Here is a 114498-nt window from a genome sequence, read left to right on the forward strand (position 1 = left end):
AGCATACGCGCGCAAGGCGCCTGTGTGGTCATTCCCCAGCGCAAAAACCGCCTCGACAGACGCCCGTTCGATAAAGCCCTGTTCAAAGCGCGCCACCTCATCGAGAACTTCTTCTGCAAACTCAAGGAGTTCAAGCGCATCGCCATGCGCAGCGACAAGACAGACAGGTCATTCTCGGCCATGATCTATCTCGTGGCCGCAGTCATCAATTCACGCTAATCCCCAACAGGCCCTGAAAAAAAAGCGGCCCCCAGACACTTTTATCTTCATTGTCCGTTTTTTATCAGCGGATCAGCTTGCGCACGATTCCCAGCATTTCCTCGATCGCTTCATCCCCGCCATCATCCATCACCGACTGGCGCACGCAGCCCTTGGCGTGGGTGGACAGGATCTGGATGGCGACACCATCGAGCGCCGATTTCACCGCTGAAATCTGGGTCAGGATATCGACGCAGTAACGGTCATCCTCGATCATGTTCAGCACGCCGCCCACCTGTCCCTCGATCCGGCGCACACGGTTGACCAGGGCCTTCTTGTGCGGCTGTTCCACCTTTCTGTCGGTGGGGGGCGTGCAATGCGCGCAGCTTTCCATCGGTGTCACCTGTTCGTCCTGTCGTGCCATGCGCGCCTTCTTCGGTTTTGTGCCGTCATGTTCCGTATCAGCGTACCATAAGCCGTGGCATGTGCCTACGGCGCGCGGTCAGGTCTGTCCGTGCGGCTTCCAGCGGTTGAGCAGCAGGGAATTGCTGACAACCGATACCGAACTCATGGCCATGGCGGCCCCCGCCACGATCGGGTTGAGCAGCCCGAACGCCGCCAGCGGCAGGCCAAGGATATTATAGATGAACGCAAAGAAAAGGTTCTGCCGGATCTTGGACAGCGTGGCGCGCGACAGGGAAATGGCGTCCAGCACGCTGGCCAGCTCACTTTTCATCAGCACGATATCCGCCGTATCCAGCGCAATGGCCGCGCCCGCCCCAATGGCGAAGCCGACATCGGCTGCGGCCAGCGCCGGGGCGTCGTTGATCCCGTCGCCCACCATGCCGACCACGCCGCCCTGATCGTGGCAGGCCCTGACCACCTGCGCCTTGTCACCGGGCAGGACGCCGGCCATGAAATCATCCACGCCCGCCTGTTTCGCCACGATGGCCGCGCTGCGCGGGTTGTCGCCCGTCAGCATCATGACCCGGATGCCCGCAGCCTTCAGCGCGCTTACGGTGCTTATGGCATCAGGCCGCAGGCGGTCGGACAGGGCGATATGGCCGACGGCATGGCCGCCCGCGGCAACCGCGATGACGGTTTTGCCTTCCTGTTCCAGCCGGGTGGTCACGGCATCATCGGGCGCCATGCCGTGATCCGTCATGAAACGGGGGGAACCAAGGGCTGCCGGGATACCGCCAACCGTGGCCGTTACCCCCATGCCGGGCAGGGCGCGGAAACCGCTTGCCGCCAGCGGCGACAGGCCCGCTGCCGTGGCATGGTCGACAATGGCGCGGGCCAGCGGGTGTTCGGAATCCTGTTCCAGCGCGCAGGCGATGGCAAGCAGCCTGCCGGCATCCACGCCCGGCGCGGGCACCACGTCGCTGACGGTGGGCCTGCCTTCGGTCAGGGTGCCGGTCTTGTCCATGATGAGGGTGGTCAGCTTCTGCGCGCGTTCCAGCGCATCCGCATTGCGGAACAGGATGCCGCAGCGCGCGCCCAGCCCCGTGCCCACCATGATGGCCGTGGGCGTTGCAAGCCCCAGCGAGCACGGGCAGGCGATGACCAGCACCGACACGGCGGAAACCAGACTCCATGTCGCATGGCCCGTCACCAGCCAGCCGATGAAGAACGTAACCAGGGCGATGGCGATGACCGTGGGCACGAAGACATTCGAGATCCGGTCCACCAGTCGCTGCACGTGCGCCTTTGACCCCTGCGCCAGTTCGACCATTTTCACGATATGCGCCAGCGCGGTGTCATGCCCCACGCCGGTGGCGGTGGCGCGCAGCACGCCATTGGTATTGATGGTGCCACCAAAGACCCTGTCCCCGGCCTGTTTCAGCACCGGCAGGCTTTCCCCCGTCAGCATGGCTTCGTTGACTTCGGATGCGCCTTCACTCACCTGTCCGTCAACCGGAATGCTGTCACCGGGGCGCACCACGAACATGTCGCCCACGCGCACATCCGCCACGGGACGGTCGACCAGCGCGCCATTGACCAGGACATGCGCAAGCGGCGGCTGCAGTTTCAGCAGGCTTTCCAGCCCCGCGCTGGTCCGGTCGCGCGCGCGGGCTTCCATAAGCCTGCCGAGCGAGATCAGGGTGATGATCGCGACACTGGCCTCGAAATACAGGGGCTGGCGCAGGTGGGCGATCACGACGGTCGCGCTGAAGAGATACGCGATGCTGGTTCCCATCACCACCAGCACGTCCATGTTTGCGCCGCCACCGCGCACGGCGTTCCAGGCGCTCCGGTACAGATGGCGCGCGCCATAGAACTGCACCACACCCGCCAGCACAAGCTGCAGCCAGCCGGGCATCATGTACATGGCGCCAAACGGCATCAGCGCCATCTGCGCGAAAAATGGCAGCGACAGGACCAGCAGCAGCATGAAATGGGCGCGTTCCGCCCGCCATGCGGCAAGGCGGCGGGCATGCGTGTCATCCGGCGCGCTGTCATTCACCAGTGATGCGCCAAAACCGGCTTTTTCAATGCGGGCGATGAAGGTATCCGCATCCGCGATGCCGGGCACGAACACGATATGCGCCCGTTCGGTGGCCAGGTTCACGCTGGCCTGTGTCAGGGGCAGGCGGTTGAGGATCTTTTCAATCCGCGCGGCGCACGCGGCGCACGACATGCCGGTGATCGACAGGTCCACGCTGCTTTCATCCACCGTGAAACCGGCCTTGCGGATGGCGGCGACAACCGCGTTGATCGTGGCCGCGGGCGTGTCCAGCACCACCTGCACGCGCCCGGTCGCGAAATTGACGCAGGCCTGCACGCCGTCCTGGCGGTTGAGGATCTTTTCAATCCGCGCGGCGCATGCGGCGCATGACATGCCGCCCACTGGGAAACTCAGGGTCTGGGACACGGCGGCACTCCTTCGCGTATGTCCCTGATTTATACCCCCCAATGGTATTTTCAAGGCGCGGGCGCCGTTTATGCGCGGTTGTGATCAGGCATGCAGTCCCGGCGCTTCCTGCCCGGTGCGGGCGACATATTCGCTGTAGCCGCCATCATACTGGTGAATGCCATCAGGTGTCAGTTCCAGCACTCGGTTGGACAATGCGGACAGGAAGTGCCGGTCATGCGATACGAACAGCATCGTGCCCTCGTACTGGGCCAGTGCGTTGATCAGCATTTCCTTGGTTGCGATGTCCAGATGGTTGGTCGGTTCATCCAGCACAAGGAAATTGGGTGGGTCAAACAGCATCAGCGCCATGACCAGACGCGCCTTTTCGCCCCCTGACAGCACGCGGCAGCTTTTGTCCACCTCATCACCCGAAAAGCCGAAGCTGCCCGCAAGGGCGCGCAGCGATCCCTGGCTGGCCAGGGGGAAGGCATCATCCAGCGTTTCGAACACCGTGCGGCTTTCATCCAGCAGGTCCATGGCGTGCTGGGCGAAATACCCCATCTTCACGCTGCCCCCCAGCGTGACCGTGCCCGCATCGGGCTGTGTGGTGCCTGTCACCAGCTTGAGCAGCGTGGACTTGCCCGCGCCGTTGACGCCAAGGATGCAGCACCGCTCCCTGCGCCGCACCAGCAGGTCAAGGTTGTGGTAGATGACGCGTTCGCCATACCGTTTGTCCACGCCGCGCAGCCTGACCACGTCCTCGCCCGACCGGGGCGCGGGCGGGAAATCGAAGCTCAGCGCCTGCCGCCGCTTGGGTGGTTCGACGCGGTCGATCTTTTCCAGCTTCTTCACGCGGCTCTGCACCTGCGCCGCGTGGGAGGCGCGGGCCTTGAAGCGTTCGATGAAACTGATTTCCTTGGCCAGCGCCGCCTGCTGGCGGTCGAACTGGGCCTGCTGCTGCTTTTCGTTCTGGGCGCGCTGCTGTTCATAGAATTCGTAATCGCCGGAAAAGCTGGTCAGGCTGCCGCCATCAATCTCGATCACCTTGTTGATGATGCGGTTCATGAACGCCCGGTCATGCGATGTCATGAGCAGCGCGCCATCGTAACCCGCCAGGAACTGTTCCAGCCAGATCAGGCTTTCGAGGTCGAGATGGTTGCTGGGTTCATCCAGCAGCATGACATCGGGCCGCATGAGCAGGATGCGCGCCAGCGCCACGCGCATTTTCCACCCGCCCGAAAGCCGGCCCACGTCGCCATCCATCATTTCCTGGCTGAAGCCAAGGCCGTGCAGCACCTCGCGCGCCTTGCTGTCCAGCGCGTAGCCGCCCAGTTCCTCAAAACGGGCCTGCACCTCGCCAAAGCGCTCAAGGATGCTGTCAAGCTGGTCCATCTGTTCGGGATCGGCCATGGCGGCTTCCAGTGTGGAGAGTTCGGCCGCGACCTCGGACACCGCGCCCGCGCCATCCATGACTTCGGCCACGGCGCTGCGTCCGGCCATTTCGCCCACGTCCTGACTGAAAAAGCCGATGGTGGCCCCGCGATCGATCAGGATATTGCCCTCATCGGGTTCGTCCTGTCCCGTGATCATGCGGAACAGGGTGGTCTTGCCCGCCCCGTTGGGGCCGACCAGCCCGATCTTCTCCCCCTTCTGCAGGGCGGCCGAGGCTTCGATAAAGACCAGGCGCTGGCCATTATGCTTGGTGATGTTGTCTAGGCGAATCATGGAACCTCGGGCGGATGGGATTGCCCGCGCACATACTACGAACGCGCGCGCAGCGTAAACCATGGCCCGATCGCCGCTGAAAGACCGCTTTGAAATAAAACATTGATAAAAAAACAATAAAAGTTTTCTGGTACCGCCTTTTTTCAAAAAGGCGGCGCTCTTTCGAAGCTTCTGCAAAAAGCTTCACCAAAAACTTCCTTTAATTTTAAAGCGCTATCATGGGCTGACTTTTCAGACAGTCTCTTAAGTCTGGCTTTTCAGGCCGTCCCCAAGGGATGAACGTTACGTGGCAGCCGGGACGCACGGGCCAGCGACCGGCCCGTATCATGCCTTCCCGGCATGGGCATAGGCATATGTCCCACCCCGCAGCAGGGCGCGCTGGTAGGCGGGACGGTCATGGATGCGGCGCAGGAACGCCGCCACATGGGGCCGGTTGTCCGTGGCCCCCGCCCGTGCGGCGGCGACCTCAAGGGGGAAGCTCATCTGGATGTCGGCGGCGGTAAAGTCATCGCCTGCGAAGCATTCATTCCCCGACAGGCTGCGCTCCCAGTAATCCATATGCAGCTTGAGCTGGGGATTGATGAGCTTCATCTGTGCCCCGCAGGCAATCAGGAAGGCAAAAGGGCGCAGCGGCAGGGGCGCGCGTCCGGGCAGCAGCCCGAATATCAGCTTGAGCAGGAGCACTGGCATGGCGGAGCCTTCCGCATAATGCAGCCAGTATATGAAGCGGATGTATTCCGGCGTGTCCCGCGCGGGCGCCAGTCGGCCATGACCGTATTTATCGATGATGTATTCGATGATCGCACCGCTTTCGGCCAGCGTCACGTTGCCATCCGTATCCGTGATGACCGGGGCCTTGCCCAGCGGGTGGATGGTGCGCAGGGATTTGGGGGCCATCATGGTCCTGGGGTCGCGTTTGTAAAACCGGATGTCGTAGGGGATTTCCAGTTCCTCCAGCAGCCACAGGATGCGTTGGGAACGTGAATTGTCCAGGTGATGCACGGTAATCATGGTACGGGGTCCCTCGATTTGGCAGGCGGCCCCACCCGACAGCCCCGCCATGGCGGGCAGAAATGGCACGGGAATAATGTGCCGGTCGGAATGGTGCCGATGTCCTGCTAAGGGACGCCCGTGGCTTTGGTTCCCCTGCCCTCCCGTGGCGGGGCCTATGCACACGAAAAAAGGCATATCCTGCCGCGACCGCCCGGGTCGGGAGATATGCCTTCTGTCATGGTGGTACCGGGAATGCGCGGGATCGTTCAGGCCGCGTGGTCCAGCAGGCGATGCAGGTAGGCGGCCAGCACGACCGCCTCGTTATGCTGCGTGTCACGCGCGGCGTACAGCAGCGTCAGGGGGCTGGCGCGCGCCATGTCCAGCAACTGTTGCACCGGCTGGGGGTTGGCCCGCAGTTCCGCGACATAGCGTTCCTGAAACCCCTCCCACCGGGCCGGGTCGTGCCCGAACCACTGGCGCAGGTCCGTGCTGGGGGCGACGTCCTTCAGCCATAACGTCAGGTCGGCGCGCTGTCTGCTGACCCCACGGGGCCACAGCCGGTCCACCAGCACGCGGCTGCCATCATCGGGTGTGGGCGGGTCATAAACCCGCCTGACATGAATGGTGTGCGCCATGCCTACCCCACCAGTGCCGCATCCGCCGCCGAACCGAAGAATTCGAAACGGATCTGGCTTTCCGGCACGCCGGCCGCCTTCAGCGTGGCGATGGTATCGCGCATGAAGCCGTCGGGACCGCAGACATAACAGGTCGCGGCCCGGTCGATTGCCTGTGCAAGCCATGGTTGCGCCATGCGGCCCGCATGGGTGGTGACGCCCGTGGCCGCCTGCGCCGCCTGTGGTGTCGCGCGGCTGTAGAACAGGTCGGCGCGCAGCATGCCCTTGGCGGCAAGGTCGCGGATATAGGGGCCGAAGGCTTCGGTGCCGGGCGTGCGGGTGGTGTGGATGTAACGCACGCCTTTGGCCGCGCCCGCATCCAGCGCGCCCAGCATGGAAATAAAGGGCGTCAGGCCGGAACCCGCGCTGAGGAATACGATGGGCGCGGGGGCCGGGCTGCCCAGCGTGAAATCACCCGCCGGCGCGGAGACCTGCAGCACCGTGCCTTCCTGCACGCTGTCATGCAGCCAGTCGGATACCACCCCATTGTCGATACGGCGGACGCTTATGCGGTAGGAGCGTGAACCGGGTGCGGAGGAAATGCTGTAATTGCGCCGTTCCGACCCATGCCCCGGCACGTCGAGGCGGAAGCTGAGATACTGCCCCGGCACATGGCGCATGACGGGTTTGCCGTCTTCGGGCGTCAGTTCGAACGACGTGACGGTTTCACTTTCCTTCACGCGGCGGCTGACACGGAACGGACGCCAGCCAACCCAGCCACCGGGGGCCGCGGCATGGGCGATGTAAATCTGTTCCTCCCGCCCGATCAGGATTTCCGCAAGGAACCAGTAGGCCCTGCCCCAGGCTTCCATGATCTCGGGGGTTGCCGCATCGCCCAGTACGTGGGCGATGGCGCCCAGCAGGGCATCGGCGACATAGGGATAATGTTCAGGCAGGATGTTCAGCCCGACATGCTTTTCCGCAATGCGTTCGACCGCGCCCGCCATGGCGCCGAGGGTGTCGATGTTGCGCGCATAGGCCAGCACCGCCAGCGCCAGCGCCTTTGGCTGTTCCCCATCCTTCTGGTGCGAAATGTTGAACAGGTCGCGAATGTCCGGATTGGCCAGCAGGCGACGGTACATTTCCGTCGTGATTGCCAGGCCGTGTGCTTCCAGCGCGGGTACGCAGGCCTTGATGATGCTGCGGGTCTTGTCATCCAGGGGCGATGGCATGTGTGGCGTCCTTTAAGGTGTATAATTACCGCATCTTTATGGCCGCCAAAAAAGATGTCAATGATGCATACCTTTTTGGGCGCATATATCCGTTATGCATGATCCGTATTGCTGGAGGCGGCACGCCGGCATCCGGGTTGCCGATGCAATTGACACTGATAATAAATCGCATAACATGCGCCCATTACTGGAGTGTGCCGTATGCGTTACCGAACCGTTCTGTCATGTGCCTGGCTTGCGGCACTCATGCCTGCACCGGCGGCATGGGCGATGGACCCCGTGCATCTGGAGGTCAGGGACCATCACTTCATCCCCGACCATATCACGGTCCCGGCGGGGCAGCGCTTCCTGATCGTGCTGGACAACCATGACGACACGACGGACGAATTCGAAAGCTATGACCTGAAATTCGAGAAGATCGTGGTCTCCGGCGGCACGATCACCGTGCATGCGGGGCCGCTGCATCCCGGCACCTACAAATTCTTCGACGACTACCACCCCGACCAGGCGACGGGCACCGTTACCGTGACACAGGAACCCTGAACATGCTTGGAAGTCTGCTGATCGTCTTTCGTGAGGTCATGGAAGCGGGCCTGATCGTGGGTATCGTGCTGGCCGCGACGCAGGGCATTCCGGGGCGCGGGCGCTGGGTTGCCGGCGGCATTGCGGCGGGTGTGGCGGGGGCCGCGATCGTCGCCATATTTGCGGGCAGCCTGTCCGCGGCCCTGTCGGGCAACGGGCAGGACGTGTTTTCCGCCACCATCCTGTGCGTCGCGGTGCTGATGCTGGGCTGGCATACGGTGTGGATGACCCGGCACGGGCGCGAGATGGCGGGGGAGATGAAGTCCCTGGGGGCGGAGGTCGTGTCCGGCGACCGTTCGCTGGCCGCCATGGCCGTCGTTGTCGCGGTGGCCGTGCTGCGCGAGGGGATGGAGGTCGTGCTGTTCCTGTATGGCATCGCGGTCTCGACCCATTCCGGGCCGGTGGCCATGCTGACGGGGGGCGGGCTGGGCATCGCGGCGGGGGCGGCGCTGTCGTGGCTGCTGTACCGGGGGCTGATCGTCATCCCGCTCAGCCGCCTGTTCAGCGTGACGGGACTGCTGATCGCCTTCCTTGCAGCGGGCATGGCCAGCCAGGCGGCGGGCCTGCTGGCGGGTGATGACCTGATCCCCGCCCTTGGCTACGAGGTGTGGGATACGTCGTGGCTGCTGTCCGATGGCAGCATGGTCGGGCGCGCGGCCAAGGCGCTGCTGGGCTATTCCGACCGGCCCATGGGGGTGCAGGTCATGACATGGGCGGTGACGCTGGCGGTCATGGTCATCGCGACGCGCCTTGTGCGCAGGCAGCCCAGCCCCCGCGCCTGATGGGGGTGCCTAGCCGCGCAGGGCAAGGCGGCCGATGGCGGGATCATCGGTAAAGAAACCATCCAGCCCCAGGTCAAGGTAGTGCCGGATTTCCGCGACCGATCCCCGCGGGTTGCGGGCATTGTCGCCTGCGTCGCTGCGCAGGTGCGCGGGCAGGAAGCAGTTTTCGGGCCGGAAGGTGTAGGAATGCACCAGCAGGCCCGCATGGTGCGCGTCCTCTATCAGCGATGTCGGCGCGCCCCAAGCCCCGGCTGCGTCACGCGGTATGATGTCGGCATTGGACGGGCCGATCACATCCGCATACTCCCGCACGCGGCGTAAGCCCCCGGCTGTCATGAGGTCACCAAAGGTGAGTGGCGTGGCCGTGCCCACCGTGTCGGGAACGTGTTCGGTGCGTTCCCCCAAAAGCAGCATCAGGCGCGCCTGCGTGTTGATCGCCTGCACCTGCCCGTGCAGCCGCCGCAGGGGGCTGATTTCAAAGGACTGGACCTCCAGCGGGCAGTAGCGGGTGTATTCGTGGGCGGCGATGGCGCGCAGGAATGTCTCTTCCGGCGCAAAGCCAAGCTGGTGGAAATGGGTGGCGTTCTTGATTTCGGGTATCAGCCCGATCATGCGGCCACGGGTTGCGGCTTCGGCCGCGACGAAATCGATGATTTCCTCGAAGGTCGGAATGTCGAAATGCCCGTCATGGCGCGTGTTGGCCGGGCGTATGTCAGGCAGGCGTTCACGCGCGCGCAGGGTCTTGAGTTCGGCCAGCGTGAAATCCGTGGTGAACCAGCCGGTTACGGTTGCGCCGTCAATGGTCTGCGTGCGTCGGCGCGCGGCGAATTCCGGGTGGCTGGCGACATCCGTGGTGCCGGTGATATGGCTTTCGTGGCGGGCGACCAGCACGCCATCCTTTGTCGGTACAAGGTCGGGTTCGATATAATCGGCCCCATCCGCGATCGCCCTGGCATAGGCGGCCAGCGTATGTTCGGGACGCAGGGCGGATGCGCCACGATGCGCCATGACGCAGGGCAGGGGCACCAGCGCGGCGGCGGCGAAAGTGCGGCGTGTCGTCATGGCCGCGATGCCCGACAGGATGCCCGTCATGGTCTGTCTGCGTGTCGGCATGGGTTCGTGTTCCGGCCTGTTGCATGGCAACAGTCAGGGAAGATCACGTGTAGCGCAATGGGGTTTCTGATGTCATGGCCCATGCCGGATGCCGGATGCCGGATGCCGGATGCGGGACGCCTGCGGGACGGGCATGCGTCGCCGGGGCATGGGCGCATGCGCGCGGCGGGTGATGCCCTGCCGCCGGAGGGGGAGGGGCATATCGACGGTTCCGGCCTGAATCAGGGGGCGCGGGCATCCCGTCGCGGGCAAGTAATGATGCGGGACATATGCATGTTTATCATGCCCCGTGGGGTATTGTTCCCGCCGCTGTGGCATTCCGCATGGGATGGCGTAAATGATACGTGACCGGCTTTGCCCCAGGCGGCATATCAAAACATGTCTGTATAGCAGTTTCGCCGTTTTTACTCGCTGAACGTGAATCTGCTATACGTTAAGCTGGGAGTATAAAAGGTTGCGGACCCGGCGTAAGTGGCGGTATCGGTGGTGTCATTATTGCATCCCGCATGGTCATGCCTGTTTCCCGGCATTCCTGCTGGACCAACATGCATGAGAGGCGACGCCAGATGGCTGCAGACCAGCCCAGTTTTCCCACCAGTATCCACCTGTCCACCCCCAATGCCATACGGATGAACCGCGCGCTGCGCATGTCGCGTCGCGACATGCTGCTGGGTGCGATGGGGGCCGCCGCCGTGGTACTGGGCGCGGGCCGGGGCATCGCCGCAACCCCCGAGGCGGAAGATACGGTCGCGCCGCTGTTCCTTGCGCTGTCGCACCGCCTGACCGACCGGGATGCGCTTGATGCCCGTATCAGCAGCGCGCTGTACGCCCGTATCGTCAAGGCGACGCCCGCACGCCGCGACCAGATCCAGAAGCTGCATGACCTGATGGCGGGCGGCAAATTCGACAGCGCGCGCGAACTGGCCAAGGCGGCCGAACATGCCGATCCCGTGTTCAAGGATGTCATCCACGACATCATGACGGCCTGGTACCGTGGCGTCGCGGATGAAAAGGTGGTCGTGTACCGCTCGGCCCTGATGTTCGACATCACCAAGGATGCCATCTACCCCAAGACCTACGCCGCGGGCGGGCCGTTCTACTGGACCCAGACCCCACCGGAAGTGGCCGTTCCAACTGGCGAACCTGCCCTTTCGCCTTCGAAATTCGTTGTAGAACCCACCTGATATCCGGAGCATCCCCCATGCCTTCCGAACAAGACCTTTCCGCTGACGTCGTGATCGTCGGATCCGGCGTCGCCGGCAGTTCCATTGCCAATGAACTGGCGCGCGCGGGTATTTCCGTCATCGTGCTGGAAGCCGGCCCCCGTGTCGACCGCCAGCATTTTGTCGATAATTTCCGCAATCTGGAAAACAAGCCTTCCTATCAGGGGCCGTTTCCCTGCGTGCCGTGGGCCGAACATCCGCCCAACCAGATCACGCCCAACAAATACCTGCACACCACCGGGCCGGACGCCGAAGCCTACCAGCAGGTCTACCTGCGCATGATGGGCGGCACGACATGGCACTGGGCCGGGTGCGCGTGGCGTTACCTGCCGTCGGATTTCGAACTGAAGACCCGTTATGGGCAGGGCCGTGACTGGGCGCTGAAATATGACGACCTTGAGCCGTTCTATTACCAGGCCGAGGTGATGATGGGCGTCTGTGGCCCGGACCCGGCGGTGGAAGACCTGGGTTCGCCGCGCAGGCAGCCCTATCCCATGGACGCGCTGCCCATTTCCTATGCGGCGGAACAGTTTCGCAACCTGATCCGGGAAAAGACCCCGTACCGTGTCGTGCATGAACCGCAGGCCCGCAACACGCGGCCCTATGACAACCGCCCGACCTGCGAGGGACATAACAACTGCATGCCGATCTGCCCCATCGGGGCGATGTATAACGGCAGCTATTCCGTCTATCATGCCGAAGCGGCGGGGGCGAAGTTCGTGCCCAACGCGGTGGTGTACCGGATCGAGCGTGACAGCGCGAACAAGCGCGTGACGGCGGTGCATTATTACGATCCCGACAAGGGATCGCACCGTGTGACCGGCAAGTATTTCGTCATCGCGGCGCACTGCATCGAGACCGCGAAGCTCATGCTGTACTCGGCTGATGAACAGAGTCCCGACGGCATCGCCAACAGTTCCGGCCATGTCGGTCGCAACATGATGGACCATACCGGCGTACAGGTGACGTTCATCAGTGGTGACAAGGCGCTGTGGCCCGGCCGTGGCCCGCTGGAAACCAACGTGATCGACAATTTCCGCGATGGGGACTGGCGCAACGAACGGGGCGCGTACCTGGTGCACATGGTGGATGACAACCAGGTGGACCTGGCTACCGCGCTGGCCATTTCCAAGGGATATGTCGGACGCGAACTGGAGGAGCAGATCCGCTATCTTGCTTCCCATACCGTGCGGCTGTTCAGCCATAACGAAGGGCTGGCCGATCCGGACAACCGGCTGACCCTGAGCGCCACGTACAAGGACGCGCTGGGCATTCCCCACCCGGAAGTCTACTACAAGCTGCCTGAATACACGGTGAAAAGCTGCGACCACACCCGCGGCCTGTTCAAGGACCTGATCGGTCTCATGCATGGCACGGACGAGCAGTGGACACCGGGCTACTTCCCGCAGGACCATCCCGCCGGCAGCACCATCATGGGCACTGACCCCAAGGATTCCGTGGTCGACGGCTTCTGCCGCACACATGACCATGAAAACCTGTTCATCGCGAGTTCGTCCGTCTTTTCATCGGTCGGAACCGGCAACATCACCCTGACGGTTGCAGCACTTGCCTTGCGTGTTGCCGATACACTTAAAAAAGAACTGACCCATGCCTGACGTCAAACGCAAGATCCTGTGGTCGGTTCTGGTCACGGGCACGGCCCTTGCTTCCCTATCCGCAACGCCGGCGCAGGCGGATGAGCCTTCACCGCCCCCCGCGTCGGCTCCGGCTCCGGCTCCAACCCCGGCTCCGGTCCCGGCGGCCGCGCCATCGGTGCCTGCATCGGCCGATCCTTCGGCAGCGCTTATGGCGCGCGGCGAATATATCGCGACGGCCGGTGACTGTGTCGCCTGCCATACCACGCCGGGGGGCAGGCCCTTTGCCGGGGGGCTGCGCATCACCACGCCCATGGGCGATGTCGTTTCAACCAACATCACCCCCGACCCCGACCATGGCATCGGGAAATATACGGAAGAGGATTTTGAAAAGGCCGTGCGCCACGGCGTGCGTCGTGACGGCAGCCGCCTTTATCCCGCAATGCCATATGTTTCCTATTCCGGCATGACGGATGACGACGTGAAGGCCATGTATGCCTGGTTCATGCATGGGGTGAAGCCGGTGGCCGTAACGCCGCCGGTGACGGAACTGAACTTTCCCGCCAACCTGCGCATCACCATGGCGGTGTGGAACCTCGTCGCGGGCAGCGTCACCCCGGAAACCGGGGATTCCGCCACGTATGACAAGATGCGTCGTGGCAAGTACCTGGCCAATGCCCTTGAACATTGCGGCACCTGCCATACGCCGCGCAACATGATGCTGAGCGAGAAGGAAGACAGCTTCCTTGCCGGTGCGCCCCTGCTGGGCTGGTATGCGCCCAATATCACGTCAAGCAAGACAAGCGGCATCGGTAACTGGAGCGAGGATAACCTTGTCACCTATCTCAAGACCGGCCATGTCGCCGGGCTGAGCCAGGCTGCGGGTCCGATGGGCGAGGCGGTGGAGCACAGCACTAGCCACCTGACCGATGATGACCTGCATGCCCTTGCCGCCTACATCCTTCAGGTTCCGGCCAAGGAAGACGAGGCCGAGCATGGCCCGCGTGAAGGATTCGGGCAGGCGCTTGACGCGCCGGATATGCGTTCGGGCGAACTGACACGGATCGACAAGCTTGATGAAATGACCGGCCCGCATATTTATGATGCGAACTGTGCGGCCTGTCATGGGGGGAACGGTGCGGGCACCAGTGACCATTATGCGCCGTCGCTGTTCCATAATTCGGTTGTGGGGTCCGCGCATCCGGATGACCTGATCATGACGGTTCTCAACGGTGTGGACCGGACGGCAGGTGGCCTGCATGCCTACATGCCCGGTTTTGACCATGATTCCGACGTGCAGCGCCTGAGCAATACCGAGATCGCCGCACTGGTCAATTACGTGACCGCCACGTTCGGCAGTGGTGACCATGGGGTGACTGCGGATCAGGTTGAAAAGATGCGCAAGCAGCTACCCAAGACGCCGTAACAGGATACGAAATCCCGGCAGGCCCGATTACGCTGCATGATATGGCGCAGTAAGGGTTGCCGGGGTTTCGCTGTTTATCTGCAGCAAAAAAACATCGCCTCGGAATGTTGTTTCAAAGCAATAGATTGGTTAAGGACAGTAAAATTGTGCTGCCTTTTTTCAGGAAGGCAGTGTTTTTCGAAGCTTTTTGAAAAAAGCTTCACCAAAAACTTTCTTATGATTGTAGGATATTTCCTGATCCATACATTACGTGATCCACGCAAAAAGCACACCGTAATACAGGACTGTTCCTGATAGTCTGCTTGCCTGTGGTTGTTTTGTAAATGGATGAGCGACGTTGCCCTGTGGTGCGCATGAACCGTGTATTTCATGGGGCGGGAAGCATCCGTTTTATGTAACCGGAGAAGTTTTACATAAACCGGAAACGGATGATTATTCTGTATTGTAGATAAACAGGGGAATCAAGGTGTCTGGCGAAAGGCTGCCAGACAGGCCACCGGCTGCCCTGCGGGCCAGCCAGTGGCGCGGCCTGTGTTCATCAGGCCGCGTGTCCGGATACTTGCCCGATCAGAACGGGGCGTCGATGTCCACCACGTCGATCAGCTTGTGATTGACGAATTCCTTGATGCCAAGGCCGATCAGTTCGCGGCCGTAGCCCGAACGGGCGACACCGCCGAAGGGCAGGTCGGCCTTCACCATGGTCGGGTGGTTGACGTACACCATGCCGGTATAGATCTGCTCGGCCACCTTCACGCCGCGCTGGGTATCGCGCGTAAAGACAGCGCCGCCCAGGCCGTAGGGGGAGTCATTGGCAATGCGGATGGCGTCCGCATCATCCTTCGCGCGGTACAGCTGGGTGACCGGGCCGAAGAATTCCCAGTGACGGGCTTCGTTGTCCTTGTGCAGGTTGGTCATCAGCATCGGGCGGAAGAATGCACCCTTGTTGGGAACCGGCGCGCCGATGGTCTCAACAACCGCACCATGCTTCTTGGCTTCCTCAACCTGCGCCATCAGGTCATCAGCCGCCTTCTGCGATGACAGCGGCGCCAGCGTGGTGGACGGGTCCATCGGGTCGCCAGCCTTCAGTTCGGCCACGCCCTTCTTGTACAGTTCGACAAATTTGTCATAGATCGCGTCAGCCACGATCAGGCGCTTGGCGGATACGCAGACCTGGCCGGCATTCCAGTGGCGACCGAACACGGCCCACTTCACGGTCTTTTCCAGGTCGGCGTCATCCAGCACGATAAAGGCGTCGGAACCGCCCAGTTCCATGGTGGACTTCTTCAGCGCCTTGGCCGCGACACCCGCAATGATGGTGCCGGCGCCTTCGGAACCGGTCAGGGCAACACCGCATACGCGCGGGTCGCTCAGGATCATTTCCGTATGGTGGCGTGCGGCATACAGGTTGCGGAACCCACCCTTGGGCAGGCCGGCTTCCGCCATCAGGCTGTCGAAGGCGGCGGCGCACTGCGGCACGTTGGAGGCATGCTTGAGCAGCACCGTGTTACCAGCCGAAAGCTGCGGCGCGATGATGCGGGCGATCTGGTAGTACGGGAAGTTCCACGGCTCGATGGCGAAGACGATGCCCTGCGGCTGGTGGATCAGGATGGCGTCGCCTTCCTTCGGGTCCGCGACCGGCAGCTTTTCGGGCGCCAGCAGGCGCTCGGCATGTGTCGCGTAATATTCAAAGATTTCCGCCGACAGGATGGTCTCGGCCTTCGCCTCGGCGAAGGTCTTGCCCATTTCCAGCGTCGCCAGGCGGGCGTATTTGTCGATGTCGCGGCGCAGGATCCGGCCTGCCGCCGTCATGACCTTCGCGCGTTCGGCAAAGGATGTATGCCGCCATGTCTTGAAAACGTCATATGCTTCGGTCAGTGCGGCCTGGACTTCCTGATCCGTGGCATTGGGGAACGTTTCGAGCGTTTCACCAGTATAGGGGTTGGTCGTAGCGTAAGCCATTGGCAGTAGGTTCCTCAGAGTTTCGTCAAGAAGTATATATTTCACCGGCAGGCGTGCAAGAATCGTTTCAGGTATCACCAACCCTGGAAACGTGCAAAAAATCATTGTCCCGCATGGTTGGGGACTATGCCGGACAGGGGAAAAATGCCGGTTTTCCGGTCTTGTGTCAGCAACCTGCCTCTGCGGGAGTGGAATTGTAAAATGGAGTTTATTCCACAACCCCAACGGGCATATGGGTTTCAGGCGGACAGGGGACGCGGCAGGCGCTCACGTTCCTTGTCTGTTATGACATCGGCAAGCGTATAATTGTCCATGACGGCGATGAAGGACCCAAGGGCTTCCCCCAGCACGCCGCGCAGGCGACAGGCATCGGCCAGTACGCAGTTGGCCCGGCCGCCTTCATCCATCGGGTGCATGCAGGCGACCAGGGCCATGTCTTCTTCCGTATGGCGCACCACATCGCCCAGCACGATGCTGGCTGCCGGCCGTCCCAGCTTCAGCCCGCCATTGCGGCCCCGGATGGTTTCGACAAAACCGGCCTGACCCAGCTTGTGGATGATCTTGACAAGATGGTTTTCCGAAATGCCATAGGCCTGCGCCACTTCACGGATGGAGGTCAGGCGATCCGTATGGATCCCCAGATAGATCAGTGTCCGCAGGGCGTAGTCTGTATGCAGGGTCAGGCGCATGAAAGAAGATATATACGATCTGCATATTATTTCCAGACCTGTTAAATAATATAACGCTTCCGGTTCCTGTCCCGCCTTGGCCCGGAATGGTGAAATCCTGCGGTGGCCATGCCCGCCCCGAACGCGGCAGCGCCATGCGAAGGGGGGCAGTATGTCCCTGATATAGCCGGAAAAGTACCCCGTGGAAAAAGCACCCCGACTGATCCAGTCCATTGAACGTTCCGCCGCCATTCTGGAAATCATCGCGCAGAAGGGCGGTCGCGCGCGCCTGCACGAAATTGCCGAGATATCGGGACTGGGCAAGACGACGGCGCACAACATTCTCCAGACCCTTGGCCATCTGGGATACGTGCAGCGCAGGCACGGGGATGTGCGTTACCATCTGGGCGGGCGCATCCTGAACCTTGCGCGCATCGCGGGCGACGACAACGCCCTGCGCGCGCGACTGCGTCCCGTCATGCTGGCGATTGCGCGTGACAGCGGCATGACCGTCTATCTTGCCGTGCCCAGCGGGGACGAGGCCGCGTATCTGGAGGTGGTCGAATGCGCTGGCGCGGCAATGGACGGCAGGCCGCCACTCCATGAACAGCTTGAAGGGTCGGCGGTCGGCCTGGTGTTCCTTGCGTTCGTGCCCGGCCTGCGCAAGCGGGTCATGGCGACCCGCGTGGGCGCGCTGGATGCGCAGGCCCTGTCCCGGATCGAGGCTGTCAGGGCGAAGGGATACGCCATTGACATGGAGGCCTGCCGTCCGGGCTGGAACTGTGTCGCCATCCCGTGGCGCGAACAGGGGGAAGTCCGCGCCAGCATCGGCCTGACCGGCCCGGCGTCGCGCCTGCCCCGCGCGCGCCTTGCGCAGCTGGGGTGGATGATGATGAAGCTGGTGGAACAGGCAGGGGTTCAACAATGTTGAAGAAATGACGCGGTCACGTCTTTGCATGTTCCATTCCGGCGGCGTGTGTCTAACCTGTCCCGACATTATTTCGTAAGACAGAGGGTTTTTACCGTGCAGCTTTCCCATGCCATGTCCCTGCTTGATGCCGCCCGGTCCAAGGCGGAGCACCTGGGTGTCCGCGTCAGTATTTCCATCGTGGATGCCGCCGCGTGGCCCATGGCCTTCATCCGTATGGACGGCTGCCCACTGGGTGCGATCGAGGTCAGTCATAAAAAGGCGCGCACGGCCGTCCTGTTCCAGATGGACAGCGCCGACTTCGCCACGATCGCGCATCCGGATGGCGCGGCCTACAGCCTGGAAAACACCAATGGCGGCCTGACCAGCTTTGGTGGTGGTGTCGTGCTGATGGGGCCGGACGGGACCATGCTGGGCGCGATCGGCGTATCAGGCGCCAGCACGGAAGATGACATCGCCATCGCCCGTGCCGCCACGCGGCCTGCCGGCTGATTGCCCATTGGGAATGGTCCGTCATGTCAGATAACACGCAGGTCGGGGGCGCGATCACGCAGGTTGCCCCCCCGCATGGGAAAGCGGCCGCTTTCTTCATCCTCACGTTCGGCACGTTTGTCGTGGGGACGGGGGAGTTCGCCATCATGGGGATGCTGCCGGAATTCGCGGCGTCCCTCAGGCTGTCCGTGGCCGATGCCGGTTATGTCATTACCGCCTATGCGCTGGGGGTGGTGATCGGCGCGCCGCTCATCACCATTCTGGGCGCGCGGCTTTCGCGGCGGGAACTGCTGCTGGTGCTGCTGGTGCTGTTCTGTTTCGGCAATGTCCTGAGCATCGTCATGCCCACGCCGGGACTGGTGGAGGTCGCGCGTTTCATTACCGGCCTGCCGCACGGGGCGCTGTTCGGGATTTCCGCATTGGTTGGTGCGTCCATGGTCGAACGCGCGCGACGGGGCTGGGCCGTGGGGCGGGTGCTGTCGGGTATTGCCATAGCGACCCTGATCGGGGCGCCGTTTTCAACATTCGCCGCCAATCACCTGGGCTGGCGCATGGCGTATCTTGCGATCGCGATCCTTGGTTTCGTCACGTTCCTGGGGGTATGGCGCTATATTCCCGCCGATCAGCCAAACCGCCAGAATTCGCCCTTCAGGGAAGTCAGCGCCATGGGCAATGCGCAGGTGCTGCTGACATTGCTGACCGCAGCGATCGGCTTTGGCGGCATGTTTACGATCTATACCTACCTGACCAGCGTGCTGCAGGACGTGACCCACGTGCCCGAATGGGAAACCATGGTGTATATGGTGGTGTGGGGCGCGGGCATGCTGGCGGGCGCCAATGTGGGCGCATGGCTGGTGGACCGCAACCTTGACCTTGCCGCCCTGATCGCGCTGGCGGGCAGTGCGGTGGCCATGCTGGTGTTTCCCTATATCCTGCATAGCCAGATCGCGCTGATGGCTGACGTGTTCCTGGTGCCAACCTTCGTCAATGCGCTTGGGCCTGCGTTGCAGACGCGCCTTATGGATTTTGCGGGGGATGCGCAGACACTTGCGGCCTCCCTCAATCATTCCGCGTTCAATATCGCCAATGCGGTAGGGGCGGCCGGGGGCAGTTTCCTGCTGGCGCGGCAGTTCGGTTATGGTGCGCTGGGCTGGGGTGGCGCGCTGTTTTCGGTTGGCGGGCTGGTCGTGTACCTGCTTGCCCTGATCATGCTGAAAAGGCATGCCAGGGAAAGCATCTGAAAAGTAATAAAAGTGTTGGATGCCGCCTTTTTCAGGAAGGCGGCGTTCTTCGGAACTTTTTGGAAAAAACTTCGCCAGACACTTCTTCATGCAATCTGGTTGCGCAACGGGCCGCCGGTTTCCAGCGCCCTGATATTGTCCAGCAGGATATCCACGACATTGTGTTCATAGAACTGCGTCTCCCCCGCGACATGGCTGGTCATGACCAGATTGGGCAACTGCCATAACGGGGAAGTGGGCGGCAGTGGTTCATCCGCATAGGTATCAAGGGCCGCGCCCGCGATGGCGTTCGCGCGCAGGGCGGCGATCAGGGCGGTTTCATCCACGACCCGCCCACGCGCCACGTTGATCAGGCAGGCATCGGGCTTCATGGCGGCAAAGGCGCGCTGGTCCATCAACCCTTCGGTCTGCGGGGTCAGGGGGCAGGTTAGCACAATATGGTCGGCCTGGCCCATGGCGGCGTGCAGATCGCCGGGCGCGACCTGCGCGACACCCGGTACATCCAGTGGCCGGGGGCTGTGGCGCATGCCACAGACGCGCATGCCCAGCGCCAGGCAGATCCGTGCCAGCCGGTCGCCAATGGTGCCCATGCCCACGATCAGCACCATCTTGCCGGTCAGTTCCTGCAGGCGGGGGCGGGCGTCCATGCCGGTGCCCGACCAGTGGGCGCGGTGCTGGTTATCGCGTGCCTCATACAACCGGCGTGACAGGCTGAGCAGCAGGGCAAGCGCATGTTCCGCAACCGCTGCCGCATTCGCCCCACGCGCATTGCACAGGTGGACGTTGCGTGCCCTGAGTTGTGTCAGGTCAAACTGTTCCACCCCGGAACTGATGGACTGTATCAGTTTCAGTCTGGGCGCGCGCGCCAGCAGGGTGTTGCGCCACAACATGGACACCACCAGCACTTCCGCCTGTGGTATGACCTGTTCCAGTTGCGCGAATGTCTGGACCTGCACGCAGGGGGGCGCGCCGGGGCGTTTTTCCAGTTCCGCGCGGATATTGTAATATTCATGCGCGACATAGACTGTCTGGCTGGGGCTGTGTATCTGGCTCACGGCGGTTATCCTTTCAGGGGATGGGAAGGGGTCATTCCGCCCCATGCAGGCGCGCCACCCGGCAGGCCGCCAGATCCCACGCGGAACATCCGACCGACTTGAAAAAAACGGGCCTGCCATCCGCGGGCGGCCCGTCATCCAGCGCGCGGGACAGGGGATGGACATCGTTCCAGTCCACGCCCGCCTGGTACAGGTCGCCTGCCTCGACCGGCGCGCCGATGGCGTCATCCACGTACAGCGCGCTGCCCGCAATGGTATCCGGCCCGATTTCGACCATGTCGGTCCGGTACGCGCCCACACCTATGACCAGGCAGTCCGCGCGCGCGGGTTCATTATAAATGACCGACGTGCTGGCCGTGACGGTGATGATGACATCAAACGGTTCCTCCTGTGCTTTTTCAGGAAGCAGGGTCAGGGCGGATGTCTGGTGTTCCATGCAGAAATCGCGTGCCCGTTGCGGCGTGCGCCCGCGAATGACCACGGTAATGCCGGGATACAGGGCGCATAATGCCTGCAGGTGGGCCAGCGCCTGCGTGCCGGTGCCAATCACCAGCACGCGCCGCACCGGGCGACGCGCCAGCGTGCGGATGCCCAGCATGCTGACGGCGGCGGTGCGGCGCATGGTGACGGCTGGCCCGTCCAACGTGAACAGGAAACGCCCGGTGCAGGCTTCGGCGCAGATGACCTGTCCCTGTATGGTTGGCAGGCCAAGGGCGGGATTGCCGCCAAACAGGGTCAGCAGTTTGGTGACCATGATATCCCGGCCGACCGACGGCATGGTCATCAGCGCGCCCGCATGGTCATGGGTGCGCACGGTTGTCCGTTCCGGGCACTGGATCTGGCCCCGTTCCAGTTCCTGCATGGCCAGTGCCAGCGCATCGACCAGCGAAGGAAACGGTAGGAAGTCGCGCGTTTCCTGATCGGAATATATTTTCATGCCCGCCGTCCCGTATCGGTATGGAGATATGACAATGCCGGTAATTGATATTGTTGCTTATTCTGTCGATTCCGTCCGGCATGTGCAACGAGGGGGCATGGCCGCCCCCTGTATCCATGCAGGCAGAACACGGATTGCCCGCCATGTCCCGGCCTTCCCATGGCATGAAGCCGCAATGTTTTTTCAGCATGCCAAAAAATTATCGCACGTAATGATAATGGAATCACATGGATATGAACCCGGCGTGGAAAGGGAAGATGCACACCTGTCACGGACGGGATGGAATAAGTGTATTGCGATTTGTTCTCATTCGTGATTATGGTGTGCCCAGATCATCGATTGGGATAGATAAATGTTTGTCTGCTCCTGCAACATGCTGACCGATACAGATGTGGAAACAGCCGCGCGTAATGGTGCTGTCCGGCCTAAGGATGTTTATGAATCCAAGGGATGCCGCGCCCAGTGCGGCAACTGCGTGCCCGGTGTGGTGTGCCTGCTGCGGCAGATAGCCCGTCAGGGCCGTGCGACCATCGCGGACACCATGCACGGGCATGCCGATCTCCAGCCGCAGGCAATGTAAGCCTGCCGGGCCTTTCGCTGGTTCATGGCCCGATGCGGGCTGCCAGCCGGCACATGCCGGAATGGCTGGATACAGGAACGGCCCCGGTCATGTGACCGGGGCCGGTCCTGTGGAAACAGGGGACCCGTTTACGTGACAGCCTGCGCCACGTGAATGTTGGGGGATGTCTACCGCCGTATGCTGCGCGGCCGCAGGGTGGAAGGCGAAGCCCCGAGCGCCAGCCGGATCACAACCCCCAGCAGCAGGGTGACGGTGACGTTGATGGCCAGCGCCAGCAGCCCGGTTGAAACGGAAGCCGAAAAACCGGCGAATGCGACCGGATGCACCGGCTTCAGCCCGTCAATCCAGCACAGCCCCAGCCCGGCCACCGACCCGATTACCCAGCCCGCGACCAGCGCGGGGGCGGGCAGGCGTAGCGGCAGCAGGCCCATGATCAGCGCGGGGAAGGTCTGCAGGATGATGACGCCCCCCAGCAGTTGCAGGTCGATGGCGAATTTGGCGTTCAGGAAAACCACGCAGCCCAGTGCGCCAACCTTGACCGCGAATCCGGCCACGCGCGAGCCTGTGACCGAGTCGCTACGGTGGGGCAGGATATTGTGCATGATCAGGTTGGCCGCACCGATCGCCATGACGGAAGCCGGCACCAGCGCCCCCACCGCGATGGCGGCGAAACAGAACCCCGCAAACCATGACGGGAAGATCGCAAGGAAAAGCTGCGGCACCACCTGGGAGGAGGACGTGGTCACGATCCCCGCCGCATGCGCCATAAGCCCCAGCAGCGCGATCAGCCCCAGCACGATGGTGTAGGCGGGCAGGAAAACCGCGTTCTGCCGGATCGTGTCAGCCGATTTCGCGGCCAGGATGCCCGTCAGCGTATGGGGATACAGGAAGGCGGCGAAGGCGGAGGACAGGGCCAGCGTCGCATAGGGCACCACCTGTCCCTGCGCCACGATATGGCCGTCCGGCACATGGGGCAGGTGCCCGGCCGCGGAATGGAACATGGCCCCGTACCCGCCAAGGTGGATCGGCACGATGGTGACGGCCGCCAGCACCGCGATATAGATCATCACGTCCTTGATGAAGGCGGTCAGCGCGGGGGCATGCAGCCCGCCCAGCCACGTATAGGCGGCAAGGGAGACAAACGCGACCAGCAGCGGCAGCATGCCGGTGAAGCCGAGTGCTTCGATCACCGTGCGGATGCCGATCAGCTGCAGGGCGATATAGGGCAGCACGGCGACAAGCCCGCTGACCGCCACCATCAGTTCCAGCGTCCGGCTGCCAAAGCGCGCGCGTACGATATCCGCCGCCGTGGCATGGCCGCCATCGCGCGCGATGGTCCACAGCCGTGGCATGACGGCAAAAATGAAGGGGTAGACGATAATGGTGTACGGCAGCGCGAAGAAACCGAACCCGCCGGTGGAATAGACCAGCGCCGGCACGGCGATGACCGTATAGGCGGTATAGAAATCCCCACCCACCAGGAACCACGTGACCCAGGCGCCGAATTCACGCCCGCCCAGTCCCCATTCCTCTCCTTCGCTATGGCGGTTCGCGGCCTTGCGGCGGTTCAGCAGCGGCCGCCACAGCCGGACCGTGCTGCCCAGCACGATGGTGGCGACGAAACACACGACGAATACGCTGATGGCGGCGTTATCAGGCAGGATTGATGTGTTCATGACTGGCGGTCCGTTTTCCATGCTATCCAGATCAGGACGGATGTGACGGGAACCCACGCGAACTGGTACCAGTAAAAGAACGGGAAGCCGAACAGCACCGGATCATGCCGGTTGTACAACGGAACCCACAGGAGACCCGCAAAGGGCAGGAGGAGGAGTATGGCTTTTTTCATGTTGACCGTGACTTCTTGTTTTTTTGTGTGGCCGCAGGGGATGTTTCTGGAAAGAGGGTTCAGGTGTCAACATAATTAAGATAGTTTCAAAGTAATTTTGAAATGTTTAAGGATATTTTTTGTAATTACATTTTTGATTATTGTGCGCTGCGCAATCTTTTTTTGCGCTGCACAACCGCTTGACGTGCATTGCCGGCATTGGACTGGCCGGCAATAAATCAATAAAATGCATAACTTATATCATTAAATGTAATATTTTAGTGATCCCGACAGGGTCCGTTTTATTCGCATGGTATGAAAAATTTCATTTAACATTATGTAAAATAACAGTTTTATATGCATCCTTCCCCGGCTGTCCATGCCAGTCCCGCTTTCGTTGCCATCGGCATGAAGGGCGCGGGTCGCTAAAATAGTGATTGCCCGCAGTTGCCCATGGCGGTTATTTTCAATGCCCGGACCTGCCAACAACAAACAATACTAATAGCGCGGTCGCCTGTTTTTTACCCTGTTCCGGATCAGGCGTCATTTCTGACAGTCGGACGCGCGTAGGAACGAACAGACATGACCAAATGGGTATACAGCTTCGGAGATGGCCTGAACGAGGGACGCGCGGACATGCGCAACCTTCTGGGCGGCAAGGGTGCCAACCTGGCGGAAATGGCGGCAAACGGCCTGCCTGTGCCTCCGGGCTTTACCATTACAACAGAAGTCTGTTCGGCCTTTTATGAAAACGGCCGGAAGTACCCCGCGGACCTGCAGGCGCAGGTGGCCGAGGCCGCTGAAGCGGGTCGAGCAGTCGATGGGCCTGCGCTTTGGCGATGCGGATGCGCCGCTGCTGGTCTCGGTCCGGTCGGGCGCGCGGGTGTCCATGCCGGGCATGATGGATACGGTGCTGAACCTGGGCCTGAATGATGAAACGGTGGAAGGGCTTGCCCGCTCGTCCGGTGACGCGCGGTTCGCATGGGACAGCTACCGCCGTTTCATCCAGATGTACGGCTCGGTCGTGATGGGCGTGCCGCACCACCATTTCGAGGACGTGCTGGAACAGTTCAAGCGCGCGAACCGCGTGGAAGACGATACGGCGATCACGGCTGACCAGTGGCGCGCCATCGTGGTGGATTACCGCCACATCATCACCACCCATGCCGGGAGCGAATTCCCCACCAACCCGCATGACCAGCTATGGGGCGCCATTGGCGCGGTATTCGGCTCATGGATGAACCCGCGCGCCAATACGTACCGCAAGCTGCATGAAATCCCGGCCTCGTGGGGCACGGCGGTCAACGTGCAGTCCATGGTGTTTGGCAACATGGGCGATGATTGCGCCACCGGCGTATGCTTCACGCGCGACCCGTCCACGGGCGAAAACATTTTCTACGGTGAATACCTGATCAACGCGCAGGGCGAGGACGTGGTGGCGGGCATCCGCACCCCGCAGCCCATGGCCTGCGCCCGCGCCGAGGCCGGCCAGCACCCGATGGAAACCACGCTGCCCGAAGCCTATGCCGAACTGCTGCGCGTGCGCTCCGTGCTGGAAACCCATTACAAGGACATGCAGGACATCGAATTCACCGTCCAGCGCAACGTCCTGTACATTCTCCAGACCCGCAACGGCAAGCGCACGGCCGCGGCCGCACTCAAGATCGCCATCGACATGGCGCGCGAAGGGCTGATCACGCAGGAAGACGCCATCCAGCGCGTCCCCGCCGCGTCCCTTGACCAGTTGCTTCACCCCACGCTCGACCCCAAGGCCGAACGCGTGCAGCTGACCCGCGGCCTTCCGGCCTCGCCCGGTGCCGCTGCCGGCGCCGTCGTGTTCACGGCGGAGGAATGCGAAGCCCGCGCGGCGAAGGGCGAGGATGTGATCCTTGTCCGGATCGAGACTTCGCCGGAGGACGTGCATGGCATGCACGCCGCCCGTGGCGTGCTGACCACCCGTGGCGGCATGACATCGCACGCTGCCGTCGTGGCGCGGGGCATGGGCCGCGTGTGCGTGGCGGGTGCGGGCAGCATCCATGTCGATTACGCGGCGGGCACCATGACGGTCGGGTCGCACACCGTGGCGCAGGGGGAATGGATCACGCTCGATGGCGGGACGGGGGCGGTCTACCTTGGCCGCGTGCCGACCATCGAACCCACGCTGTCGGATGATTTCAACACGCTGATGGGCTGGGCTGATGCGGTGCGCCGCCTTGGCGTGCGGGCCAATGCCGAAACGCCGGACGACGCGCGCACCGCACGCCGTTTTGGCGCGGAAGGGATCGGTCTTGCCCGTACGGAACACATGTTCTTCGGCCCCGACCGCATCGGTTTCGTGCGCCAGATGATCATCGCCGATGACGAAGCCGTGCGCCAGAAGGCCATTGCCGCCCTGCTGCCGTTCCAGCGCGATGATTTCGCCAGCCTGTTCCGCATCATGGCGGGCCTGCCGGTGACGGTGCGCCTGCTGGACCCGCCGCTGCATGAATTCCTGCCGCATGCCGAAGCCGAGATGGCCGAGGTCGCGAGCGCGCTGGGCAAAACCGTGGACGAGGTGCGCGCGCGTTGCGCCGCACTGGCTGAAACCAACCCGATGCTGGGCCACCGTGGCTGCCGCCTTGGGCTGACCAGCCCGGAAATCTATGCCATGCAGGTGCGCGCGCTGATCCAGGCGGCGGTTATGGTGGAAAAGGAACTGGGCAAGCCCATCCGTCCTGAAATCATGATCCCGCTGGTGGCGACGCAGGCGGAACTGGCCACCACCCGCCGTGCCGCCGAAGACGAGATCGCGCGCGTGCTGAAGGAAGAGGGCACGAACCTCAATTACTACATCGGCACCATGATCGAACTGCCCCGCGCGGCGCTGCAGGCGGACAGGATCGCGGAATATGCCGATTTCTTCTCGTTCGGGACGAATGACCTGACGCAGACGACCTTCGGCCTGTCGCGTGATGATGCGGGTTCGTTCCTGCCGTACTATGTCGATCACGGCCTGCTGCCACGCGACCCGTTCGTGTCCATTGACCGCGATGGCGTGGGCGCGCTGGTCCGCCTGGGTGTGGAACGTGGGCGGCAGACCAGCCCGGACCTGAAGCTGGGCATCTGCGGTGAACATGGCGGCGACCCGGATTCCATCGCCTTCTTTGATGAAGTCGGGCTGGATTACGTCTCGTGCTCGCCCTTCCGCGTGCCGGTGGCCCGCCTTGCCGCCGCACAGGCGGCGCTGGCCACACGGCAGAAGGCCGGGCAGGCCGCCTGAGGCCGGCCGGTCCACGCAACATAACCACCAGGGACGCCCCACCCGGCGTGGGGCGTCCTGTCAGGCAGGGCCATGGGCGAAGTTATCCTGCATCTTGTCTCCGAAGCGACAGGACAGGCGCTGGAGGCGGTCATGCGCGCCTGCAGCGCCCAGTTTCAGGGGGCGGCGTTTTCGCCCCGTAACTGGAACCTGATCCGCACGCGCGTACAGGTCTCGCGCGTGCTGGCCGGGATCGGGGATGAACCGGGGCCGGTGCTGTCCTCGCTAACCTCGCCGGACCTGCAGGACATGCTGCGCATGGGGTGTGCGCGCATGGGGGTGCAGGTCAAGAACATCCTTGAAGGCACCATCCATTTCCTGGAACAGCAGACCGGGATCGTGGCCGAACGCCATCCCGGCGGCCAGTATGTGATGGATGATACCTACCGCCGGCGTATCGATGCGATGCAGTACGTCATCTCCCATGATGACGGGCAGAAGACGGCCGACCTGACCAAGGCGGACGTGGTTCTGGTGGGGGTCTCGCGCACGTCCAAGACGCCGACCTGTTTCTATCTGGCCAATCGCGGGATCCGGGCCGCCAATATCCCGCTGGTGCCCCATGCCCCGCTGCCCGCAGGGCTGCGCGACTTTCCCGGTCTTGTGGTGGGGTTGACGATCGACCCTTATACATTGCTGGAAATCCGGCGGTCGCGCGTGGGTATGATGCTGCCCGGCCGTTCGATCGCAACCCCCGGCATGTCCGAATCTTCGGTAAAACCCTATATTGACCCGCAGAGCGTGCAGGAAGAACTGCAATGGGCGCGGCGTCTGTGCGCACGATATAAATGGCCGGTCATAAACGTGACCCATCGCTCGGTCGAGGAAACGGCCGCCGCCATTATCGACATGCTGGAGCATGATGGCGTCACGGGCACCGTGCGGGATCTGGACTGGCCGGGACCATAATCCCCGCGCGCCACGGCGTAAGAGCGCCATCGCGCATGGCAAGGGCACTGCAACGCAGCCTGCCGGATGCCATGGGCCGTGGCATGGCAGGCTGAAGCGGGCCATGCCGGCGTGCTGCCGGTCCATGGGGTGTTTTCACCATAAAAAGCATTGTGTACCACGCCCCCGGCCGGAGGCGCGCCAGCGCTGTCGTGCGCTGTTGCGTGTTTTCGCATTGGGGGAGAGGCCATTCTGGCACGCGGTGGCAGGCCATCGCGGGTGGTGCGCGTGCGCTGGCCTGAAACGCAGATATGCAGCAGGCTTTAATCAGATATGTGCAATATTTGAGTTCAAGTGGTGAGAGAAATAATAATCAGAAATTATATAAATAATAAAAAAGTAATAATAATAAAAATGCAATAAATAATCATGCAATTTTTCGATAGGTGAAATGTATGGGTTCTATACAAAGATGAATGAACAAGTGCTGTTTATTTCGTGCAGTGGACATGTGGGACAAAAAACGTACGATATGGGAAAGAGTTATTTATCAGGATATTCCTTACCACATTCGGGTCCATAGAGCTGAAGCATGTCCAAGACAGATCTCAAGCTGCTGATTATCCAGCCGTCGCATTACCGGTCCAAGACCGACCGGACCATTTTCAAGACCAGGCGCCGGCAGATGGTACCGCTTGCCCTGCCATACCTTGCGGCGCTGACGCCACGGGAATGGACCGTCACCCTGCTTGATGAACAGCTTGAGGACATCGACTTCGACGTGCCGGTGGATGTGGTCGCCCTGTCGGCCTGGACGCTGCATTCTCCGCGCGCCTACGACATCGCGGCCGAATTCCGCCGCCGTGGGGTGAAGGTCATCATGGGGGGGCCGCACGCCTTCTTTTATGCTGACGAAGCCGCCGAACATTGCGACGCCGTGGGCGTGGGCGAAGCCGAGCCGATCTGGAAGACCATGCTGGAGGACGCGGCCGCCGACCGGCTGCAGAAGATTTACCGCGCAGCGCCCCTGAAGGAACTCAACGACCTGCCCGCGCCGCGCTACGACCTGCTGGACCTGAAGAAATTCGGTCCCTTCCGCACATTCGCGGTGCAGTCCTCGCGCGGGTGCCCGTTCGTGTGTGATTTCTGTTCCGAGCGTTTCTACCTTGGCGGGCGCTATCGCTGGCGGCCGGTGGACCAGATGGTGGCCGAACTGGAGCGGATCAAGAACAAGGGCAGCCACTTCTTCTTCGGGGAAAGTAATTTCGGCGGCAAGAAAAGCCGCGCGATGGAACTGATGGAAGGGCTGGTGCCGCTGAAGATCCGCTGGTCCACGCTGTGGTCATCCAACCTGTGCCTTGATACCGATTTCCTTGACCTGGCCCAGCGCAGCGGCGTCATGCACGTGAATATCGGCATCGAAAGCATTGACGAGGAAATGCTGCAGGGCATGAAGAAGGGCTGGAACAAGGCCAGCCGCTATGGCGAGATGTTCGACAACCTGCGCAGGCGTGACATCAGCTATTCGCTCAACTTCATCTTCGGTTATGATGATGAACACCCCGATGTCTATGACGCGACCCTGTCCTTCCTTGAGGCGCACAAGGTGCCTGCGGCCTATTTCAACATCCTGACCCCGACCAAGGGAACGGCCCTGTTTGAACGCATGAAAAAGGCCGGCCGCATTATCGACCCCGAGGACATCGACCGCTGGCCCGGGCAGGTCTGCCATATCTGGCCCAAGAACTGCACGCCCGGCCAGATGGAACAGCGCATCCAGACCATGTACCGCAAATTCTACAGCATGCGTTCCATGGTGCATCGCCTGCCGTTTCCCCGCACGCGTTCGGACATGTCATCATGGATCCTGAACCTGACCGAACGCCGCATGGCCTTTTCATCCACGGGAAACAATGATTTTGATATCTATTGAATCCCGCCCGGCCAATTCAGGCCGGGAGGCAGCAGGTTAGGGAAGTGACGGCATGCGCGGATCAATCGGAAGTATGCTGCTGGACCGGCTCCGGCAACTCGGTGTTTCGCGCATTTACGGTGTTCCGGGTGATTACAACCTCGAATTCCTTGAACTGGTCGAACGCACGCCGGGAATCGCGTTCATCGGCACCTGCAATGAACTCAATGCCGCCTATGCGGCCGATGGCGACGCGCGGATGACGGGTATCGGGGCCGTGCTGGTGACCTATGGCGTGGGCGACCTGGCCGCGCTGTCAGCCGTGGCGGGGGCCTGTGCCGAAGGCGTGCCGGTGGTGGTGATTTCGGGCATGCCGCCCATGCATGCCATTGGGTCGCGCGCCCTGGTGCATCATACCCTGGCCGATGGCGACTATGACAATGTCATGGCCTGCTACCGGCAGTTTACGGTGGCCAGCGCCCGCCTGCAGCCCGCGACCGCCGTGGCGGAGACCGATCGCGTACTGCACGCGGTGCACACGCTGAAGCGCCCGGTCTACATCCAGTTCCCCTCCGACATCTGCTATGTGGATGTTGACGTGCCGCCATTGTCCCCGGCGGTTGTGAAATCGGATCCCGCCCTGCTGGCGCAGGCAGCCGGGTGGGTGGTGCAGCGCATTGCACAGGCACGCCAGCCCGTGGTGCTGGTGGACGCCATGGTGCGCCAGTACGGATTGCACGACCTTGTGCTGCGGTTATGCACGCAGCACGGCATTCCCTATGCCGCCCTGTCCACCGCGCGCACGCTGCTGCCGGAATCCGGGGCATTGTGGCTGGGGGCGTACGGGGGGCAGGCTTCCGCCTCCGGTGTGGCGGATTATGTGAAGAATGCCGATTGCGTGATCGGCCTGGGTGTCAGGTTTGTCGATTCCACGTCGGGCTATTTCTCGCAGGAACTGCAACCCGGCGCACTGATTGACGTGCAGCCGTTCAGCCTGACCTGTGATGGCAGAAACATGCAGGGCCTTACCGCCGCCGATCTGCTTGATGAAGTGGCGCAAAAAATGGAGGGCATGCCGCCCGCATGTCCGGCGCTGCCCGCATCGCCCGATCACGGCGCACCGGCGTCGCCCGATGCACGGCCATGGGGGCAGGCGGTATTCTGGCAGCGGGTCGAAGCCTTCCTGCAACCGGGTGACATCGTGGGGGCTGATAACGGGTCATCCATGGTGGCCATGCTGCATGCCCGCCTGCCCGCCGGGTGCAGCCTGCTGGTCCAGCCGGTCTGGGCCGCGATCGGCTATTCGCTGCCGGCAAGCCTTGGGGCCTGCCTTGCCATGCCGGACCGGCGGCATGTGCTGTTCATTGGTGACGGGTCGTTTCAGGTGACGGCGCAGGAACTGTCCACCCTGCTGCGGCACCAGTGCAATATCACGATCTTTCTGGTCAATAACGGCGGTTATACCATCGAACGGATGATCCTTGGCCCGCAGGCTGCCTATAACGATATCGCCAACTGGGACTATGCGGCCCTGCCCGCGGCGATGGGGGGCGATGCGGCAGCCATACTGTCGCTGAAGGCGGGGGACCTGGCCGGACTGGATACCGCGCTGGCACAGGCGGCGCGGCATGAAGGGCTGGCCTTTATCGAGGTTGGATTTACCCCCCTGGATGCCCCGGCCGGGCTGGATGTGATGGGGCGGGCGGTGCGGCGGTACGATTATGGAATCGAAACCCCCGCATTATCCTGATCGACAGCGGGCAGGTCATTTTTCGATTGATCAGGAATGACCTGTTTTTAGGCTGGACGGGAGGGTTAAGGCAGGTTATTGAAAATACGACTGTTTTTTCAGTGCCGCTTTAAGGCGGGGTCCAAATGCCTCCCATCCGGTCCGGTAGCAGGCAAAAAAGGCCCAATTGACCTCACGAAATCGTGAAGTTGTATGATTAAAATTTGTGCATTTGCATATATTTTGATCTGCCTTGCGCTGCGAATGGCAAGCCCACGGAAGGGTTTGCCATTTTTTTTTGCATCCCCTCTGTCCCGTCTGGAATAGATAGCCGGCGCTTTGCCGTCTATTGGGTATTTATTGGACAGTTATAATATTCTCATCATGTAATGATCGGTAAAACGCCACTGGCAGGCGTATGATTTCCATTGCGAGTATTTCAGTTCTGGTGTTCCTTCCGGCTTACCAACTCGACACCAAAGGAATTGAAACATGTTTATTGAAAACGTCAGCACCATGATTGCCCACTCCGTGAACGCCATGTCTTCCCTGACCATGGTTGCTTTCCTGCCCATGATCGCTGCCCTGATGGTTGCCACCATCGTGTCCGATCGCGCTGCCTGAGCCTGGGGGTTTCTGTCCTGATACCCCTGCAGCCGGAATTCCCACGTTAATGTGGGAATGGCCGGCGGCCAGCAGGCCATGGTGGAATAAGACGGGTCAGACGCTTCGGCGTCTTTTTTTGTGCCTGTAGAATGGGGCTGAAACGCCCCTTTTTTGCATGAAGGCATGATGATGACCCTGCTTGATGACCTGCTGCCCCGTTTTACCTTCAGGGAACGCCACGCCGTGGTCATCCACGCCACGGGCCGGGTCATTCTGGATTGCATCAGCCGTTATCGCGCCCATGACGATCCCCTGGTCCGCTTTGCCATCGGCCTGCGTGAAAAGCCTGCGCGGCTGCTGGGCCTGTCACAGCGCAGGATGCTGGATCTGGATGATTTCACGCCCCTTGGCCGTGTGGGCGATCGGGAAATGGCCATGGGCCTGATCGGGGCGTTCTGGCGGATGGATTATGGGCTGGTCGATATCCCATCACGCGCGGATTTTGCCGCGTGCCAGCGCCGCGATGTGTGCAGGCTGGTCATGGGCTTCAGGGTCGAACCTGGCGTAACAGGGTCGTCGCTGCTGGTTACCGAAACACGGGTATCGTGTCCCACGCCAGCCCTGCGGCGTCGTTTCGCGCCGTACTGGTATATGATCCGGCCCGTAAGCGGCCTGATCCGGCGGCGTATGCTGGCCCATATCCGGCGACAGGCGGAGGCCTGCTGAACGGGGCGGCCCGGATTGCCGCGGACAGGCATGCGGTGCCCCCACGCTTTTTTGGCGAAATATGTCTTTAAACGGCGGAAGAAACGTTTTTTGCCCTGTATGGCTATGGGGCAGGGCATGTGTGCAGCAAAGTGCCCGCGCGGGCTTGTCGGTAACCCGGCATGGGTGTATCGGCGTCAAAAGTAACAGCGTGCGAAGGTGCGCTTTTTTTATTTTTGTCCAGAGCACATGCATGACTGACACAATCACCATCGCGCGTGGGAGCGTTCGCGCGCCCGTGCAGCCTGCGGGGCATCCCGGCCTGATCTTCTTCATTCTGGCGCTGGGTGGTTTTGCCATCGGCACGGCCGAATTCGCGGCCATGAGCCTGGTGCCCATGATTTCGGCCGGCATGCACGTCACCGTGCCGGAGGCGGGGCATGCGATCGAGGCCTATGCCGCCGGCGTTTGTGTCGGCGCCCCGCTGATCGCCATGATTGGCGCCAGATACAGCCGCAAATACCTGCTGATCGGCATGATGGTGCTGTATGTAATTGGTAATGGCCTGACCGCGCTGGCCCCCAATTACCTGTGCCTGCTGCTGTGCCGGTTCATAAGTGGCCTGCCGCATGGCGCGTATTTTGGCACGGCGGGTATTGTCGCGTCGTCGCTGGTTCCCGACAACCGGCGCACGCAGGCGGTGGCAAGGGTCGTGCTGGGGCTGACCATCGCCACCATTGGTGGCGTGCCGATGGCCAACGGGCTGGGCATGCTGGTGGGATGGCGCTGGGCTTTCGTGCTGATCGCGGTGCTGGCGCTGCTGACCATGCTGCTGATCATGCGTTTCGTGCCGACCGACCCGCCGCGCCCCGATGCCAGCGCCATGACCGAGATCCGCGCCCTGCGCAACCGGCAGGTGTGGCTGACGCTGGGCATTGGCGTCGTGGGGTTCGGCGGTATTTTCTGCGTCTATACCTACCTTGCCTCCATCCTGCAGGACGTGACCCATGCGCCGGCCTACATGACGCCGGTCATGCTGGCGGTCTTTGGCGTGGGCATGACGGTGGGCACCATGGCGTGCGCATGGGCGGCGGATCGCAAGATGATGCCGACCATTGGCGGCACGCTGCTGGTCAACGCCGCCGCCCTGGCCGGTTTTCCCGGTTCGGTGTATTCCGTATGGGGCATGATGCCGATCGTGTTCATGATCGGGTGTGGCGGTGGACTGGGCACCGTGATCCAGTCACGGCTGCTGAGTGTCGCGGTCGATGCGCAGGCGCTGGCGGCGGCCATGAACCAGAGCGCGTTCAACATGGCCAACGCGATTGGCCCTATGCTGGGCGGCATGGCGATCAGCGCGGGTCTGGGCTGGGAATCCGTGGGCTGGGTCGGCTGTTGCCTGGCCATGGGCGGATTCGTGATCTGGCTGCTGACACTGAGCGATATCCGCGCCGCCGCCCGCAGGCAGGCCGGTGGCTGACCCGGATGGGGCAGGGCGGTTGATGCCCCGTCCCGTCATGCTTATCTCTGTTGCATGACGACCGAACCGATGCGGGATCATCCGCTGCCGCCACTGCTGCGTGACCTGTTCCCCGTGCGACAGGTTTCCGGGCCGGTGGGGGCGGTGATGCTGCGGGTGCAGCATGTGCTGGATGGCGAAATCGCGCCCGCCGCCGCAGCCCATGACCGCGCGGGGGGCTATCCCCATCAGGCCATCGCCGCGCTGAAGGCCACGGGCATCCTTGCGCTGGCGGTGCCCTGTGCATGGGGCGGGCTGGGCATGGCGCAGGGCCTGTCGCTGGAACTCATGCTGCGCATTGCCGTGGCCGACCCGGCAGTGGCCCAGATATACAAGGTGCATGATGATCTGGTGCGTGAGATATTCGCCTATTCTCCACCCGACCTGCGCCAGCGCCTGGCGCATCGCATCGTGCATGACCATGCCATCCTTGGCATGGCGGTGGCCGAAAACGGGCGCACGGCTGATGGTTTCCTGCAGACGCTGGCGCGGCCCTGTCCCGATGGCACGCATGTCCTGTCGGGGCGCAAGATCTATGCCACCGGCGCGTCCGGGGCGGACCTTGTCGCGGTGTCTTCCTTTGATCCCGGGCGGGCGCAACGGCTGGGATCGGTTCGCGCGGGCGTGCGCATGGACCTTGTGCCACGCCATGCGCCCGGCCTTGTCTTTCACCATGACTGGGACCGCATGGGCCAGCGGGCGACGGATTCCGGTACCGTGACGCTGGAGGATGTCAGGGTGGGGGAGCAGTGGAACGCGCTGGACCCGGATGCGGTGCTACCCCGGCATGTTTCACTACGTTTTCAGGCCGGTTTCAGCGCCATCCTGACCGGCATCGGCATCGGGGCGCTGCGCGCGGTCTGTGCCTTCGTGCCCGACCATGCCCGGCCATGGGGGGCCGCGGGCGTGGACAGCGCGGATCAGGACCCTTATGTGCGCCGCCTGCTGGGGGAAATCGGGGCGGATCTGTTTGCGGCCTATTGCAGCGTGATGCAGGCGGGCACCATGCTGGAACAGTACGAAAGCGGGCACGCATCGCGCAATGTGGTGGCCATGGCGGCCAGTGCGGCCCGTTCGGTCGCAACCCGCGCGGCCCTGCGGGCGACGGCGGACGCGCCTGCGGCGGCGGGCGCGCGGGGCACGGATGGCGCGAACGGGCTGGACCGCTACTGGCGCGATGCCCGCACGCTGTCGCTGCATGACCCGGTGGACTGGAAAAATGCCGAAATTGGGCGTCACCTGCTGACCGGGTGGGAACCGGAACCGGGTCCCTATCAGTAATCCAGGTCGCGCGTCCCTTAAGATATCCTGTCAGATTATAAAGAAGTTTTTGGTGAAGCTTTTTTCCAAAAAGCTTCAAAGAACGCCGCCTTTTTGAAAAAAGCGGTGCCAGAAAAATTTTTATGTTTATTTATCAATAAGTTAGTTTAAAATGATCACTCATGTCTACGTGATTGATTGCGGGCAGGATATGGATCAGGGGAAAAGACGGATGCAGCAACCTGTCATTGCCATCATCTCGACCGGGGGCACCATTGCCCGGCGGTCCATGGACCCGCGTGATACGGTCGATTACGCGGAAATTGGCGCAAGCATCGGGGGGAGCGACCTGCTGGCCGCCCTGCCGCAGGCCGTGCGGGCGCGCTTCGTGGTGCGCGACATTCCCTTTTCAAGCTGCGACAGTGTGCAGATGACGCTGGCGCGCTGGTTCGATCTGGCCAGCGTGGTCACCCAGGCCATTGCGGACCAGCCGGATCTGGGTGGTGTTGTCATCACGCATGGCACGTCCTCGCTGGAGGAAGCGGCCTGTTTCCTTGACCTCGTGCTGGATGTGCCCTGTCCCGTGGTGATCGTGGGCGCGCAGCGTCCCGCCAGCGCCATCAGCGCCGATGGCCCGGCCAACCTGTATGCCGCATTGCTGGTGGCGTCATGCCCCGATGCGGCGGGGCGCGGCGTGCTGGTGGTGGCCAATAACGAAATCCATGCGGCGCAGGAAGTGACCAAGGCTTCCACCTACCAGCTTGAAACCTTTCGTTCCCCCGATTTCGGGCCGCTTGGCATGATCGAGGCCAATCGGGTTTTCTTCGGGCGCGCCGCCGGGTACCGCCGCCATGTCGGCTGGCCGGTGGGATATGGCAGCGGCGGCGAAATCCCGCGCGTGGATATCAGCTACAGCCATGCGGGCGCGGATGGCGTGGGCATACGGGCGTTTGTGGCTGCCGGGGCGCGTGGCATCATCTCGGCGGGCATGCTGCCGGGCATGTGCACGCCTGCGGAAAACGTGGCGCTGGATGAAGCCGTGGCCCGTGGTGTCGTGGTGGTGCAGGCCAGCAGCGGATATTGTGGCGGCGTGGTCCGGCGGCAGGAATTGTGCCAGCGCGGTATCCTTGCCGCCGGTCACATGCGGCCCCGGCAGGCCCGCATCCTGCTGGCCCTTGCACTGATGGCCGGGGCGGACGGGGATGCCATGCAGGCGTTGTACGACATGCCGTAAGTGATGATTTCAGATTAAGAGACTGTTTGAAAACAACCCGTTGATAAAAAACAATAAAAGTTTTTGGGTGCCGCCTTTTTTCAAAAAGGCGGCATCAGGAAATTTTTATCATTTCCTATCAATGACTTATTTTAAAACAGTCCTTCAGAACACGCTGTTGAAGGCAACCTGCGGTGAAATGACCTGCCCCGTGTTATGCCCCGCGAACATCGCGGTGACACCGGCAATGACGCCAAAGCGCGGGGACCAGTTATATTCGATCGCGGGCGCAATGACCCAGTCACCCGATGCCTGCCCCAGAATGTTCTGGTCTTTCCCCTGCGCGTTGTATCCCCGCACCACGGACCCGTTGGCCCAGTCGCGGGCCAGGTCCATGGCGATCACCCATTTCTGGTTGACGCCATATTCCACAGAGAAGCCGCTTTCCCCGTACATGCCCGGATGCGCTAGCCCCCGGAACCCGGCCGAGGTGCCATAGCTGCTGACATCGGCGATATGCGCCTGCGTCAGCGCGCGGCGGAACGTGCCCCACATGCGCAGCCGCAGTTCATGATGGCCGGGAAGGGTGTAGGTGGACTGTTCCGTCAGCGCCAGGCGGAAGGTATAGGTGCCGCTGCCCACCCCATCTTCGTCACGGCCCAGCCTTGTATAGTCACCCGATGGAAACGCCACCCCCACGAACAGGCTGAGGGCGGGGATGTAGCGCTTCGGGTCGGCGTCAAGGTAGCGCCACATCACGTCAACCGGCAGGTCGCCCATTTTCAGCCCGCTGGTCGTGCCGCCATGGTGTCCCCTGCGCCAGCCATAGCTTATGTCCGGCGTCATCTGTAGGCTGACCGATCTTGTGATGGAATATTTGTACAGTGTGAAGTTCGACACGCTATGCGCCCTGTCCTTCAGCGGCATGCCCTGTCCCGTGCTGTCCAGATAGCCGACGGGCTGGCTGTAGGCGAAATAGGGTTCCCATGCGAATACGCCCTTTTTCGTCAGGGCGCCCGATGGCGATACCAGTGACCCGGTGTACCACTGGTCGTAATTTTCATGCAGTCCCTGTGACCCGGCTTCCGTGCCATTGCCCGTGCCGTCCGCATGGGCCACGGGCAGGGCGGAAAATGTCGATGCGATCGATACCGCAACAAATAACATTGATTCCGATATCGAAATATATGATGCTCTCCCGCAAGGGCGACCGGCATCATGGGGTAATGCGATCGCATTGCGCAGGGATGCGCTGCCCCGCCGTCTGGCGGCGCGGGCAGGTATGAAGGAAACCATGGTTGTAGCCATTTCCTGATCGGGACGCCCCTTCACGCATGGCAGTGCGTGCCGGGCCTTATTGGTATTGGGGGCAGGGTACGGGGTGCCTGCTACATGCCCTGCGGCAGCGGGTATGGGGGTATCAGGACATCAATGCCATGCTCCCTGGCCAGCAGGCCGGTTGATCTGGCGGGGGAATGGCAGTTCCCCCGCCAGTTTCTTTTCAGGTTGTCGGGAGCCGCGGCTGTTCGCCCGCGCTGTCGGGGGTGCTGCTGTTGGGATTGAGGTATTTCCACCCCAGCATCAGTATGATGGCGACCGCCGGCATGGTGGCCAGCGTGCAGGTGCCGTTGGGGTAGTCAAATAGCATCAGCACCAGGACGCTGGCCAGAAAGCCAAGCGTCAGCCATGCGGTGAAGGGGGCGCCGGGCATTTCAAACCCGGCCGACCTGATACGCCCGCTGCGGACCGCCTGGCGCAGCTTCATCTGGCTTACGACGATAAAGCTCCATGTACTGATAATGCCGATCGCCGCCATGTTCAGCACGATCTCGAACACCTGTGACGGGACGATATAGTTCAGCCCGACCCCCACCAGATAGACCGCGACCGTCAGCAGGATGCCGTTGGCGGGCACCGAGCTTGCATTCATGTGGGCAAGGGATTGCGGGGCCGCCCCGCCCAGCGCCATGGCGCGCAGTACCCGCCCGGTGGAATACAGGCCGGAATTGAGACTGGACAGGGCCGCGGTCAGCACCACGATGTTCATGATCGTATCGACGCCGGGTACGCCCAGCGCCTGGAAAAAGGTCACGAACGGACTGGTCCCGCCATGATAGGCCGTCCAGGGCAGCAGGCAGACCAGCAGCACCACCGACAGCACGTAGAACAGGCCGATACGCCATATGACACTGTTGATGCTGCGTGGCACGACCGTGCGCACGTCGGCGCATTCCCCCGCCGCCGTCCCGATCAGTTCAATGCCGGAATAGGCGAATACCACGCCCTGCACCAGCAGCAGGCTGGCGATCAGGCCGTGGGGGAAGATGCCGCCGTTATCGGCAATCAGGTGCAGTCCCGTCGCATGGCCATCCACCGGCATGCGCACGCCCAGGATGACGCTGCCAATGATCAGGAACAGGCACAGCGCCACGATCTTGATGAGGGAGAACCAGAATTCGATCTCCCCGAACCACCGGACGCCCACCATGTTCAGCGTGGTGACGATGCACAGCGCCATAAGGGCGAACACCCATTGCGGCACGGCGGCGAACGTACCCCAGAAATGCATGTACATCGCCACGGCCGTGATATCGACGATCCCGGTCATGGCCCAGTTCATGAAGGATAGCCAGCCCGCGACAAAGGCCGCCTTTTCCCCCATGAATTCCCGCGCATAGGATACAAAGCTGCCGCAGGTGGGGCGGTGCATCACCAGTTCGCCCAGCGCGCGCATGATCAGGAACGAAAACACCCCGCAGACCAGATAGACCAGCGCCAGCGAGGGACCCGCCACCTGCAGGCGCGACCCGGCCCCCATGAAAAGGCCCGTCCCGATCGCGCCGCCCACGGCGATCATCTGGATCTGGCGCGCGCCCAGCCCCTTGTGATAGCCATCATCATCCTCTGGCAGGATGGGGGTGCTGTCTTCCAGCGCGGGGTCCGGTTTGCTCATGCTCTGGTCTCCGCCATGGTCGGCGCGGGAGGGAGGAAATGGGAAGGGAGGGTTCCCGCCGGGATGGAAAGGGAAGGACGCGCCATGAAATCATCAGGCATCTTTATGGTCCCCGTCGGGAAAATTGTATAAAAAATAAGCAGTTCCTGTTTCCATGCCCCTATGGAATGCCGCAACCGGGGAAAACACGGCAGGCGCATGGGGCAATGTATGGAGCGGGGCAGAAACAGAAAGAAATATCATGCAGCATCAATTGGTTGTTCTGTCATGAACATTGTCAGACGGAATAACGACTGACAAGCATTGATGCCTTAATAAAAGCGACATGATTAAAAATTAAACATTATTTCCAAATCTTAAGCATAAAATGCACAATAGTTGACCAGTAAGAAAGCCTTTCGACATGCTTAAAAAGGACTCTGCACGGCGGGCGTCATGCCTTGGTGTCATCATGGGGGGGCTTGTGGTTGCCGGTTTGGCAACAGCGCCCGCCCATGCCGATAACGAGCGTTTTGAAGGCAGCGAACTGACACGCGACGCCCCGCAATATTTCGTGCTGCGCCCGCAGGACGGCCAGACCGCCGCCGCGACAGGGGAACTGCGGCTGTCGGAAAACGGGATCGATTTTACGAATGGTGAACTTCTGGAAGTCTCGCTGGAGCGGGGCGGCGATGGCCATCTTGTATACAGGGTGGATTATGGACAGAACCCGACCCTGCCGTCGGGGCGGATGCTCTGTCCGCCGCCGCTCAATCCGGTCTATCTGGATTTTGCCAGCCAGCCGGATGACGCGGACAGCTATCGCATGACCCTGTATTGCGGATCGCGTGCCGTGCCGTTTCGCGCCATTACGCCCGATCGTGCCGCGGCAGTGTTCAGTTACCGCCGTGCGGCGGATGCGCAATGGGCGCATAGTGCGTCCGAAGGGGGCTACCTGCACGGGGCGGTGGCGCAGTACTGCGCCCTTCACCATGACAGCGCGGGCGTGAACACCTGCACCACGCGCGAGGAGGCGGCCTATGCCACCATCATGTCCCGCCGCATCGCCCCACCTGTCCTGAAACAGTGCGCGGCCTATGTCACGGGACTGCGTGACCATGCGGGATATGTCAGTTTTGTCGGGTTGCTGAACTGCGCGCGCGTGCGCGACAGCCGTGCGCTGTTCGATTACTGCAGTCAGCGCATGACCGGACAGAAGCGTGAGGACGACACCCGTTTCCTGGATGGCAACCCGGTTCAGGCGCAGGGCGCGGCGCTGTGCTTCAACGCGCTCGCCGCCCGTCAGGCGCGCAAGGAATAGGGACGGCGGTGCCGGGGCGCTTCAGGCGACATCAGGCACTTCTATGCCCGATACGAACTTGAACACATCTTCATGGTGGAGCAGGAAAATGCGGTGCTTCTTGCCCAGCAGCAGCGCCTCCTGCGTATAGGGCGCGTTGGATACGATCGCGCCCACGCTGGCCTTGCTGTCGGTCTTTTCCTTTATGCCCTGCCAGATCACGTCTTCATGCACCGGCTTACGGTCCATCCAGCAATGCACCAGCATTTTCAGGTTGTTGCGGTTGCACTGGATGACGGACCCCAGACCCGTGGCCACGGGGGGGCGGGTGTCCCATCCCGCCTTTTCAATCCATTGTGAACAGAAGGCGGCGTATTCCGCCTGGTTCATGTCCTGGTGATAGGTGCTGGGTGTAACGGCGGCGGCAGGCGGCCTGATGGCCGTGCTGGCGGCCATGGTGGTGATGTGCCCCTGCACGGTCCTGCATATGCTGGGCCACAGCGCATGATATCCATGCCGCGTCAGTGTAGGCAGCAGGGTACTGCGTGTGAAGCGATCCAGGTACGTCGCCCATGAAGTGTGGGAAGGGGAGGTGACCGGCGTGTCATGCGCATTCTGGTACCACCGCCCCAGCATGGCGGAATGCCGCTGCGCCAGTTCCAGGCAGGCCCTGACGGCCTTGCGCCGCCGCGCCATGAGCCAGCCTGCGCGCAGGATCAGCACCATGACCCATCCCGCCCCGCAGACCAGCATCAGGGTCAGGATCAGCGACCCCAGTTTCTGGAAACCGCGCGTCATGAAAAAGATGTCGGTCGGTCGCGGCGTTTCCGCCTGCTGCACGATTACCGGCGGGGGGGCGGGCGGAGCGTCGTCCGCTTCGGTATGCTGCGGGCCGGTGGGGGTGGGTGTATCGGCGGCGGGCGGGGCGGGCTGCTGTACAGCCGGGGGGCGGGACAGCGGGTGTTCCGTGGCCGCCGTGGCCGGAACGGACCCGATCGGGGCGATGGCGCCCGTCATGAAATACAGCGGTGGCAGGCCCGGTACCGGCGGCACGCGCCGCATCAGGGGCAGGCCATTGCGGTTGGCTATTTTTTCCCAGCGGACATCAGGCGTAACATTATGGCAGTCACCCTGCCGGATCAGCGTTTTGCGCCATGCGGGTGACTGCTGCGTGCTGATGGCCTGGTCGGACAGGGCACGCAGGATGGCATCGTCCCCACACGCCAGCGTGGGATGGACGGCGCTGAACAGGCCTGCGGCGCTCGCGCTTGCCGGCAGGCACAGAAGCAGGCAGGCACTGGCCCATATCCGCATGATGCTCGTCATCCTTCCGGTCTGGGAACGGGAATGAACAGACCCAGGGTATCAGCAAATTGGAATGTGTTAATGTACAGATGCCGATATGCAGAATACATCCCTTTTTGTAAACAGTCTTTATTTTGTCCTGTTTGTCGGAATTGATACGGTCCCGACATCCTGGGGCGAAAAAGTGGCATGTCCTTATCGGGGGGCTGCCCCCTTATCCAACTTATGGCGATGTTCATGAACTTCGCGGATGTTCATCAGGACAGATTGGAAGGCAGGAGCGGATGACTGACCGTTTTGCAGTTGTGCTGGCGCGCCATCCCGCCGTCATGGGGGCGGAAGGCCTGTGTTACGGCCAGCGGGACGTTGCCCTGGCGGATGGATGGGAGCGCATGGCCGATGGCCTGCGCACCGTCATGCAGGGGGTGGGGTGCAGGATTCTGTTCTCCTCACCGGCCCGGCGCTGCCAGATGGTGGCCGAACGGGTGGCGCGGTTCATGAACCTGGAGCTGAAGGTGGATTCACGTCTGCGTGAAATCAGCTTTGGCGAATGGGAGGGCCGGCCATGGACTCACATTTCACGCGCCGCGCTTGATGCATGGGCGGCCGATGTTTCCGGCTTTACCCCTCCTGGTGGGGAAAATGGCAGCGACCTGCGCGCCCGTGTGCGGCATTTCTGGACCGAGATGCAGCAGCGCGGCCAGTCCTGCGCCGTGCTGACCCATGGGGGGCCGCTGCGCCTCATGCATGGTATGGTCCATGGCATGCCCGGCAGCCTGCTGGCCCCGTCGCCGCCCATGGGGTCGGTGCGGGTGATCGAACAGGGCCTGCCCGGATTCAGGACAGGGCAGCCAGGATCGCACATTCCGCCACAACTGCCGTTGCACCAAGAACGTCTCCGGTTTGGCCGCCAATCTGCCGCCGCGCGAACAGGCACATTATGACCGCCGCCCCGGCCGCCACGGCACAGGCAAGGGCCGCGCGCGGCCAGGGAAGCAGCACGGCGGCGCACAGGCCGGCAAGTCCCATGCACGTCGCCAGCGCATGGCCCGGCACGCCCGCCATGGAACTGGCCAGTCCGTCACTGCGCGCGGGCGGCAGGCGCCACAGCACGGCCGCCATGGCCACGCGCGCCAGCGCACCGGCCACCGGCATGGCCATGATGGCCACGGCGCCCGGCATGGCGGCCAGCGCCGTGATGCGCACCAGCAGCGCGATGACCAGCGCCATCACGCCATAACTGCCCACCCGGCTGTCACGCATGATTTCCAGCTTGCGCGCGCGGTCCCGGCCACCGCCACAGCCATCGGCCATGTCCGCCAGCCCGTCTTCATGCAGCCCGCCACAGGCCAGCAGCAGCATGCCGATGCTCCATCCCGCAGCCGGCAGGGCGGCAATGCCCAGCCACCGCAGCCCCGCATAAAGCAGGCTGCCGCATGCCCCTAGCCCCGCGCCGACCAGCGGCCAGCACCATATGCTGCGCGTCATGGAATAGGGCAGGCCGTCATGCGCCAGCCATCCCACCGGCAGGCGGGTCAGCAGCCCGATCCCGCAGACAAGGTCGGCCCGCAGGCGGCCCATGATGGTCATGCCTTTTCGCTGACCCGCGCCTGCGCGAATGTCGCCATGCCGCACAGGCAGGCGGTGGCGGCGCGCACAAGGGGAATGGCCAGTCCCGCGCCGGAGCCTTCGCCCAGCCGCAATCCCAGTTCCAGCAATGGTGACAGCCCGAGTGCCGCCGCCAGGTGGGCATGCCCGCCTTCGGCCGAACAGTGCGACAGGCGGGTATGGTCCAGCCCGTGCGGATGCAGCAGCGCCAGCGGGGCAACGGCGGCCGTGCAGATGAAACCGTCCAGCAGTACGGGAATGCCCATGTACCGCGCGGCGATGGCCGCCCCCATGATCGCCGCCAGTTCATGCCCGCCAAGGTAACGCGCGATGACCAGCGGGTCCGCCAGCCGCGTGCCGTGGCGGTCCAGCGCGCGGTCGATCACCGCCGCCTTGTGCCGCACGCCCGCGTCATCCAGCCCGGTGCCGCGTCCGGCCCATTTCGCGCCCCCACCGCCAAACAGGGCGGCGCACAGGGCGGCGGCGGGGGTCGTGTTGCCAATCCCCATTTCCCCCAGGCACAGCAGGTCCGTATCTGGCCGCACGGCCCGCATGCCGGTGGCCAGCGCGCGCAGGAAGGTCGTCTCGTCCATGGCCGGGGCATGGGTCATGTCGGCTGTGGGGCGCAGGTCCTCCGCTTCCACCACGTGCAGGCGCGCGGCGCTTACGCGGGCGATCTGGTTGATGGCCGCCCCGCCATTGCGGAAATTTTCGACCATCTGGCGCGTGACATCGATGGGCCACGGTGTCACACCCTGCGCTGTCACGCCGTGGTTGCCCGCGAAGACGATGATGTCCACCCGTTCGGCGCGGGGGCGGTCGGTGCGCTGCCACCGTCCGGCCCAACGGGCCAGCTCCTCCAGCCGTCCCAGGCTGCCGGGCGGCTTGGTCAGATGGCTGTCATGATCGGTCATGGCGGCGTCGGCCGCCATGTCGGGCGCGGGCAGGTCGCGGCATAGCTGGCGCAGCGCGGCCATGTCGCGTGGATGGGAAGGACGGGATGGCATGGGCAGCGTTGTGTGGTCTTATGCGCCCGGATGCAAGATGGCGGAGGATAAAATGAAGGCGGCGGGCCAACCTGATACGATGTCCGGCATGCAGGGCTGCATTTTCGTGCTGGGTGGCGCGCGTTCGGGCAAGAGCCGCTTTGCCGAAAACCTGTTCCCCCAATGGCCCGCGCCATGGACCTACCTTGCCACCTGCCAGCCCCATGATGGGGAGATGACCGCGCGCGTGGCCCACCACCGGGCGCGGCGGGGTGCGGGCTGGCATACGGTCGAGGAACCGCTGGACCTGCCCGCGGCCCTTGATGGGGCGGATACGTCGCCCGTCCTGGTGGACTGCCTGACGCTGTGGCTGACCAACCTCATGCTGGGCGAACATGATATCGCGGTGGCCACGCAGGCGTTGCTGGCGGCCCTGCGCCGCCGTACGGGGCCGACCGTGCTGGTGTCGAACGAGGTGGGTCAGGGCATCGTGCCCGATAATGCGCTGGCGCGCCGCTTCCGTGATGAGGCAGGCTGGCTGCACCAGTCTGTTGCGCGGGATGTCGCGCGCGTGGTTTTTGTAGTGGCCGGCCTGCCGATGGAGATGAAATGACCCTTACCCCCGAAGAAATCCGCCATCGTGAAAAAATGGCCAAACGCAAGCAGGTGCAGGACAGGGAAGTCAGCAGCAAATCCATCGAGAAGGGGTTGCTGGCGGTCCATACCGGCGCGGGCAAGGGCAAGTCCACCGCAGCCTTCGGCATGGCGCTGCGCACGCTGGCCCATGGCGGGCGTATCGTGGTGGTCCAGTTCATCAAGGGGGCGTGGAACACGGGGGAGCGCAAGGCGCTGGAACGCTTTGGCGATCAGGTGGAATGGCATGCGCTGGGCGAGGGCTTTACATGGAATACGCAGGACCGCACCCGCGACATCGCCAACTGCCGCGCCGCGTGGGACCAGGCGCGCGCGGCCATGCGGCGCGCGGATGTGGCGATGGTGATACTGGACGAACTCAACATCGCGCTGCGCTACGACTACCTGCCGGTCGATGAGGTACTGGCCGATATCGCCGCCCGCCCCGCCATGCAGCATGTGGTCGTGACGGGCCGTAACGCCCGCCCGGCCATGATCGAGGCCGCCGATCTGGTCACGGAAATGACGCAGGTGGCCCATCATTTCAGGAAGGGGGTCAAGGCGCAGGCCGGGATCGAATTCTGATGGCGGCCCGCGCGCTCATGTTCCAGGGCACCGGGTCCAGCGTGGGCAAGTCGGTGCTGGTGGCGGGAATTGCCCGCGCGCTGACCCGGCGTGGCCTGCGCGTGCGCCCGTTCAAGCCGCAGAACATGTCCAATAATGCGGCGGTCACGGCGGACGGGGGCGAGATCGGGCGCGCGCAGGCGTTGCAGGCGCGGGCCTGCGGGGTTGCCTTGTCGGTGGACATGAATCCCGTGCTGCTCAAGCCGCAGGGCATGACCGGATCGCAGCTTGTGGTGCGCGGCCGCATGCGCGGGCAGGTGCGGGCGAAGGATTTCCAGTCCTTCAAGCGCGGCCTGATGCCCGAGGTGCTGGACAGTTTCCATACCCTTGCCGGTCAGGCGGACATCGTGCTGGTCGAAGGGGCCGGATCGGCGTCGGAGGTCAACCTGCGGGCCGATGACATCGCCAATATGGGTTTTGCGCAGGCGGCGGATGTTGATGTCGTGCTGGTGGGCGATATCGACCGTGGCGGCGTGATCGCAAGCCTTGTCGGCACGCAGGCTGTCGTGGCCACTGGGGACGCGCGGCGCATAAGGGGCTTTATTGTCAACCGCATGCGGGGTGACCCGTCGCTGTTCGATGCGGGAATGGTGGCGATTGCCGGCATGACCGGCTGGCGGCCCGTGGGGCTGGTCCCCTTCCTCGACCGAGTGCGTGACCTGCCGGCGGAAGACGCCGCCGACCTGCATGCCGGCAGGCATGGCGGGACGGGGGGCGTGCGCATTGCCGTGCCGTGCCTGCCCATGATCGCCAATTTCGATGATCTCGACCCGCTGGCGGCGGAAGAAGGCGTCAGCCTGACCATGGTGCGGCGGGGGCAGGTGCTGCCGCCGTGTGACCTTGTGATCCTGCCCGGTGCGAAGGCCACCATCGCCGACCTTGCTGCATTGCGGGACGAAGGGTGGGATATCGACATCCATGCCCATGCGCGCCGTGGTGGTTACGTCATGGGCATATGCGGTGGCTACCAGATGCTGGGGCGCAGTATTGCCGACCCGCTTGGGATCGAGGGGCCACCCGCAACCGTGGCGGGGCTGGGGCTGCTTGATGTGACAACGGTGCTGGAAGGCGGCAAGCGGCTGGAGGATGTAACCGGCCGCCTGCTGCCCGAAGGGACCGCCATGCGCGGGTATGAAATGCATATCGGCCGGACCACCGGCCCCGATCATGATGCGCGGCCCCTGATTGACCTGGGGAGACGTCATGACGGCGCGGTCAGTCCGTCGGGGCGGATATGGGGTACCTACGTCCATGGCCTGCTGGCCGATGGTGGGGCGCGGGCGGCCTTGCTGGCGCGGCTGGGTGGCCATTCGGACGGGCATGACCATGATGCGAGGGTGGATGCGGCGCTGGATGCGCTGGCCGATCATCTGGAAACGCATCTTGATATCGATGGCCTGCTGGCCATGGCGCGCCCGGTGCGGGGCTGAAACGTTCGCCGCCGTTTCGCTCCCGCGCGGCGCGCATCATCCTTGCGGGGAGGCGCCTGCAATGACCCGCCGCTTCATCTATCCGGACGTTATCGCTGAAATGCGGGCTGTCGGTTCGAAACATCGTGTCGGGCAGATATCGGCTGATGGGGCACAGCGCGCCGAAAGCGCGATCGTCGCGATTGAAGAAAATGATATCCGCGATTTTCTCAAAGGCGGTTTGAAAAGTCAGCTCATGATAGCGCTTTAAAATTAAAAGAAGTTTTTGGTGAAGCTTTTTGCAGAAGCTTCGAAAGAACGCTGCCTTTTTGAAAAAAGACAGCACCTGAAAACTTTTATTGTTTTTTATCAATGAGTTATTTTCAAACAGTTTTTCATAAATCATGGAAGGGGAACTGGCCAGGTTTGGCATTGATGAGGATGCCCAAGGGTCACAGACGCGCAAGGTCGTGCGTGCGCTCTTGCTCTGGCTGCCGAAGCGCGAAAACGAAGCCGCATGAACGCGGGAAAATAAAAAAAGCTTCACCACGGATGCCGTCTTGTGAAAAGGCGGCGTCCTGGTGAAACCTTTATTGTTTTCAGGGATGCTTCAGAGGCAGGCGTTGGATCGGCGCCGTCGTGACGCCCGGGCCAGCAGGGCCGTGGCCGTCACACCCGCCAATGTCTGGATCAGGCAGGCGCGGCGGTACAGCGCCAGCGCGCGGCACAGGTCGGCGGGACGCAGCGTGGCTGGCCCGTCGCCCACCCACGGCTCCGCCACGCTGACGCCGTTATAGGCGCGCGGACCAGACAGGCGTATGCCCAGCGCGCCCGCCATCGCGGCTTCCGGCCACCCGGCATTGGGGGATCGGTGGCGGCGGGCGTCGCGCCGCAGGATGCGCAAGGCGTCCCGCGCGCCCATGCCCTTCATGCTCAGGGCGGCAAGGATGATCCACAGCGCCGACAGGCGGGACGCGGGCAGGTTGACCAGGTCATCCAGCCTTGCCGCCGCGCACCCAAAGGCTTCATGCCGGGGCGTGCGGTGGCCGATCATGCTGTCCGCCGTGTTGACCGATTTGTAAAAGACCGCGCCCGGCAGGCCGCCTGCCGCCATCCACAGCAGGGGGGCCACGATGCCGTCGGAAAAGTTTTCGGCCAGTGTCTCGGTCGCGGCCCGCAGCACGCCCGCCATATCAAGCTGTTCGGGGTCGCGGCCCACAATGTGGGAAACCGCGCGCCGGGCGGCGGGCAGGCTGTCGCGTGCCTGTATCGCCACGGCTTCGACATGGTCATGCAGCGAACGCTGGGCGACAAGGGAACTGGCCAGTACCGCCGTCAGCGGCAGCGCCAGCCAGCGGGGCAGCACACGGCGGATGGCATGGTCCACCAGCATGGCGGTTGCCGTGGGCACCGACACGATCAGCACGCTGGCCACAAGACCGTTGGCCCGGCGTTTTGCCGGGGTGGCGTCCGGCGTATTGAGGCGTCGGTCCAGCATGCCGACCAGCCCCCCGATCCACATGACCGGATGCCCGACGCGGCGCACCAGCGCCTGCGGATAGCCCACGGCCATGTCGGTCACTGACGCGATGCAGGTGGTGCCAAGGTTTCGCAGCATGAAAAGGGCAGGGCGCATGCCCGCGTGGATATGGTGCGGCCCGTGACGGGTCAAGGGCGCGGCCTGTATCAGGAATTATTTTAAGTAATCTGTTGATAAAGGATAATAAAAGTTTCTGTCTGCCGCCTTTTTCCAAAAAGCGGCGTTTCCCTGTAACGTTTTGAAAAAAGCTTCACCAAAAATTTCCTTATGACCCGCAACGCGCCAGACCGGGCATTGCGGAATGCAGCGGACACTGCGGAACAGGTTGACGGAACGCGCAAAAGTTTGCCCGCCCCCCATTTTTTCGTGATCAATATTTCTTGCATTAACCAATATGCCGGAAAAAATGGACTAGGCATTTATCCGGACCTCACGGATATAGTGAGCATTCGGATCAAGAGAGACATGGCATAGCGGGCAGGCGTTTTTGGGTATCAGTGGTTTACGGTTCACTTCGTCGCGACGGCGGTTCATGCAGGGACTGGCAGGGGCTGCCGCGTGCAGTACGGTTCTTGCCGCCCTCCCGGCCCGCTCCAGCCCGCCCGCATCCTATGCCCCGCGTTTTTTCACCCCCGCCGAATGGGCGTTCCTGGTCGCCGCGTGTGACCGCCTGATCCCGGCCGATGAAAATGGCCCCGGCGCGCTGGCGCTGGACGTGCCGCGTTTCATCGACATGCAGATGGACACGCCCTACGCCCATGGGGCGCAGTGGTACATGCAGGCGCCCTTCGTGCCGGGGCCGGACAATTTGGGCTACCAGTTGCCCCATGCCCCGCGTGACCTGTACCGGCGCGGCATCGCGGGCATGGACGCCCACGCGGCCACCCGCCATGGCAGGCCGTTCGCGGGCCTTGCGCCGGCATTGCAGGACGACCTGCTGCGCGGGGCCGAAAACGGCGGCATGACCTTTGGCGACCTGCCATCCACCGCTTTTTTTGACCAGTTGCTGGCCAATGTGATGGAAGGCGCGTTTTCGGACCCCGTCCATGGCGGCAATACCGGGCTTGGCGGCTGGATCATGCTCGGCTTTCCCGGCGCGCGGGCCGATTTCATGGACTGGGTGGACCGCTACGGCGCGCATTACCCGCTGGGCAGCGTGTCCATATCGGGGGAAACGGCATGAGCGACGACGCACGCAGGCTGCGCGCGGTTGACGTGGTGATCGTGGGCGGTGGCTGGGCCGGGTCCATCATGGCCAAGGAAATGACCGAGGCCGGTCGGTCGGTCGTCATGCTGGAACGCGGGCCGGACCGCAGCACGGCGGCGGACGGGGCCTATCCCGCCTCGATCGACGAACTGGAGGCCAATTTCCGTTATAAGCTGTTCCAGGACCTGTCGAAGAATACCGTCACCATCCGCAACAACAGCCGGCAGACGGCGCTGCCCTATCGCCGCATGGCCGCCTTCCTGCCCGGTGAGGGCGTGGGCGGCGCGGGCCTGCACTGGTCTGGCGTGCATTTCCGCATACCGCCCGATGACCTGCGCCTGCGTACGCGCGTGATCGAGAAATACGGCGCCAAATTCATTCCCGAAGGCATGAACCTGCAGGATTACGGCGTCAGTTACGAGGAACTGGAACCCTTTTTCGACAAGGCGGAAAAGGTATTCGGCACATCGGGCGAAGCCTACATGGTCAAGGGGCAGGTGGTGGGGAAGGGGAATGTGTTCTCCCCCTCGCGTTCTGACCATTTCCCGCTGCCCGCGCTGAAGGATGTCTATACCGCCCACCTGTTCCGCAAGGCGGCGGCGGAAGTGGGATTCCACCCCTATTCCCTGCCGGCGGCCAATGCGTCGCGGCAGTACATCAACCCGTATGGCGTGCAGATGGGGCCGTGCAATTTCTGCGGTTATTGCAGCGGGTATGCCTGTTACATGTATTCCAAGGCATCGCCCAACGTGAACATCCTGCCGGTGCTGCGGCGTCACCCGCTGTTTGAGCTGCGCGCGGGCTGCCATGTAATGAAGGTGGAACTGGATGCGGAGGGCAGGCGGGCGACCGGCGTGACCTATACCGATCCCGATGGCGCGGTCGTGACCCAGCCCGCGGAGATGGTGATCCTGACCGCGTTCCAGTTCCATAATGTCCGGCTCATGCTGCTGTCGGGCATCGGCAGGCCTTATGACCCCGCACGCAACGAAGGGGTGGTGGGGCGCAATTTCGTCTACCAGAACGTAACGACCAGCAATGTCTGGCTCGACCGCGGTATTGATACGAACCAGTATATCGGCGCGGGCGGCGGCGGTGTCGCGTTTGATGACTTCAACAGCGAAAATTTCGACCACGGGCCGCTGGGTTTCGTGGGGGGATCGCCGGTCTGGGTGAACCAGGCGGGTGTGAAGGCAATCGCCGCCGCCCATTCCGGCGGCCCGCCGGGCACGCCGCGCTGGGGCAGTGCGTGGAAGGCGGGCGTGATCGACACCTACCGCCATTCCCTGCGCATTGATGCCCATGGCGCGAACATGGCCTATCGCGACGTGTATCTCGACCTCGACCCGACATGGAAGGACGCTTACGGACAGCCCCTGCTGCGCATGACGTTTGACTGGAAAGACAACGACATCCGCATGAACCGCTATGTGGTGGACAGGATCGGCGACGTGGCGAAGGCCATGGGCGCGCGGCGCGTCAACCTGACAAAACGCGAATTCGGCAGGCCGTTCGATACACGACAGTACCAGACCACCCATCTGGGTGGCGGAGCGGTCATGGGCACGGATCCGGGCACCAGCGCGCTCAACCGCTACCTGCAGTCATGGGATGTGCATAATGTATTCGTGATCGGGGCGAACGCCTTTCCGCAGGGAACGGGCTACAACCCCACCGGCATGGTCGCGGCGCTGGCGTACTGGGCGGCCCACCACATCCGCACGACCTATCTTGCCCATCCCGGGCCGCTGGCGGGATGACGGGCATGGCGTGGGGAAAGCGGCTGTGCCTGCTGGCGGCCGTGCTGGCGGCGGGGATGATGGCGACGCCACTGGCGCGCGCGCAGGATCAGGCACCGGATCACCAGCTACACGGGCAGGACGGGGATGATGCGGTCGCGCGCGGGGAATACATGGCCCGCGTGGCCGATTGCGGGGCCTGCCATACCGTGCCCGGCGGTGCGCCCTTTGCCGGGGGCATGGCCTTCCACCTGCCGACCGGCACGCTGTACGCCCCCAACATCACCCCGGACCGGCAGACGGGCATTGGCCGGTATTCCGAAGCCGAATTCAGCCGTGCCCTGCGCCGGGGCATCCGCCGTGACGGGGCGACGCTGTACCCGGCCATGCCCTATCCGTCATATGCCCGCCTGACGGATGCGGACGTGCATGTGCTGTATGTCTATTTCATGCAGGGGGTAAAACCCGTCACGCATGCGGTGGCGCAGGATGGCATGGTGTGGCCGATGTCCATGCGCTGGCCGCTTTCCATCTGGCGCACGCTGTATGCCCCCGACCCGGAGGCCGTGCGGCGCGACATGGATCGCCGTACCTTCGCCGACCCGCTGGTGGCGCGTGGCAGCTATCTGGTCGAAGGGCCGGGCCATTGTGGCGCGTGCCATACGCCGCGCGCCCTGACCATGCAGGAAAAGGCCCTGACGGCGGCGGATGGGCCGCTGTACCTGTCGGGGGGGGACGTGGTGGATGGCTGGCGTCCCGTCAGCCTGCGCGGGGAAAACCGCACCGGGCTGGGGCGGTGGAACGAACATGACATCGTCCGTTTCCTCGCGACCGGGCGCATGCCGCTGGGGGCGGCCTTTGGCGGCATGGCGGACGCCATTGGCCATGGCACGCAGCATATGACGGATGATGACCGGCTGGCGATCGCGCGCTACCTCAAGACCCTGTCACCCGCAGCACCCATGGTGGCGCAGGGCTGGACCTACGACCCTGCGGTAACGGACGCCCTGCGCGCGGGTGATGTCTCGGCCCGGGGCGCGCGGGCCTATGTCGATCGCTGCGCGGCCTGCCACCGCACCGATGGCCGCGGCTATCCCACCACGTTCCCGCCACTGGCGGGCAACCCGGTGGTCATGGACCCCAGACCCGATTCCCTGATCCGCATCGTGCTGGAAGGCAATATCCTGCGCGCCACGCGGCAGGCGCCTTCCGCCTTTGTCATGCCCGGTTTCGCCGCGCGCATGGACGACAGGGCCGTGGCGGATACCGTCACCTTCATCCGCGCGGCGTGGGGGAATGACGCGCCTGCCGTAACAGGCGTGGATGTGGCGCGGATACGGCGCACCCTGTCGCCCGGACACCCGCCCGCATCCTTGCCCATGAACTGATTGTGAACCATGCGCGGGGCGGGGTTCGATTGCCCTTGTCCCCCGGACTTGCCTCAATGACCTGATATCCAGCACGGGGAGACGATGACCATGTCCATGCACAGGCGTGACCTGTTCCGTGCCATCCTGCCATTGTCCGTGGGGCTGTATGGTGTCGCCCATGCGGCGGAACCGGCGCGTGATGCCACCAACCGCGACCATGGCGTGGCGCCCTCCGGCCCGTTCGAGGTCGTGGCCCGGTTTGATGGTCCCGGCCCGTCCGGCATCGCGGTGACGCATGGGCGCGTATTCGTGGGGTTCCCCCGCCACGCGGTCAATCACCACGGCGCGACCTTGGCTGAACTGAAGGACGGGAAGCTGTACCCCTATCCCGACGCGGCGCACAGCATGCCCTCCGACCAGCCGCCAGCAAGCCGCCTCATGTCCGTGCATGGCATGACGACGGATGCGCGGGGGCGGTTATGGGCCATTGACGATGGCAAGCTGGCGGGGCAGCCACTTGTCCCCGGTGCGGCGAAAATCATCGGCATCGACCCGGAAACCGACCGGATCTCCGCCAGCATCATCCTGCGCGCGCCGACCCTGCTGCCCGACAGCCACATGAACGACCTGCGGGTGGACCTGACGCATGGGGCGCAGGGTACGGTGTATGTGACCGATTCCTCCTTCGGCCTGTCGCCCGCCCTTGTGGTGGTGGATATCGCGACAGGACGGCAGCGCCGGGTGCTGGCCGATCATCCCTCCATCCAGGCGGAGCGTCCCTTCATGGCGGTGGTGGAGGGGCGACCGCTGGTGTTCGATCCCCCGCGGCACCCGCCCGCCTTCGTCTGGGGCGGGGTGGACGGCATTACCCTGTCGCCCGACAGCGCCACGCTGTATTACAGCCCGCTGACCAGCAGGCGGCTTTACGGCATTCCCACCAGCCTGCTGGCTGATTTTTCCAAGACCGACGCGCAGCTTGCAGCCGGAATACGCGACCTGGGGGAAAAGGGCGTGGCCGACGGGCTGGCCAGTGATGCAAGGGGGCGCATCTACACCACCAATTTCGAACATGACGCCATCTTCCGCCGCAATGCCGACGGGACGTTCGACACCATGGTGCATGACCCGCGCATCCTCTCGCCCGACGGGATATTCGTCGATGGCGACATGGTCTACTGCACGCTGGGGCAGTGGAACCGGCTGGGCGGGCTGAATGGCGGGCATGACCTGCGGGTGCCCCCCTATTACCTGATCCGCTTTCCCACCGACGCCCCCGTGGCCATGGACGCGACAAAGCCCGCGCATGGCTGGTTGCCCCTTTCCCCCGACGCTGAATTGCGGCAACAATCCATGCCATGAATATTATGTCGCGTATGATCCTGCCGCTCATGCGGCGTCTGGAACCCGAGACCGCCCATCACCTCGCCCTTGATGCCCTGCAACTGGGCCTGGGTGGGGTGTCCTGCCCTGGGAAGGATGACCCGGCGCTGTCGGTGCGGGCCATGGGCCTGCGGTTTCCCAACCCCATCGGCATGGCGGCGGGGTTTGACAAGAATGCGCTGGTCGTGCGCCCGCTGGCGCGATCGGGCTTCGGTTTTGTCGAAGCCGGAACCGTGACCCCGCGCCCGCAGCCCGGCAACCCGCAGCCGCGCCTGTTCCGGCTGACGGAAGACCGCGCCATCATCAACCGCATGGGCTTCAACAACCAGGGCATCGACCGTTTTGCCGTGCGCATGGCGCGCCTGCACCGCGTGGCGTCCCCGCGCCGCACGCCGGGGGCGCAGGTGCCGGTGGGGGCGAACCTTGGCATCAACAAGACCGGCGCGGACCCCGAGCGCGATTACCCCATGCTGGTCGGGCGGGTGAAGCATTATGCCGACTACATCGTCATCAACCTGTCCTCGCCCAACACGCCGGGCCTGCGCGACCTGCTGGAGGCCACGCGCCTGAAGGGCATCCTGGACGCGATCAGTGCCGCCCACCCCGAACGGCCGCCGCTGCTGGTCAAGATTTCGCCCGATATCGCGCATGATGACGTGCCAGCGGTGGTCGAGGCCGCGATTGCGGGTGGCGTGCAAGGGCTGATTGTCTCGAACACCACCATTTCCCGCCCGGCGGGGCTGCGCAGCCCGTATGCCAGCGAGACCGGCGGCCTGTCCGGTCGTCCCCTGCGCGCGCTGGCGCAGGACATGCTGGCCCGCGTGGCGCAGGTGGCGGATGGCCGCGTGGCGCTGGTGGCCTGTGGCGGGATCGAGACCGGGGCCGATATCGTGGACCGGGTGCGCGCGGGGGCGGACCTTGTGCAGATCTATACGTCCTATGTTTACGAAGGGCCGGGCATCATCGCGCGGCTGAAGGCCGAAACCCTGCGCGCGCTGCGTGCCGAAGGGTTCGAGACACTGGCCGATGCCAAGGGGACCGCCCGCAAATGAAATGGCATGACGGGCTGTCCACGCTGAACGCGGATTATGACGGCTACATCCTCGACCTGTGGGGTGTGGTGCATAATGGGGTCCAGCCCTATCCCGGCGTTCTGGAATGCCTGCAGCGCCTGCGGGCGGCGGGCCGTCGCGTCGTGCTGCTGTCCAACGCGCCGCGCCGCACCGCAACGGTCGAGCCGAACCTGCGCCGCATGGGCGTCAGCGCCGACCTGTATGACGCCATCATGACCAGCGGCGAATGCACCCACCGCATGCTGGCCAGCCGCGATGACCCGTGGTTCGCCGCACTGGGGCGGCGCATGATCCATCTTGGCCCGGAAAAGGACGTGGATGTCTATGCCGGGCTGGACCTTGATGTGGTCACCGACCCGGCGCAGGCGGATTTCGTGCTCAATACCGGGCCGGATGCCGAACTGGGGGAAGAAGACATCGCGCCCTACCTGCCGCTGCTGCAACGCTGCGCCGCGCAGGAACTGCCCATGATCTGCGCCAATCCCGACCAGCAGGTCATCCGGGGCACGCAGCGCCTGATCTGTGCCGGCGCCATGGCAAGCTGGTATGCGGAACATGGCCGCGACGTGCGCTGGATCGGCAAGCCCTACCCCGAAGTGTACGGGCTGGCGCTGTCATTGCTGGATGTGCCGCGTGATCGTGTGCTGGCGCTGGGGGATGCGCTGGCGACCGACATGCGCGGGGCCGCCACCGCCGGGATTGATGGCTGCTGGGTGCTGGGTGGTATCCATCAGGAAATGCTGGGCGGTAGCTGGAAACAGGGGCGTAACCCGGATTACGACCTCGCACTGGCCGAGGCCTCCGCCGCCGGGCTTGCGCCGGTGGCCTGCGTGCCGTCCCTGCGCTGGTAGGGCGGCCCTCCCTGGTCAGGCGTGGCCGGGGGAGGCGCTGTACCACGCGGGGTCAATGCGCACGCTGGCCAGCGCCTGCCGCCACTTGGCGTTGTGATCGGCCCCGAATACGATGTTTTCGGTGGCCGGGGCCGCGATCCACGCATCATGGCGCAGCATTTCTTCCTCCAGCTGTCCCGCCTCCCAACTGGCATGTCCCATGGCCAGCAGCGCATGGGCGGGGCCATTGCCATCGGCTATGTCACGCAGCACGTCCAGACTGGCCGTAAGCGTGGTGGTGCGGTCCACCGGCAGGCTGCCATCGCCGCTCCAGTCCGATGTATGCAGCACGAAGCCACGCCCGTTATCCATCGGCCCGCCCGCGCACAGGTTGATGCGGCGGCGCGGGGGGACGGGGGCGATGCCAAGCTGTTCCAGCACGTCATCCAGTACGGGCTGGGACAGGCGACGGTTGACGACAAGGCCCATGGCCCCGTCCTCGGGCGTATGGGCGCACAGGTAGACGACACTGCGCGCGAAGGCGGGATCGGTCAGGGCAGGGGTAGCCACAAGCAGGTGACCCGTCAGGCTGCAGCCTGGAGTTGTCGCAAAGGAAGCCATACACCACCATAGAACCGGATTTGCCCTGCTTTGCAACCATTTCAGGCATTGCCCATGGCGTGATCGTTCTCAATGACGGATGCCCCGCGATATGCAAGGCTTGCCGTTCCATGCACGAAGGAGACCGACCATGAAGCAGACCGCACTGGTAACCGGGGCCACAGCCGGATTCGGCAAGGCGATTGCCCAGCGCCTTGTGCATGATGGCTACCGTGTCATCGCAACCGGCCGCAGGCGCGAACGCCTTGAGGCGCTGGCGGCGGAACTGGGGCCGGACCTGCTGCCCTTCCCGCTGGACATGGATGACGCGGCCGCAGTCACGGCCCTGCCGGGCAGCCTGCCGGAGGGATGGCGCGATGTGGACGTGCTGATCAACAATGCCGGGCTGGCGCTGGGCATGGAAAAGGCGCAGGACGCGGATATCGCCAACTGGCAGACCATGATTGCCACCAACGTGACCGGCATGGTCGAACTGACGCGCGTGCTGCTGCCCGGCATGGTGGCGCGCGATCGCGGGCATGTCGTGACCCTTGGCAGCACGGCTGGCGCCTATCCCTATGCCGGCGGCAACGTGTATGGCGCGACCAAGGCGTTTGTCAGCCAGTTCACGCGCAACCTGCGCTGTGACCTGCTGGGGCATAATGTGCGCGTGACGAACCTTGAACCCGGCCTGTGCGGGGGGAGTGAGTTCAGCCAGGTGCGCCTGCGTGACGATGCGAAGGCCGCGGCGGTGTACGCGGGCACAAAGCCGCTGCTCCCGGTGGACATTGCCGAAACGGTGGCCTGGGTCCTGTCGCTGCCGCGTCATGTCAATATCAACGAAATCGAGATGATGCCGGTCTGTCAGGCGGCGGGCGGCCTTGCGGTGGCGCGGGGGATGAAGGACTGATCATGGCCCGCAAGACCAGGAATATGAGCAACACGCTGGCGCGCCAGTTCCGTGTGCGCGACGGGCATGGTTTTTCCCTTGCAGCCTGCCCCACGCGGGCGGCGGAAGCCTGCGGGCTGGACAAGAAAACCGGCAAGCGGCTGCTGAAGGAACGCATCCGCCGCCTGTCGCAACTGCAGGCCGTGCTGTACGCCAATGGCACATGGTCCGTGCTGATTGTGTTGCAGGCGCTGGATGCGGGGGGCAAGGACGGCGTGATCAAGCATGTCATGTCCGGCATCAACCCGCAGGGTGTCAGTGTTACGTCGTTCAAGCAGCCCGGTCCGGTTGAACTGTCGCACGGATACCTGTGGCGCGAGCATCTGGCCGCGCCCGCGGCAGGCCGCATCGGTATTTTCAACCGCAGCCATTATGAGGAAGTGCTGGTCACCCGCGTGCATCCCGAACTGCTGGACCATGAATGCCTGCCGCCCTCCCTCCGTAAAAAGCCGACATTCTGGCAGGACCGTTACGAGGACATCATCCATTTCGAACAGTACATGGCGCGCCAGGGCACGGTTGTGCTGAAGTTCTTCCTGCACCTGTCCAAGGAGGAGCAGCGAAAGCGCTTCCTGCGCCGCATCGACCATCGTACCAAGAACTGGAAATTCTCGCCCGCCGACATCCACGAACGGCAGTACTGGGATGCGTACCAGAACGCGTACGAGGAAGCGATCCGGCGCACCGCCGGCCCCGATGCGCCGTGGTTTGTCGTGCCAGCCGACCAGAAATGGTTTGAACGGCTGGTGGTGATCGAGGCCATCATTGACGCGCTGGAAAAACTGCGCCTGAAAATGCCGGCATCCGATCCCGCCATGGAGGCGGAAATGGAAAAGGCCCGCAGGCAGCTTGAAGCGGAAGCCCCGCCGGCCCCCAATCACGCCGTTCATTGACCTGCGTGCCGACACCCCGCAAAAGATTGTGATCTTGTGTGAATGGAGAACAGTCATGGCGGCGACGCGCTGGCATATACGTGGGGTAATGGGGCTGGCGGCGGCCCTTGCGGTGCAGGGGGCGTTCATGGCGCCAGCCGAGGCGCGCCGCCATCACCACCACAGGCGGGAACAGGCCGGGGAAGAGTACCAGCAGTCCGGCAGCGAAAAGGACAATGCGCAGACACAGGCCATCGCCAGCCCCGTGCCGGAATCCTGTGATGACCGTAAATTCCTTGCCGATGTCGAGGCGGCGGAAGGCAGGCAGGGCGACCAGCCGGATCGGGTCGAGCATGTCTGTGGCCGCGTGATCGCGGTATCCGCGTCAAAACGGACACGCAGCGGCCTGCATGGTTATTTCTATGTCGATGTCGGCAATGGCGTGTCCATCCGCATCGTATCCGATCTGGACCGTATGTCAGCCCCCGCATGGCCGTGGGTGGCCAAGGGCGACCAGGCGGACGTGCTGGGCCGGTATTACTATGACAACGCCCGTAGCCAGGGCATTGACTGGACGCATCACGGCACCGGGCGCACCTGGCCGGTGGAAGGATACGTGACGGTCAACGGCAGGCGTTACCAGTAACAGGCTGTCGCAGGTCTGAAAGAAGTTTTTGGGTGCCGCCTTTTTTCAAAAAGGCGGCGTTCCTTGAAGCTTTTTGGAAAAAAGCTTTACCAAAAACTTCTGTTTTTTATCAATGACTTATTCAGCCGCGTGGGGCCAGCAGGATGATGGCGGCCCCGCCAATATCCCAGCGATCAGGTGGCAGCTTTTCCACCAGCCACGACCAGATCAGGCTGGCGGCAATATAGACCCCCCCATAAATGGCATAGGCCCGGCCCGCGTTATCGGCCGGGCTGAATGTCAGCAGCCACGCGAACAGCACCAGCGACAGGCAGCCCGGCACCAGCACCAGTGCCGGACGCCCCAGGCGCATCCACGCCCAGAAACAGAAACACCCGCAGATTTCCGCGAATGCGGCGGGAATATATATGGCGGCGGTCAGCATGGAGTCCTTTCGGGGGCGGGGAGTACAAAAAAACAGGGACCATTTCTGGTCCCTGTCATTTTCAGGCGATAGCCACAAGGGCCTTGTCAGTCGGCGGCTTCCTCTTCCCGCGTGCTGTCGCCTTCGTCCCCTTCGGTGGACGGGTTTTCCGCCTGCGAGATGTATTCGAAGTCCAGCGCGCCATCCTTGAGGGTGATCTTGGCGACGCCACCCTTGGTCAGCTTGCCGAACAGCAGTTCTTCCGCCAGCGGCTTCTTGATGTATTCCTGAATGACACGGCCCAGCGGGCGCGCGCCATACAGGCGGTCGTAACCACGTTCCGCCAGCCATTCGCGCGCGGCCGACGAGATTTCGATCATCACGTTACGGTCCGCAAGCTGGGCTTCCAGCTGGAAGATGAACTTCTCCACCACCCGGTCCACCACATGCGGCGACAGGTTGGCGAACGGGATGATCGCATCAAGCCGGTTGCGGAACTCCGGCGTGAACAGGCGCTTGATCGCATCCTCGTCCTCGCCTTCGCGCGACGTGCGGCCAAAGCCGATCGCCTCCTTGCTCAGGTCCGCGGCACCCGCGTTGGTGGTCATGATCAGGACCACGTTGCGGAAATCGACCGTCTTGCCGTTATGGTCGGTCAGCCTTCCGTGGTCCATCACCTGCAGCAGGACGTTGTACAGGTCCTGGTGCGCCTTCTCGATTTCATCCAGCAGCAGGACCGCATGCGGGTGCTGGTCGATGGCGTCGGTCAGCAGGCCACCCTGGTCAAAGCCGACATAGCCCGGCGGCGCGCCGATCAGGCGCGAGATCGAATGCCGTTCCATGTATTCCGACATGTCGAAACGGATCAGTTCAATCCCCAGCGTGCTGGCAAGCTGCTTGGCCACTTCCGTCTTGCCGACGCCCGTGGGGCCGGAGAACAAGTAGTTGCCAATCGGCTTTTCCGGGTCACGCAGTCCGGCGCGCGACAGCTTGATCGCGGCCGTCAGGGCCTCGATCGCCTTGTCCTGCCCGTAGACCATGCCCTTGAGGTCACGCTCCAGCGAACGCAGCGTTTCCTTGTCGTCGGACGAGACGCTCTTGGGCGGGATGCGCGCGATCTTGGCGACGATATCCTCCACATCCTTCAGCGTGACCGTCTTGCGGCGGCGGTTTTCGGGCACCAGCATGCGCGACGCGCCAACCTCGTCGATCACGTCGATGGCCTTGTCGGGCAGCTTGCGGTCGTGGATGTACTTGGCGGACAGTTCCACCGCACCCTTGATCGCATCATCGGTGTAACGCACCTTGTGGTGCTTTTCGTAATTGACCTTCAGGCCGCGCAGGATCTTGACCGCGTCATCGACCGAGGGTTCCGCCACATCGATCTTCTGGAACCGCCGCACCAGCGCGCGGTCCTTTTCAAAATGCTGGCGGTATTCCTTGTACGTGGTCGAACCCATGCAGCGCAGCGTGCCGGCGGCCAGGGCGGGCTTGAGCAGGTTGGACGCATCCATCGCCCCGCCCGATGTCGCCCCCGCGCCGATCACCGTATGGATTTCGTCAATGAACAGGATGGAGCCGGGATTGTTGTCCAGTTCGGTCACGACCGCCTTCAGCCGTTCCTCGAAATCGCCACGGTAGCGGGTGCCCGCCAGCAGCGCGCCCATGTCCAGCGAATAGATCGTGGAATTGAGCAGCACTTCGGGCACGTCGCCTTCGACAATGCGCTTGGCCAGCCCTTCGGCGATGGCGGTCTTGCCCACGCCGGGGTCGCCCACGTATAGCGGGTTGTTCTTGGTGCGGCGGCACAGGATCTGGATCGTGCGCTCGATTTCGGAGTCGCGGCCGATCAGCGGGTCAACCTTGCCTTCCTGCGCCTTCTCGTTGAGGTTGGTGCAGTAAGTGGACAGCGCATCCTGGCTTTTCTGCCCGGTCTTGCCCCGTTCCTCGCTTTCATTCCCTTCGGGCGCGCTGCCGGCGACGGGCCGGCGCGTGGAGCGGTCGGGTGCCTTGGCGATTCCGTGGGAGATGAAGTTGACTGCGTCCAACCGTGTCATGTCCTGCAACTGCAGGAAATAGACAGCGTGGCTTTCGCGTTCGGCAAACAGGGCGACCAGCACGTTCGCCCCCGTCACCTCGTCGCGGCCGGTGGACTGCACATGGATGGCGGCGCGCTGGATCACGCGCTGGAAGGCCGCGGTCGGCTTGGGGTCAACGGTACGGTCGGCGGCAAGCCCCGCGAGATCCTTGTCAAGGAAGTCGGTCAGGTCGGTGCGCAGCTTGGTCAGGTCAACCCCGCAGGCGCGGAACACCGTCACGGCATCCGGGTCATCGATCAGGGCGAGCAGGAGGTGTTCAAGCGTTGCGTATTCGTGCCGGCGGTCGCCGGCCAGTGTCAGCGCACGGTGAAGCGTCTGTTCAAGATTACGTGACAACATGCCGAGACGCTCCTTTTCCAAGAGGGGCCACCCAGGCCCCGGAGATCATAACCGGTAAGTCGGGACAATCCTCGCCCCGTTGCAGTGGAAATGCCAGCACAAAATGCCATGGAACGCGATCCGATCGCGACGGGGCCGGTAAGATGCGCTTGTCCGTAGGGGTCAGTCCTTCTCGATGGTGCATTGCAGCGGGTGCTGGTTCTGGCGCGCCAGGTCCATCACCTGTGTTACTTTGGTTTCCGCAACCTCATACGTAAAGACCCCGCACACGCCGACGCCACGTTTGTGAACGTGCAGCATGATGTCCGTCGCCTCCTCGCGGTTTTTCTGGAAAAAGCGTTCCAGCACATGCACCACGAATTCCATCGGGGTATAATCGTCGTTCAGCATCAGCACTTTGTACATTGCCGGCTTGCGGGTCTGCGGGCGGGTGCGGATGACGACGTCGATCATGCCGTCATCATTGCCGGGCGGGGAATCCTGCCCGCCGTTGCGGCGTGGCGGCGTGTTGCCACCATGTCCGTGCGGGTACGCACCGCCCATTTCGGGCGACGGCACGGGGCGGGGCAGGGAAGGGCGAGCAATAGCAGGCATGACAGGTACCATATTGGAACTTTGCCGTCAGTTGGAAGGGGTGGCGCGCCATGGACGCAAGGATTTTTTTTACACACCCGGCCCCGGGCCTTCCGGCCGCCACATTTGGCGGGCATGGAAATACGCTCTGGACGAATAGAAAACCTTTCTTTTAGAATGGTTGCAGCCAAGCAACCCATGAATGGATGGAGGGGCGGCGGGTAATGCCCGCGTGCTCGCAAGCCGTATGATTGTCATCGCGCGCGCAGGTTTCACCATTCCATGAGCCGTATCCCCATGACCCGTCTTTCCCGCCTGAAGGTTACCGCGACCGTCGGGCTGTGTGTCGGCCTTGGCGGCATGCAGGCCGCCCGTGCCCAGTATGTTGGGCAGGTCAGCGCCATCGTGCTGGACGCCCGCACGGGGACCGTCCTGTCGGAACAGGACCCGGACCTGCGGCGTTATCCCGCCAGCCTGACAAAACTTATGACGCTGTACCTGGCTTTCAAGGCCGTGCGCACGGGTCAGGTCACGCTGGACCAGCCCATGCCGGTGTCGGTCCATGCCGCGTCCATGGAACCGTCCAAGCTGGGGCTGCGGCCCGGCAGCACCCTGACGGTGGAACAGGCGGTGCTGGCGCTGGTCACCAAATCCGCCAACGACGCCGCCTGCGCGCTGGGTGAATTCCTGGGTGGCGGGGATGAAACCCGCTTCGCCGCGATGATGACGCGTGAGGCGGGCCGGCTGGGCATGTACGACACCGTGTTCCGCAATGCGTCCGGCCTGCCGAATCCGGAACAGATGACATCGGCGCGCGACCTTGCCGTGCTGGCGCGTCACCTGATCGTGGATTACGGCGAGTACTACCATTATTTCGCGGTGCCCGGATTCTATTTCCATGGGCATGAAGTGCCCAACCATGACCCGATGCTGGGCGCCTATCCCGGTGCCGACGGGCTGAAGACCGGCTACACCGCCGTGGCGGGCCATAACCTCGTCACCTCCGCCGTGCGCGATAACGTGCGCCTGATCGGCGTGGTGATGGGGGCGAAATCCAATAACCGCCGCAACGCCACCATGGCGGCCCTGCTGGATAACGGGTTCGAGGCAAAGGGTGTCGCCCCTGTCGCCCCCGTTGCCCGTCCTGCAATGCGTCCGCTGCTGCTGGCGCGTGCCGGCGGGGGGGGCGTGGCGGGGCGGCATGGCGCGCACGGCGTGCGCCTGGCTTCCATGCGGCTCAACCCCGTGCAGCCTGACGAAGTGGCCGATGCCTCCGCGATTCCCGCGTCCTATACCCGCCTTCGCCGGGGGCATGGCACGGTCACGCATATCCATCCCGCCGTCGTGCATGCCCGTGTGCATCTGGTGGGCATGGGGCATGTCGCCCATGCCACGCATGCCCATGCGAAGGCGCGAAGCTGACAGCGCGTTCCGGGCGCTGTATAGAAGGCATCACATCATCCATCCGGCGCGGCTGGCATGCGGGCCGGGCGTGTTCCTGTTGTCCCTTTCATGACTGCGGGCGGGTGGTCATGTGACGAACACAGGAAAGGATAACGCCATGGAAGGCGATATGCGCGGCGGCGGGGTGCAGATCCACTCCCCCGAGGATTTTGCCGGAATGCGTGCCGCAGGCCAGCTTGCCGCACGGACGCTGGACATGATCACGCCGCATGTGCGCGCCGGGGTCACCACGGGCGCGCTGGACAGGCTGATCCATGATTTCATGATCGCCAATGGCGCGGTGCCGGCGACGCTGGGTTACCGCGGGTACCCGGCCTCCAGCTGCATCTCGATCAACCATGTCGTCTGCCATGGTATTCCCGGTGATCGGGAACTGAAGGATGGTGACATCTTGAATATCGATGTGACCGTTATCCTGGATGGCTGGTTTGGCGATACCAGCCGCATGTACACGGTCGGCAAGGTACCCATCAAGGCGCAGAAGCTGATCGAGGCGACGTACGAATCCCTCATGCTGTCCATTGACGCGGTGCGTCCGGGTGCGACGCTGGGTGATATCGGGCATGTCATCCAGACCTATGCCGAAGCGCGCCGTTTTTCGGTCGTGCAGGATTTCTGTGGCCATGGAATCGGGCGCACCTTCCACGCCCCGCCAAACGTGCTGCATTACGGCCGCCCGGGCGAGGGGCTGGTCCTGCGGCCGGGCATGTTCTTCACCATCGAGCCGATGCTGAACGCCGGGCGTCCGGATGTGAAGATACTGGAAGACGGATGGACCGCCGTCACGCGCGACCGTTCCCTGTCGGCCCAGTTCGAGCATATGCTGGGCGTGACCGAGGACGGGTGCGAGGTCTTTACCCTGTCGCCCGCTGGCTATACCTGCCCGCCCTATCCGGTTGCGTGAAAGGTCCTTTGGGAACAGGTTCTTGATAAGGATATAAAGTTTACGGGTGCCGCCTTTTTTACAAAAGGTGGCGTTCTTCCGAAGTTTTTTTGAAAAAAGCTTCAAAAGTTTCACCAGAAACTTTTTTATGATTGCAGGAGATGTCGCGGAGGCTGGTTTTTCAGTCAGCCCCCGCAGATTGGTTCCCATTGTGACATGCAAGGGAATGGAAACCAGCAACGGAGCCAACATGCCTTTTTCCCGTAATCTGCGGTACGGCGCGGTCCTTCTTGCCTGCCTTGTGACCGGCATGCCGGATGCCGGACGGGCCGCGGTTGCCGATCCGCTGGCCTTTGAAACCACCCGGACGGGACAGGCCGTGGGCCTTGCCCCCATGCCGGGGCAGCATGCGATGGTAGTCAGCGCGCAGGACCTTGCCGCCCACGTGGGGACGGACATCCTGGCGCGCGGCGGCAATGCGGTGGATGCCGCCGTTGCCGTGGGGTACGCCATGGCCGTGGTCTATCCGGCGGCGGGGAATATCGGCGGTGGCGGCTTCATGACCCTGCGCACGCCGGACGGGCATGTCACCTTTGTCGATTTCCGTGAACACGCACCGGATGCCGCGACCCCCACCATGTACCAGGATGCGTCGGGCCACGTCATCGCGGGGGCGTCCACCGCCGGCTGGCGGGCCGTGGCGGTGCCGGGCACCGTGGCGGGGATGGAGGCGGTGCATGGCCGCTGGGGCAGGCTGCCGCGTGCCGATGTCATGGCGCCAGCCATCGCCCTCGCGCGTGACGGGTTCATCCTGAAGCCGGGCGATGTTGCCCTGCTGCATACCGCGACCGCGGCCTTTGCGAAGGATCCGTACGCGCGCGCGATCTTCCTGCATCCCGATGGCACGCCGCTGGAAGCGGGTGAGCGGCTGGTGCAGGCCGATCTGGCCCGGACGCTGGAACGGATCGCGCGTGATGGCGCGCGGGCGTTCTATGATGGCCCGATTGCAAGGGAAATCGTCAAAAGCAGCCAGAAGGGCGGCGGTATCCTGTCGCGCAGCGATTTCACCCGTTACCACACGCGCATGATGGCCCCGCTGTCGTGCGACTATCGCGGCTATCATATCGACACCGCCCCGCCACCCAGTGGTGGCGGCGTCGCATTGTGCGAAATGCTCAACATCCTGTCGGGCTACGACATGCATGCCCTTGGTCTGCATACGGCAGCCAGCGTGCAGCGCGAGGTCGAGGCCATGCGCCATGCCTATGCCGACCGGCAGGACCTGGGCGACCCGGCTTTCGTGACCAACCCGGTCGCCCACCTGACCGACCCGGCCTATGCGCGGCAGGTGCGTCAGTACCTGCCGCTCAACCACGCCGTGCCCTCCGCCAGTCTGCGTCCGGGTGAAGCAGGGGGCGAGAAGGAAGAGACCACCCACTATTCCATCGCGGATCAGGACGGCACCGCCGTTGCCGTGACCTATACCCTGAACGGCTGGTTCGGGGCCGGGGTCGTGGCGGGCCGGACCGGCATCGTGATGAATGACGAGATGGATGATTTTTCCAGCCGTCCGGGTGAACCCAACATGTTCGGCATCGTCGGCAGCACCGCCAATGCCATCGCACCGGGCAAGACGCCGCTTTCATCCATGGCGCCCACCATTGTCACACGCGACGGGCAGCCGGTCATGGTACTGGGCAGCCCCGGTGGTTCGCGCATTCCCACCATCATCCTGTCGGTGCTGACCGGCATGGTGGATTACGGGCTGGATGTGCAGCAGGCGGTTGACCTGCCGCGCATTCATGAACAGTGGCAGCCTGACGTGGTGCAGGTGGAACACGGCGCGCTGTCGCCCGCCGTGGCGCGCACCCTGACGCGGGAGGGATACCATATCGAGGAACACGCCCCATGGGGGCTGGCCGAAAGCATCCTGTCCGGTGGGCCGCGCATCGGGAAGGCCGGGCAGGCGCGTTATTATGGCGGGGCGGACATGCGCCACCAGTCGGGTGCCGCCGTCGGCGAATAAGGGGACGGGGCGCGATTTTTTCCAACGCCCCCTTGTGCATGGGGCGGGTGTATGTGTTAGAACCCGCTCGGGAGATCGGTTGTAGACGGATACCTTGCTAACCTGGTCAGGTCCGGAAGGAAGCAGCCGTAGTGAGTTTCGTCCGGGTTATGGCCGGTCTTCCACCCGAAAGTTTCCGTGTCGCGATGGCGCATCAGGCGCACGCGCCACTTCTCCAGCCCGGATGCATCAATGACCGTCCCGTCGGATCAGGATCGTTCCGAGGAGGCCGGGCTGCCTGCACCGCCCGCAGACGGCCCCGGACTTTTTGGTGACGCAGGGCCACCGCCCGCACCCGTAACACCGGATGCAGCCCCTGCGGCGCCCTATCGGGTACTGGCCCGCAAATACCGCCCCACGACCTTTGATGACCTGATCGGACAGGAAACGACCGTCCGTATCCTGCGCAATGCCTTCGCGCTGGGCCGGGTCGCGCATGCATTCATGCTGACCGGCGTGCGGGGGGTGGGCAAGACCACCACGGCGCGGATCATCGCCCGCGCCCTGAACTGCACCGGGCCGGATGGCAAGGGCGGCCCCACGGCCGACCCGTGTGGCGTCTGCCCCAACTGCGTCGCCATCCTGGCGGACCGCCACCCCGACGTGCTGGAAATGGACGCAGCCTCGCGCACCGGCGTCGATGACGTGCGCGAAATCATCGAGGCCACCCGATTCCGTCCCATGCAGGGGCGCATGAAGGTCTTCATCATCGATGAGGTGCACATGCTCTCGCGCAATGCGTTCAACGCATTGCTCAAGACGCTGGAGGAACCACCCGCGCAGGTCACCTTCATTTTCGCCACCACCGAACTGCGCAAGGTGCCGGTCACCGTCCTGTCGCGCTGCCAGACATTTGCCCTGCGCCGGGTGCCGCAGGTGGAACTGGCCGCGCATTTCGACCGGGTGGCGCAGGCCGAACATGTCCGCTTTTCCCCCGATGCCCTGTCGCTGATCGCACGCGCGGCCGACGGGTCGGTGCGTGACGGGCTGTCGCTGCTGGACCAGGCCATTGCCCAGGGCACGCTGGATGGCGAAGGCGGCACGGATGCGGCCCCCATCGGGGTGGATCTTGTCGCCGGCATGCTGGGGCTGGCGGATCGCGGGCTGGTGTTCGACCTGCTGGATGCGGTGCTGGAGGGCAGGCCCGACCGGGCGCTGGCCATCACGGCGGATGTCTATGTGCGTGGCGGCGATCTGGGTGTGATGCTCGGCGATGTGCTGGAACTGGTGCATACCGTGTCGCGCATCAAGGCGATTCCGGCGCTGCGCAATAATCCCGAACTGCCCGAAGCCGAGCGCGAGCGGGGCGCGGCCCTGGCCGAGCGCGTGCCCGTGCCGGTGCTGGGGCGGACATGGCAGATGCTGCTCAAGGGCCTGTCGGAAGTCGAACAGGCCCCGGATCGCAGGCAGGCGGCCGAAATGGTGCTGATCCGCCTGTGTTACGTGGCCGACCTGCCGCCGCCGGGCGACCTTGTGCGCAGGATGCTGGGACAGGATGCGCAGGCCGCCCCCCTGCGCGTGTCGGAACCGGCGGGGGATGGTGGTGGTGCGGCCACGCCAGCCGCCCCCGCGCCGCCCACCACCAGCGGGAACCCGAATGGTGGCGGTGGGGTCCGCATGGTGGCCAATGGCGGCATGCGGGTTGAAACCACGCCGCAACCGGCGCCCCGCACCGGAAAGGTGGCGGAAACCGCGCCCATGCCGGACCCCGTCGCCCCGCCGCGCACGTGGCGCGAGGCGGTGGCGTTCGTATCAGGCCGTGACGCCATGCTGCATGGCCACCTGCGCCATGCGACGCATCTGGTATCCTTTGCCCCGCCGCTGATCGAGATACGGATCGAGCGCAACAGCCTGCCCGGCCTTGCCCGGCGGCTGGAAACCGTGCTGCGCGAAGGCACCGGCGACCCCGCATGGCAGGTGCGCCTGTCGGAAGAGGAAGGGGAGGCGACCCTGGCCGAGCAGGGGGCCGAGATCATCCAGCTGCACCGGGCGGCGGCGCAGGCGCACCCGCTGGTGCAGGCGGCGATGCAGGTTTTCCCGACCGCCCGCCTGGGTGAGGTCACGGACCACGCGCTGGATGACTATGGCCTGCCACCCGAAGAAATGGCGGCCGGAAATCTGGCCCCGGATCTCGAATTCGCGCCTCTTGATGCCGATCTGGTAGAAGAGGACGATCTGGATTCAGATGATTTTGCCTGAGGAGAGCAACTGGACATGAAAAATCTTGCCGGCCTGATGAAGCAGGCCACACAGATGCAGGCCCGCATGGAAGAAATGCAGGCCAAGCTGGAAGACATGACGATCGAAGGCAGCGCGGGCGCTGGCATGGTGACCATCACCATGAACGGCAAGGGCGACATGAAGGCGATCCGCATCGACCCCAAGCTGGCTGACCCGGCCGAGATGGAAATGCTGCAGGACCTGATCCTTGCGGCCAGCGCCGATGCGCGCAAGAAGCTGGATGCGACGGCCAGTGAGGAAATGAAGAAGGTCACCGGCGGCCTGAGCCTGCCGGGCGGGATGAAATTCCCGTTCTGATCCGTCATACCGGGGGACATGCATGAGCGGCAGGGGCGAAATCGACCGGCTGGTGACCCTGTTGGGCCGCCTGCCGGGGCTGGGGCCGCGTTCGGCCCGGCGCGCGGCCCTTGCCCTGCTGCGCCAGCCCCATGCACGGATGCTGCCCCTGGCCGAAGCGATGGAACAGGCCGCGCGCGCGGTGCGCACCTGTTCGACCTGTGGCAACCTCGACACGACCGACCCGTGCGGCATCTGCGCCGATCCCGCGCGTGATGACGGACTGGTCTGCGTGGTGGAAAACGTGGGCGACCTGTGGGCGCTGGAACGCGCGGGCGTGCATCGTGGCGTGTACCAGGTTCTGGGCGGCACGCTGTCCGCCCTGTCGGGCATGGGGCCGGATGACCTGAACGTGCAGCCCCTGTTCGATCGCATCGCCGCAGGGGGCGTGCGCGAGGTCATCCTTGCGCTGGGCACCACGGTGGAAGGGGCGACCACCATGCACTGGCTGCATGAACGCCTCGCCCGCTTTGATGTGCAGGTCAGCCGCGTGGGGCAGGGCGTGCCGGTGGGCGGCGCGCTGGACGTACTGGATGACGGGACGCTGGCCGCCGCCATCATGGCGCGCAGGCCCGCGTGAGCGATCCATTCCCATGGCCCGTGCCCACCGCCATCCCGCGCGTGGCGCTGGTGACGGGGGGCGCAGCCCGGCTTGGCCGCGCTATTGCGCTGGAACTGGCGCGCGCGGGTTTCGATATTGCCATCCATTACAACGAATCCGCTGATGCGGCCGAACGGACAGCGGCGGAAATCCGCGCCCTTGGCCGCGGGGCGGCGGTCTTTCAGGCCAACCTGTCACATGAGGCATCGGTTTCCCCCCTGCTGCCCGCCGTCACGCACGCGCTGGGGCCGGTGGGCGTGCTGGTCAACAATGCCAGCACATTCCACCGTGATGAATGGGATGACGCGACACGGGCGGGGTGGGACGGGCATATGGAATCCAATACCCGCGCGCCCTTCGTGCTGATGCAGGAATTCGCCCGCCTGCTGCCCCCCGGCGCGGAAGGCATGGTGCTGAACATGCTCGATGAGCGCGTATGGTCGCTGACCCCGCATTTTGTCAGTTATACCGTGTCCAAGGCCGCGCTGTGGACGCTGACGCAGACCATGGCGCTGGCGCTGGCGTCGCGTCGTATCCGGGTCAACGCCATCGGTCCCGGCCCGGTGCTGCCCACGCCACGGCAGACGGCGGCGCATTTCGCCCGGCAATGTGCCTCCGTCCCGCTGGGGCATGGGGCGACGCCGGATGAAATCGCACGCGCGGCGCTGTCGCTGCTGTGCCTGCCGTCCGTGACCGGGCAGATGCTGGCCCTTGACGGGGGGCAGCACATGCAGTGGTCGCCCGCCCCGCGCCCGGCCTGACCATTTCAACCGACTGGATCGATCATGTCCCTGCTGCCGCCATGGAATGAATCGCAGCCGCTGCGCTGCCTGTTCGTGCGCAATATGGTGCTGGACGCCCATATCGGCGTGTTCGCGCATGAACAGGGCGTGACCCAGCGCATCCGCGTCAACGTGGCCTTTGGCGTGCCGGACAGTGCGACACTGGACGTGGGGCCGGACGATCTGGGCCGCACGGTATCATATGAACGTGTGGTGCTGCTGGTGCGCGAACTGGTGGCGCAGGGGCATGTGGCACTTGTGGAAACGCTGGCCGAACGAATCGCGGCGGGCGTACTGGCGGACAGGCGTGTGCGCATTACACGTGTCCGCGTGGAAAAGCTGGATATCTTTGACGACGCCGAATCGGTCGGGGTCGAGATCGAACGCCGCAACCCGGACGCCTGAATGCAAAAACGGCCCGGGACAGCACGTTCCGGGCCGGGGCAGGTCAGTTGTCGTGGTCGTCCTTGTCGGTCTTCACGTCGATGTTGGCGCTGCTGATATCGTCGTCATCATCGTCATCAAGGCCCGCGTCATCCGGCAGCACCGCATCATCGGCATCCGCATCGGCATCCAGATCGACGTCGACATCATTTTCCAGCGCGTCATCCGCCGTCTTGGGCTTGGATTCGGGGGCAGCTTCCACCGGGCGACGGACGCGGGGCAGTTCCACGGGCTGTTCAGCGCCGCATTTGGGGCAGACGGCCGGATTCTTGTTCAGATCGTAGAAACGGGCGCTGCAGGAGACACAGACACGTTTGGTGCCGAGGTTGGACTGAGCCATCTTGAACCTGTCGATCCTGTTTTGATTATGAATGAAGCCACGGTATCCGGAAGTGGCAAAAGGCGCAGCCCCATGCCAGTTTGTAGGCGTAATGTCAAACACCGGGGCATGCGCCGGTGGGGCGATCATGCCGATCTGCGATTGACTTTGCCACCCGGAATACGGAATTGGATGACGTATGAAAACCGATCACGTCCAATCTTCCGTCCGCGCGCTGACGGTCCAGGCCCCGCGCGCGCCCCTTTCCGGTTCGCTTCAGGTACCGGGTGACAAATCGATCAGCCACCGTTCGCTGATGTTCGCGGCCCTTGCCCGTGGCACGACCCACATCACCGGCCTGCTGGAAGGCGAGGACGTGCTGCGCACCGCCGACGCCATGCGCGCGCTGGGCGCGGAGATCACCCGTACGGGGATCGGGAACTGGACGGTGCGGGGCTGCGGGCTGGACGGGCTGCACGAACCGGCGGACGTGCTGGACATGGGCAATTCGGGCACGGCGGCGCGCCTGCTGTCGGGCATCCTGGCAAGCCATGGCCTTACCGCCATCATGACGGGGGACGCCAGCCTGCGCAGCCGCCCGATGAGGCGGGTGATGGACCCGCTGGCGGCCACGGGTGCGGTGTTCCTGTCGCGTCAGGGCGGCCGCCTGCCGCTGGCCATACAGGGCAACGCCAACCCGCCCCCGCTGTCCTATCGCCTGCCGGTGGCGTCGGCGCAGGTGAAGTCGGCCGTGCTGCTGGCGGGACTGAACGCCGTGGGCGAAACCCGGGTGGAAGAACCCGTGGCCACCCGTGACCATACCGAAAACATGCTGCGCCATTTCGGCGCCACCGTGCGCGTCGAACCCATGGGGGCCGGTGGCCGGGTCATTACCCTGCAGGGGCGGCCCGAACTGGTGGCGCGCGACATCGTGGTGCCGGGCGATCCGTCATCGGCGGCGTTCATTCTGGCGGCGGCCCTGCTGGTGCCGGGATCGAAGGTCAGCGTGCGCGGCGTGGGGCTGAACCCGCTGCGCACCGGGCTGTTCACGTCGCTCAGGGAAATGGGCGCGGACCTGGTCATCAGCAATGAACGCGTGGAAGGGGGCGAGCCTGTGGGCGACATCACCGCCACCGCGGGCGCCCTGCATGGCGTGGACGTGCCCGCCACCCGCGCGCCGTCCATGATTGACGAATATCCCATCCTTGCGGTGGTCGCGGCCCACGCCACGGGGCAGTCGCGCTTTCGCGGGCTGGAGGAACTGCGTGTGAAGGAAAGCGACCGCCTGTCCGCCACCGTCGCCATGCTGGAAGCCGGTGGCGTGAAGGTCGAGGTCGTGGGCGATGACATGATCGTGCATGGCACGGGTGGGGCGATTCCCGGTGGCGGCCTGGTCCAGACCCGCATGGACCACCGCCTGGCCATGAGCGCGGTCGTGATGGGCCTTGCGGCGGGGCAGCCGGTCCGCGTTGATGATACCGCGTTCATCGATACCAGCTTCCCCGGTTTCATCACGCTCATGGACAGCATCGGCGCCGGGCTTGCGGCATGACCCGGCGGCTGGTCATAGCCGTTGACGGCCCCGCGGCCGCGGGCAAGGGCACGCTGGCGAAGCGGCTGGCGCAGGCGCTTGGCCTGCCCTACCTTGATACGGGGCTGCTGTACCGCGCCACGGGGCGGCGCATGATCGACGCGGGGCATGACCCGGCGCGGGGACCGGCGGAGGAATTCGCCGCCAGTGTCGGGCTGGAGGACCTCAGCCGCACCGACCTGCGCGTGCCCGAGGTCGATCGCGCGGCCAGCCTTGTCGCGGCCCAGCCCGCCGTGCGCCGCGTGCTGGTTGACGTGCAGCGCCGTTTTGCGGGCGAGCATGGCGCGGTGCTGGACGGGCGCGATATCGGGACGGTCATCTTCCCCGATGCCCCGGTCAAGCTGTTCATTACCGCCTCGCCACGCACGCGGGCCACGCGGCGGTGGGAACAGCTTGCGACCGATCCCGACGCACCTGACCGCGAGGACCAGATTACCCGGGTCGAGCGTGAGATCGAAGCCCGTGACATGGCCGATTCAAGCCGCGCCGTCGCCCCCCTGCGCGCCGCAGGCGATGCCGTGCGCATCGAGACCGATGGCCTGAGCGCCGACGAAGTGCTGGCCGAAGCCCTGCGGATCGTGGCGCGCATGATGCGCTAGGGCGATTTTGTGTGGGAACCTCCTCCCCTCTTGCGGGTTTTTATTGACATACGCCGCCCATAGGGTGTCTGTGCACAACAGTATATGCCCCACGCGCCCGCGTGGCGCGGGGTATGGCGTCAATTTTGGCCGTCAGGCGGGCCGCGACCGTGTCGTGGCGTATCCGCCGGGCAAGCCGTTCCCATTGTCCCGCGTATGTGCGGGCAGGCGGGGGCGCAGGATTGTCCCTATCTGCCCGATGGGTGGAACAGGGTTACAGGATTTACGAGTAGCTCATGGCTTCAGCCACAACACAGCCCGTCGCCGACCATAAGGGTGGCGAGGACTTTGCCGCCCTTCTTGAGGAAACCCTTGGTCGCGATTCCGCGTTTGACGGTTCCGTTGTCACTGGCCGCGTCGTTCGCCTGACGGATGAATACGCGATCGTCGATGTCGGCCTGAAAAGCGAAGGGCGCGTCGCCCTGAAGGAATTCGGTCCGCCGGGCGTTACCCCCGATGTCAAGCCGGGTGACGTCATCGAACTGTTTGTCGAGCGGTACGAAGACCGTGACGGGTCCATCGTCCTGTCGCGCGAAAAGGCCCGCCGCGAGGAAGCCTGGTCGAACCTGGAAAAGGCGTTCGAGAACAACCAGCGCGTCAACGGCACCATCTATGGTCGCGTCAAGGGTGGCTTCACCGTTGACCTGGGCGGCGCGATGGCGTTCCTGCCCGGCAGCCAGGTGGACATCCGCCCCGTGCGCGACGTGACCCCGCTGATGGGCGTGCCCCAGCCGTTCCAGATCCTGAAGATGGATCGCGCACGCGGCAACATCGTCGTCTCGCGTCGCGCGGTTCTGGAAGAGACCCGTGCGGAACAGCGCAGCGAACTGATCCAGGGCCTGAAGGAAGGCATGATCCTTGACGGCGTGGTCAAGAACATCACCGATTACGGTGCGTTCGTGGACCTGGGCGGCGTCGATGGCCTGCTGCATGTGACCGATATCGCATGGAAGCGCATCAACCACCCGTCCGAGGCGCTGCAGATCGGCCAGCCGGTCCGCGTGCAGGTCATCCGCTTCAACCCCGATACGCAGCGTATCTCGCTGGGCATGAAGCAGCTTGAAGCTGACCCGTGGGAAAACGTGGCGATCAAGTACCCGCCGGGTGCCCGCTACACCGGTCGCGTCACGAACATCACCGATTACGGTGCATTCGTGGAGCTGGAGCCGGGCGTCGAGGGTCTGGTGCACGTGTCCGAAATGTCCTGGACGAAGAAGAACGTCCATCCGGGCAAGATCGTCGCCACTTCGCAGGAAGTCGATGTGATGGTCCTGGATGTGGACAGCGCGAAGCGCCGCATCTCGCTGGGCCTGAAGCAGGTGCAGCGCAACCCGTGGGAGCAGTTCGCCGAGGAACACAAGGTTGGTTCCGTGGTGGAAGGCGAGATCCGCAACATTACCGAGTTCGGCCTGTTCATCGGCCTGTCCGCGGATATCGACGGCATGGTTCACATGTCCGACCTGTCCTGGGACGAGCCGGGCGAAGTCGCCATGAGCCACTACGAAAAGGGCCAGGTCGTGAAGGCCAAGGTTCTGGACGTGGACGTGGAGAAGGAGCGCATCTCGCTCGGTATCAAGCAGCTGCATGAAGATCCGGCCGCTGATACCCTGAGCAAGGTGCAGAAGGGCGCCGTCGTGACCTGCATCGTGACCGCTGTTCAGTCGAATGGCATTGAGGTGAAGGTTGACGACGTTCTGACCGGCTTCATCCGCCGTGCGGAACTGGCCCGCGACAAGGCCGACCAGCGTCCGGAGCGTTTCGCCGTTGGCGAGCGCGTCGATGCGAAGGTTGTCTCGGTTGACCGCGCGGCCCGCAAGCTGGCCCTGACCATCCGCGGCCGTGAGGTCGAGGAAGACAAGCAGGCGATTTCCGACTACGGTTCGTCCGATAGCGGGGCTTCGCTGGGTGACATTCTGGGTGCCGCGATCCGTCGCCGTAACGCCGAGAACTGATCCCGGCCGCATAACCCCCAGGCTGTTCAGGCAGCCCGGGTTATGCGCCAGAAAGGGGGACGATGCAGCGATGCATCGTCCTTTTTTTATGGGTTATGGGACAACGTTGGGTTGTGGAGGCCCGGCTCATACTGTGATCATGGAGTCTCTGACCGTATGATGCGGTCAGATATGGGGATAGCCATAACCATCCAGTACGAAAGCATTTTCAATGGCTCTGTTTGCAGGATAGGTAAGTTTGGCCATTCATGTAGTTGTGAGTGGAATGCACCATTCAGTAGCCTGAATATTGGTAGGTGTATCCCATAACTTATTTGCAGATATTATTTTTCATCGTTGATATTAATGACAAAGTATTGATCTTCTTTGTATAGAGAGAACCTGATGTCGGAATAATCGGGTTTTCTTCCAGCAATGCTTTCTTTTGCAGAAGCTTGTTCGGTTGCGCTTGGGGGATTATATCCTGCTCCGAATTTGGGCAGGACCCAATATCCCCACCCTGCGCTGTCTCCAAGCATGGTAGGCATCAGATTGGCTAATGTACGGTTCGATTTAATTGCGGCAATACTGGCAGGAGATATGGGTTCATTGCCTATCATGACAATCTTGTCATTTTTCTTATACCCATTTTCCAAAAGTTTACTGAAAATTTCATTTGCCAGAATGTCACGATAAGCATTCTGCGCGGTAAGTGCATTTCCATATGCATAACAGGTTGAAATTGTTGAAAATAGATTCAATGCAATAAAAGCGCTACCGATAAATTTTAAATTAGAATGAAATGAAAGATAAAATAAAAACATAACAAGGGGAGGGAATCCAAGCAGGACGCGATAAGATACAACGGGGTTATTTAAAAGAAGACATAACCCTGGTGTAAAAAATAAGAAAAAAACAAGGCTGCAAAAAATCATGATCTTTTTACTTATATTAAAATTTCCATCATTGTTTTTAGACAAAAATATAGAAAATATGAACATCGCAATTATAGAAAACATATAAGGTTTCGGAACGGTAAGTAAGAGATGAAGGAACATTTTTATGTTCTGGACAAGAGTATGAAAGAAATTTTCATCTATAATTATAAAGGAGCTATGTTGTTTGCTGTAATTTTTAAAATTTATAAATGGCAAAACAGAAATTTTATATATTGCAAAAGAAAATGCCGCCAAGGATAGATCTTTAATGAAATTTATTGATGAATTCTTGAATGATTTATTGTCTAATATTGATAATATATAAAATAAAAAGCACAAAGAAATATAAAAATCCATAGAAGCTTGATATGTGGATAGAATGGCAGTGAGAATAAGCAACCTGATTGCATAATGTGTGATTGTTTTTTCTCTATATGACAATGCTGCAATCGTAGCCATAAGCTGCGCTATGGCCATGGTCCAGCAATCAAACCGGAAAGATAGGTTGTTTAGGAAAAAAGGATTGATTAAGATAGGTAAAGATATAATAACTTTTTTAATTAGGCTTTCTTTGTAAAATACATTTCTGCATATAATCATGCCACTAAGGGCCAGAATAGGTAAAGAAAGCAAAATGGGAAGGGGAAATATATCAACGCCACGGTTGGAATAAGTTAATAAAAACATAAAAAAGTTAGCTAATGGTCGACCATCTTTTTCCCACCCATAATAATCCCCAAAAGATCGTCTATAGTCATCTACGTAATAAACATTGCTTACGATAAAAGGTAAAATATAGAAAAATCCACTCAACATTAAATATATGAATAAGGTTTTTTCTTTTTTGTTTATATTTATCATACATCACCGCATTGTATTTATTGTAAAAAATATTTATAACATGGAATTGTTTCCTTTTCCATATTGAGCTTCCTGCCCGGATCATAAGCTTTCGATGCGTGACATAATTTCCCTTGTTGTTCCTTTCTATAATGAAGGCAAAGGCGTCCTTCATTTTTTTCGGACAATCATTCCGATTTTGGAGGGTATTCCAGATACCGGATGGGAATTCGTCTGTGTGGATGATGGCAGTACAGATGATACGCTCGCCTGTCTGCTCACTTGTGCCAGAGAGGACGACCGTTTCCTGATTGTGGAACTGTCCCGGAATTTCGGAAAGGAAGCAGCCATGACCGCCGGGCTGGATGCCGCCACCGGCGCAGCCATGGTCGTGATTGACGCTGATCTGCAGGATCCACCCGAACTCATCCCGACCATGGTGGAGAAATGGCGCGAGGGCGCGGAAGTGGTTGTCGGCCGCCGTGTCGATCGGTCTTCCGATACCGCAGCCAAGCGCATTACGGCATCATGGTTCTATTCCCTGTATAACCGACTCGCCAAAATCAGGGTACCTGAGAACGTTGGCGATTTCCGTCTGATGGACTGCTGCGTGGTTGATGCGCTTAAAAGCCTGCCTGAACGGCAACGCTTTATGAAGGGACTTTTCGCATGGGTCGGTTTTCGTACGGTCACGATTGACTATGTGCGTGCCGCGCGTGCTGTCGGAACCAGCAAGTTTTCAGGCCTGGCATTGTGGAATTTTGCGTTGGAAGGCTTAACAAGTTTCTCTACCCTTCCCATCCGTATCTGGACATATGTCGGGTGCGTGGGGGGGCTTTTGACCTTGCTCTACGGGTTATTCATCGTCGTCAGGACGGTAATTTTTGGTAATCCTGTTCCTGGTTATGCCTCGATATTTTTTGCCGTTACATTTCTTGGCAGTATCCAGATTATCAGTATTGGAATGCTGGGAGAATATATCGGCAGGATTTATATGGAAACGAAAGGCAGACCAATTTATATAATAAGAAAAAAATCTCGATTTAATTAATTTATTTCGGAATACATGAATTGTTCGGGTAATCCATTATGCGGGATAGAGTGCCTGCCTTATATGGTCATCAGGGCGCCGTCACCGGCCCCTTGATGATTTCCGCCAGGTCGTCGGGGCGGATCCACTTACGGAATGCATCGCGTATGGCGGTGGCATCCAGCGTGTAATAGGCCTGTGCCGCGATATCGTTCTGGTTCAGCGGCAGGCCCAGGTCACTGAAATGCAGGTAGCCTGCCGCAATGGTGTCCAGACTAGCGGATTGCAGGGCCAGGCCGCGCAGCATGCCCGCGCGCGCCATGGCCAGTTCATCTTCGCTGACGGGCTGCGCCTGCATGGCCTTGATGTCATGGATAGCCGAATCGCGCGCTGCGGCGACCTTGTCGGGGTCCGCGCCAAAGGAAATGCTGTAGGCGCTGCGGTGGCGTTTCCATGTCAGGTGGCTGCGCACGGTATAGACGTACCCACTACGCACCCGCAGGTCGCGGTACAGGCGGGATGAAAAGCCCGAGCCGAGGATTTCGTTGCCAAGGTTGAGCGCGAAGTGTTCCGGGTTGGCGACATTCAGCGACAGGCTTTCGGGCAGGGAGACGGTGGCCTGCGTGCTGGACGGGTCGGGCACCTTCATCACGCTGGTACGGCTGTCGGGGCGTGGGGGCAGGTCAACCACGGGCGTTGGCCCGCTGGCGCGCCATGCGCCAAACGTGCGCGATATCGCGCGGTAGGCGGCGGCGGGCGTGATATCGCCGGTGATGACAATGGTGGTCAGGTCTGGCCTGTAGGCCGATTTCCAGAATGCGCGGCAGTCCGCCAGCGTCAGCTTCATCACCTCATCCGGCTGCGCCTGCCGCAGGGACGGGTCGCCCGCGGGTGACACCGCGCCCTGCATCGCGCGCTGGAACAGGTATTGCGGCGAATGCAGCAGGCCAGCCAGGGAGGCCGCCGTATTGGCGCGCACCACCCTGAATGCCTGTTCGGGCAGGGCAGGGTGCAGTTCGTTTTCCGCCAGCAGTTCCAGCCCCCGGTCAAAATCGGGCGTCAGCACGTTCAGGCTGAAATCGGCCCCGGCGCTTTCGCTGGCGGCAATGTCGTCAAAGGCTTTCTGTAGCCCGACCCGGTCATGCGTCGTGCTGCCATAGCTGAACAACTCATTCGTAATATCGGCAATGCCTTCCTGGCCCGGCGGTTCCTGCATGTCCTCGTTCTGGCGGATGGTGCCATACAGGTTGATGGTATGGCTGACGGAAGCCGGGCGCACGATCAGGTGCAGGCCATTGGGCAGGGTGTACTGCGCGGGTTGGGCCGACGCCCCGGGCGGTCGCAGCGCCAGCAGGCTGTCACTGGCCCAGTGGGGCAGGGTTACGGGATGGTCGGGTGTGCTGGCGAAGGATTCCGCGCCGCCAAATCCCTTGTCGGCTACCGGGTGGCCGCCATCGCGCGGGGTCAGGATTGCGATGATGGACTGCTGCGGGTCCAGCACGTCGTGCGCCAGGCGATTGACATCTTCCGGTGTGACGGCGGCAAAGGCTGCGGCTTCATCATCGGGGGATTGCAGGCCCATTACGGCCTGTGCTTCCGACCAGCTTTCCGCAAGGCCCGAAATGCTGTTGGCGGCAAAGCCAAGCTGCGCCAGTTCCTTGCGCCTGGCCGCATCGACCAGATCGGACGGTACGCCGTTTTCCCGCAACGCCCGCAGGATGTCCTGCATGCGCGCCTGAAGCGGGGCGGGGTTGCCCCCCTTGGGGAAGGCCGCGATGGCGATGCCGATCCCGGCATCCGCCTTGGTCACGAAATCGAAGCTGGACAGCAGCGCGCGCCCCTGTGGCACAAGGTCATATAACGCACCGCGCTGGCTGGCCAGCACATCGGACAGGATGCGCGCGGTGGCATAGTCATGGCTGTTCTGTCCCGGCATGCGGCTGGCGATGGCGACAAGGCCCACGGGGTAGTCGGTCGGGAACTGCAGGGTCTGGGCCTGCACGGGGCCGGGGTGGATCTGCGGGCGCGCGGGCAGCCTGCGCGCCGGGATCGGGCCAAAGGTTTCGCGCACCATCGCCAGTGTGCGGGCGACATCCACATCACCCGTTATGACCAGGATGGCGTTGTTGGGCGCATACCACTGCCGGTAGAACCGGCGCAGCAGGGCCGTATCCGTCCTGTCAAAGGACGGGCGGCTGCCCAGCGCGTCGTGTTCGTAAGGCGTGCCGGCAAACAGGATGGACTGCAGGCGCGCCAGATAGACATAGCCGGGGCTGGACAGGTCGCGTGAGACTTCCTGCTCGATCGCGCCGCGTTCATGCGCCCAGTCCCCGGCCGCCAGCGTCAGGCCCTGCATGCGCATGGCTTCGATACGCAGCAGCACATCAAGGTTGTCCGCGGACGCGGTATAGAAGAACTGTGTTATGTTTTCCGTCGTATCCGCGTTGTAATCGCCGCCCAGCCGCGCGCCGATGGCGGCCATCTGGTCACGGTCCAGCCCCTTGCTGCCACGGAACATCATGTGTTCCAATGCATGCGCCGTGCCGGGAAAACCCGCGGGCGCCGCAGCCGACCCCACCAGGTAGTTGATTTCGGTGCTGACAACCGGGGCCAGGCGGTCGGGCACGATCACCACGCGCAACCCGTTGGGCAGCGTGGCCTGTAGCGGCGCTTCAGGCCGGGCAACAGCGGCAACCGGCGCAGCCGCACGGGCTGCGGGCGGTACAAGGCAACTGCCACATAGCAGGAGGGAGAGGCATAATGTTTTGGAAAACAGGCGTGCTATCATGTCCCCAGATTACGCTGTTTTGGCCATGGCGGCCAGTTCATGCGGCCCCTAGCTGCCATAACGGCCTGTTATAAAGGATTGAACCATGTCCCGTGTCCCGGTGGAGAAGGCCCACATGCGCGAACGCATCCGCCACGTCATGGATACGGCCGTGGAGACGTCCCGGCTGGTCGGCGCCGTGGTCATGGTCGCGGTGGATGGCGAGGTCGTGGTGGCGGAAGCCGCAGGGCAGGCCGACCGGGAAGGCGGCCTGCCCATGCAGGTCGATACCCTGTTCCGCCTCGCCTCCCTGACCAAGCCGGTGGTGACCGCCGTGGCGCTGGCCATGGTGGAGGAAGGGCTGCTGGACCTGCATGCCGCCGTGACGCGCTACCTGCCGCATTTCCATCCCGCCCTGCCTGACGGGATGCCGTGCGAGATCACGCTGCATCAACTTCTGACCCATACCAGTGGCCTGACCTACGGATTCGCCTTTCCGCGTGATGACAATCCCTACGCCCGCGCTGGCGTATCGGACGGCATTGCGGAACCGGGGCTGTCGCTGGCGGATAACCTTTCCCGGCTGGCGTCGACCCGGCTGGTCTTCGCGCCGGGGCAGGGATGGGCCTATTCGCTGGGGCTGGATGTGATGGGCGGCGTGATTGAAAAGGCATCCGGCCTGTCGCTGCCCGCGGCCGTAAGGCGTTATGTCGGCGCGCCGCTGGACTGGCGCGACAGTGGCTTCATGCTGACACCATTGCAGTCCCCCGCCGCCTGCTATGCCGATGCGCGTCCCGTGCCCATCCGCATGGGGGCGGAATATGTCATGCCACGCATGTTGCCCGGTGGCGGGATGGGGGAAATCCGTTTTGCGCCCGATCGCATCCGCAATCCGGATTCCTATCCATCCGGCGGCGCGGGCATGGTGGGGACAGCGGCGGAGTTCCTGGCATTTCTGGAAGCCGTGCGCATTGGTGGCGAAGGCATGCTGTCACCTGCATCCGCCATGCTGTTTGGCCGGAACGCCATTGGCGATATCGACATGGGGCCACTGGCGCGCGGGCGGCGCTTCGGTTATGGGGCGGCGATCATAGCGGACCCGCTGGCCGCTCGGACACCACTCAGTCCCGGCAGTTTTACATGGGGGGGTGTGTATGGGCATCAATGGGCGGTGGACCGCGCGCGGGGCATGAGCATTGTCATGCTCGGCAATACCGCGCTGGCGGGCATGGCGGGGGCGTATCCCGATGCGGTCGTCGCCGCCGCCTGCGGCGCGTGACGGAACGTGCGCCCGCACTACGACGGATACGAGGATACTGGGAACTGTCATGTCATTTGGTGATCGCGTCAACCAGTTTGACGCCTGGCTGCTGGACCGGGTCTTCCAGCCTTTTGCCGACGCCCTGCCCGAACGCCTGACGGCCATGGAAATGGGCATGAGCTTTCAGGTCGGGTCCATCGTGCTGTCGGCCGCATCCATTTCCGCCCTGCTGGTGCTGGAGGGGATGACGCTGGATAACCTGATCGCCAACGTACTCGGCTGGTTTTTCGAGGTGGTGTTCTATATCGGCATCCACCGCATGCGCAGGCTGGTCAAACCGGGTTACCAGAACCCGTTACGCGTCATGCTGGCGGGCATGCGGCCCATTTCCATCCCGTTTGCGGCCTATGCCTTCTATCAGGCGGTTACGGCGGAGCGGGCGTATGAACTGGCCCTGTGGTTCAATTCCCTGTCGCAACTTGTGTTCGTTGCCGGGATCTACCTGATTTCATGCAACGTGCCGCCGCCGGGGCATCGCGCACGGCAGACATCCTTTGGGCGCGGACCGCTGCCCAATGAAATAGGCTGACTGTCAAAAGTTTTTGGTGAAGCTTTTTTCAAAAAGCTTCAAAAATCGCCGCCTTTTAAAAAAGGCGGCACCCAAAAATTTTTGATTTTCATCGGTGGGTTTTCAGAAATCCACACACCGTCCCTTGACCGTCCAGTCGCCATAACGGGTCGGTTCCGGCCCCTTCGGGCCGCCGACTTCATCCGCCTCGGCAGGCTGTTTCAGCAGCGCGGCTTCCTTGGCCGCTTCGTCCTGCGCCGTATCGGCGGCAGGGGCGGGGGAGGGGGTCTTGTCCTTGCTCATGATGGCAGTCTCCGCCCAATGCCCCGGAACTGGCAAGCCCCAAACGTCCCTGTAAACGCCGGGATAGCGTGTTATTGATGTTCGGACTGCGCGATGCGCTGCTGCACCGTCATCCGCCATGGCGCGTTGGCGGGGGCCGCGTCCAATGCGCGGCGGTAGAGGTCCGCCGTCTCGGGGGAGATATGGCCGCCATCGGCCATCATCTGCGCTTCCGCCGCGCGGGCGGCGACTTCGGGGTCGAAATGCTGTTCGATGGCGCTGCGCCATGCCTGGGCTGCGGCGGCGTAATGGTCGCGCCCGGCTTCGGCCTGGCCCAGCAGCACATAACCCTGGAACAGGCTGGGATCGCCCGCCGGGATCTGTTTCAACTGGTCGCGCAGCCGGTCGATGATCGCGTCATTGCGGTGGTCCTCGCGCTGGAGCGCCACAAGGCGCGGGGCCAGCGGCTGTGCGGGAAGCGACGGATGCCCGACCGTAAGATACAGCCCGATGGCCGCCACCGGCAGCGCGATCAGGGCCGCGGTAATCGCTCCGGTGGAGGCCCCCTTGCCCGCGACGAAGGCGGGCAGCATGTCGGTGCCCAGTACCCGGCGCTGGATTTCCAGCCGCGCGCTGTCATGTTCGGACGGCGCGATCATGCCTTCGACCAGATCGCGTTCCAGTTCCGCAAGCTGCGCCTGATGCAGGACAAGGGCCGTCTCGCGTTCATCGCGCAGCAGGGTCGTGCGACGGAACGAGACCAGCGCGGGCAGCAGCGCGATCACGCCAAGCAGGCAAATACCAATCCAGATCATGAGACTCTCAGCGTGTTTCGGTCAGGTCGGACAGACGGCGGCGTTCCTCGTCCGTCAGGGGCGTGGGCGTTACCGTGCGGGGCCTGCGGAATGTCCACCACGCCACGCCTGTGCCAATGCACAGCGCCAGCAGCGGCATGACCCACAGCAGCAGCGTGCCGATGGTCAGCGGTGGTTTCAGGCGGATGAAGTTTCCATAGCGGTTGACCATCCAGTCCATGATCTGCCGGTTGCTTTCGCCCCTGGCCACGTGTTCGCGCACCACATGGCGCAGGTCGCGGGCCAGGTCGGCGCTGCTGTCCTCGATCGATTCGTTCTGGCACACAAGGCAGCGCAACTGCGACCCGATCGCCTCGGCGCGCTGTTCCTGCGCTGGGTCGGGCAGCATTTCCGACGGGTCATCCACCGCCATCGCCACAAACGGGGCAAACAGCAGGCAGGCCAGCAGGGCGATCACGCCGTAATGGCGCAGGGAATGTGTCTTCATGGCTTCAGGCTGTCCGCCAGCGGCATGATCGTGTTGGTAATCATGGTTTCGGTAATGGGCGAGGCCGTATGCCAGCGGATCACCCCGCCGGGGCCGATCAGGAAGGTTTCCGGCACGCCGGACACGCCCCAGTCGATCGCGGCCAGCCCGTCGCGGTCGGCGGCGATGCGGGCATAGGGGTTGCCCGCGCGCTGCACGAAGCCCAGCGCATGTTCGGGCTTGTCCTTATACGCAATGCCCCAGATCGGCAGGCGTTCCTTCAATGCGTTCAGCACCGGCATTTCGGCAACGCATGGAATGCACCACGATGCGAAATAGTTCACCAGCACCGGGGATTTCAGCGCACGCAGGTCCTGCGCGGAAAAGCCCTGTCCCGGCGCCTGGTCCGGCAGGGCGAAATCCGGCACGGGACGGTTCAGCGCCGGGGCATGGATGTCATGCGGGTCGAACGATCCCTTTGTCATGCCCGACAGCATGCGCCAGAACCCCACGCCCACCCCGCCGGCCACAACCAGCGGGGCCGCCATCAGCAGGCGGCGACGGGTGGGGGAGGCAGGCTGGCCGCTCATTGCGCCACCACCACGTCAACGGTTTTCGCCCGGCGGGGCGCGCCCACGCGCACGCGCCGGTCGGACAGCGACAGCGCGCCGCCAAAGGCCATGATCAGCCCGCCCAGCCACATCCACGGTGCCAGCGGGTTGTAATGCAGGCGCAGCACATAGGTCGGGTTGGCGTCATCGCCATGCCTGTCACCCAGCACACCGTAGATATCGGCCATGAGGTTGGTGTGGATCGCCACTTCCGTCGTGGTCTGGTGCTGGCTGGCGAAGGTGCGCTTGGAGGGATGCAGCGTCGTGATCAGCCTGCCATTGTGGCGGACCTCGATGGTCGCGACCAGCGCGCTGTAGTTCGGGCCTTGGGCCGGGTGCACGTCGGTCAGGGTCCAGCTGTCACCGGCCAGCATCTCGCTCTCGCCCACATGCACTTCCACAATCCGATGCGCCGCCTGCGACATCCCGGCAATGCCCAGCACGACGATCCCGACACCGGCATGGGCCAGGGCCGCGCCAAACACCGCGCGCGGCAGGCTGCGCGCGCGCTGCCAGCTCTGCGCCAGTGGCTGGCGGAACAGGCGCAGGCGTTCGGTAATATCGGTAATGCTGGAACAGATCACCCACACGGCAGTCGCCGTCGCCAGCACCGCCAGGATGTCACGCATCCGGAAGGTTGCGACAATCAGCGCCAGCAGCGCAACACAGGCCGCCCACCACAGGCGGCGCAGCACCGGCCACATCTGCGCCCGTTTCCATGGCACCATCGGCCCAAAGCCCATGAACACCATGAGCGGTATGGCCAGCGGTATGGTGGTTGCGTCAAAGAACGGCTTGCCGACTGAAATCGTCTTGCCGAACAGCAGCGACATGAACGGCGGATACATCGTGCCCGTCAGCACCACCGCGCAGATGGAACACAGCAGGATGTTGTTCAGGACCAGCAGCCCTTCACGCGATACGGGCGAAAACAGGCCGCCGGTGGTCAGTTGCGGGGCGCGGATGGCGAACAGCAGCAGCGACCCGCCAATGACCAGCGCCAGCAGGCCAAGGATGAACACGCCACGCGCCGGGTCGTTGGCGAAGGCATGCACGGAATTGAGGATACCCGAACGCACAAGGAATGTGCCGGACAACGAGAACGAGAACGTGCCGATCGCCAGCAGCACGGTCCAGATCTTCAGCGCCTCGCGCTTTTCCACCACGATGGCCGAATGCACCAGCGCCGTGCCCGTCAGCCACGGGATCAGCGATGCGTTTTCCACCGGGTCCCAGAACCAGTAGCCACCCCAGCCCAGCACGTAGTACGACCACCACGACCCCATGGCGATGCCGCAGGTCAGGAAGCACCACGCCGCCACCGCCCATGGCCGCACCCACCGGCCCCATGCCGCATCGACCCTTCCTTCGATCAGGGCGGCGATGGCAAAGGCGAAGGGCACGGCAAAGCCCACATACCCGGTGTAGAGAATGGGCGGATGGAACGCGAGGCCGGGGTCCTGCAGCAGCGGGTTCATGCCCTGCCCGTCCAGCGGGGCGGGCCACACGCGGGCAAAGGGGTTGGACGTGGTCAGGCAGAACAGTTCGAACCCTGCGGCAACCCCGCCCAGCACCGCGATCACGCGCGCCTGTAGCGCGGAGGGCAGGTTGCGGCCGAACAGCGCCACCGCGCCACCGCAGATGGACAGGATCATCGCCCACAGCAGGACCGATCCCTCGTGATTGCCCCATACGCCGGTGATCTTGTACAGCAGCGGCTTGCTGACCGCGCTGTTGGCGGCCACGTTCTGCACGGAAAAGTCATTGGTGATGGCGGCGTGGATCAGGCACGCAAAGGAGGTGATCAGCGCGATCATCTGCCCCACCGCCAGCGCCGGGGCCAGCGCCATCAGGCGGGCGTCACGCCGGTTGGCCCCGATCAGGGGCAGGATGGCCTGTCCGGCGGCCATGCAGCATGCCAGCGCCAGCGCAAAATTTCCAAGTTCCGGGTTCATTATCGGATGTCAGTTTCCGTCAGGTGTCTGGGTGGCCGGTTTTTTCGTGTCGGCAGCCGTCATGGTGTTCCAGCTTGCCGCGTCCGGGGCCTTGCCGAAGCGGGGGTCCCACTTGCCGCTGCGGCGCAGTTCCTCGGCCACTTCCTTGGGCATGTAGGTCTCGTCATGCTTGGCCAGCACCTCGCTGGCGCGGAAGGTGCCGTCGGGATTGACGGTGCCCACGGCGACCACGCTCTGCCCCTCGCGGAACAGGTCGGGCAGGATGCCTTCGTACCGCACGGTCACGGCGGCCTGCCCGTCGGTCACGTCAAACAGGTTGACGGGTGAATCCTTCACCGTTTCGCGGTGTACGCTACCGGCCACGACCATGCCGCCAAGGCGGATGGTGCGGTCGGCCGGGGGCGGCTTGGCATGGACCTGCGACGGGGCCATGAAGAAGACGATATTGGATGAGAAGGCGTTCAGCGTCAGCGCGGCAGCGGAACCAAGTCCGATCATGCACGCCACCACCAGCCACAGGCGTCGGCTTTTGCGGGTCATGACGGCTGGCGTGTCCGGGGCTGTTCAATGGCGGCCAGGCGCCTGCGCGCGGTACGCAGGCGGATGGCGGCGTTGACGGACAGGACCGTCGCAACGCCAAGCGTCAGGCCATAGGCGGCCAGGATATAGGGCAGGTGGGTCATACGGCGGCACTGTCAGGCTTGGGGGCGGGATTGGCGGACTGGCGGCCACGGTTGGCGGCCAGGATCGTGCGGATGCGGCTTTCCATGACCGATGCGCGCAGGCGGGCCAGCACGATCGCGCCAAAGCCCAGCGTGAAGCCCAGCGTGGTCAGCCCCAGCGGCCACAGCATGGAGGTGGACATGGTCGGCGCCCCCGTAACCGTGATGCTGTCGGGCTGGTGCAGGGTGTTCCACCACTGTACGCTGAACTTGATGATCGGCAGGTCAACAGCGCCCGCCAGCCCCAGTATGGCGGCGGCGCGATAGCCGCGCTGCGGTTCGTCAAACGCACGGATCAGCGCGATATGGCCCAGGTACAGGAAAAACAGCACCAGCACGGAGGTCAGGCGCGCGTCCCACACCCACCACGTGCCCCACATCGGCTTGCCCCACAGCGACCCGGTGGCAAGGCAGACAGCGGTGATGGACGCCCCCACCGGACCGATTTCCACTGCCGCGAGGTCCGCCAGCGGATGCCGCCAGACCAGCGACAGCAGCGAGCAGACCGCCAGCGCCATGTAACCGGACGATGCAAGCCATGCGGTCGGCACATGGACATACATGATGCGCACGCTGTCGCCCTGCTGCCAGTCGGCGGGGGAGAAGAACAGCCCCCACACGATTCCGGCAATGGATAGCGCCAGCGCGGGCCATGTCAGCCATGGCTGCAGCTTCGCCCCCATACGCAGGAAACGGCCGGGGTTGGCGTAACGGTGAAAAAGGTTACCGGTTCGTGCGGTAAGGCTCTGCGTTGCGTTCAAGGTTGATCCATCCGTGCCCGGGGCACCTGTCCCTGCAATGAAAACGGTCAAGAAATCCATGCCATCACCCCTGCATGGGTGGGGGCTGGCGTTTTCCTGCTCTACACTATCGCGTTAAAAAAGACACGGCCAGTCCTGTCCCATCATGGTACGGTCGGCCTGCAGGAGGAGAAAACATGCTGTTTGCGATCATTTGCACCGACAAGCCCGCCAGCCTGGAAACCCGCAAGGCGACGCGTGAACGCCACCTTGCGTATCTGGAACGCTGGAAGCGTCACATCGTCCATGGCGGCCCGCTGCTGGACGCGGAAAACCGCCCCTGTGGCAGCCTGCTGGTGGTGGACGTGGCCGACCGCGCCGCAGCCGAGGGATTCGCGGTGGAGGACCCGTACGCAAAGGTTGACCTGTTCGAGAGCGTGGTGATCCGTCCGTTCCGTTCAGTTTTTCGTGATGGGCTTCGGGTGGAGTAAAAAGACGGTCATGGCGTACTGGCTGATCAAGTCCGAGCCTGAGGCCTTTTCATGGTCCGAGCAGGTCGAAAACGATATTGAACCGTGGACCGGCGTGCGTAACCACCAGGCGAAGAAAAACCTCATGGCGATGAAGGCGGGCGACCGGGCCTTTTTCTACCACTCCAACGTGGGCCGTGAGATCGTGGGCGTGGTGGAGGTCGTGCGCGAAGCCTATCCCGACCCCACGGCGGCGGATGGCAAATGGGTCTGCGTTGACGTGCGCGCGGTCGGCCCGGTGCCGCATCCGGTCACGCTGGCGGCGATGAAGGCTGATCCGGACCTTGCGGATCTCGCGCTGATCCGTCAGTCGCGCCTGTCCGTCGTGCCGGTTTCGGACTCGCACTGGGCGCATCTGTGCCGGATGGGTGGCTGGAACAGCTAGGGACATGCCACGTTTCATGGCAGCAGCCATGGCGACGCACGTTGCAAGAACGCCGCCATGGTGCTGAAACGGTGGGAACTGCCGCATGGGTGTTGCGGGCGGTTTCCCATGCCCTGTCCTTATGGCGGGCATGGCGCGACCGGTCCGTGAAGGTACGGAAGATCAGGCGAAGGGCATTGTAATGAGTGCAGGTTCCTCAAACGAACTGGCGCCGCTGACATTGGACAGCGCGTGTATCACGGAACTCCAGCAGGCGCTGGAACGGGTTGAATCAGGGCGCGGCGTGCTGGTGCGCCTTGCCGACCTCATGGGGGGCGCCGTGGGGCAGGCGGCCATGCTGGGCATGCGCACGCTGGGCCTGGCGCCGGGGTTGCAGGCCCGCCTGCAGGCCACGGCGGAAACCGCGATCAGGCGCGCGTTCGACCTTGCGGTTGTGGGCATGGACCGCCCCCATGATGTATCGGCCACCCCCGATGGCGGCGCGGGGTGGCGCGACCCGGCGTTGAAGGCCGCCGTCACGGTATCGGGTGCCGTGGGGGGCTTTACCGGCCTGCCGGGCCTGGTGGCCGATGTGGGCTTCACCACCCTGACCATCATGCGTGAAATCGCCCGCATCGCGCGTGAGCAGGGTGAAGACCTGTCGCGCGAGGACGCGCGCGTCGCCTGCCTGGAAGTGTTCGCCCTGCGCGCCTTCCCCTTTGGCGCGGCAAAGGGGCAGGGCGAGGACAGCGAACTGGGCTATTTCTCCGCCCGCGCCATGCTGCGTGGCCGCCCCGTCGTCATGCTGGTCAGCGAGGTCGCGACCCATTACGGGCTGGGCCTGTCGCGCAAATTCGCGTTGCAGATGATGCCGGTGGCGGGCGCGCTGTGCGGGGCGTCGCTGAATGTGGCGTTCCTGTCGCATTACCGCGCCGTGGCGCAGGCGCATTTCACCATCCGCAGGCTGGAACGTGAATACGGCCCCGAAGTCCGCCGCACCGCGATGGACATGAAGGCCCATGCGGCAGCGCAGGTGCGCGAAAGCTGAAGGCGACAGGACGGTTTCTGGGGGCTGGTTGAAAAGCCAGCCCAGACACCCCCCAGCCGGTCAGGCCGGTCTGTCGGACGCGGCTGGCGCAGGCTTCGGATGGGCGCGCAGTTCGATAAAGGCGGCCACCAGCGCGAACAGCGCGTAAAAAGCCAGCAGCGTATCCAGCACCCCGTGAAAACGGGGCACAAGATACTGCAGCAGCACCGTAATCAGTGCGAACACCACGAATACGCCAGGCAGCCCGATCATGACCCTGTCCTTCCTGTCATCGCGCCGGATCAGGCCGTGACCGGCGTCAGCGCGTCGCGGCCCGCCAGCACCGCTTCCACATTGTCCACCGCCATCATGCCCATGTCGGTGCGCGTTTCCACCGTCGCGCTGCCGACATGCGGGGTCAGGAACACGTTGGGCAGTTCAAGGAGGCGCGGGTCGGGATTGGGTTCGTTGCGGTAGACATCCAGCCCGGCGGCGGCAAGCTGGCCGCTGCGCAGGGCGTCGACCAGCGCGTCCTCATCCACCAGCGCCCCGCGCGCCGCATTGATGAAGATCGCCCCGCGCGGCAGGCGCGACAGCAGGCTGGCGTTGATCATGCCATCGGTTTGCGGGCTTGCGGGCATATGCAGGCTCAGGATGTCGCAATGCGGCAGCATGTCGGCCACGGTGCTGAAATAGGTTGCACCCGCTTCCTGGTCGGACGGCAGGCGGCGGCGGTTGGAATACATCACCTTCATGTCGAAGCCGCGCGCCCGCTGCGCCACCGCCCGGCCAATGCGGCCCATGCCGACAATGCCCAGCCGCTTGCCGCTTATGCGCGTGCCCAGCAGTTCGTCCATGGCCAGCGACCGGCCCCAGCCGCTGCGCATCAGCGCGCCGTATTCGCTGGCCCGCCGCGCCGCCGCCAGCATCAGCAGCATGGCCATGTCCGCATTGCATTCGGTCAGCACGTCGGGCGTGTTGGTCACAACGATGCCGCGCGCATGCAGGGCGGGAATGTCCAGGTGGTCGGTGCCGACGCTGACCGTGGCCACCACCTTCACACTGTCCGGCAACAGCAGCACGTCACTGCCCCGCAGCGGCAGCCCGGTGGCGGTCATGATCGCCTGCGGCTGGAAGGCGCGCGCCGCATCCAGCAGTTCGCGCGTTGTCATCTGCTGGTCTGGTACCGTGGGTATGTTAAAGCTCTGTTCAATGCGCTGCATGACCGGGGTGGTCTGGCGCTGGGTCAGCAATACGCGGGGACGGGTATCGGACATATGGGGTGGTTTCTCCTGACAGGCGGGCATGCCATGGGGCGTCATGCCCATCAAGGCATGCGAAAAGGGTTATCCTAAGAACATGGCGGGTCAAGGGAGGGTTCCCGTTACGCCGGAACTTATGCTGCGCGCCTACATGGCCGGGCTGTTTCCCATGGCGCCGGATGCCGGGTCGGATGAACTGGAATGGTTCTGTCCCGAAATGCGCGGTATCCTGCCGCTGGACGGGTTCCATGTCAGTCGCAGGCTCATGCGCACGGTGCTGTCGGCGCGCTTTGCGGTGGCGACGGACCAGGACTTCCCCGCCGTCATGGATGGCTGCGCCGAACCGGCACCGGGGCGGGAGACCACATGGATCAGCCCACGCATCCGCACCCTGTTCTGCGCGCTGCATGACATGGGTCATGCCCATAGCGTGGAGGTCCGGCACGAAGGCCGGCTGGTGGGCGGCCTGTATGGTGTTGCGATCGGGCAGGCGTTCTTTGGCGAAAGCATGTTCAGCCGCATGCGCGATGCCTCCAAGGTCGCGCTTGTCCACCTTGTCGCGCGCCTGAAGCTGGGGGGATTCCACGTTCTGGATACCCAGTTCGGCACCGATCACCTGTCCAGCTTTGGCGGGGTGGAAATCCCGGCGCGGGACTACATGCGCCAGCTGGGGCAGGCGGTGGGGCGACAGGCGGCATGGATTGGGAATGACCGCGTAACGGACCTGCAGGCCGCCATTCGCGCCCTGCGCACGTGACGGGCGGCGGGTGGTTGACACGACCGGCCATGCGGGGTTCCGTCTTGGCAGATGAAAGGGAAATCACGATGAAGCATGGAACGGCCCGCCCGCGATGGCAGCGGACAAGGACGGGCGTGCTGTGGCCGGGTATTGCGGTGCTGGCGGCAGGGGTCGCGTCCGGCTGCGACATTCCCGCCGCGCGGGCGGTGGACCCTTCCAGCGTTCACCCCCCGCTGACCCCCACCCGTGACGTGCAGGTGGATTATAACGTGCAGCCCGATGGCGTGCCCGAACCCAAGGCGGTGCGGACATGGTTCGCCTATAATGGCGGCCTGATGCGAATCGACAGCCCGCAGGGCATGGGCGAGACGATCCTCAACCGCATGAGCCGCCAGGTCACGATCATCATCAACCCGCAGAAGGTGTACAGCCAGCTTGATGCCCGCTATGGCATCCGCAATCCCTTCCTGCTCGACCTGTCCATGACGTTTTCGCGCAAGGGCAGCGCCACCGTGGCGGGCGTGCCCTGCACGCAGTGGGATGTGACGACCGATCAGGGCAGTGCCACCGCCTGCGTGACCGATGACGGCGTGGTGCTGCAGGAAATCGGCGTGGATGGCGACGGGCTGAAGGGCCGGCTGGAGGCGACGAAGGTGGTGTACGCCCCGATCCCCGACAGCATGTTCCAGCCGCCCGAGGGTTACCGCAAGATCGACCCGCCCCCCCCGCCCGGCACGCCGTCCACGCGCAAGGATGCGGACGGGAAGGGAGGCTGACGCCGTCCGGTCCAGGGCCAGTTTTTTCAAGGATGACATGAAGTGACACGATTTGCGCATGGTGGCCGCCGGGCCGCGCTGGTGGCCTGTATGCTGGTGGCCGGGATAATGGGCCGCGCATCCGCCGCCGACCCCGATCCCCAGAGTCCCTATGTCACCCCGCAGGTGGACGTGGACGTGACCTACACCATCTATCCCCCCCATGACACGAGCGCGGTCATGAGCCAGCGCATGCGCTGGTCCGCCAGCCGCATGATGCAGCGCGTGGACCCCGCCAATGCCGCCACCTACATGATTACCGACTACCATGCCGGGACCCTGACGGTGGTAAACCCCGGGCAGAAGGTCAAGACGGTCATCCCGGCGCCGGGGGCGGCCAATGTGCAGATGGGCCAGCGCGCGCAGGGCACGTGGCTGCGCACCGGCGTGTCGAAGGTTGCGGGCGTTCCCTGCGCCCTGTGGCAGACACAGGATACCGACCAGCGTTCGAGCGAGATCTGCTACACCGATGACGGCGTGATGATGGAGGTCATCCGCGATGGCAAGGTGATGGTCGAAGCCGCCTCCCTTGCGCGCACGCCGCAGGATGAAAGCGTGTTCACCGTCCCGTCCGGGCTGAAGGAACTGCACGCGGCCCATCCCTGATACGGACCCGGCCCGGTCCGCTTTATGGCATGAAAAGGGCGGACCCTGCCCGTAAATCGCCATCGCGGTGCTGTCTAACCGATTCCGGCGGGGATGCGTTCCCTGCCGGATCGGACCAGTAACGGGAACAGGTTGATGAAGAATACAGGACGGATCGCAGCAGGGCTTGTGGTGCTTGCCGGGCTGGCGGCCGCCGCCCCGCAGGCGCATGCTTACGGCCGTCACGGTGGTGGTGGCGATGCGTTTGTCGGCGGCCTGGTGGGCGGCCTTGTCGGCGGCGCCGTGGCGGGTGCGATGGTTGACGCCTATGGGCCGCCGCCCCCTCCGCCGCCGGTGTATTACCGTCCGGCCCCGCCAGTGGTCTATTACGCCCCGCCGCCGCCCCCGCCGCCCATGGTGGTATATGGCCCCTATGGTGGGCCGGGACGGCCGTATTACTGACCTAGCCGCCGGTGGCCGCCTGTAGCGTCAGGGTCGCAATGGCCTTGCGCACGGCGGCGACGTGGTTCGTGACCTTGACCTTGCGCCACGCCTGCACCAGGTGGCCGGTGGCATCGACCAGGAAGGTCGCGCGTTCGATGCCCATGTATTTGCGGCCATACATCGATTTTTCCACCCATACCCCATAGGCCTCGGTCACCCTGCCATCGCTGTCGGATGCAAGGGGAAAGGTCAGGTTGTGGTCGGCTGCGAATTTTTCGATCGCGGGCATCCCGTCGCGTGAAACGCCAATGACATTCACGCCGTCTTTGTGCAGGTCGGCCAGCGCGGCCTCGAACTCACATGCTTCCTTGGTACAGCCTGACGTGTTGGCCTTGGGATAGAAATACAGCACGAACGGATGGCCCAGCAGCGCATGCAGGCTGACCGTGCGGCCATGGCTTGCGGGCATGCTGAAATCGGGAACGGCGCTGCCGGGTTCGGGAAAGGGGGGTATCGGGTTGCTCATGGCCTGCCTTGCTGATCTGGGTGCATGCGCCCCGCCCATGGGGGGACGCACGCAGCATTGTCGTGGGGACGATCATGCACTGCCTTGCCCTGTCGGGGAACTGCCGCCATGCGTCGCCCGCGTTTCTGTGTCCGGGGCGGGCGGTAGCAGGCGGCCGAATGCTTCCCTGACACTGGCGGCCATGCGGTCCATGCGCGCCAGCAGCCTGTCCGCGTCCGCCACGCGGAATTCCCCGGTCAGGATTTCAAGGCTGGCGGGGGGAATGGTATCGGGCACCTCGCTGCCGCATATGATGCGGATCAGCCCTTGCAGCGCGCGCCAGAACAGGTCGGCGCGGCGCAGCAGGCGGGCATCGGCGTCCGTGATATCGCCCGCCTGCGCCAGACGTAGCAGGGCCAGACGGGTGGACTGGCTGCGGCAGGCGGGATCGGTGGCCAGAAGCTGCAACCCCTGGGCGATGAATTCCACATCCATAAGCCCGCCGCGCCTGCGCTTGGTGTCCCACGGGCTGGTGGCGGGGTGTTCACGCGCCAGGCGTTCACGCATGTGGCGCACGTCATGCACGATCTGGCCATGCTCGCGCGGGGTCCGGGCGCCGTGGCCCAGTGCCGTGGCGATGGCCGCGCGCAGTTCGGCGCGCAGGGCGGGCGGTCCCGCCACGACACGGGCGCGCGTCAGGGCCATGCGTTCCCATGTCCATGCGGATTCCGCATGGTAGCGGCGGAACGCGGGCAGCGAGACGGCAACCGGCCCCTTGGACCCCGAAGGGCGCAGCCGCATGTCCACCTCGTACAGTGGTCCCTCGCGCCCCGGCGCGGTCAGGGCCGCGACAAAGGCATGCGCCAGCCGGACATAATACGTACCCGCCGCAAGCGGGCGCGGCGTCATGCCATCGGCGGGCGTGGTGGCGGGCACGACGCTTTCCCCGGCATCGGCCGGGTGGTCGAACACCAGCATGAGGTCAAGGTCCGATCCCGGCATCATTTCGCACGATCCCGCCTTGCCCAGCGCCACGACCGCCATGGCCCCGCCGGGCACCGTGCCGTGACGGCGCCTGTGTTCGGCGCTGACGACGCGCAGCAGGCCGCGTATCACCGTTTCCGCCATGGCGGTGCGCGCGCGGGCGGCGCGTTCCTCGCTCATGCGGTGTTCAAGGCGGGCGACCGACAGGCGGAATTCCTCGCCACAGACAAGCCCGCGCAGGACCGGCAGGACCTGTTCGGCCGACCGTGCGCCCGCGACATGCCGCCGCACCAGCGCCGTGACCGTGCCCAGCGCGCCGGGGCCGCCATCCATGTCCAGCAGGCCGTCCAGCGCGGAGGGCGTCTGCGCCAGGTGGTCCGCCAGGAACGGCGCGCAGTCCAGCACCGTGACAATGCGGTGGATCAGCGCGGGATTGCGTTCCAGCAGCGACAGGAACTGCACCCCCGCCCACTGGCGTTCCAGCAGCGCGTCAAACCGCCGCAGCACGGTCAGCGGCTGCCGGCGCTTGCCGATTTCCGCCATGATGGCGGGCAGCAGTCGGCGCAGCAGCTTGCGCGCCCGGTCCGAACGCAGCGCGCGCAGCCGGTTGCCGTCCCACCTGTTCAGGATGACAAGGGCGTCGTTGATGTCGGCTGCCGGGAAACCCTGTTCCAGCAGCCTGTCGGCGGCGTCGGCGTCCTCGGGGGCGATGGTCAGGTCCGGGGCGTCACTTTCGGCGAACTGCAGGTCGAAGCTGCGGCGCGAACGCTGCATGACCGACAGCATGCCACAGGCAAGGCTGCCCGCATCCGGCGCGAGCATGAAGGTCGCGAAGCGCGCGAATCCGTCATGCGTGTCCGGCAGGGTATGGGTCTGGTGGTCCATGCGCATCTGCAGCCGGTGCTCGGCCTGCCGCAGCATGCGGTAATTGCGGGCCAGTATTGCGGCCTGTTCACGTTCCAGCAGGCCGGCGCGGCGCAGCCTGCGCAATGCCCCCAGCGTGGTGGGGTCGCGCAGTTCGGGCCGCCTGCCGCCCCATACCAGTTGCAGCGCCTGGGCCACGAATTCGACCTCGCGTATGCCGCCCTGTCCCAGCTTGACGTTCTGCCCCAGCAACCAGCCCGTGGCGGCGTCGGGATCGCGGATGAATTCGGGCGGCAGGCTGCCCAGGTTGGCATGTCCCGCGTTACGGTGGCGGTCGATCCGTGCTTTCATGTCATGCAGATCGTCAATGACCGCGAAATCCAGATGGCGACGCCATACGAACGGATGAATGCTTTTAAGGAAATGGCGCCCCGCCGTGATGTCCCCCGCGACCGGCCGGGCCTTGGTCATGGCCGCGCGTTCCCACGTCCGGCCCATGCTTTCGTAATACTGGATGGCGGCGGGAAAGGACACGGCGGCAGGCGTGGCGGACGGGTCGGGACGCAGCCGCAGGTCCATGCGGAATACGTAACCATTTGCATCACGCGCTTCCATAAGCGTGACAAGATCGCTAGTCATGCGCACAAAGGTATGCCGCAGTTCCCCGTTGCCGGGGTGACGGTCCGGGTCATACAGGATGATCAGGTCTATGTCCGAGGAGTAGTTCAGTTCCCGCGCGCCCAGCTTCCCCATTGCCAGAACCACGAAGCCGCTGCCCCGGCACGGGGTTTCGGGGTTACGCAGGCGCAGTCGCCCGGTGTCATGCGCATGCAGCAGCAGATGTCTGACCGCTGCCCCCAGCGCGTTCTCGGCCAGCTGGCTCAGCGCCAGGGTGACCTGCTCCAGCGTCCATGCGCCGCCGATATCGGCCAGCGCAATGGCCAGCGCCGCCTGCCGCTTGGCCACGCGCAATGCTGCCATGACCTCAGCGCGGGCGGTATCGGGCGGCAGGGCGTCCAGTCCCGACAGGATCCGGCGCACGCACACATCCGGCCCATCGGCCAGCAGCCCGGCAAAGGCCACCGTGTCGCGCAGCACCAGGTCGGACAGGTAGGGACTGTTTCCCCCCACCGCATCCAGCAATGGCCCCAGTTCGGGCAGGCTGGCGATAGCGGGCAGGCCCGCGCGCGCGCAGGCATCCGCCAGGTTTTCACGCAGGATGCGCGCCGCGCGCGTATCGGCGGCATGGGGCCATGTGCAGCCACACCACGAAGGGTGCGGCACGAAGGGGGGCAGGGCAGGCTGGTCCATGGGGAAAGTTCCGTTAAGGGGCTGGAAAATCATGCAGGCCCGCATGGTGGCATGGCGTGGGTGGCATGACGGAAGCAGGGCAACCCTCCCCCGCGCCGGAACCCGTGTCCAGCCCCAGTCCCAGCCGCGTGCGTCGCGCGGTGATGGCGGCCGGGCGCGTGGTGATCTGGCTGGTGCTGCTGTGCATTACGCTGCCCGCCGTGCTGCTGCTTGTGCTGACGGTGCGGCTTTCCGCGGGGCCGCTGGATGTGACGCCGGTGGTCAGCCTGCTCATGCCGCTGCCGGTCGCGCATGGGCTGAAGCATGAGGACATCATCGGCACCCTGTCGGCGGGGCATGTGCGCATGGGCTGGAACGCCGTGCATGAGGGGCTGCGCGCCCCGCTGGTGATATGGGTGGAGGACGTGCGGATCCAGCGCCGTGACGGGCAGATGGCCGATACCCTGCGCCGTGGCCGCCTGACGCTGGACAGCCCGGCGCTGTTCCATGGCAGCGTGCGGATACTGGAACTCTCGGCATCCCACGGGCGGCTGAAGCTTGCACGCAACAGGGAAGGCAAATTCGGCCTCGACCTTGGCCCGGACACGCCTTATTCCGCGCGGAAACCCGAAGAACCCGCCCCCGTGGACCTGACGGCGCTGCGGCAGGCCGTCATATCCGACACCCACGTCAATTTTGCCGACCGCATGACCGGGCGCACGTGGCGGCTGGGCGAAGCCGATGCCCGGCTGAAGGTCGTGACCGATTCCGGGCGGAAGGGGGTGACGGGTGATGTCCGCCTCGGGCTGGAGGGCAATGGCGAACGGCTGGTGGTGCATGGCACGGGCGAACATGCCGGCCCCGGCCAGATCAACTGGACCCTGCAGCTTGACCCGATCAGCCCCGCCGCCTTCGCGCCGGGACAAAAGGAGGTGGAGCCGCTTGGCCTGCCCGTGGGCGGGCAGTTGCAGGTCGCCTTCCGGGACGGGGGCGCGCGCGATGTTCCCTTCCTCATGCCGCGCGAATTCGCGCTGCACCTTGATGCGGGCAACGGGAAGGTCACGACCCGCAAGGCGGGGCAGTTCCTGGTGGGGGAAGGCGAGGCCGACCTTGTCGGCTCGCTGGGGGCGGGGCCACCCAACGCGCCGTTCGATGGCCCGCTGCATGTCATGCTGAAGCGGCTGGAACTGCACCTGCGCGCGCCGGGCCATGCAACCGATGATGGCAGCGGCCCCACGCTGGACGCCACGGCGGACCTGAAATCGACATCCCTGCTGGACCCGAAGGCGGCGCAGGTGGATGTGGACGCGCGCGCGCGGTCGCTGGATTTCGCGACACTGGGTGATTTCTGGCCTCCGCGCGCGATGAAGGGCGCGCGGCGGTGGGTTACGCAGAACATCCCGCAGGGGCATGTGCAGGCAATGCAGGTCAACATGGGCTTGGCCAGCCACAGGGGCTGGGGCGGGCTGGACCTTGTCTCGCTGGGGGGGACGATTGACGCGGACCAGATGGAACTGCACTGGCTGCGCCCCATCCCGCCCATGCATGACATGGACGCCCACCTGACCTTTGATGGCCCGGATCAGATCATGATCCGCTTTGGCCATGCCTACCAGCTGGTGGACCTTGCGGACCGGCACGTGGACGCCACGGGCACGGGCCGGATCGAGGTCGGCCCCGGCTCCATGCGGATCACGGGCCTGAATGAAAAGGTGCAGGTGGGCGACATCAACGTCACCCTGCTGGGCAATGCGCGCGACGTGCTGGCGCTGCTGGCCGAACCCCGGCTCAATGTGCTTTCGCGCCATCCCATGTCGTTCACGCACCCTGTGGGCCGGGCCAATGTGTCGCTGCATATCGCCCTGCCGCTGGACGCGCATGTGCGGCTGGACCAGATCGACCTGCGCAGCCATACCGACCTTGCGCAGGTGCATCTGGGCAATGTGGTGGTGGGCAGGCCGCTCGATAACGGCAGCCTTGGCATTGACGCCACGATCAACGGCCTGCTGCTGCAGGGGACCGGGGTGCTGGCGGGCATTCCCTCCAGCGTGATCTACACCATGGATTTCCGTAACGGCCCGATGGTCCACGCGGTGGAAAGCGCCAGCCTGCAGGGGCATGTCACCCCTGAGGGCGTGCGCCGCGCGGGGTTCGAGATGGGCGAGCATTTTGCCGGCAGCGCCCAGCTGGATGTAGATTACGACCGCTTCGCGGGCGGCAGGGCGCAGGTCAATATCGACCTCGACCTTGACCGCGCGGCGCTGAACATCCCCATCTGGTCCAAGAAGGCGGGGCAGGAAGCGAATGCCTCGGTCGAACTGGATCTTGACCATGGCCAGATCTCCAGCATCGAGAATATCCGCGCCGTAGGCCCCGACCTGCTGATTGATGGCCATGCCGAGACCGCATCTGGTGTCGCGCGCCGCCTGATCCTGCGTGGGTTCCATGTCGGCCGGTCGATGGGCAATGCCTCGGTCATGCTGCCGGCGCGTGAAAATGACCCGATCGGGGTGAATGTGGCGGCAAAGGTGCTGGACCTGTCGCCGCTGGTGTCGTTCCAGACCACGCCGGACAGCCCGGCTTCCGCCAGGCCAGCGACACAGCAGGGCAGCACCGGCTACCATGTGCCCGAAATGGCCAGCGGGCGCGTGAAGGGACCGCCGGGCCGCCGGTGGAACCTGAATGTCGATGCCCAGACCCTGTATTACAGCCAGAAGGATGTGCTGACGAACGTGCACAGCCATCTGGAAACCGATGGCGTGCGCCTGACGCGCGGCGTCATGACGGTCGAGGGGCCGGTGGCGGCCACGGCGCACCTGGACCCGAAGGGCAATACGCGCGTGCTGGACGTGCATGTGGCCAGCCTTGGCGCGCTGTTGCAGGACATGAAGGTCACTGACGAGATGCAGGGCGGTGTCACCGACATTACCGGCAGCTTTGACGACAGTGTCGCGACCGCGCCTTTCGCGGGCAAGGTGCATATGGGGCCGTTCAGGCTGCGCAACGTGCCGGCGGTGGTGCGCATGGCCAACAATGCCTCGATCTACGGCTGGCTGCGCGCGCCGCACGCGCCCAGCTTCCAGGTCGAGCAACTGGATGCGCCGGTTACGCTGGATGAGGGCAACGTCCATATTGCCGACGGGCTGGTCAGCAATGCATCGCTCGGGGCCACGGTGTCAGGGGATGTGAACCTTGAGAAGAAGACGCTCAATCTGGATGGCACCATCATCCCCGCCTTTGCCGTGAACGCCGCGCCGGGGCATCTGCCGGGCCTGCTGGGCTGGCTGTTCAGCCCTGAAAAGAACGGGGGGGTCGTCTCCGCCACCTACCAGGTCACGGGACCGATGGATAACCCGGCGGTGCATGTGAACCCCTATGCCATGCTGCTGCCCGGCTTCCTGCGTAATCTCATGCATATCCACTGAAGAAGTTTTTGGTGAAGCTTTTTTCAAAAAGCTTCAGGAGAACGCCGCCTGTCTGGAAAAAGGCGGCGTCAAAAACTTCTGTCAATTAGTGCTCGTCCGTAATGCGATCATGCCCGGGCAGCACGAACAGCACGGTCAGCAGCGAACAGGCGATGCAGCCGGTCACGTACCAGTAGAACAATCCTTCATGCCCGATCTGCTTGAACCACAGGGCCACGTATTCCGCCGTGCCGCCAAAGACCGAAACGGTCAGCGCATAGGGCAGCGCCACCCCCAGCGCGCGGATGCGGGTGGGGAACAGTTCGGCCTTTACCACCGCGTTGATGGAGGTATAGCCCGAAATCCCGACCAGCGCCGCCGTCACCAGGCCAAAGGCCGCCAGCGGGGAATGCACGCTTGATAGCGCCTGCATGAGCGGCACGGTCGCAAGGCAGCCGACAATGCCGAACGACAGCAGCAGCCGCCTGCGGCCCACCCGGTCCGACAGCGCGCCAAAGGCGGGCTGGACCATGGCGAACATCACCAGCGACGCGGTGGAGACCAGCGTGGACTGCTCCTTGCTCAGCCCCGCCGTGTTGACCAGGTATTTCTGCATGTAAATCGTGAAGGTGTAGAACGCGACCGTGCCCCCCAGCGTCAGGCCGCATACGCCCAGTACCTCGCGCGGGTGGCGCAGCAGCACGCGCAGGCCGCCATGGGCGGCGTGGTCATGGCTGGCCGTACTGAACTGCTCGCTTTCCGCCATGCCGCGACGGAACCACAGGATGGACAGTGCAAGCAGCGCGCCAATGCAGAACGGAATGCGCCAGCCCCATGCCCCAAGCTGCGCCGGGCTGAGCAGCACGAACTGCAGCACCAGCAGCACCACAAGCGCCAGCAGTTGCCCCATCACCAGCGTGACATACTGGAAACTGGCGTAAAACCCGCGCTGCGCGGGTGGCGCGATTTCCGACAGGTACGTGGCGCTGGCCCCGTATTCACCCCCAAGGCTCAATCCCTGCAGCAGGCGCGCGAACAGCAGCACACACGGGGCCGCAACGCCAATGCGGTCGTAGGTCGGGCACGCGGCAATGGCCAGCGAGCCTGCGCACATGGCGATGATCGAGACACTCAGCGCCGCGCGCCGTCCATGCCGGTCCGCCATAAGCCCCATGAGCCACCCGCCCACCGGCCGCATGAGGAAACCGATGGCGAACACAGCAGCACTGCGCAGCAGTTCCGTCGTCTGGTTGCCTCTGGGAAAGAAGGCATGGGCAAAATACATGGAAAATGCCGCATAGACGTACCAATCGAAATATTCGATCAGATTTCCGGATGACCCCGCAATAATGCTTCGTATTCTCTGCGCGGTGGTCAGCGCGCCGGTCTGGGTCTTGAAAACAGGCATGGTGTGCAACCTATGGGGGCGAAAGGGGTATCAGGAGGAACGGGGCAGGGACCGGACCACCCGCGCGGGACTGTCCAACGGGGCGTCGTCCGCCCCGGCAATGACCGGGGTATCCGCGTCCATGTCGCTGATCCGGCCAGACAGGGCGGCGGCAAGGCGGTCGGTATCCAGCGCGCCTTCCCACCGGGCCAGCACGATCGTGGCCACCGCGTTGCCGATGATGTTGGTCAGCGACCGGCATTCCGACATGAAACGGTCAATGCCAAGGATCAGCCCCATGCCCGCCACCGGCACGTCGGGCACCACCGCCAGCGTCGCGGCAAGGGTGACGAACCCCGCCCCCGTGACCCCGGCGGCCCCCTTGGAACTGATCATGGCGACCAGCAGCAGGCTGACCTGCTGGCCCAGCCCCAGGTGCACGTCCGTCGCCTGTGCGATGAACAGGGCCGACAGCGACATGTAGATGTTGGTGCCATCAAGGTTGAAGGAATAGCCCATCGGCACCACCAGCCCCACGACGGAGGGCGCGCAGCCCGCGTTTTCCATCCGGGTCATCAGGCTGGGCAGCGCTGATTCGGATGAACTGGTGCCCAGCACGATCAGCAGTTCCTCCCGCAGGTAGGCCAGCAGCGGCAGGATGCGGAACCCGTTGTACCGCGCGACCGCCCCCAGTATCACCACCACGAACAGCGCGGAGGTGGCGTAGAACGTCACCACAAGGAAGGCGAGGTGCAGCACCGACCCGATGCCAAACCGCCCGATGGTGAACGCCATGGCCCCCAGCGCCCCGATGGGGGCGGCGTACATGACCAGCCGCACCACCCCGAACACCAACTGCGTCAGCTGCTTGAGCAGGGTCAGGATCGCATGCCCCTTCGCCCCCATGTGCGACAGGCTGATGCTGAACAGGATGGCGATCAGCAGCACCTGCAGGATATCGCCCGAGACAAAGGCGCTGACCACCGTGTCGGGAATGATATTGAGCAGGAAGTCGCTGAACGAATGCGCCTGCGCGCGTGCGGTAAAGGCCGCGACCGCGTGGGTGTCCAGCGTCGCGGGGTCGGCATGGATGTGCGCGCCGGGGCGCACGATGTTGGCCATGACCATGCCCACCACCAGCGCCAGTGACGAAAAGGTCAGGAAATACACCATCGCCTTGGCCGCCAGCCGCCCCGCCTGCCCCAGGTCGGACAGGCTGGCCACCCCCGTCACCACCGTCAGGAAGATGACCGGCGGGATCACCATCTTGACCAGGCGGATGAAGCCATCGCCCAGCGGTTTCAGCGTCACGGCCAGATGCGGGCAGAAATATCCCAGCGCGACGCCCGCCACCACCGCGATGACAACCTGCGCGTACAGGCTGCGAAACAGGGATCCGCGCCGCGCCGGCCGGGCTTGCGGGCAGGTCTGCGTTTCCTCGGGCATGGTTGGTGGGTCCTCAAGAACGGTTCGGTTTCCGGCACCGCGAACGGGCGGGGTGAAGGCATGCCGGGGCACGCTAGTGGTTTTTGGCGCCGTGCGAACCTGAAAATCAGGTGAGAGGCGGGTCGTTACGGTCGCTGCATATCACGGTTGCCAGATATTCCAAAAAAACATGATGGCTTTACATCCCCTGCATTACAGGGCACGGACATGTTTTGTTCTTTATGATGGGAAACAATTCGCCATGCCCGATCTGTCCGCATCGCCCGTCTTGTGGATCGGAATGCTGCTTGCCGCGATAGCGTGCCTGTTGTCCCTGATCGTGCTGCGTCGCCTGTCCCTCATGGCGGGGCGGGACGGGGATGCGGACCAGCTTGCGCGGCTATGCGTGATGACGGAGCGCGAGACCGCCGCCCGCGTGGCGGAAAACGAGGCCCAGCGCGCCCGCATGGCGGAAATCGAGCGCGCGCTGTCGACAAGGCTGGACCAGCGGCATCAGGAAATGACCGAAACCTTCAACCGCATCGCCCGCATGATGGGCCGCGACCTTGCGGAAATGCGGGTGACGCAGTCCGAATCCCTGCGCGAAATGGCGGAGGAGGGCAGGCGGCAGGGCGATGAACTGCGCGCCGCCGTGAATGAACGCCTGCACCAGGCGGTGGAAAAGCAGATGCAGACATCCTTCCAGCGCGTGCTGGAACAGATTGGCGCGATGCAGAAGGCGATGGGCGAGGTCTCGGCCATGACCGCGCAGGTGGGCGACCTCAAGCGCCTGTTCGCCAACGTCAAGACCCGCGGGGGGTGGGGCGAATCCCAGTTGCGCACCATCCTTGACGACGTGCTGCCCGAAGGCGCGTACGAAACCAACCGCCGCCTGCGCGATGACAGCCGCGAGGTGGTGGAATTCGCCGTGCGCATGCCGGTGCGCGCCACCGTGCCGCCGGTGCTGGCCATTGATTCCAAATTCCCCACCGAAGCCTATGAACGCCTCCTGCAGGCGGTGGAGGACTGTAATCCCGATGCCGAACGCGCCGCCCGCCGCGCGCTGGAGACCACCCTGCGGATCGAGGCGCGCAAGATCGCGACCAAATACATCGTGCCGCCCGTGACGGTTGAATTCGCCGTCCTGTACCTGCCCACCGACGGGCTGTATGCCGAGGTCGCGCGGATTCCCGGCCTGCTGGATGAAATCGGCCGGACCTATCGCGTCATCGTGATGGGGCCGGGCCTCATGCCCGCCATGCTGCGCACCATCCACCTTGGCTACGTGACGCTGGCGCTGGAGCGGCGCACGGACGATATCGCGCGCCTGCTGGGGGCCACGCGCCAGGAAATGCTGCGCATGGACGGGGTGCTGGAAAAACTGGCCCGCAATGCATCGGCCATGTCATCCTCCATCGACGAAGCGCGCAGGCGCACGGGCCTCGTGACCCGCAGGCTGCGCGAACTGGACGTGGATACGCGCGCCGCCCCCGCCGGGGATGACGGCGCGCCCCCCGCCACGGGCGATGGCGGCGGGGCGCAGGCCGACATGGCGCCATCCTGGTCGCGCGAAGGGGCGGCGGCGCGCGGGCTGTAGCTGAACCCGATTTTAATTGGCCCCGTTCCGGCACGCGCTGCATAAGGGAGGGATGATGAGTGTGCCGCCCGAAACCCACCGTCCTGAAACCGTGCCTGTTTCCCACACGGGCGGGGCCGCGCCGCGCGTCCTGCTGGTGGAGGATGACAGCAAGATCGCGCAGGAAGTGGTGGAGGAACTCGAAAGCCGCCATTTCCATGTCCAGCATGAGGAATCAGGCGCCGCCGGCCTGGCGATCGGGCTGAATGCGCATTTCGACGTCATGATCGTGGACCGCATGCTGCCCGAACTTGATGGCCTGACGCTGATCGAGACCCTGCGTGAGCGCAGGGTGCATGTGCCCGTGCTGGTGCTGTCCGCCCTGTCGGCGGTGGATGACCGGGTCAGCGGGCTGAAGGCGGGGGGCGACGACTACCTGACCAAGCCGTTCGCGATGGAGGAACTGGCCGCGCGGCTGGAGGCGCTGCTGCGCAGGCCCGACAATTCACGCCATACCATGCTGCGTGTCGGCCCGCTAGAAATGGACCTGATCGCGCGCACGGTCACGCGCAATGGCATGCCGATCGACCTGCTGCCGCGCGAATTCCGGCTGCTGGAATACCTCATGCGCCGACCGGGGCAGGTGCTGACGCGCAACATGCTGCTGGAGGATGTGTGGAATTACCGCTTCATTCCCCAGACCAACCTTGTGGACGTGCATATCGGCAAGCTACGCCGCAAGATCGATGAAAGCGGTAAGCCCCCCCTGATCCAGAGCATCCGGGGCGCGGGGTTCATGCTGCGTGCTTCGTAACGAACTGTTCCGCACCGCCACCTTCCGCCTGACGCTGGCGGTGGTGGCGGCGATGATCTGTTCGGCGGCGTTGCAGTTCTTTTTCGGCTACAGTCAGGCCAGCGTGTTCGAGGCAAGGCGGTCCGACATGCTGCTGCTGCGCGAAGCCAGCATCCTGCAGCGCGAAACCCCTTCCGAGCTTGAGCAGCAGGTGCGCGACCGCGCCACCGATGACCTGCGCATCATCATGAATGTCACCACGCTGTTCGACGCGCAGCAGCATTATATCGTGGGCGACCTGCGCAACTGGCCCACCGGGCTGGTGGCGGACGGGCATGTGCATGTCATCGAACCCGAGGCGATGGGCGGCGGGTCCGCCACCGTGCTGCGCATGGTCGGGGTCAGGGTGCGGGGCGGGCGGTACCTGGTGCTGGGCCGCAGTCGGCACATGCGCACCGAACTGCGGCTGATGATGCGGCATTCCATGCTGGTCTCGATCGTGCCGACCGTGCTGTTCGCGCTGATGACGGGCATCATCCTCAGCCATCGCGCCCTGTCGCGGGTCAAGGACATGCATGAGGCGATCGACCGCATCATGGAAGGCGACCTGCATGAACGCCTGCCGTCGGGAAAGCAGAATGACGACCTCCAGCGCCTGGCGGGCAGCGTCAACCGCATGCTGGACCGGCTGGAACAACTGCTGGATGAAATACGCGACGTGGGCAACGACATCGCCCACGACCTGCGCACGCCGCTTGCGCGCGTGCGCGCCCGCCTTGACCGCGCCCTGAATGCCGGCCATTCGGCCGAGGCGCTGCGCAACGTCATTGCCCGCACCATAGATGACCTGGACCAGTCCTTTTCCATCATCACGGCCCTGCTGCGCATTGGCGAGATCGAGAACGGCCGCAGGCGCGCGGGTTTCGGCACGGTGGACCTGGGCGCGCTGGTGGCCGATATCGTGGATCTGTATGAACCCATAGCCGAAACCAAGGGTATCATCCTGTCGCATGCGGGCGCGGACACGCCGATACAGGTGCAGGGGGACAGGGACTTGCTGATCGAGGTGCTGGCCAACCTGGTGGACAACGCCATCAAGTTCACGCCCGAAGGCGGCCGGGTTGAAATCCGCACCTGCATGAAGGACGACTGCGCGCTGTTGCAGGTCGCCGATACCGGAATCGGTATCCCGGCGGGGGAACGCAAGGCGGTCATGGGGCGTTTCTACCGTTCGGACAAAAGTCGCCACATTCCCGGCAGCGGGCTTGGGCTGAGCCTGGTGTCGGCCATTCTCGCGCTGCACCACGCGCGGCTCGACATCATGCCGTCGCGTGTGCATGACAGCCTGCCGGGGGTGACCATGGGTATCATTTTCCCACCATCGACCCTGATTCAGGCTGGAAACTAAATTGAAATTTCATTTGCCACCCGTCATGCCGCCGTTAACACCGGAAGGACAGACGGGGAGACGAGATATGTACGAACACCACCTGTCCCGGCCCGGGTCCGCGGACGGTCAGCCGACCGGGCGGAGGGATATGGGCCAGGCATGAACGGTATCGTTGTTACCGCGCTCAAGCGGCCCTATACTTTCGTCGTCCTTTCCATCCTGATTGTCGTATTCGGTGTCCGTGGGCTGCTGCGCACGCCAACCGACGTCTTCCCCAGCATCAACATTCCCGTCGTCGCGATCTGCTGGACCTATACCGGCCTCATGCCCGAGGACATGTCCGGCCGTGTCGTCTATTATTACGAACGCGCCCTGACCGCGACGGTCAACAATATCGAACATATCGAAAGCCAGTCCTATTACGGGCGCGGCATCGTGAAGGTGTTCTTCCAGCCCGGCACCGATACCGCCGTGGCGCAGACGCAGATCACCTCCGTTTCCCAGACCGTCATCAAGCAGATGCCCGCGGGCATGACGCCACCGCTGGTGCTGACCTACAACGCATCGTCCGTGCCGGTGCTGACGTTGCAGGTGTCGTCCGATTCCATGACGGCGTCACAGATCTATGACATGTCCTCCAACCTGATCCGCCCCGCGCTGGTATCGGTTGCGGGGGCGGCCATTCCCAACCCGTATGGCGGCCAGCCGGGCAACATCATGGTCGACCTGGACCAGAGCAAGCTGCTGGCCCATGGCCTGTCCGCGACCGATATCGGCAACGCGCTGGGCAAGCAGAACATCGTGCTGCCCGCCGGTGACCAGCAGATCGGCGCGTTCGACTGGATGGTCCAGACCAATGCCTCGCCCGAGGAAATAGACAGTTTCAACAACATGCCCATCAAGCAGGAAGGCAATTCCGTCGTCTACCTGCGCGATGTGGCATGGGTGCATGCCGGCGGGCCGCCACAGACCAACATGGTGCTGGTCAAGGGGCATCAGGCCGTCCTGATCGTCATCATGAAAAGTGGCGACGCCTCCACCCTGTCGGTGGTCAGCGGGATCAAGGCGCTGCTGCCCTCCATCGTGCGCACGCTGCCGCCGGGCGTCGATATCACCGTGCTGGGTGACGCCTCGACCTTCGTGAAGGAGGCGGTGCGCGACGTGGTGCAGGAAATGGGCACCGCCGCCCTGCTGACCAGCCTTGTGGTGCTCCTGTTCCTCGGGTCGTGGCGATCGACGGTCATCATCGCCACCTCCATCCCGCTGGCCATGCTGTGTTCGGTCATCGGGTTGGGCATGGCGGGGCAGACCATCAATGTCATGACGCTGGGCGGGCTGGCGCTGGCGGTCGGCATCCTGGTCGATGACGCCACCGTCATGATCGAGAACATCGATGCCCACCTTGAAATGGAAAAGGATCTGGAAACGGCCATCATCGACGCCGCGAACCAGATCGTCATCCCCACCTTCGTATCCACATTATGCATCTGTATCGTGTGGATGCCGCTGTTCCAGCTTACGGGTGTCGCGGGCTGGCTGTTCATGCCCATGGCCGAAGCCATCATCTTCGCCATGATCGCGTCCTTCATCCTGTCACGCACGCTGGTGCCGACCATGGCCAAATACATGCTGGCGGCCCAGGTCGCGGCCCATGCGGCGGCAAAGGCTGCGGGCGGGCACCAGGAACCACGCAATATCTTCGGGCGCTTCCAGCAGGGGTTCGAGCGGAAATTCGTGGCCTTCCGCAACCGCTACCGCGCCATCCTTGAACACCTGATCAGCATACGCGGGCGGTTCGTGCCGATATTCGGCATCGGGGCGTTTTCCTCGCTCGTGCTGCTGGTGTTCGCGGGGCAGGACTTCTTCCCCGAAATCAATTCCAATGCGCTGGCGCTGCACATGCGCGCGCCGATGGGCACCAAGATCGCGGAAGCCGGCAAGATTTCCATGCTGGTGAATTACGAGATCGAACGCCTGCTGCCCGGACAGGTCGAAAACATCGTCAACAACTGCGGCCTGCCGTTCAGCCCGCTCAACCAGGCCTTCATCCCCACGCCCACCGTTGGCGCGCAGGACTGTGACCTGACCGTGACGCTGAAGGATGAGGAAGCGCCCGTCGCGAAATACCGCGCGATCCTGCGCAAGGGGCTGGCGGAGAAATTCCCCGGCACCGAGATCACCTTCATGCCCGCCGACCTTACGGCCAAGATCCTGAATTTCGGCCTGCCCGCGCCGCTGGACGTGCAGGTCACGGGGCGCAACCTGTACGCCAATTTCGACTTTGCCGAAAAGCTGGCTGAAAAGCTGCGCCACGTCACCGGCATTGCCGACGTGGCGGTGCAGGAACCGCTCAATACGCCCACGCTGCGCGTCAATGCGCGCCGGACCTATGCGCTGGGCACCGGCCTGACCGAGGCGGATGTCGCGAACAATGCGCTGGCCGTCCTGTCGGGTAGCGGGCAGGTAGCGCCAACCTACTGGCTGGACCCCAAGACCGGGGTGTCGCATCTGGTGGATATCCAGACGCCGCTGCAGTTCCTGCAGACCATGAACGACCTCGAGACCATTCCCATCGACAAGGGTGACGGCAACCCGTCGGACAAGGCGCCGCAGATCCTTGGCGGGCTGAGCGATATCGTGCAGACCGGCACCCCGGGCGAGGTTTCGCACTACAACATCATGCCGGTGTTCAACATCTATGCCTCGACCGAGGGGCTGGACCTTGGCGCGGTCTCCCGCCAGGTCGCCCGGGTGGTGGACGGCGCGAGCAAGGACCTGCCCACGGGGTCCAGCCTGACCATCCGGGGACAGGCGGAAACCATGAACGGGGCCTATACCCAGCTTATCGGCGGGCTGGCGATGTCGATCCTGCTGGTGTACCTGATCATCGTGGTCAACTTCCAGTCATGGCTGGACCCGTTCATCATCATCACGGCCCTTCCCGGCGCGCTGGCGGGCATCGCGTGGAGCCTGTTCCTGACGCATACGGCGCTGTCGGTCCCGGCGCTGACGGGGGCGATCATGTGCATGGGCACGGCCACGGCCAACTCCATCCTTGTCGTCTCCTTCGCGCGCGAACGGATGGATGTGCATGGGGATGCGCTGCGCGCCGCGATCGAGGCGGGGTATGAACGTATCCGTCCCGTGCTGATGACGGCGTCGGCCATGATCATCGGCATGCTGCCCATGTCGCTGAGCAATTCGCAGAACGCCCCGCTGGGCCGCGCCGTGATGGGCGGCCTGCTGGTGGCGACATGCGCAACGCTGCTGTTCGTGCCCTGCGTATTCGCCCTGATCCATTCCAGAAAGTCCAAGAAGCCCGCCGCTGGCGAAGGAGAGCACGCATGACCGCCACAGGCGAAAACCCCACGCCGCGCATGTCACGACGTGCGCGGCTGTATGTCACACTGGGTGGGGTTGTGGTGGCCGCCATTGTCGCCGGTGGCATCCTTGAACGCCGGATCCATGTCTCGCACCTGAAGGACGTGGCGCAGGACGCCGCCATTCCCCGCGTGCAGGTGATCATGCCGCAGAAGGGGCCGAAGACCCGCACGCTTGACCTTCCGGGCAATATCTCGGCGTGGTACCAGGCACCGATATTCGCGCAGGTCTCGGGCTATGTGCAGATGTGGTACAAGGATATCGGCGCGAAGGTGAAGGCGGGCGAGATCCTGGCCACCATCGACACGCCGGGACTGGATGCGCAGTACGCGGCGTCCAAGGCCAATTTCGACGTGGCCATGGCGCGGTACAGGCTGGCCCAGATCACCGCCAAGCGCTGGCGCGCGCTGCAGGGCACGCAGGCCGTGTCACAGCAGGAAGTGGACGTGCAGGCCGCCAATGCCGAAGCCCGGCAGGCGGAGGTCGAGGCCGCCCGGCACGAGGTCTCCCGCTTTGCCGCCCTGATCGCGTTCAAGCAGATCGTGGCCCCGTTTGACGGCGTGGTCACATCGCGCCTGGCGGATGTGGGCGATTACGTGAACGCGGGCGGTGGGGATGTCTCGTCCCGTGGCACGGCCACCGAACTGTTCAGCGTGGCGGACGTGCACCGCATGCGCGTGTTCGTGTCCGTGCCGCAGGATTATGCCGACATCATCAGCCCAAAGCTGGAAGGCGACGTGTCCGTGCCGCAGTATCCGGGGCGGGTGTTCAAGGCCAAGTTCCTTGCCACCGCCAAGGCGTTCAACGCCGGCACGCGCACGGTGACGACCGAACTGGTGGTCGATAATGACAAGCGCGAACTGTGGCCGGATTCCTATGCCAATGTACACTTTGTCGCACCCGGTGATCCCGATATCCTGATAATCCCCGAAGGTGCCCTTGTGTTCCGTGCGCAGGGCATGCAGGTGGCGGTCGTGGACGCCGATGACCGCATCCGCCTGCGCAATGTAACGGTTGGCACCAATCTGGGGACAAAAGTGCAGGTTCTGGCTGGTATCGGTCCAAAGGACCGGATTGTGAACAACCCGTCGGCGGGGCTGCTGGAAGGCCAGAAGGTCTATCTGGTCGGCGCGACGCCGGGATATAACGACGCGGGCGCGATGGCCTCGCCCGCGGTGGACAAGGGCGATGATGTCCGCGCCATGCCCGCGGGCGACGGCAGCGCCGGTGATGCGGGGGTGCGCCAATGAACGGCGCGCCGCGCGACCCGTCATGCCCCATGCTGTCCCGTCGCATGCTTTCGCTGGCCGGGTGTGCCGCAATCGCCGGCACGCTGGGTGGCTGCGTGGACCTGGCCCCGAAATACCATGGCCAGCATTACATGCTGCCAGACAACTGGAAGGGGGACGCCGTGGTCCAGTTCGGCACCCCGCAGGATGGCGCGGCGAGGGGAGACTGGTGGAAGGTCTTCCACGACTCCACCCTTGATGAACTGGAGGAACGCGCCAGCCACCTGAACCCGAACCTGCAGGCGGATGCGGAAGCCTTCACCCAGGCGCGCGACATCGTGGCCGAGGCGCAGTCGAATCTTTACCCACAGATCACGGGCGGGGCGGGCGCATCGCAGAACCAGGCGTCGAACCACCGGCTGTGGCGCGGTGCGGGATCGACCGGCCCGATCTACATGTCATCCGAGCAATACAGCGCCGCCGCACGGTGGGAGCCGGATTTCTGGTCCGCCATCCGTAACCGCAGGCGCGTGCAGCAGCGCCTGGCGCAGGCGGCGGCGGCCGATTTTGCCGTGGCGCGGCTGAGCATCCAGTCCGAACTGGCCAATGACTACATGCAGTTGCGCGGAATGGATGCGC

102 protein-coding genes, 1 other RNA gene and 2 pseudogenes (1 of these 105 only partly in view) are annotated in these 114498 nt (G+C 63.7%); 63 read left to right on the forward strand and 42 right to left on the reverse strand.

Features of this window, described 5'->3' with window-relative positions:
- Positions 1-219: pseudogene (locus CFR76_RS00005) on the forward strand (IS5/IS1182 family transposase); the annotation flags it as partial.
- Between the two features lie 64 nt (positions 220-283).
- Here the strand turns inward: CFR76_RS00005 and CFR76_RS00010 are convergent.
- From CFR76_RS00010 to hmpA, 6 genes are all read right to left on the reverse strand, one after another.
- The gene (locus CFR76_RS00010; RefSeq protein ID WP_110555275.1) at positions 284-622 is read right to left on the reverse strand and encodes a metal-sensitive transcriptional regulator; all 339 of its coding nucleotides are present in this window, start codon (positions 620-622) and stop codon (positions 284-286) included.
- Positions 623-700: 78 nt separating this feature from the next.
- Positions 701-3073, reverse strand: coding sequence for a heavy metal translocating P-type ATPase (locus tag CFR76_RS00015; RefSeq protein ID WP_110555276.1), 2373 nt, complete (start codon positions 3071-3073; stop codon positions 701-703).
- 84 nt (positions 3074-3157) lie between these two features.
- Entirely contained in the window at positions 3158-4780 is a 1623-nt protein-coding gene (locus CFR76_RS00020) for an ABC-F family ATP-binding cassette domain-containing protein (protein WP_110555277.1), read from the reverse strand.
- Between the two features lie 324 nt (positions 4781-5104).
- Positions 5105-5791 carry a glutathione S-transferase family protein gene (locus tag CFR76_RS00030; protein ID WP_167402026.1) on the reverse strand — a complete coding sequence of 229 codons (687 nt, stop codon included), beginning with the start codon at positions 5789-5791 and terminating at the stop codon, positions 5105-5107.
- Positions 5792-6039: 248 nt separating this feature from the next.
- Positions 6040-6408 (reverse strand): DUF488 domain-containing protein, encoded by a 369-nt coding sequence (locus CFR76_RS00035; protein WP_110555279.1) that lies wholly within the window; start codon positions 6406-6408, stop codon positions 6040-6042.
- A gap of 2 nt (positions 6409-6410) precedes the next feature.
- Positions 6411-7619 carry an NO-inducible flavohemoprotein gene (hmpA, locus tag CFR76_RS00040; protein ID WP_110555280.1) on the reverse strand — a complete coding sequence of 403 codons (1209 nt, stop codon included), beginning with the start codon at positions 7617-7619 and terminating at the stop codon, positions 6411-6413.
- Between the two features lie 201 nt (positions 7620-7820).
- Between hmpA and CFR76_RS00045 the strand changes: the two genes are divergently transcribed.
- Both CFR76_RS00045 and CFR76_RS00050 read left to right on the forward strand, forming a co-directional pair.
- Entirely contained in the window at positions 7821-8162 is a 342-nt protein-coding gene (locus tag CFR76_RS00045; protein WP_110555281.1) for a cupredoxin domain-containing protein, read from the forward strand.
- Positions 8163-8164: 2 nt separating this feature from the next.
- The gene (locus CFR76_RS00050) at positions 8165-8983 is read left to right on the forward strand and encodes an FTR1 family iron permease (RefSeq protein ID WP_110555282.1); all 819 of its coding nucleotides are present in this window, start codon (positions 8165-8167) and stop codon (positions 8981-8983) included.
- Between the two features lie 9 nt (positions 8984-8992).
- Here CFR76_RS00050 and CFR76_RS00055 read toward each other — a convergent pair whose 3' ends face one another.
- Together CFR76_RS00055 and CFR76_RS18630 are read right to left on the reverse strand one after the other, a co-directional pair.
- The gene (locus CFR76_RS00055) at positions 8993-10096 is read right to left on the reverse strand and encodes a glycerophosphodiester phosphodiesterase family protein (protein WP_110555283.1); all 1104 of its coding nucleotides are present in this window, start codon (positions 10094-10096) and stop codon (positions 8993-8995) included.
- A 72-nt stretch (positions 10097-10168) separates the two neighbouring features.
- Positions 10169-10297: a hypothetical protein gene (locus CFR76_RS18630; RefSeq protein ID WP_264986494.1), complete on the reverse strand. Its 129-nt coding sequence runs from the start codon at positions 10295-10297 to the stop codon at positions 10169-10171.
- Between the two features lie 365 nt (positions 10298-10662).
- Between CFR76_RS18630 and CFR76_RS00065 the strand changes: the two genes are divergently transcribed.
- Genes CFR76_RS00065 through CFR76_RS00075 form a run of 3 tightly spaced genes read left to right on the forward strand, consistent with a single transcriptional unit; the run spans position 10663 to position 14340 of the window.
- On the forward strand, positions 10663-11280 hold the full coding sequence (locus CFR76_RS00065; protein WP_244191702.1) for a sorbitol dehydrogenase family protein: 618 nt from the start codon (positions 10663-10665) through the stop codon (positions 11278-11280).
- Positions 11281-11297: 17 nt separating this feature from the next.
- The gene (locus CFR76_RS00070) at positions 11298-12935 is read left to right on the forward strand and encodes a GMC family oxidoreductase (RefSeq protein WP_110555285.1); all 1638 of its coding nucleotides are present in this window, start codon (positions 11298-11300) and stop codon (positions 12933-12935) included.
- Entirely contained in the window at positions 12928-14340 is a 1413-nt protein-coding gene (locus CFR76_RS00075) for a cytochrome c (RefSeq protein WP_110555286.1), read from the forward strand. Before CFR76_RS00070 ends, CFR76_RS00075 begins: the two co-directional genes overlap by 8 nt.
- Positions 14341-14907: 567 nt before the next feature.
- On the opposite strand, the gene CFR76_RS00080 is transcribed toward CFR76_RS00075, so the two are convergent.
- Both CFR76_RS00080 and CFR76_RS00085 read right to left on the reverse strand, forming a co-directional pair.
- Positions 14908-16299: an NAD-dependent succinate-semialdehyde dehydrogenase gene (locus tag CFR76_RS00080; protein ID WP_110555287.1), complete on the reverse strand. Its 1392-nt coding sequence runs from the start codon at positions 16297-16299 to the stop codon at positions 14908-14910.
- Between the two features lie 239 nt (positions 16300-16538).
- Positions 16539-16988, reverse strand: coding sequence for an Rrf2 family transcriptional regulator (locus tag CFR76_RS00085; protein ID WP_110555288.1), 450 nt, complete (start codon positions 16986-16988; stop codon positions 16539-16541).
- A gap of 181 nt (positions 16989-17169) precedes the next feature.
- Between CFR76_RS00085 and CFR76_RS00090 the strand changes: the two genes are divergently transcribed.
- From CFR76_RS00090 to CFR76_RS00100, 3 genes are all read left to right on the forward strand, one after another.
- A complete protein-coding gene (locus CFR76_RS00090) occupies positions 17170-17898 on the forward strand; it encodes an IclR family transcriptional regulator (protein ID WP_110555289.1) in 729 nt (242 codons plus the stop codon).
- 93 nt (positions 17899-17991) lie between these two features.
- Positions 17992-18387: a GlcG/HbpS family heme-binding protein gene (locus CFR76_RS00095; RefSeq protein ID WP_110555290.1), complete on the forward strand. Its 396-nt coding sequence runs from the start codon at positions 17992-17994 to the stop codon at positions 18385-18387.
- 23 nt (positions 18388-18410) lie between these two features.
- Positions 18411-19628 carry an MFS transporter gene (locus tag CFR76_RS00100; RefSeq protein WP_110555291.1) on the forward strand — a complete coding sequence of 406 codons (1218 nt, stop codon included), beginning with the start codon at positions 18411-18413 and terminating at the stop codon, positions 19626-19628.
- An 86-nt stretch (positions 19629-19714) separates the two neighbouring features.
- On the opposite strand, the gene CFR76_RS00105 is transcribed toward CFR76_RS00100, so the two are convergent.
- Together CFR76_RS00105 and CFR76_RS00110 are read right to left on the reverse strand one after the other, a co-directional pair.
- Positions 19715-20683, reverse strand: coding sequence for a D-2-hydroxyacid dehydrogenase (locus tag CFR76_RS00105; protein WP_110555527.1), 969 nt, complete (start codon positions 20681-20683; stop codon positions 19715-19717).
- A 31-nt stretch (positions 20684-20714) separates the two neighbouring features.
- Positions 20715-21620, reverse strand: a complete 906-nt coding sequence (locus CFR76_RS00110) for a delta(1)-pyrroline-2-carboxylate reductase family protein (RefSeq protein ID WP_110555292.1) — start codon at positions 21618-21620, stop codon at positions 20715-20717.
- A 352-nt stretch (positions 21621-21972) separates the two neighbouring features.
- Between CFR76_RS00110 and CFR76_RS00115 the strand changes: the two genes are divergently transcribed.
- A complete protein-coding gene (locus CFR76_RS00115) occupies positions 21973-22200 on the forward strand; it encodes a (2Fe-2S)-binding protein (protein ID WP_176642254.1) in 228 nt (75 codons plus the stop codon).
- Positions 22201-22367: 167 nt separating this feature from the next.
- Here the strand turns inward: CFR76_RS00115 and CFR76_RS00120 are convergent, their stop codons facing one another.
- Together CFR76_RS00120 and CFR76_RS00125 are read right to left on the reverse strand one after the other, a co-directional pair.
- Positions 22368-23876 carry a sodium:solute symporter family protein gene (locus CFR76_RS00120; RefSeq protein ID WP_110555294.1) on the reverse strand — a complete coding sequence of 503 codons (1509 nt, stop codon included), beginning with the start codon at positions 23874-23876 and terminating at the stop codon, positions 22368-22370.
- Entirely contained in the window at positions 23873-24049 is a 177-nt protein-coding gene (locus CFR76_RS00125) for a DUF3311 domain-containing protein (protein WP_110555295.1), read from the reverse strand. Before CFR76_RS00125 ends, CFR76_RS00120 begins: the two co-directional genes overlap by 4 nt.
- Before the next feature lie 561 nt (positions 24050-24610).
- On the opposite strand from CFR76_RS00125, the pseudogene ppdK reads away from it, so the two are divergent.
- The 9 genes and pseudogenes from ppdK (at position 24611) to CFR76_RS00165 (ending at position 37179) form a co-directional block, all read left to right on the forward strand.
- A pseudogene (ppdK, locus tag CFR76_RS00130) lies at positions 24611-27287 on the forward strand (pyruvate, phosphate dikinase).
- Positions 27288-27359: 72 nt separating this feature from the next.
- Positions 27360-28235, forward strand: coding sequence for a pyruvate, water dikinase regulatory protein (locus CFR76_RS00135; protein WP_110555296.1), 876 nt, complete (start codon positions 27360-27362; stop codon positions 28233-28235).
- 571 nt (positions 28236-28806) lie between these two features.
- Complete coding sequence (locus CFR76_RS00140) at positions 28807-30147, forward strand: B12-binding domain-containing radical SAM protein (RefSeq protein ID WP_110555297.1); 1341 nt, start codon at positions 28807-28809, stop codon at positions 30145-30147.
- 52 nt (positions 30148-30199) lie between these two features.
- Positions 30200-31876, forward strand: a complete 1677-nt coding sequence (locus CFR76_RS00145) for an alpha-keto acid decarboxylase family protein (RefSeq protein WP_167402022.1) — start codon at positions 30200-30202, stop codon at positions 31874-31876.
- 471 nt (positions 31877-32347) lie between these two features.
- Entirely contained in the window at positions 32348-32479 is a 132-nt protein-coding gene (locus CFR76_RS18635; RefSeq protein ID WP_010506875.1) for a hypothetical protein, read from the forward strand.
- Positions 32480-32644: 165 nt separating this feature from the next.
- The gene (locus CFR76_RS00150) at positions 32645-33187 is read left to right on the forward strand and encodes a hypothetical protein (protein WP_408884343.1); all 543 of its coding nucleotides are present in this window, start codon (positions 32645-32647) and stop codon (positions 33185-33187) included.
- Between the two features lie 232 nt (positions 33188-33419).
- A complete protein-coding gene (locus tag CFR76_RS00155; RefSeq protein ID WP_110555299.1) occupies positions 33420-34646 on the forward strand; it encodes an MFS transporter in 1227 nt (408 codons plus the stop codon).
- Positions 34647-34715: 69 nt separating this feature from the next.
- On the forward strand, positions 34716-35966 hold the full coding sequence (locus CFR76_RS00160; protein ID WP_110555529.1) for an acyl-CoA dehydrogenase family protein: 1251 nt from the start codon (positions 34716-34718) through the stop codon (positions 35964-35966).
- A gap of 211 nt (positions 35967-36177) precedes the next feature.
- Entirely contained in the window at positions 36178-37179 is a 1002-nt protein-coding gene (locus CFR76_RS00165; RefSeq protein ID WP_110555300.1) for an asparaginase, read from the forward strand.
- Positions 37180-37323: 144 nt separating this feature from the next.
- Here the strand turns inward: CFR76_RS00165 and CFR76_RS00170 are convergent, their stop codons facing one another.
- Complete coding sequence (locus tag CFR76_RS00170; RefSeq protein WP_110555301.1) at positions 37324-38466, reverse strand: hypothetical protein; 1143 nt, start codon at positions 38464-38466, stop codon at positions 37324-37326.
- Between the two features lie 193 nt (positions 38467-38659).
- Entirely contained in the window at positions 38660-40111 is a 1452-nt protein-coding gene (locus CFR76_RS00175; protein WP_110555302.1) for an amino acid permease, read from the reverse strand.
- A gap of 403 nt (positions 40112-40514) precedes the next feature.
- Between CFR76_RS00175 and CFR76_RS00180 the strand changes: the two genes are divergently transcribed.
- Positions 40515-41411 (forward strand): hypothetical protein, encoded by an 897-nt coding sequence (locus CFR76_RS00180; RefSeq protein ID WP_110555303.1) that lies wholly within the window; start codon positions 40515-40517, stop codon positions 41409-41411.
- A gap of 21 nt (positions 41412-41432) precedes the next feature.
- Here the strand turns inward: CFR76_RS00180 and CFR76_RS00185 are convergent, their stop codons facing one another.
- Positions 41433-42704 (reverse strand): restriction endonuclease, encoded by a 1272-nt coding sequence (locus CFR76_RS00185; RefSeq protein ID WP_110555530.1) that lies wholly within the window; start codon positions 42702-42704, stop codon positions 41433-41435.
- A gap of 275 nt (positions 42705-42979) precedes the next feature.
- On the opposite strand from CFR76_RS00185, the gene CFR76_RS00190 reads away from it, so the two are divergent.
- Positions 42980-43639, forward strand: a complete 660-nt coding sequence (locus CFR76_RS00190) for a histidine phosphatase family protein (protein ID WP_110555304.1) — start codon at positions 42980-42982, stop codon at positions 43637-43639.
- Here the strand turns inward: CFR76_RS00190 and cobS are convergent.
- A complete protein-coding gene (cobS, locus tag CFR76_RS00195; RefSeq protein ID WP_110555305.1) occupies positions 43533-44285 on the reverse strand; it encodes an adenosylcobinamide-GDP ribazoletransferase in 753 nt (250 codons plus the stop codon). The two genes, CFR76_RS00190 and cobS, sit on opposite strands and share 107 nt — an antisense overlap.
- Positions 44282-45310, reverse strand: coding sequence for a nicotinate-nucleotide--dimethylbenzimidazole phosphoribosyltransferase (gene cobT / locus CFR76_RS00200; protein WP_110555306.1), 1029 nt, complete (start codon positions 45308-45310; stop codon positions 44282-44284). Before cobT ends, cobS begins: the two co-directional genes overlap by 4 nt.
- Between cobT and cobU the strand changes: the two genes are divergently transcribed.
- The 4 genes from cobU to CFR76_RS00220 all read left to right on the forward strand — a co-directional run bounded on the left by cobU (position 45309) and on the right by CFR76_RS00220 (position 48226).
- Complete coding sequence (cobU, locus tag CFR76_RS00205; protein WP_110555531.1) at positions 45309-45902, forward strand: bifunctional adenosylcobinamide kinase/adenosylcobinamide-phosphate guanylyltransferase; 594 nt, start codon at positions 45309-45311, stop codon at positions 45900-45902. The two genes, cobT and cobU, sit on opposite strands and share 2 nt — an antisense overlap.
- Positions 45899-46507 (forward strand): cob(I)yrinic acid a,c-diamide adenosyltransferase, encoded by a 609-nt coding sequence (cobO, locus tag CFR76_RS00210; RefSeq protein WP_110555307.1) that lies wholly within the window; start codon positions 45899-45901, stop codon positions 46505-46507. Before cobU ends, cobO begins: the two co-directional genes overlap by 4 nt.
- The gene (locus CFR76_RS00215) at positions 46507-47976 is read left to right on the forward strand and encodes a cobyric acid synthase (protein WP_110555308.1); all 1470 of its coding nucleotides are present in this window, start codon (positions 46507-46509) and stop codon (positions 47974-47976) included. The genes cobO and CFR76_RS00215 overlap by 1 nt, the downstream gene beginning before the upstream one ends.
- Before the next feature lie 61 nt (positions 47977-48037).
- Positions 48038-48226 carry a hypothetical protein gene (locus tag CFR76_RS00220; protein ID WP_110555309.1) on the forward strand — a complete coding sequence of 63 codons (189 nt, stop codon included), beginning with the start codon at positions 48038-48040 and terminating at the stop codon, positions 48224-48226.
- A 339-nt stretch (positions 48227-48565) separates the two neighbouring features.
- On the opposite strand, the gene cbiB is transcribed toward CFR76_RS00220, so the two are convergent.
- Both cbiB and CFR76_RS00230 read right to left on the reverse strand, forming a co-directional pair.
- Positions 48566-49627: an adenosylcobinamide-phosphate synthase CbiB gene (gene cbiB / locus CFR76_RS00225; protein WP_110555310.1), complete on the reverse strand. Its 1062-nt coding sequence runs from the start codon at positions 49625-49627 to the stop codon at positions 48566-48568.
- 21 nt (positions 49628-49648) lie between these two features.
- Positions 49649-49888 carry a hypothetical protein gene (locus CFR76_RS00230; RefSeq protein ID WP_146222619.1) on the reverse strand — a complete coding sequence of 80 codons (240 nt, stop codon included), beginning with the start codon at positions 49886-49888 and terminating at the stop codon, positions 49649-49651.
- Between the two features lie 139 nt (positions 49889-50027).
- On the opposite strand from CFR76_RS00230, the gene CFR76_RS00235 reads away from it, so the two are divergent.
- The 6 genes from CFR76_RS00235 (at position 50028) to CFR76_RS00260 (ending at position 57115) form a co-directional block, all read left to right on the forward strand.
- A complete protein-coding gene (locus tag CFR76_RS00235; protein ID WP_167402023.1) occupies positions 50028-50678 on the forward strand; it encodes a gluconate 2-dehydrogenase subunit 3 family protein in 651 nt (216 codons plus the stop codon).
- A complete protein-coding gene (locus CFR76_RS00240) occupies positions 50675-52462 on the forward strand; it encodes a GMC family oxidoreductase (protein ID WP_110555313.1) in 1788 nt (595 codons plus the stop codon). The genes CFR76_RS00235 and CFR76_RS00240 overlap by 4 nt, the downstream gene beginning before the upstream one ends.
- 5 nt (positions 52463-52467) lie before the next feature.
- Positions 52468-53829, forward strand: a complete 1362-nt coding sequence (locus tag CFR76_RS00245; protein WP_408884344.1) for a c-type cytochrome — start codon at positions 52468-52470, stop codon at positions 53827-53829.
- Between the two features lie 84 nt (positions 53830-53913).
- The gene (locus CFR76_RS00250; protein ID WP_110555314.1) at positions 53914-55170 is read left to right on the forward strand and encodes an L-dopachrome tautomerase-related protein; all 1257 of its coding nucleotides are present in this window, start codon (positions 53914-53916) and stop codon (positions 55168-55170) included.
- Positions 55167-56243 (forward strand): quinone-dependent dihydroorotate dehydrogenase, encoded by a 1077-nt coding sequence (locus tag CFR76_RS00255; RefSeq protein WP_110555315.1) that lies wholly within the window; start codon positions 55167-55169, stop codon positions 56241-56243. The genes CFR76_RS00250 and CFR76_RS00255 overlap by 4 nt, the downstream gene beginning before the upstream one ends.
- Positions 56240-57115 (forward strand): TIGR01459 family HAD-type hydrolase, encoded by an 876-nt coding sequence (locus CFR76_RS00260; RefSeq protein WP_110555316.1) that lies wholly within the window; start codon positions 56240-56242, stop codon positions 57113-57115. The genes CFR76_RS00255 and CFR76_RS00260 overlap by 4 nt, the downstream gene beginning before the upstream one ends.
- Positions 57116-57130: 15 nt before the next feature.
- On the opposite strand, the gene CFR76_RS00265 is transcribed toward CFR76_RS00260, so the two are convergent.
- The gene (locus tag CFR76_RS00265; RefSeq protein WP_110555317.1) at positions 57131-57715 is read right to left on the reverse strand and encodes a YqgE/AlgH family protein; all 585 of its coding nucleotides are present in this window, start codon (positions 57713-57715) and stop codon (positions 57131-57133) included.
- 130 nt (positions 57716-57845) lie between these two features.
- Between CFR76_RS00265 and CFR76_RS00270 the strand changes: the two genes are divergently transcribed.
- The 3 genes from CFR76_RS00270 to CFR76_RS00280 are packed head-to-tail and all read left to right on the forward strand — an operon-like array spanning position 57846 to position 60161.
- Complete coding sequence (locus tag CFR76_RS00270; RefSeq protein WP_110555318.1) at positions 57846-58604, forward strand: SDR family NAD(P)-dependent oxidoreductase; 759 nt, start codon at positions 57846-57848, stop codon at positions 58602-58604.
- 2 nt (positions 58605-58606) lie between these two features.
- Positions 58607-59536 carry a polyphosphate kinase 2 family protein gene (locus CFR76_RS00275; protein WP_110555319.1) on the forward strand — a complete coding sequence of 310 codons (930 nt, stop codon included), beginning with the start codon at positions 58607-58609 and terminating at the stop codon, positions 59534-59536.
- Positions 59537-59591: 55 nt separating this feature from the next.
- Entirely contained in the window at positions 59592-60161 is a 570-nt protein-coding gene (locus CFR76_RS00280; RefSeq protein WP_110555320.1) for a DUF3465 domain-containing protein, read from the forward strand.
- A 121-nt stretch (positions 60162-60282) separates the two neighbouring features.
- On the opposite strand, the gene CFR76_RS00285 is transcribed toward CFR76_RS00280, so the two are convergent.
- The 3 genes from CFR76_RS00285 to clpS all read right to left on the reverse strand — a co-directional run bounded on the left by CFR76_RS00285 (position 60283) and on the right by clpS (position 63545).
- Positions 60283-60585, reverse strand: coding sequence for a YnfA family protein (locus tag CFR76_RS00285; RefSeq protein ID WP_110555321.1), 303 nt, complete (start codon positions 60583-60585; stop codon positions 60283-60285).
- Between the two features lie 86 nt (positions 60586-60671).
- Positions 60672-63002: an ATP-dependent Clp protease ATP-binding subunit ClpA gene (clpA, locus tag CFR76_RS00290; RefSeq protein ID WP_110555322.1), complete on the reverse strand. Its 2331-nt coding sequence runs from the start codon at positions 63000-63002 to the stop codon at positions 60672-60674.
- Between the two features lie 162 nt (positions 63003-63164).
- A complete protein-coding gene (gene clpS, locus CFR76_RS00295) occupies positions 63165-63545 on the reverse strand; it encodes an ATP-dependent Clp protease adapter ClpS (protein ID WP_038508861.1) in 381 nt (126 codons plus the stop codon).
- A gap of 312 nt (positions 63546-63857) precedes the next feature.
- Here clpS and CFR76_RS00300 point away from each other — a divergent pair, with 312 nt between their 5' ends.
- The 9 genes from CFR76_RS00300 to folB all read left to right on the forward strand — a co-directional run bounded on the left by CFR76_RS00300 (position 63858) and on the right by folB (position 72352).
- Positions 63858-64997: a D-alanyl-D-alanine carboxypeptidase family protein gene (locus CFR76_RS00300; protein ID WP_110555323.1), complete on the forward strand. Its 1140-nt coding sequence runs from the start codon at positions 63858-63860 to the stop codon at positions 64995-64997.
- A gap of 139 nt (positions 64998-65136) precedes the next feature.
- Positions 65137-65943, forward strand: coding sequence for a type I methionyl aminopeptidase (map, locus tag CFR76_RS00305; RefSeq protein WP_110555324.1), 807 nt, complete (start codon positions 65137-65139; stop codon positions 65941-65943).
- A gap of 229 nt (positions 65944-66172) precedes the next feature.
- Positions 66173-67948, forward strand: a complete 1776-nt coding sequence (ggt, locus tag CFR76_RS00310; protein WP_110555533.1) for a gamma-glutamyltransferase — start codon at positions 66173-66175, stop codon at positions 67946-67948.
- A gap of 70 nt (positions 67949-68018) precedes the next feature.
- Positions 68019-68113: signal recognition particle sRNA small type (gene ffs, locus CFR76_RS00315), an RNA gene on the forward strand.
- A 66-nt stretch (positions 68114-68179) separates the two neighbouring features.
- Positions 68180-70186: a DNA polymerase III subunit gamma/tau gene (locus CFR76_RS00320; protein WP_110555325.1), complete on the forward strand. Its 2007-nt coding sequence runs from the start codon at positions 68180-68182 to the stop codon at positions 70184-70186.
- 15 nt (positions 70187-70201) lie between these two features.
- Positions 70202-70525 (forward strand): YbaB/EbfC family nucleoid-associated protein, encoded by a 324-nt coding sequence (locus CFR76_RS00325; RefSeq protein WP_010506817.1) that lies wholly within the window; start codon positions 70202-70204, stop codon positions 70523-70525.
- A 22-nt stretch (positions 70526-70547) separates the two neighbouring features.
- The gene (gene recR, locus CFR76_RS00330; protein ID WP_010513139.1) at positions 70548-71144 is read left to right on the forward strand and encodes a recombination mediator RecR; all 597 of its coding nucleotides are present in this window, start codon (positions 70548-70550) and stop codon (positions 71142-71144) included.
- A complete protein-coding gene (locus tag CFR76_RS00335; RefSeq protein ID WP_110555326.1) occupies positions 71141-71926 on the forward strand; it encodes an SDR family oxidoreductase in 786 nt (261 codons plus the stop codon). Before recR ends, CFR76_RS00335 begins: the two co-directional genes overlap by 4 nt.
- Before the next feature lie 24 nt (positions 71927-71950).
- A complete protein-coding gene (gene folB / locus CFR76_RS00340) occupies positions 71951-72352 on the forward strand; it encodes a dihydroneopterin aldolase (RefSeq protein ID WP_110555327.1) in 402 nt (133 codons plus the stop codon).
- A gap of 43 nt (positions 72353-72395) precedes the next feature.
- On the opposite strand, the gene CFR76_RS00345 is transcribed toward folB, so the two are convergent.
- Positions 72396-72731, reverse strand: coding sequence for a TIGR02300 family protein (locus CFR76_RS00345; RefSeq protein WP_208623903.1), 336 nt, complete (start codon positions 72729-72731; stop codon positions 72396-72398).
- Between the two features lie 178 nt (positions 72732-72909).
- Here CFR76_RS00345 and aroA point away from each other — a divergent pair, with 178 nt between their 5' ends.
- The 3 genes from aroA (at position 72910) to rpsA (ending at position 76891) form a co-directional block, all read left to right on the forward strand.
- A complete protein-coding gene (gene aroA, locus CFR76_RS00350; RefSeq protein ID WP_110555329.1) occupies positions 72910-74262 on the forward strand; it encodes a 3-phosphoshikimate 1-carboxyvinyltransferase in 1353 nt (450 codons plus the stop codon).
- Complete coding sequence (locus CFR76_RS00355; RefSeq protein WP_110555330.1) at positions 74259-74900, forward strand: (d)CMP kinase; 642 nt, start codon at positions 74259-74261, stop codon at positions 74898-74900. The genes aroA and CFR76_RS00355 overlap by 4 nt, the downstream gene beginning before the upstream one ends.
- Positions 74901-75175: 275 nt before the next feature.
- On the forward strand, positions 75176-76891 hold the full coding sequence (gene rpsA / locus CFR76_RS00360) for a 30S ribosomal protein S1 (protein ID WP_110555331.1): 1716 nt from the start codon (positions 75176-75178) through the stop codon (positions 76889-76891).
- 323 nt (positions 76892-77214) lie between these two features.
- On the opposite strand, the gene CFR76_RS00365 is transcribed toward rpsA, so the two are convergent.
- On the reverse strand, positions 77215-78669 hold the full coding sequence (locus CFR76_RS00365) for a glucosyltransferase domain-containing protein (protein WP_110555332.1): 1455 nt from the start codon (positions 78667-78669) through the stop codon (positions 77215-77217).
- A gap of 94 nt (positions 78670-78763) precedes the next feature.
- Between CFR76_RS00365 and CFR76_RS00370 the strand changes: the two genes are divergently transcribed.
- On the forward strand, positions 78764-79699 hold the full coding sequence (locus tag CFR76_RS00370) for a glycosyltransferase family 2 protein (protein ID WP_110555333.1): 936 nt from the start codon (positions 78764-78766) through the stop codon (positions 79697-79699).
- Between the two features lie 70 nt (positions 79700-79769).
- On the opposite strand, the gene CFR76_RS00375 is transcribed toward CFR76_RS00370, so the two are convergent.
- Positions 79770-82466 carry a M16 family metallopeptidase gene (locus tag CFR76_RS00375; RefSeq protein WP_244191705.1) on the reverse strand — a complete coding sequence of 899 codons (2697 nt, stop codon included), beginning with the start codon at positions 82464-82466 and terminating at the stop codon, positions 79770-79772.
- An 85-nt stretch (positions 82467-82551) separates the two neighbouring features.
- Here CFR76_RS00375 and CFR76_RS00380 point away from each other — a divergent pair, with 85 nt between their 5' ends.
- Together CFR76_RS00380 and CFR76_RS00385 are read left to right on the forward strand one after the other, a co-directional pair.
- Entirely contained in the window at positions 82552-83724 is a 1173-nt protein-coding gene (locus CFR76_RS00380) for a serine hydrolase domain-containing protein (RefSeq protein ID WP_110555334.1), read from the forward strand.
- Positions 83725-83773: 49 nt separating this feature from the next.
- Entirely contained in the window at positions 83774-84295 is a 522-nt protein-coding gene (locus CFR76_RS00385; RefSeq protein ID WP_110555335.1) for a hypothetical protein, read from the forward strand.
- A gap of 102 nt (positions 84296-84397) precedes the next feature.
- On the opposite strand, the gene CFR76_RS00390 is transcribed toward CFR76_RS00385, so the two are convergent.
- The 8 genes from CFR76_RS00390 to CFR76_RS00425 form a co-directional block, all read right to left on the reverse strand.
- Positions 84398-84577: a DUF1674 domain-containing protein gene (locus tag CFR76_RS00390; RefSeq protein WP_025439100.1), complete on the reverse strand. Its 180-nt coding sequence runs from the start codon at positions 84575-84577 to the stop codon at positions 84398-84400.
- A gap of 71 nt (positions 84578-84648) precedes the next feature.
- Positions 84649-85371 (reverse strand): c-type cytochrome biogenesis protein CcmI, encoded by a 723-nt coding sequence (gene ccmI, locus CFR76_RS00395; protein WP_025439099.1) that lies wholly within the window; start codon positions 85369-85371, stop codon positions 84649-84651.
- Between the two features lie 7 nt (positions 85372-85378).
- Positions 85379-85858 (reverse strand): cytochrome c-type biogenesis protein, encoded by a 480-nt coding sequence (locus CFR76_RS00400; protein WP_110555336.1) that lies wholly within the window; start codon positions 85856-85858, stop codon positions 85379-85381.
- Positions 85855-86427: a DsbE family thiol:disulfide interchange protein gene (locus CFR76_RS00405; protein ID WP_110555337.1), complete on the reverse strand. Its 573-nt coding sequence runs from the start codon at positions 86425-86427 to the stop codon at positions 85855-85857. The genes CFR76_RS00400 and CFR76_RS00405 overlap by 4 nt, the downstream gene beginning before the upstream one ends.
- Entirely contained in the window at positions 86424-88403 is a 1980-nt protein-coding gene (locus tag CFR76_RS00410; protein ID WP_110555338.1) for a heme lyase CcmF/NrfE family subunit, read from the reverse strand. Before CFR76_RS00410 ends, CFR76_RS00405 begins: the two co-directional genes overlap by 4 nt.
- A gap of 9 nt (positions 88404-88412) precedes the next feature.
- Positions 88413-88943 (reverse strand): cytochrome c maturation protein CcmE, encoded by a 531-nt coding sequence (ccmE, locus tag CFR76_RS00415; RefSeq protein WP_110555339.1) that lies wholly within the window; start codon positions 88941-88943, stop codon positions 88413-88415.
- A complete protein-coding gene (gene ccmD / locus CFR76_RS00420; protein ID WP_010506787.1) occupies positions 88940-89086 on the reverse strand; it encodes a heme exporter protein CcmD in 147 nt (48 codons plus the stop codon). The genes ccmE and ccmD overlap by 4 nt, the downstream gene beginning before the upstream one ends.
- Positions 89083-89886, reverse strand: coding sequence for a heme ABC transporter permease (locus CFR76_RS00425; RefSeq protein ID WP_110555535.1), 804 nt, complete (start codon positions 89884-89886; stop codon positions 89083-89085). The genes ccmD and CFR76_RS00425 overlap by 4 nt, the downstream gene beginning before the upstream one ends.
- Positions 89887-90062: 176 nt before the next feature.
- Here CFR76_RS00425 and CFR76_RS00430 point away from each other — a divergent pair, with 176 nt between their 5' ends.
- The 3 genes from CFR76_RS00430 (at position 90063) to CFR76_RS00440 (ending at position 91807) form a co-directional block, all read left to right on the forward strand.
- Complete coding sequence (locus tag CFR76_RS00430) at positions 90063-90356, forward strand: YciI family protein (protein ID WP_010513116.1); 294 nt, start codon at positions 90063-90065, stop codon at positions 90354-90356.
- 10 nt (positions 90357-90366) lie between these two features.
- The gene (locus CFR76_RS00435) at positions 90367-90780 is read left to right on the forward strand and encodes an EVE domain-containing protein (protein WP_110555340.1); all 414 of its coding nucleotides are present in this window, start codon (positions 90367-90369) and stop codon (positions 90778-90780) included.
- A gap of 181 nt (positions 90781-90961) precedes the next feature.
- Positions 90962-91807 carry an EcsC family protein gene (locus CFR76_RS00440; RefSeq protein WP_110555536.1) on the forward strand — a complete coding sequence of 282 codons (846 nt, stop codon included), beginning with the start codon at positions 90962-90964 and terminating at the stop codon, positions 91805-91807.
- A gap of 60 nt (positions 91808-91867) precedes the next feature.
- Here CFR76_RS00440 and CFR76_RS00445 read toward each other — a convergent pair whose 3' ends face one another.
- Together CFR76_RS00445 and CFR76_RS00450 are read right to left on the reverse strand one after the other, a co-directional pair.
- Positions 91868-92059 (reverse strand): hypothetical protein, encoded by a 192-nt coding sequence (locus CFR76_RS00445; protein ID WP_110555341.1) that lies wholly within the window; start codon positions 92057-92059, stop codon positions 91868-91870.
- 29 nt (positions 92060-92088) lie between these two features.
- Complete coding sequence (locus CFR76_RS00450; protein ID WP_110555342.1) at positions 92089-93063, reverse strand: 2-hydroxyacid dehydrogenase; 975 nt, start codon at positions 93061-93063, stop codon at positions 92089-92091.
- Positions 93064-93145: 82 nt separating this feature from the next.
- Here CFR76_RS00450 and aat point away from each other — a divergent pair, with 82 nt between their 5' ends.
- The 4 genes from aat (at position 93146) to CFR76_RS00470 (ending at position 95649) form a co-directional block, all read left to right on the forward strand.
- Complete coding sequence (gene aat / locus CFR76_RS00455; RefSeq protein ID WP_244191706.1) at positions 93146-93805, forward strand: leucyl/phenylalanyl-tRNA--protein transferase; 660 nt, start codon at positions 93146-93148, stop codon at positions 93803-93805.
- A gap of 68 nt (positions 93806-93873) precedes the next feature.
- Positions 93874-94563, forward strand: coding sequence for a hypothetical protein (locus CFR76_RS00460; RefSeq protein WP_110555538.1), 690 nt, complete (start codon positions 93874-93876; stop codon positions 94561-94563).
- 42 nt (positions 94564-94605) lie between these two features.
- Positions 94606-95208 carry a DUF4412 domain-containing protein gene (locus CFR76_RS00465; protein WP_110555343.1) on the forward strand — a complete coding sequence of 201 codons (603 nt, stop codon included), beginning with the start codon at positions 94606-94608 and terminating at the stop codon, positions 95206-95208.
- Between the two features lie 135 nt (positions 95209-95343).
- Positions 95344-95649, forward strand: coding sequence for a hypothetical protein (locus CFR76_RS00470; RefSeq protein ID WP_110555344.1), 306 nt, complete (start codon positions 95344-95346; stop codon positions 95647-95649).
- Position 95650: 1 nt separating this feature from the next.
- Here the strand turns inward: CFR76_RS00470 and CFR76_RS00475 are convergent, their stop codons facing one another.
- Both CFR76_RS00475 and CFR76_RS00480 read right to left on the reverse strand, forming a co-directional pair.
- Positions 95651-96157: a peroxiredoxin gene (locus tag CFR76_RS00475; protein ID WP_110555345.1), complete on the reverse strand. Its 507-nt coding sequence runs from the start codon at positions 96155-96157 to the stop codon at positions 95651-95653.
- Between the two features lie 72 nt (positions 96158-96229).
- On the reverse strand, positions 96230-99295 hold the full coding sequence (locus CFR76_RS00480) for a bifunctional [glutamine synthetase] adenylyltransferase/[glutamine synthetase]-adenylyl-L-tyrosine phosphorylase (protein WP_244191707.1): 3066 nt from the start codon (positions 99293-99295) through the stop codon (positions 96230-96232).
- Positions 99296-99360: 65 nt separating this feature from the next.
- On the opposite strand from CFR76_RS00480, the gene CFR76_RS00485 reads away from it, so the two are divergent.
- The gene (locus CFR76_RS00485; RefSeq protein ID WP_110555346.1) at positions 99361-102699 is read left to right on the forward strand and encodes an AsmA-like C-terminal region-containing protein; all 3339 of its coding nucleotides are present in this window, start codon (positions 99361-99363) and stop codon (positions 102697-102699) included.
- An 85-nt stretch (positions 102700-102784) separates the two neighbouring features.
- Here CFR76_RS00485 and CFR76_RS00490 read toward each other — a convergent pair whose 3' ends face one another.
- Together CFR76_RS00490 and dctA are read right to left on the reverse strand one after the other, a co-directional pair.
- On the reverse strand, positions 102785-104086 hold the full coding sequence (locus CFR76_RS00490) for an MFS transporter (protein WP_208623896.1): 1302 nt from the start codon (positions 104084-104086) through the stop codon (positions 102785-102787).
- 30 nt (positions 104087-104116) lie between these two features.
- On the reverse strand, positions 104117-105511 hold the full coding sequence (gene dctA / locus CFR76_RS00495; protein ID WP_110555348.1) for a C4-dicarboxylate transporter DctA: 1395 nt from the start codon (positions 105509-105511) through the stop codon (positions 104117-104119).
- Positions 105512-105752: 241 nt separating this feature from the next.
- Between dctA and CFR76_RS00500 the strand changes: the two genes are divergently transcribed.
- The 6 genes from CFR76_RS00500 to CFR76_RS00525 form a co-directional block, all read left to right on the forward strand.
- A complete protein-coding gene (locus CFR76_RS00500) occupies positions 105753-107087 on the forward strand; it encodes a DNA recombination protein RmuC (RefSeq protein ID WP_110555349.1) in 1335 nt (444 codons plus the stop codon).
- Positions 107088-107142: 55 nt separating this feature from the next.
- On the forward strand, positions 107143-107880 hold the full coding sequence (locus CFR76_RS00505; RefSeq protein ID WP_110555350.1) for a response regulator transcription factor: 738 nt from the start codon (positions 107143-107145) through the stop codon (positions 107878-107880).
- Positions 107870-109267: a sensor histidine kinase gene (locus CFR76_RS00510; RefSeq protein ID WP_110555351.1), complete on the forward strand. Its 1398-nt coding sequence runs from the start codon at positions 107870-107872 to the stop codon at positions 109265-109267. Before CFR76_RS00505 ends, CFR76_RS00510 begins: the two co-directional genes overlap by 11 nt.
- Positions 109268-109408: 141 nt before the next feature.
- On the forward strand, positions 109409-112597 hold the full coding sequence (locus CFR76_RS00515; protein WP_110555352.1) for an efflux RND transporter permease subunit: 3189 nt from the start codon (positions 109409-109411) through the stop codon (positions 112595-112597).
- Positions 112594-113880: an efflux RND transporter periplasmic adaptor subunit gene (locus CFR76_RS00520; protein WP_110555353.1), complete on the forward strand. Its 1287-nt coding sequence runs from the start codon at positions 112594-112596 to the stop codon at positions 113878-113880. Before CFR76_RS00515 ends, CFR76_RS00520 begins: the two co-directional genes overlap by 4 nt.
- On the forward strand, positions 113877-114498 hold the start of the coding sequence (locus CFR76_RS00525; RefSeq protein ID WP_110555354.1) for an efflux transporter outer membrane subunit. 1001 nt of this gene lie beyond the right edge of the window; only the first 622 of its 1623 coding nucleotides appear in the window; its start codon is at positions 113877-113879; its stop codon lies off the right edge, out of view. Before CFR76_RS00520 ends, CFR76_RS00525 begins: the two co-directional genes overlap by 4 nt.

Source organism: Komagataeibacter swingsii (genome assembly GCF_003207895.1).
GTDB lineage: Bacteria > Pseudomonadota > Alphaproteobacteria > Acetobacterales > Acetobacteraceae > Komagataeibacter > Komagataeibacter swingsii.

Bases quoted from the DNA above. Each gene is read 5' to 3' on its own strand.
- CFR76_RS00460 (WP_110555538.1), top strand. From the start codon at position 93,874: ATGAAGCATGGAACGGCCCGCCCGCGATGGCAGCGGACAAGGACGGGC.
- CFR76_RS00050 (WP_110555282.1), top strand. From the start codon at position 8,165: ATGCTTGGAAGTCTGCTGATCGTCTTTCGTGAGGTCATGGAAGCGGGC.
- CFR76_RS00165 (WP_110555300.1), top strand. From the start codon at position 36,178: ATGCAGCAACCTGTCATTGCCATCATCTCGACCGGGGGCACCATTGCC.
- CFR76_RS00405 (WP_110555337.1), bottom strand. From the start codon at position 86,427: ATGAGCGGCCAGCCTGCCTCCCCCACCCGTCGCCGCCTGCTGATGGCG.
- CFR76_RS00215 (WP_110555308.1), top strand. From the start codon at position 46,507: ATGGCGGCCCGCGCGCTCATGTTCCAGGGCACCGGGTCCAGCGTGGGC.
- CFR76_RS00170 (WP_110555301.1), bottom strand. From the start codon at position 38,466: ATGGCTACAACCATGGTTTCCTTCATACCTGCCCGCGCCGCCAGACGG.
- CFR76_RS00410 (WP_110555338.1), bottom strand. From the start codon at position 88,403: ATGAACCCGGAACTTGGAAATTTTGCGCTGGCGCTGGCATGCTGCATG.
- CFR76_RS00500 (WP_110555349.1), top strand. From the start codon at position 105,753: ATGCCCGATCTGTCCGCATCGCCCGTCTTGTGGATCGGAATGCTGCTT.
- ggt (WP_110555533.1), top strand. From the start codon at position 66,173: ATGCCTTTTTCCCGTAATCTGCGGTACGGCGCGGTCCTTCTTGCCTGC.
- CFR76_RS00245 (WP_408884344.1), top strand. From the start codon at position 52,468: ATGGCGTGGGGAAAGCGGCTGTGCCTGCTGGCGGCCGTGCTGGCGGCG.
- ccmE (WP_110555339.1), bottom strand. From the start codon at position 88,943: ATGACCCGCAAAAGCCGACGCCTGTGGCTGGTGGTGGCGTGCATGATC.
- CFR76_RS00285 (WP_110555321.1), bottom strand. From the start codon at position 60,585: ATGCTGACCGCCGCCATATATATTCCCGCCGCATTCGCGGAAATCTGC.
- CFR76_RS00450 (WP_110555342.1), bottom strand. From the start codon at position 93,063: ATGTCCGATACCCGTCCCCGCGTATTGCTGACCCAGCGCCAGACCACC.
- CFR76_RS00430 (WP_010513116.1), top strand. From the start codon at position 90,063: ATGCTGTTTGCGATCATTTGCACCGACAAGCCCGCCAGCCTGGAAACC.
- dctA (WP_110555348.1), bottom strand. From the start codon at position 105,511: ATGCCCGAGGAAACGCAGACCTGCCCGCAAGCCCGGCCGGCGCGGCGC.
- CFR76_RS00470 (WP_110555344.1), top strand. From the start codon at position 95,344: ATGAAGAATACAGGACGGATCGCAGCAGGGCTTGTGGTGCTTGCCGGG.
- hmpA (WP_110555280.1), bottom strand. From the start codon at position 7,619: ATGCCATCGCCCCTGGATGACAAGACCCGCAGCATCATCAAGGCCTGC.
- CFR76_RS00145 (WP_167402022.1), top strand. From the start codon at position 30,200: ATGCGCGGATCAATCGGAAGTATGCTGCTGGACCGGCTCCGGCAACTC.
- CFR76_RS00320 (WP_110555325.1), top strand. From the start codon at position 68,180: ATGACCGTCCCGTCGGATCAGGATCGTTCCGAGGAGGCCGGGCTGCCT.
- CFR76_RS00355 (WP_110555330.1), top strand. From the start codon at position 74,259: ATGACCCGGCGGCTGGTCATAGCCGTTGACGGCCCCGCGGCCGCGGGC.
- CFR76_RS00345 (WP_208623903.1), bottom strand. From the start codon at position 72,731: ATGGCTCAGTCCAACCTCGGCACCAAACGTGTCTGTGTCTCCTGCAGC.
- ccmD (WP_010506787.1), bottom strand. From the start codon at position 89,086: ATGACCCACCTGCCCTATATCCTGGCCGCCTATGGCCTGACGCTTGGC.
- CFR76_RS00185 (WP_110555530.1), bottom strand. From the start codon at position 42,704: ATGCGGATATGGGCCAGTGCCTGCCTGCTTCTGTGCCTGCCGGCAAGC.
- CFR76_RS00080 (WP_110555287.1), bottom strand. From the start codon at position 16,299: ATGGCTTACGCTACGACCAACCCCTATACTGGTGAAACGCTCGAAACG.
- folB (WP_110555327.1), top strand. From the start codon at position 71,951: ATGTCCCTGCTGCCGCCATGGAATGAATCGCAGCCGCTGCGCTGCCTG.
- CFR76_RS00385 (WP_110555335.1), top strand. From the start codon at position 83,774: ATGTCATTTGGTGATCGCGTCAACCAGTTTGACGCCTGGCTGCTGGAC.
- CFR76_RS00180 (WP_110555303.1), top strand. From the start codon at position 40,515: ATGCTTAAAAAGGACTCTGCACGGCGGGCGTCATGCCTTGGTGTCATC.
- CFR76_RS00400 (WP_110555336.1), bottom strand. From the start codon at position 85,858: ATGAAGACACATTCCCTGCGCCATTACGGCGTGATCGCCCTGCTGGCC.
- cobT (WP_110555306.1), bottom strand. From the start codon at position 45,310: ATGCCATCCCGTCCTTCCCATCCACGCGACATGGCCGCGCTGCGCCAG.
- cobU (WP_110555531.1), top strand. From the start codon at position 45,309: ATGGGCAGCGTTGTGTGGTCTTATGCGCCCGGATGCAAGATGGCGGAG.
- recR (WP_010513139.1), top strand. From the start codon at position 70,548: ATGAGCGGCAGGGGCGAAATCGACCGGCTGGTGACCCTGTTGGGCCGC.
- CFR76_RS00300 (WP_110555323.1), top strand. From the start codon at position 63,858: ATGAGCCGTATCCCCATGACCCGTCTTTCCCGCCTGAAGGTTACCGCG.
- cobS (WP_110555305.1), bottom strand. From the start codon at position 44,285: ATGACCATCATGGGCCGCCTGCGGGCCGACCTTGTCTGCGGGATCGGG.
- CFR76_RS00505 (WP_110555350.1), top strand. From the start codon at position 107,143: ATGAGTGTGCCGCCCGAAACCCACCGTCCTGAAACCGTGCCTGTTTCC.
- CFR76_RS00515 (WP_110555352.1), top strand. From the start codon at position 109,409: ATGAACGGTATCGTTGTTACCGCGCTCAAGCGGCCCTATACTTTCGTC.
- CFR76_RS00110 (WP_110555292.1), bottom strand. From the start codon at position 21,620: ATGAAAATATATTCCGATCAGGAAACGCGCGACTTCCTACCGTTTCCT.
- CFR76_RS00240 (WP_110555313.1), top strand. From the start codon at position 50,675: ATGAGCGACGACGCACGCAGGCTGCGCGCGGTTGACGTGGTGATCGTG.
- ccmI (WP_025439099.1), bottom strand. From the start codon at position 85,371: ATGATCTGGATTGGTATTTGCCTGCTTGGCGTGATCGCGCTGCTGCCC.
- CFR76_RS00155 (WP_110555299.1), top strand. From the start codon at position 33,420: ATGACTGACACAATCACCATCGCGCGTGGGAGCGTTCGCGCGCCCGTG.
- CFR76_RS00020 (WP_110555277.1), bottom strand. From the start codon at position 4,780: ATGATTCGCCTAGACAACATCACCAAGCATAATGGCCAGCGCCTGGTC.
- CFR76_RS00280 (WP_110555320.1), top strand. From the start codon at position 59,592: ATGGCGGCGACGCGCTGGCATATACGTGGGGTAATGGGGCTGGCGGCG.
- CFR76_RS00445 (WP_110555341.1), bottom strand. From the start codon at position 92,059: ATGATCGGGCTGCCTGGCGTATTCGTGGTGTTCGCACTGATTACGGTG.
- CFR76_RS00075 (WP_110555286.1), top strand. From the start codon at position 12,928: ATGCCTGACGTCAAACGCAAGATCCTGTGGTCGGTTCTGGTCACGGGC.
- CFR76_RS00135 (WP_110555296.1), top strand. From the start codon at position 27,360: ATGGGCGAAGTTATCCTGCATCTTGTCTCCGAAGCGACAGGACAGGCG.
- CFR76_RS00255 (WP_110555315.1), top strand. From the start codon at position 55,167: ATGAATATTATGTCGCGTATGATCCTGCCGCTCATGCGGCGTCTGGAA.
- CFR76_RS00125 (WP_110555295.1), bottom strand. From the start codon at position 24,049: ATGAAAAAAGCCATACTCCTCCTCCTGCCCTTTGCGGGTCTCCTGTGG.
- CFR76_RS00045 (WP_110555281.1), top strand. From the start codon at position 7,821: ATGCGTTACCGAACCGTTCTGTCATGTGCCTGGCTTGCGGCACTCATG.
- CFR76_RS00100 (WP_110555291.1), top strand. From the start codon at position 18,411: ATGTCAGATAACACGCAGGTCGGGGGCGCGATCACGCAGGTTGCCCCC.
- CFR76_RS00480 (WP_244191707.1), bottom strand. From the start codon at position 99,295: ATGGACCAGCCTGCCCTGCCCCCCTTCGTGCCGCACCCTTCGTGGTGT.
- CFR76_RS18630 (WP_264986494.1), bottom strand. From the start codon at position 10,297: ATGCCCCTCCCCCTCCGGCGGCAGGGCATCACCCGCCGCGCGCATGCG.
- CFR76_RS00490 (WP_208623896.1), bottom strand. From the start codon at position 104,086: ATGCCTGTTTTCAAGACCCAGACCGGCGCGCTGACCACCGCGCAGAGA.
- CFR76_RS00475 (WP_110555345.1), bottom strand. From the start codon at position 96,157: ATGAGCAACCCGATACCCCCCTTTCCCGAACCCGGCAGCGCCGTTCCC.
- CFR76_RS00035 (WP_110555279.1), bottom strand. From the start codon at position 6,408: ATGGCGCACACCATTCATGTCAGGCGGGTTTATGACCCGCCCACACCC.
- cobO (WP_110555307.1), top strand. From the start codon at position 45,899: ATGACCCTTACCCCCGAAGAAATCCGCCATCGTGAAAAAATGGCCAAA.
- CFR76_RS00030 (WP_167402026.1), bottom strand. From the start codon at position 5,791: ATGATTACCGTGCATCACCTGGACAATTCACGTTCCCAACGCATCCTG.
- CFR76_RS00150 (WP_408884343.1), top strand. From the start codon at position 32,645: ATGATGATGACCCTGCTTGATGACCTGCTGCCCCGTTTTACCTTCAGG.
- CFR76_RS00220 (WP_110555309.1), top strand. From the start codon at position 48,038: ATGACCCGCCGCTTCATCTATCCGGACGTTATCGCTGAAATGCGGGCT.
- map (WP_110555324.1), top strand. From the start codon at position 65,137: ATGGAAGGCGATATGCGCGGCGGCGGGGTGCAGATCCACTCCCCCGAG.
- CFR76_RS00325 (WP_010506817.1), top strand. From the start codon at position 70,202: ATGAAAAATCTTGCCGGCCTGATGAAGCAGGCCACACAGATGCAGGCC.
- CFR76_RS00190 (WP_110555304.1), top strand. From the start codon at position 42,980: ATGACTGACCGTTTTGCAGTTGTGCTGGCGCGCCATCCCGCCGTCATG.
- rpsA (WP_110555331.1), top strand. From the start codon at position 75,176: ATGGCTTCAGCCACAACACAGCCCGTCGCCGACCATAAGGGTGGCGAG.
- CFR76_RS00250 (WP_110555314.1), top strand. From the start codon at position 53,914: ATGACCATGTCCATGCACAGGCGTGACCTGTTCCGTGCCATCCTGCCA.
- CFR76_RS00160 (WP_110555529.1), top strand. From the start codon at position 34,716: ATGCGGGATCATCCGCTGCCGCCACTGCTGCGTGACCTGTTCCCCGTG.
- CFR76_RS00520 (WP_110555353.1), top strand. From the start codon at position 112,594: ATGACCGCCACAGGCGAAAACCCCACGCCGCGCATGTCACGACGTGCG.
- CFR76_RS00365 (WP_110555332.1), bottom strand. From the start codon at position 78,669: ATGATAAATATAAACAAAAAAGAAAAAACCTTATTCATATATTTAATG.
- CFR76_RS00375 (WP_244191705.1), bottom strand. From the start codon at position 82,466: ATGATAGCACGCCTGTTTTCCAAAACATTATGCCTCTCCCTCCTGCTA.
- CFR76_RS00435 (WP_110555340.1), top strand. From the start codon at position 90,367: ATGGCGTACTGGCTGATCAAGTCCGAGCCTGAGGCCTTTTCATGGTCC.
- CFR76_RS00120 (WP_110555294.1), bottom strand. From the start codon at position 23,876: ATGAACACATCAATCCTGCCTGATAACGCCGCCATCAGCGTATTCGTC.
- CFR76_RS00265 (WP_110555317.1), bottom strand. From the start codon at position 57,715: ATGGCTTCCTTTGCGACAACTCCAGGCTGCAGCCTGACGGGTCACCTG.
- CFR76_RS00140 (WP_110555297.1), top strand. From the start codon at position 28,807: ATGTCCAAGACAGATCTCAAGCTGCTGATTATCCAGCCGTCGCATTAC.
- CFR76_RS00380 (WP_110555334.1), top strand. From the start codon at position 82,552: ATGTCCCGTGTCCCGGTGGAGAAGGCCCACATGCGCGAACGCATCCGC.
- CFR76_RS00175 (WP_110555302.1), bottom strand. From the start codon at position 40,111: ATGAGCAAACCGGACCCCGCGCTGGAAGACAGCACCCCCATCCTGCCA.
- CFR76_RS00440 (WP_110555536.1), top strand. From the start codon at position 90,962: ATGAGTGCAGGTTCCTCAAACGAACTGGCGCCGCTGACATTGGACAGC.
- CFR76_RS00260 (WP_110555316.1), top strand. From the start codon at position 56,240: ATGAAATGGCATGACGGGCTGTCCACGCTGAACGCGGATTATGACGGC.
- CFR76_RS00275 (WP_110555319.1), top strand. From the start codon at position 58,607: ATGGCCCGCAAGACCAGGAATATGAGCAACACGCTGGCGCGCCAGTTC.
- CFR76_RS00390 (WP_025439100.1), bottom strand. From the start codon at position 84,577: ATGAGCAAGGACAAGACCCCCTCCCCCGCCCCTGCCGCCGATACGGCG.
- CFR76_RS18635 (WP_010506875.1), top strand. From the start codon at position 32,348: ATGTTTATTGAAAACGTCAGCACCATGATTGCCCACTCCGTGAACGCC.
- CFR76_RS00270 (WP_110555318.1), top strand. From the start codon at position 57,846: ATGAAGCAGACCGCACTGGTAACCGGGGCCACAGCCGGATTCGGCAAG.
- CFR76_RS00055 (WP_110555283.1), bottom strand. From the start codon at position 10,096: ATGCCGACACGCAGACAGACCATGACGGGCATCCTGTCGGGCATCGCG.
- CFR76_RS00235 (WP_167402023.1), top strand. From the start codon at position 50,028: ATGCAGGGACTGGCAGGGGCTGCCGCGTGCAGTACGGTTCTTGCCGCC.
- aroA (WP_110555329.1), top strand. From the start codon at position 72,910: ATGAAAACCGATCACGTCCAATCTTCCGTCCGCGCGCTGACGGTCCAG.
- CFR76_RS00370 (WP_110555333.1), top strand. From the start codon at position 78,764: ATGCGTGACATAATTTCCCTTGTTGTTCCTTTCTATAATGAAGGCAAA.
- CFR76_RS00070 (WP_110555285.1), top strand. From the start codon at position 11,298: ATGCCTTCCGAACAAGACCTTTCCGCTGACGTCGTGATCGTCGGATCC.
- CFR76_RS00065 (WP_244191702.1), top strand. From the start codon at position 10,663: ATGGCTGCAGACCAGCCCAGTTTTCCCACCAGTATCCACCTGTCCACC.
- clpS (WP_038508861.1), bottom strand. From the start codon at position 63,545: ATGGGCGGTGCGTACCCGCACGGACATGGTGGCAACACGCCGCCACGC.
- CFR76_RS00010 (WP_110555275.1), bottom strand. From the start codon at position 622: ATGGCACGACAGGACGAACAGGTGACACCGATGGAAAGCTGCGCGCAT.
- clpA (WP_110555322.1), bottom strand. From the start codon at position 63,002: ATGTTGTCACGTAATCTTGAACAGACGCTTCACCGTGCGCTGACACTG.
- aat (WP_244191706.1), top strand. From the start codon at position 93,146: ATGGCGGGTCAAGGGAGGGTTCCCGTTACGCCGGAACTTATGCTGCGC.
- CFR76_RS00085 (WP_110555288.1), bottom strand. From the start codon at position 16,988: ATGCGCCTGACCCTGCATACAGACTACGCCCTGCGGACACTGATCTAT.
- CFR76_RS00485 (WP_110555346.1), top strand. From the start codon at position 99,361: ATGACGGAAGCAGGGCAACCCTCCCCCGCGCCGGAACCCGTGTCCAGC.
- CFR76_RS00115 (WP_176642254.1), top strand. From the start codon at position 21,973: ATGTTTGTCTGCTCCTGCAACATGCTGACCGATACAGATGTGGAAACA.